Source organism: Virgisporangium ochraceum (assembly GCF_016863655.1).
GTDB lineage: Bacteria > Actinomycetota > Actinomycetes > Mycobacteriales > Micromonosporaceae > Virgisporangium > Virgisporangium ochraceum.
In genome coordinates this window covers 1-113268 of the sequence record NZ_BOPH01000001.1, presented here as the reverse complement: position 1 = coordinate 113268, position 113268 = coordinate 1, and the positions used below count along the sequence as shown (strand labels likewise).

General features: G+C 72.3%; 107 protein-coding genes, 1 tRNA gene and 1 pseudogene (1 of these 109 only partly in view). 68 read left to right on the top strand and 41 right to left on the bottom strand.

Annotated elements, in window-relative coordinates; genetic code table 11:
• Positions 1 to 772: the 3' portion of an amidohydrolase family protein gene (locus Voc01_RS00535; RefSeq protein WP_203925191.1), read on the top strand. 308 nt of this gene lie to the left of the window's left edge; only the last 772 of its 1080 coding nucleotides appear in the window; its start codon lies off the left edge, out of view; its stop codon occupies positions 770 to 772.
• Between the two features lie 26 nt (positions 773 to 798).
• On the opposite strand, the gene Voc01_RS00530 is transcribed toward Voc01_RS00535, so the two are convergent.
• Positions 799 to 1710 (bottom strand): endonuclease domain-containing protein, encoded by a 912-nt coding sequence (locus Voc01_RS00530; RefSeq protein WP_203925190.1) that lies wholly within the window; start codon positions 1708 to 1710, stop codon positions 799 to 801.
• 125 nt (positions 1711 to 1835) lie between these two features.
• Between Voc01_RS00530 and proS the strand changes: the two genes are divergently transcribed.
• The 3 genes from proS to Voc01_RS00515 are packed head-to-tail and all read left to right on the top strand — an operon-like array spanning position 1836 to position 4541.
• Positions 1836 to 3242 carry a proline--tRNA ligase gene (proS, locus tag Voc01_RS00525; protein WP_203925189.1) on the top strand — a complete coding sequence of 469 codons (1407 nt, stop codon included), beginning with the start codon at positions 1836 to 1838 and terminating at the stop codon, positions 3240 to 3242.
• A gap of 4 nt (positions 3243 to 3246) precedes the next feature.
• Positions 3247 to 3894, top strand: coding sequence for a ribonuclease FAU-1 family protein (locus Voc01_RS00520; protein ID WP_203925188.1), 648 nt, complete (start codon positions 3247 to 3249; stop codon positions 3892 to 3894).
• The gene (locus Voc01_RS00515) at positions 3870 to 4541 is read left to right on the top strand and encodes a ribonuclease FAU-1 family protein (protein WP_239159822.1); all 672 of its coding nucleotides are present in this window, start codon (positions 3870 to 3872) and stop codon (positions 4539 to 4541) included. The genes Voc01_RS00520 and Voc01_RS00515 overlap by 25 nt, the downstream gene beginning before the upstream one ends.
• Here Voc01_RS00515 and Voc01_RS00510 read toward each other — a convergent pair.
• A complete protein-coding gene (locus tag Voc01_RS00510) occupies positions 4471 to 5544 on the bottom strand; it encodes a damage-control phosphatase ARMT1 family protein (protein ID WP_203925187.1) in 1074 nt (357 codons plus the stop codon). The two genes, Voc01_RS00515 and Voc01_RS00510, sit on opposite strands and share 71 nt — an antisense overlap.
• Positions 5545 to 5594: 50 nt before the next feature.
• On the opposite strand from Voc01_RS00510, the gene Voc01_RS00505 reads away from it, so the two are divergent.
• The 12 genes from Voc01_RS00505 to Voc01_RS00450 all read left to right on the top strand — a co-directional run bounded on the left by Voc01_RS00505 (position 5595) and on the right by Voc01_RS00450 (position 13103).
• Positions 5595 to 6440 carry a PPK2 family polyphosphate kinase gene (locus tag Voc01_RS00505; protein ID WP_203925186.1) on the top strand — a complete coding sequence of 282 codons (846 nt, stop codon included), beginning with the start codon at positions 5595 to 5597 and terminating at the stop codon, positions 6438 to 6440.
• A 186-nt stretch (positions 6441 to 6626) separates the two neighbouring features.
• A complete protein-coding gene (rpsP, locus tag Voc01_RS00500) occupies positions 6627 to 7136 on the top strand; it encodes a 30S ribosomal protein S16 (RefSeq protein WP_203925185.1) in 510 nt (169 codons plus the stop codon).
• Positions 7111 to 7392, top strand: coding sequence for an RNA-binding protein (locus tag Voc01_RS00495; protein ID WP_239159821.1), 282 nt, complete (start codon positions 7111 to 7113; stop codon positions 7390 to 7392). Before rpsP ends, Voc01_RS00495 begins: the two co-directional genes overlap by 26 nt.
• Positions 7393 to 7399: 7 nt before the next feature.
• Positions 7400 to 7906 (top strand): ribosome maturation factor RimM, encoded by a 507-nt coding sequence (gene rimM, locus Voc01_RS00490; protein ID WP_203925329.1) that lies wholly within the window; start codon positions 7400 to 7402, stop codon positions 7904 to 7906.
• Positions 7906 to 8649, top strand: a complete 744-nt coding sequence (gene trmD / locus Voc01_RS00485) for a tRNA (guanosine(37)-N1)-methyltransferase TrmD (RefSeq protein WP_203925184.1) — start codon at positions 7906 to 7908, stop codon at positions 8647 to 8649. The genes rimM and trmD overlap by 1 nt, the downstream gene beginning before the upstream one ends.
• Before the next feature lie 64 nt (positions 8650 to 8713).
• The gene (gene rplS / locus Voc01_RS00480; protein WP_203925183.1) at positions 8714 to 9070 is read left to right on the top strand and encodes a 50S ribosomal protein L19; all 357 of its coding nucleotides are present in this window, start codon (positions 8714 to 8716) and stop codon (positions 9068 to 9070) included.
• Positions 9071 to 9450: 380 nt separating this feature from the next.
• Positions 9451 to 10263, top strand: a complete 813-nt coding sequence (gene lepB, locus Voc01_RS00475; protein WP_203925328.1) for a signal peptidase I — start codon at positions 9451 to 9453, stop codon at positions 10261 to 10263.
• Positions 10260 to 10901 (top strand): signal peptidase I, encoded by a 642-nt coding sequence (lepB, locus tag Voc01_RS00470; RefSeq protein WP_203925182.1) that lies wholly within the window; start codon positions 10260 to 10262, stop codon positions 10899 to 10901. The genes lepB (Voc01_RS00475) and lepB (Voc01_RS00470) overlap by 4 nt, the downstream gene beginning before the upstream one ends.
• A gap of 29 nt (positions 10902 to 10930) precedes the next feature.
• Positions 10931 to 11392: an NUDIX hydrolase gene (locus Voc01_RS00465; RefSeq protein WP_203925181.1), complete on the top strand. Its 462-nt coding sequence runs from the start codon at positions 10931 to 10933 to the stop codon at positions 11390 to 11392.
• On the top strand, positions 11393 to 12163 hold the full coding sequence (locus Voc01_RS00460) for a ribonuclease HII (protein WP_203925180.1): 771 nt from the start codon (positions 11393 to 11395) through the stop codon (positions 12161 to 12163). It abuts the gene before it with no gap.
• On the top strand, positions 12160 to 12480 hold the full coding sequence (locus Voc01_RS00455; RefSeq protein WP_203925179.1) for a DUF2469 domain-containing protein: 321 nt from the start codon (positions 12160 to 12162) through the stop codon (positions 12478 to 12480). The genes Voc01_RS00460 and Voc01_RS00455 overlap by 4 nt, the downstream gene beginning before the upstream one ends.
• 104 nt (positions 12481 to 12584) lie before the next feature.
• Positions 12585 to 13103 carry a M23 family metallopeptidase gene (locus Voc01_RS00450; RefSeq protein WP_203925178.1) on the top strand — a complete coding sequence of 173 codons (519 nt, stop codon included), beginning with the start codon at positions 12585 to 12587 and terminating at the stop codon, positions 13101 to 13103.
• On the opposite strand, the gene Voc01_RS00445 is transcribed toward Voc01_RS00450, so the two are convergent.
• The 5 genes from Voc01_RS00445 to Voc01_RS00425 form a co-directional block, all read right to left on the bottom strand.
• The gene (locus Voc01_RS00445) at positions 13090 to 14370 is read right to left on the bottom strand and encodes an aminotransferase class V-fold PLP-dependent enzyme (protein ID WP_307781549.1); all 1281 of its coding nucleotides are present in this window, start codon (positions 14368 to 14370) and stop codon (positions 13090 to 13092) included. The genes Voc01_RS00450 and Voc01_RS00445 overlap by 14 nt on opposite strands.
• Before the next feature lie 8 nt (positions 14371 to 14378).
• Entirely contained in the window at positions 14379 to 15467 is a 1089-nt protein-coding gene (locus Voc01_RS00440; RefSeq protein ID WP_203925326.1) for a tyrosine-type recombinase/integrase, read from the bottom strand.
• 74 nt (positions 15468 to 15541) lie between these two features.
• Positions 15542 to 16708, bottom strand: a complete 1167-nt coding sequence (locus Voc01_RS00435; protein ID WP_203925177.1) for a DNA-processing protein DprA — start codon at positions 16706 to 16708, stop codon at positions 15542 to 15544.
• The gene (locus tag Voc01_RS00430; RefSeq protein ID WP_203925176.1) at positions 16705 to 18207 is read right to left on the bottom strand and encodes a YifB family Mg chelatase-like AAA ATPase; all 1503 of its coding nucleotides are present in this window, start codon (positions 18205 to 18207) and stop codon (positions 16705 to 16707) included. Before Voc01_RS00430 ends, Voc01_RS00435 begins: the two co-directional genes overlap by 4 nt.
• Entirely contained in the window at positions 18207 to 18569 is a 363-nt protein-coding gene (locus Voc01_RS00425; RefSeq protein ID WP_203925175.1) for a YraN family protein, read from the bottom strand. Before Voc01_RS00425 ends, Voc01_RS00430 begins: the two co-directional genes overlap by 1 nt.
• 260 nt (positions 18570 to 18829) lie before the next feature.
• Here Voc01_RS00425 and Voc01_RS54540 point away from each other — a divergent pair.
• Positions 18830 to 18976, top strand: a pseudogene (locus tag Voc01_RS54540) (hypothetical protein); the annotation flags it as partial.
• Here Voc01_RS54540 and Voc01_RS00420 read toward each other — a convergent pair.
• Complete coding sequence (locus Voc01_RS00420; protein WP_203925174.1) at positions 18923 to 19111, bottom strand: hypothetical protein; 189 nt, start codon at positions 19109 to 19111, stop codon at positions 18923 to 18925. The pseudogene Voc01_RS54540 and the gene Voc01_RS00420 overlap by 54 nt on opposite strands.
• A gap of 3 nt (positions 19112 to 19114) precedes the next feature.
• Positions 19115 to 20275 carry a pyridoxal phosphate-dependent aminotransferase gene (locus tag Voc01_RS00415; RefSeq protein ID WP_203925173.1) on the bottom strand — a complete coding sequence of 387 codons (1161 nt, stop codon included), beginning with the start codon at positions 20273 to 20275 and terminating at the stop codon, positions 19115 to 19117.
• A gap of 60 nt (positions 20276 to 20335) precedes the next feature.
• On the opposite strand from Voc01_RS00415, the gene Voc01_RS00410 reads away from it, so the two are divergent.
• The 9 genes from Voc01_RS00410 (at position 20336) to Voc01_RS00370 (ending at position 30586) form a co-directional block, all read left to right on the top strand.
• Positions 20336 to 21187 (top strand): hypothetical protein, encoded by an 852-nt coding sequence (locus tag Voc01_RS00410; protein WP_203925172.1) that lies wholly within the window; start codon positions 20336 to 20338, stop codon positions 21185 to 21187.
• Positions 21188 to 21450: 263 nt separating this feature from the next.
• Positions 21451 to 22272 carry a 30S ribosomal protein S2 gene (rpsB, locus tag Voc01_RS00405; RefSeq protein WP_203925171.1) on the top strand — a complete coding sequence of 274 codons (822 nt, stop codon included), beginning with the start codon at positions 21451 to 21453 and terminating at the stop codon, positions 22270 to 22272.
• Between the two features lie 26 nt (positions 22273 to 22298).
• Positions 22299 to 23126 carry a translation elongation factor Ts gene (gene tsf, locus Voc01_RS00400; protein ID WP_203925170.1) on the top strand — a complete coding sequence of 276 codons (828 nt, stop codon included), beginning with the start codon at positions 22299 to 22301 and terminating at the stop codon, positions 23124 to 23126.
• Between the two features lie 82 nt (positions 23127 to 23208).
• A complete protein-coding gene (gene pyrH / locus Voc01_RS00395) occupies positions 23209 to 23937 on the top strand; it encodes a UMP kinase (protein ID WP_203925169.1) in 729 nt (242 codons plus the stop codon).
• A 62-nt stretch (positions 23938 to 23999) separates the two neighbouring features.
• A complete protein-coding gene (frr, locus tag Voc01_RS00390; protein WP_203925168.1) occupies positions 24000 to 24557 on the top strand; it encodes a ribosome recycling factor in 558 nt (185 codons plus the stop codon).
• Positions 24557 to 25576, top strand: a complete 1020-nt coding sequence (locus tag Voc01_RS00385; RefSeq protein WP_203925167.1) for a phosphatidate cytidylyltransferase — start codon at positions 24557 to 24559, stop codon at positions 25574 to 25576. Before frr ends, Voc01_RS00385 begins: the two co-directional genes overlap by 1 nt.
• 81 nt (positions 25577 to 25657) lie before the next feature.
• The gene (gene rlmN / locus Voc01_RS00380; protein WP_203925166.1) at positions 25658 to 26782 is read left to right on the top strand and encodes a dual-specificity RNA methyltransferase RlmN; all 1125 of its coding nucleotides are present in this window, start codon (positions 25658 to 25660) and stop codon (positions 26780 to 26782) included.
• 214 nt (positions 26783 to 26996) lie between these two features.
• Entirely contained in the window at positions 26997 to 28448 is a 1452-nt protein-coding gene (locus Voc01_RS00375; RefSeq protein ID WP_203925165.1) for a DivIVA domain-containing protein, read from the top strand.
• A gap of 29 nt (positions 28449 to 28477) precedes the next feature.
• Positions 28478 to 30586 (top strand): glycosyltransferase family protein, encoded by a 2109-nt coding sequence (locus Voc01_RS00370; protein WP_203925164.1) that lies wholly within the window; start codon positions 28478 to 28480, stop codon positions 30584 to 30586.
• On the opposite strand, the gene Voc01_RS00365 is transcribed toward Voc01_RS00370, so the two are convergent.
• A complete protein-coding gene (locus tag Voc01_RS00365) occupies positions 30583 to 30804 on the bottom strand; it encodes a DUF2631 domain-containing protein (RefSeq protein WP_239159820.1) in 222 nt (73 codons plus the stop codon). The two genes, Voc01_RS00370 and Voc01_RS00365, sit on opposite strands and share 4 nt — an antisense overlap.
• Positions 30805 to 30929: 125 nt before the next feature.
• On the opposite strand from Voc01_RS00365, the gene Voc01_RS00360 reads away from it, so the two are divergent.
• Positions 30930 to 32480 (top strand): Rieske 2Fe-2S domain-containing protein, encoded by a 1551-nt coding sequence (locus Voc01_RS00360; RefSeq protein ID WP_203925324.1) that lies wholly within the window; start codon positions 30930 to 30932, stop codon positions 32478 to 32480.
• Here the strand turns inward: Voc01_RS00360 and Voc01_RS00355 are convergent.
• Positions 32449 to 33147, bottom strand: coding sequence for a TetR/AcrR family transcriptional regulator (locus Voc01_RS00355; RefSeq protein ID WP_203925163.1), 699 nt, complete (start codon positions 33145 to 33147; stop codon positions 32449 to 32451). The genes Voc01_RS00360 and Voc01_RS00355 overlap by 32 nt on opposite strands.
• A 120-nt stretch (positions 33148 to 33267) precedes the next feature.
• On the opposite strand from Voc01_RS00355, the gene Voc01_RS00350 reads away from it, so the two are divergent.
• Both Voc01_RS00350 and Voc01_RS53925 read left to right on the top strand, forming a co-directional pair.
• Entirely contained in the window at positions 33268 to 35406 is a 2139-nt protein-coding gene (locus tag Voc01_RS00350; protein ID WP_239159819.1) for an MMPL family transporter, read from the top strand.
• 237 nt (positions 35407 to 35643) lie between these two features.
• On the top strand, positions 35644 to 35766 hold the full coding sequence (locus Voc01_RS53925) for a hypothetical protein (RefSeq protein ID WP_275423667.1): 123 nt from the start codon (positions 35644 to 35646) through the stop codon (positions 35764 to 35766).
• Here the strand turns inward: Voc01_RS53925 and Voc01_RS00345 are convergent.
• Together Voc01_RS00345 and Voc01_RS00340 are read right to left on the bottom strand one after the other, a co-directional pair.
• Entirely contained in the window at positions 35724 to 36374 is a 651-nt protein-coding gene (locus tag Voc01_RS00345; RefSeq protein WP_203925161.1) for a DUF998 domain-containing protein, read from the bottom strand. The genes Voc01_RS53925 and Voc01_RS00345 overlap by 43 nt on opposite strands.
• A 22-nt stretch (positions 36375 to 36396) precedes the next feature.
• The gene (locus Voc01_RS00340; RefSeq protein WP_203925160.1) at positions 36397 to 37122 is read right to left on the bottom strand and encodes an MBL fold metallo-hydrolase; all 726 of its coding nucleotides are present in this window, start codon (positions 37120 to 37122) and stop codon (positions 36397 to 36399) included.
• Between Voc01_RS00340 and dxr the strand changes: the two genes are divergently transcribed.
• The 5 genes from dxr to Voc01_RS00315 all read left to right on the top strand — a co-directional run bounded on the left by dxr (position 37121) and on the right by Voc01_RS00315 (position 43501).
• A complete protein-coding gene (dxr, locus tag Voc01_RS00335) occupies positions 37121 to 38338 on the top strand; it encodes a 1-deoxy-D-xylulose-5-phosphate reductoisomerase (protein WP_203925159.1) in 1218 nt (405 codons plus the stop codon). The two genes, Voc01_RS00340 and dxr, sit on opposite strands and share 2 nt — an antisense overlap.
• A gap of 10 nt (positions 38339 to 38348) precedes the next feature.
• Positions 38349 to 39596 carry a M50 family metallopeptidase gene (locus tag Voc01_RS00330; RefSeq protein WP_203925158.1) on the top strand — a complete coding sequence of 416 codons (1248 nt, stop codon included), beginning with the start codon at positions 38349 to 38351 and terminating at the stop codon, positions 39594 to 39596.
• Between the two features lie 31 nt (positions 39597 to 39627).
• Positions 39628 to 40794: a flavodoxin-dependent (E)-4-hydroxy-3-methylbut-2-enyl-diphosphate synthase gene (gene ispG, locus Voc01_RS00325; protein ID WP_203925157.1), complete on the top strand. Its 1167-nt coding sequence runs from the start codon at positions 39628 to 39630 to the stop codon at positions 40792 to 40794.
• A 43-nt stretch (positions 40795 to 40837) separates the two neighbouring features.
• Positions 40838 to 41668, top strand: coding sequence for a GNAT family N-acetyltransferase (locus Voc01_RS00320; RefSeq protein WP_203925156.1), 831 nt, complete (start codon positions 40838 to 40840; stop codon positions 41666 to 41668).
• Positions 41669 to 42220: 552 nt separating this feature from the next.
• Positions 42221 to 43501 (top strand): MHYT domain-containing protein, encoded by a 1281-nt coding sequence (locus Voc01_RS00315; RefSeq protein WP_239159818.1) that lies wholly within the window; start codon positions 42221 to 42223, stop codon positions 43499 to 43501.
• A gap of 12 nt (positions 43502 to 43513) precedes the next feature.
• Here Voc01_RS00315 and Voc01_RS00310 read toward each other — a convergent pair whose 3' ends face one another.
• Positions 43514 to 44227: a hypothetical protein gene (locus Voc01_RS00310; RefSeq protein WP_203925154.1), complete on the bottom strand. Its 714-nt coding sequence runs from the start codon at positions 44225 to 44227 to the stop codon at positions 43514 to 43516.
• A 211-nt stretch (positions 44228 to 44438) separates the two neighbouring features.
• On the opposite strand from Voc01_RS00310, the gene Voc01_RS00305 reads away from it, so the two are divergent.
• Positions 44439 to 44933, top strand: coding sequence for a CHRD domain-containing protein (locus Voc01_RS00305; RefSeq protein WP_203925153.1), 495 nt, complete (start codon positions 44439 to 44441; stop codon positions 44931 to 44933).
• A gap of 115 nt (positions 44934 to 45048) precedes the next feature.
• Here Voc01_RS00305 and Voc01_RS00300 read toward each other — a convergent pair whose 3' ends face one another.
• Positions 45049 to 45846 (bottom strand): S-methyl-5'-thioadenosine phosphorylase, encoded by a 798-nt coding sequence (locus Voc01_RS00300; RefSeq protein ID WP_203925152.1) that lies wholly within the window; start codon positions 45844 to 45846, stop codon positions 45049 to 45051.
• A 653-nt stretch (positions 45847 to 46499) separates the two neighbouring features.
• Here Voc01_RS00300 and Voc01_RS00295 point away from each other — a divergent pair.
• The 4 genes from Voc01_RS00295 to Voc01_RS00280 all read left to right on the top strand — a co-directional run bounded on the left by Voc01_RS00295 (position 46500) and on the right by Voc01_RS00280 (position 50735).
• Entirely contained in the window at positions 46500 to 47054 is a 555-nt protein-coding gene (locus Voc01_RS00295; RefSeq protein ID WP_203925151.1) for a YqgE/AlgH family protein, read from the top strand.
• 81 nt (positions 47055 to 47135) lie between these two features.
• Positions 47136 to 47208 (top strand) — tRNA-Ala (locus Voc01_RS00290).
• A gap of 135 nt (positions 47209 to 47343) precedes the next feature.
• Complete coding sequence (locus Voc01_RS00285) at positions 47344 to 49941, top strand: ATP-binding protein (protein WP_239159817.1); 2598 nt, start codon at positions 47344 to 47346, stop codon at positions 49939 to 49941.
• Between the two features lie 167 nt (positions 49942 to 50108).
• Complete coding sequence (locus Voc01_RS00280) at positions 50109 to 50735, top strand: hypothetical protein (RefSeq protein WP_203925150.1); 627 nt, start codon at positions 50109 to 50111, stop codon at positions 50733 to 50735.
• 5 nt (positions 50736 to 50740) lie between these two features.
• On the opposite strand, the gene Voc01_RS00275 is transcribed toward Voc01_RS00280, so the two are convergent.
• Complete coding sequence (locus tag Voc01_RS00275) at positions 50741 to 52705, bottom strand: ABC1 kinase family protein (protein WP_239159816.1); 1965 nt, start codon at positions 52703 to 52705, stop codon at positions 50741 to 50743.
• A 189-nt stretch (positions 52706 to 52894) separates the two neighbouring features.
• Between Voc01_RS00275 and Voc01_RS00270 the strand changes: the two genes are divergently transcribed.
• The 3 genes from Voc01_RS00270 (at position 52895) to Voc01_RS54535 (ending at position 57645) form a co-directional block, all read left to right on the top strand.
• Complete coding sequence (locus tag Voc01_RS00270) at positions 52895 to 55657, top strand: putative bifunctional diguanylate cyclase/phosphodiesterase (protein ID WP_203925149.1); 2763 nt, start codon at positions 52895 to 52897, stop codon at positions 55655 to 55657.
• A 93-nt stretch (positions 55658 to 55750) separates the two neighbouring features.
• Positions 55751 to 56329 carry a family 43 glycosylhydrolase gene (locus Voc01_RS53920; RefSeq protein WP_203925148.1) on the top strand — a complete coding sequence of 193 codons (579 nt, stop codon included), beginning with the start codon at positions 55751 to 55753 and terminating at the stop codon, positions 56327 to 56329.
• Positions 56323 to 57645, top strand: coding sequence for a family 43 glycosylhydrolase (locus tag Voc01_RS54535; protein ID WP_373873769.1), 1323 nt, complete (start codon positions 56323 to 56325; stop codon positions 57643 to 57645). Before Voc01_RS53920 ends, Voc01_RS54535 begins: the two co-directional genes overlap by 7 nt.
• Positions 57646 to 57695: 50 nt before the next feature.
• On the opposite strand, the gene Voc01_RS00255 is transcribed toward Voc01_RS54535, so the two are convergent.
• Genes Voc01_RS00255 through Voc01_RS00245 form a run of 3 tightly spaced genes read right to left on the bottom strand, consistent with a single transcriptional unit; the run spans position 57696 to position 61966 of the window.
• Complete coding sequence (locus Voc01_RS00255) at positions 57696 to 58871, bottom strand: serine hydrolase domain-containing protein (protein ID WP_203925147.1); 1176 nt, start codon at positions 58869 to 58871, stop codon at positions 57696 to 57698.
• 33 nt (positions 58872 to 58904) lie between these two features.
• Entirely contained in the window at positions 58905 to 61313 is a 2409-nt protein-coding gene (locus Voc01_RS00250) for an FtsX-like permease family protein (protein ID WP_203925146.1), read from the bottom strand.
• A complete protein-coding gene (locus Voc01_RS00245) occupies positions 61307 to 61966 on the bottom strand; it encodes an ABC transporter ATP-binding protein (protein ID WP_203925145.1) in 660 nt (219 codons plus the stop codon). Before Voc01_RS00245 ends, Voc01_RS00250 begins: the two co-directional genes overlap by 7 nt.
• 109 nt (positions 61967 to 62075) lie before the next feature.
• Between Voc01_RS00245 and Voc01_RS00240 the strand changes: the two genes are divergently transcribed.
• Positions 62076 to 63266, top strand: coding sequence for a sensor histidine kinase (locus tag Voc01_RS00240; RefSeq protein ID WP_203925144.1), 1191 nt, complete (start codon positions 62076 to 62078; stop codon positions 63264 to 63266).
• Positions 63257 to 63910 (top strand): response regulator transcription factor, encoded by a 654-nt coding sequence (locus Voc01_RS00235; RefSeq protein WP_203925348.1) that lies wholly within the window; start codon positions 63257 to 63259, stop codon positions 63908 to 63910. Before Voc01_RS00240 ends, Voc01_RS00235 begins: the two co-directional genes overlap by 10 nt.
• Before the next feature lie 28 nt (positions 63911 to 63938).
• Here Voc01_RS00235 and Voc01_RS00230 read toward each other — a convergent pair whose 3' ends face one another.
• Both Voc01_RS00230 and Voc01_RS00225 read right to left on the bottom strand, forming a co-directional pair.
• Positions 63939 to 65261, bottom strand: coding sequence for an ABC transporter permease (locus Voc01_RS00230; protein ID WP_203925143.1), 1323 nt, complete (start codon positions 65259 to 65261; stop codon positions 63939 to 63941).
• Positions 65258 to 65992 (bottom strand): ABC transporter ATP-binding protein, encoded by a 735-nt coding sequence (locus tag Voc01_RS00225; RefSeq protein WP_203925142.1) that lies wholly within the window; start codon positions 65990 to 65992, stop codon positions 65258 to 65260. The genes Voc01_RS00230 and Voc01_RS00225 overlap by 4 nt, the downstream gene beginning before the upstream one ends.
• A gap of 144 nt (positions 65993 to 66136) precedes the next feature.
• Here Voc01_RS00225 and Voc01_RS00220 point away from each other — a divergent pair, with 144 nt between their 5' ends.
• The 7 genes from Voc01_RS00220 (at position 66137) to Voc01_RS00190 (ending at position 70518) form a co-directional block, all read left to right on the top strand.
• Positions 66137 to 67030 carry a TetR/AcrR family transcriptional regulator C-terminal domain-containing protein gene (locus Voc01_RS00220; RefSeq protein WP_203925141.1) on the top strand — a complete coding sequence of 298 codons (894 nt, stop codon included), beginning with the start codon at positions 66137 to 66139 and terminating at the stop codon, positions 67028 to 67030.
• Positions 67023 to 67307 (top strand): SDR family oxidoreductase, encoded by a 285-nt coding sequence (locus Voc01_RS00215; protein ID WP_203925140.1) that lies wholly within the window; start codon positions 67023 to 67025, stop codon positions 67305 to 67307. Before Voc01_RS00220 ends, Voc01_RS00215 begins: the two co-directional genes overlap by 8 nt.
• 208 nt (positions 67308 to 67515) lie before the next feature.
• A complete protein-coding gene (locus Voc01_RS00210; RefSeq protein WP_203925139.1) occupies positions 67516 to 67944 on the top strand; it encodes an SRPBCC domain-containing protein in 429 nt (142 codons plus the stop codon).
• A complete protein-coding gene (locus Voc01_RS00205) occupies positions 67937 to 68266 on the top strand; it encodes an ArsR/SmtB family transcription factor (protein ID WP_203925138.1) in 330 nt (109 codons plus the stop codon). The genes Voc01_RS00210 and Voc01_RS00205 overlap by 8 nt, the downstream gene beginning before the upstream one ends.
• Positions 68263 to 69504: an MFS transporter gene (locus tag Voc01_RS00200; protein ID WP_203925137.1), complete on the top strand. Its 1242-nt coding sequence runs from the start codon at positions 68263 to 68265 to the stop codon at positions 69502 to 69504. Before Voc01_RS00205 ends, Voc01_RS00200 begins: the two co-directional genes overlap by 4 nt.
• Positions 69410 to 70099 carry a DUF899 family protein gene (locus Voc01_RS00195; RefSeq protein WP_239159815.1) on the top strand — a complete coding sequence of 230 codons (690 nt, stop codon included), beginning with the start codon at positions 69410 to 69412 and terminating at the stop codon, positions 70097 to 70099. The genes Voc01_RS00200 and Voc01_RS00195 overlap by 95 nt, the downstream gene beginning before the upstream one ends.
• A 44-nt stretch (positions 70100 to 70143) precedes the next feature.
• A complete protein-coding gene (locus tag Voc01_RS00190; protein WP_203925136.1) occupies positions 70144 to 70518 on the top strand; it encodes a nuclear transport factor 2 family protein in 375 nt (124 codons plus the stop codon).
• A 49-nt stretch (positions 70519 to 70567) separates the two neighbouring features.
• Here the strand turns inward: Voc01_RS00190 and Voc01_RS00185 are convergent, their stop codons facing one another.
• Positions 70568 to 70963, bottom strand: a complete 396-nt coding sequence (locus Voc01_RS00185; protein ID WP_203925135.1) for a PLD nuclease N-terminal domain-containing protein — start codon at positions 70961 to 70963, stop codon at positions 70568 to 70570.
• An 82-nt stretch (positions 70964 to 71045) separates the two neighbouring features.
• Between Voc01_RS00185 and Voc01_RS00180 the strand changes: the two genes are divergently transcribed.
• The 3 genes from Voc01_RS00180 to Voc01_RS00170 all read left to right on the top strand — a co-directional run bounded on the left by Voc01_RS00180 (position 71046) and on the right by Voc01_RS00170 (position 74101).
• Positions 71046 to 71975 carry a phosphotransferase gene (locus Voc01_RS00180; protein WP_203925134.1) on the top strand — a complete coding sequence of 310 codons (930 nt, stop codon included), beginning with the start codon at positions 71046 to 71048 and terminating at the stop codon, positions 71973 to 71975.
• Between the two features lie 190 nt (positions 71976 to 72165).
• A complete protein-coding gene (locus Voc01_RS00175) occupies positions 72166 to 73092 on the top strand; it encodes an ABC transporter ATP-binding protein (RefSeq protein ID WP_203925133.1) in 927 nt (308 codons plus the stop codon).
• 13 nt (positions 73093 to 73105) lie between these two features.
• Entirely contained in the window at positions 73106 to 74101 is a 996-nt protein-coding gene (locus Voc01_RS00170; protein ID WP_203925132.1) for an ABC transporter permease, read from the top strand.
• Positions 74102 to 74111: 10 nt separating this feature from the next.
• Here Voc01_RS00170 and Voc01_RS00165 read toward each other — a convergent pair whose 3' ends face one another.
• A complete protein-coding gene (locus Voc01_RS00165; RefSeq protein WP_203925131.1) occupies positions 74112 to 74588 on the bottom strand; it encodes a hypothetical protein in 477 nt (158 codons plus the stop codon).
• An 83-nt stretch (positions 74589 to 74671) separates the two neighbouring features.
• Here Voc01_RS00165 and Voc01_RS00160 point away from each other — a divergent pair, with 83 nt between their 5' ends.
• A complete protein-coding gene (locus Voc01_RS00160) occupies positions 74672 to 74998 on the top strand; it encodes a PadR family transcriptional regulator (protein WP_203925130.1) in 327 nt (108 codons plus the stop codon).
• Positions 74995 to 75906, top strand: a complete 912-nt coding sequence (locus Voc01_RS00155; protein ID WP_203925129.1) for a hypothetical protein — start codon at positions 74995 to 74997, stop codon at positions 75904 to 75906. Before Voc01_RS00160 ends, Voc01_RS00155 begins: the two co-directional genes overlap by 4 nt.
• 5 nt (positions 75907 to 75911) lie before the next feature.
• On the opposite strand, the gene Voc01_RS00150 is transcribed toward Voc01_RS00155, so the two are convergent.
• From Voc01_RS00150 to Voc01_RS00140, 3 genes are all read right to left on the bottom strand, one after another.
• Positions 75912 to 77201 (bottom strand): lipase family protein, encoded by a 1290-nt coding sequence (locus tag Voc01_RS00150; RefSeq protein ID WP_203925128.1) that lies wholly within the window; start codon positions 77199 to 77201, stop codon positions 75912 to 75914.
• A gap of 92 nt (positions 77202 to 77293) precedes the next feature.
• Positions 77294 to 80350 carry an AfsR/SARP family transcriptional regulator gene (locus Voc01_RS00145; RefSeq protein ID WP_203925127.1) on the bottom strand — a complete coding sequence of 1019 codons (3057 nt, stop codon included), beginning with the start codon at positions 80348 to 80350 and terminating at the stop codon, positions 77294 to 77296.
• Between the two features lie 79 nt (positions 80351 to 80429).
• Positions 80430 to 81152, bottom strand: a complete 723-nt coding sequence (locus Voc01_RS00140; RefSeq protein WP_203925126.1) for a response regulator transcription factor — start codon at positions 81150 to 81152, stop codon at positions 80430 to 80432.
• 251 nt (positions 81153 to 81403) lie between these two features.
• Here Voc01_RS00140 and Voc01_RS00135 point away from each other — a divergent pair, with 251 nt between their 5' ends.
• The gene (locus Voc01_RS00135) at positions 81404 to 82378 is read left to right on the top strand and encodes an acetylxylan esterase (protein WP_203925125.1); all 975 of its coding nucleotides are present in this window, start codon (positions 81404 to 81406) and stop codon (positions 82376 to 82378) included.
• 121 nt (positions 82379 to 82499) lie between these two features.
• A complete protein-coding gene (locus Voc01_RS00130) occupies positions 82500 to 83483 on the top strand; it encodes an NHL repeat-containing protein (RefSeq protein WP_203925124.1) in 984 nt (327 codons plus the stop codon).
• 1 nt (position 83484) lies between these two features.
• Here Voc01_RS00130 and Voc01_RS00125 read toward each other — a convergent pair whose 3' ends face one another.
• Both Voc01_RS00125 and Voc01_RS00120 read right to left on the bottom strand, forming a co-directional pair.
• Positions 83485 to 83853, bottom strand: coding sequence for a hypothetical protein (locus Voc01_RS00125; RefSeq protein WP_203925123.1), 369 nt, complete (start codon positions 83851 to 83853; stop codon positions 83485 to 83487).
• A gap of 71 nt (positions 83854 to 83924) precedes the next feature.
• Complete coding sequence (locus Voc01_RS00120; RefSeq protein ID WP_203925122.1) at positions 83925 to 86456, bottom strand: DUF7933 domain-containing protein; 2532 nt, start codon at positions 86454 to 86456, stop codon at positions 83925 to 83927.
• Between the two features lie 184 nt (positions 86457 to 86640).
• On the opposite strand from Voc01_RS00120, the gene Voc01_RS00115 reads away from it, so the two are divergent.
• Positions 86641 to 88452, top strand: coding sequence for a glycoside hydrolase family 3 protein (locus Voc01_RS00115; protein WP_203925121.1), 1812 nt, complete (start codon positions 86641 to 86643; stop codon positions 88450 to 88452).
• Here the strand turns inward: Voc01_RS00115 and Voc01_RS00110 are convergent.
• From Voc01_RS00110 to Voc01_RS00090, 5 genes are read right to left on the bottom strand one after another with little or no spacing between them, the layout of a single operon-like run.
• Positions 88405 to 89181: an amino acid ABC transporter ATP-binding protein gene (locus Voc01_RS00110; RefSeq protein ID WP_203925120.1), complete on the bottom strand. Its 777-nt coding sequence runs from the start codon at positions 89179 to 89181 to the stop codon at positions 88405 to 88407. The genes Voc01_RS00115 and Voc01_RS00110 overlap by 48 nt on opposite strands.
• Positions 89178 to 89969, bottom strand: a complete 792-nt coding sequence (locus Voc01_RS00105) for an amino acid ABC transporter permease (RefSeq protein WP_239159814.1) — start codon at positions 89967 to 89969, stop codon at positions 89178 to 89180. Before Voc01_RS00105 ends, Voc01_RS00110 begins: the two co-directional genes overlap by 4 nt.
• Positions 89970 to 89984: 15 nt before the next feature.
• Positions 89985 to 90776, bottom strand: coding sequence for a transporter substrate-binding domain-containing protein (locus Voc01_RS00100; protein ID WP_203925119.1), 792 nt, complete (start codon positions 90774 to 90776; stop codon positions 89985 to 89987).
• A gap of 51 nt (positions 90777 to 90827) precedes the next feature.
• On the bottom strand, positions 90828 to 92312 hold the full coding sequence (locus tag Voc01_RS00095) for an Hsp70 family protein (protein WP_275423671.1): 1485 nt from the start codon (positions 92310 to 92312) through the stop codon (positions 90828 to 90830).
• Positions 92309 to 92872 (bottom strand): Hsp70 family protein, encoded by a 564-nt coding sequence (locus Voc01_RS00090; RefSeq protein ID WP_203925117.1) that lies wholly within the window; start codon positions 92870 to 92872, stop codon positions 92309 to 92311. The genes Voc01_RS00095 and Voc01_RS00090 overlap by 4 nt, the downstream gene beginning before the upstream one ends.
• Positions 92873 to 92964: 92 nt before the next feature.
• On the opposite strand from Voc01_RS00090, the gene Voc01_RS00085 reads away from it, so the two are divergent.
• The 3 genes from Voc01_RS00085 (at position 92965) to Voc01_RS00075 (ending at position 96541) form a co-directional block, all read left to right on the top strand.
• Positions 92965 to 94167 carry a sensor histidine kinase gene (locus Voc01_RS00085; RefSeq protein WP_203925116.1) on the top strand — a complete coding sequence of 401 codons (1203 nt, stop codon included), beginning with the start codon at positions 92965 to 92967 and terminating at the stop codon, positions 94165 to 94167.
• Positions 94155 to 94799 (top strand): LuxR C-terminal-related transcriptional regulator, encoded by a 645-nt coding sequence (locus Voc01_RS00080; RefSeq protein ID WP_203925115.1) that lies wholly within the window; start codon positions 94155 to 94157, stop codon positions 94797 to 94799. The genes Voc01_RS00085 and Voc01_RS00080 overlap by 13 nt, the downstream gene beginning before the upstream one ends.
• Positions 94800 to 94912: 113 nt before the next feature.
• Entirely contained in the window at positions 94913 to 96541 is a 1629-nt protein-coding gene (locus Voc01_RS00075) for an RCC1 domain-containing protein (protein WP_203925114.1), read from the top strand.
• Here Voc01_RS00075 and Voc01_RS00070 read toward each other — a convergent pair.
• On the bottom strand, positions 96538 to 98751 hold the full coding sequence (locus Voc01_RS00070; protein WP_203925113.1) for a putative bifunctional diguanylate cyclase/phosphodiesterase: 2214 nt from the start codon (positions 98749 to 98751) through the stop codon (positions 96538 to 96540). The two genes, Voc01_RS00075 and Voc01_RS00070, sit on opposite strands and share 4 nt — an antisense overlap.
• 155 nt (positions 98752 to 98906) lie before the next feature.
• On the opposite strand from Voc01_RS00070, the gene Voc01_RS00065 reads away from it, so the two are divergent.
• Positions 98907 to 100706, top strand: a complete 1800-nt coding sequence (locus Voc01_RS00065; protein WP_203925112.1) for a TerD family protein — start codon at positions 98907 to 98909, stop codon at positions 100704 to 100706.
• Here Voc01_RS00065 and Voc01_RS00060 read toward each other — a convergent pair.
• Positions 100703 to 100990, bottom strand: coding sequence for a hypothetical protein (locus Voc01_RS00060; RefSeq protein WP_203925111.1), 288 nt, complete (start codon positions 100988 to 100990; stop codon positions 100703 to 100705). The genes Voc01_RS00065 and Voc01_RS00060 overlap by 4 nt on opposite strands.
• 51 nt (positions 100991 to 101041) lie before the next feature.
• A complete protein-coding gene (locus Voc01_RS52690; protein WP_239159813.1) occupies positions 101042 to 101551 on the bottom strand; it encodes a helix-hairpin-helix domain-containing protein in 510 nt (169 codons plus the stop codon).
• Between the two features lie 30 nt (positions 101552 to 101581).
• On the opposite strand from Voc01_RS52690, the gene Voc01_RS00050 reads away from it, so the two are divergent.
• Both Voc01_RS00050 and Voc01_RS00045 read left to right on the top strand, forming a co-directional pair.
• On the top strand, positions 101582 to 102622 hold the full coding sequence (locus Voc01_RS00050; protein WP_203925110.1) for a Gfo/Idh/MocA family protein: 1041 nt from the start codon (positions 101582 to 101584) through the stop codon (positions 102620 to 102622).
• A 67-nt stretch (positions 102623 to 102689) separates the two neighbouring features.
• A complete protein-coding gene (locus Voc01_RS00045) occupies positions 102690 to 103784 on the top strand; it encodes a calcium:cation antiporter (RefSeq protein ID WP_203925109.1) in 1095 nt (364 codons plus the stop codon).
• Here the strand turns inward: Voc01_RS00045 and Voc01_RS00040 are convergent.
• Together Voc01_RS00040 and Voc01_RS00035 are read right to left on the bottom strand one after the other, a co-directional pair.
• The gene (locus tag Voc01_RS00040) at positions 103781 to 104431 is read right to left on the bottom strand and encodes a response regulator (protein WP_239159812.1); all 651 of its coding nucleotides are present in this window, start codon (positions 104429 to 104431) and stop codon (positions 103781 to 103783) included. The genes Voc01_RS00045 and Voc01_RS00040 overlap by 4 nt on opposite strands.
• The gene (locus Voc01_RS00035; RefSeq protein ID WP_203925108.1) at positions 104424 to 105386 is read right to left on the bottom strand and encodes a sensor histidine kinase; all 963 of its coding nucleotides are present in this window, start codon (positions 105384 to 105386) and stop codon (positions 104424 to 104426) included. Before Voc01_RS00035 ends, Voc01_RS00040 begins: the two co-directional genes overlap by 8 nt.
• A gap of 178 nt (positions 105387 to 105564) precedes the next feature.
• Here Voc01_RS00035 and Voc01_RS00030 point away from each other — a divergent pair, with 178 nt between their 5' ends.
• Positions 105565 to 105846 (top strand): cation:proton antiporter regulatory subunit, encoded by a 282-nt coding sequence (locus Voc01_RS00030; RefSeq protein ID WP_203925107.1) that lies wholly within the window; start codon positions 105565 to 105567, stop codon positions 105844 to 105846.
• Between the two features lie 9 nt (positions 105847 to 105855).
• Complete coding sequence (locus Voc01_RS00025) at positions 105856 to 108339, top strand: putative bifunctional diguanylate cyclase/phosphodiesterase (protein WP_203925106.1); 2484 nt, start codon at positions 105856 to 105858, stop codon at positions 108337 to 108339.
• On the opposite strand, the gene Voc01_RS00020 is transcribed toward Voc01_RS00025, so the two are convergent.
• From Voc01_RS00020 to Voc01_RS00010, 3 genes are all read right to left on the bottom strand, one after another.
• On the bottom strand, positions 108332 to 109915 hold the full coding sequence (locus Voc01_RS00020; protein ID WP_203925105.1) for an LppU/SCO3897 family protein: 1584 nt from the start codon (positions 109913 to 109915) through the stop codon (positions 108332 to 108334). The genes Voc01_RS00025 and Voc01_RS00020 overlap by 8 nt on opposite strands.
• A gap of 92 nt (positions 109916 to 110007) precedes the next feature.
• Positions 110008 to 110661, bottom strand: coding sequence for a response regulator (locus Voc01_RS00015; protein WP_203925104.1), 654 nt, complete (start codon positions 110659 to 110661; stop codon positions 110008 to 110010).
• Positions 110662 to 110665: 4 nt separating this feature from the next.
• Positions 110666 to 111919 (bottom strand): sensor histidine kinase, encoded by a 1254-nt coding sequence (locus Voc01_RS00010; RefSeq protein ID WP_203925103.1) that lies wholly within the window; start codon positions 111917 to 111919, stop codon positions 110666 to 110668.
• A gap of 139 nt (positions 111920 to 112058) precedes the next feature.
• Here Voc01_RS00010 and Voc01_RS00005 point away from each other — a divergent pair, with 139 nt between their 5' ends.
• Positions 112059 to 113237, top strand: a complete 1179-nt coding sequence (locus tag Voc01_RS00005) for an MFS transporter (protein ID WP_203925102.1) — start codon at positions 112059 to 112061, stop codon at positions 113235 to 113237.
• Positions 113238 to 113268 lie beyond the last annotated feature (31 nt).

Here is a 113268-nt window from a genome sequence, read left to right as displayed (position 1 = left end):
CCCCCGGCTGGCCAGGGCCGGCCGGCACATCGCCGCGCCCCGCCGCTACCTGCGCGACATCGGTGTCGAGGTGTCCGCCGAAGACCTGGACGCCGAGGTGCGCACGCAGGCCGCGGCCGGGTCGGGCTGGGTCAAACTGGTCGGCGACTGGATCGACCGCTCCCTCGGTGACCTGGCCCCCTCGTGGGACGGGGCGGCCCTTCGTTCCGCGGTCGCCACCGCGCACCGGGAGGGTGCCCGGGTCGCCGCGCACGTGTTCGCCGAGGAGTCGGTGGCCGCACTGGTCCGGGCCGGCATCGACTCGGTGGAACACGGCACCGGCCTGAGCGACGACGACATCGCCGTGATGGCGGAAAAGGGCACCGCCCTCGTGCCGACGCTGCTGAACGTGCGCACCTTCGACCGCATCGCCGCCCAGGCGCAGGAGAAGTTCCCGACGTACGCCGCGCACATGCTCGCCCTGCGCGACCGCATGCCGGGCGTCGTGCGGAAGGCGCACGAGGCGGGCGTACCCCTCTACGTCGGCACCGACGCGGGCGGCTCGCTCGAACACGGCCTCGCCGTGCAGGAGATGCTCCTGCTCGCCGAGGCCGGCCTGTCGAACGAGGAGGTCCTCCGGGCCGGCTCCTGGGGCGCACGGGAGTGGCTGGGCTTCCCCGGCCTGGTCGAAGGCGGCCTGGCCGACCTGGTCGTGTACGGCGAGGACCCGAGGAAGGACCTGCGCACCCTCCTGGCGCCCGTAGCACTGATACTCCGCGGCCGCCCGCTTTGAGACGGGTGGGAGGCCATCAACATCAACTAGCCCCGATGATGTTGATAAGCTCCCACCCGGTCGAGCGCGGCCCGCACCGCGGCAACTGTGGCGCCCGGATTGTCACGAATGTCGGCAACCCCGAAGCGGAGCACTGTCCAGCCGCAGGCGTTCAGCGCGTTCATCCGTCGGAGGTCGCGCTGGAACTGGCCGCGGCCCCGGTGATGGTCGCCCTCGTACTCGACGCCGACCTTCCATGTCGGGTAGGCGAGGTCGAGCCGGGCGACGAAGATGCCGACGGCGGTACGCACCACGTGCTGGGTGACCGGTCTCGGCAGGCCGCTGCCAAGTAGCAGGACCCGGAGCCGGCTCTCCTGCGGGGACGCCGCGCCAGCGTCGCTGGCCAGCAGAACCGTGTGCAGCTGGTCGATACCGGGCCACCCCGGCCGATCCGTTGCGAAGGCGGCGAGCCCGCTCTTCGTGATCAGCTTCGCGGCGAGCATCGCGTCGACGGCGACCACCGCTTCGACGACCGGCAGCCTCCGCCCCAGGTCGAAGGCGGTGCGCTCGGCCGAGGTGAACGAAACGCCCGCCCGTTCGGTCGCGTCGTAGGGCGGAAGCGGAGACCGTACGATCGCGAGACCGTCCGGCGCCCGGAGGCGCGTGCTCAGCGGGACGGTCACCTCGACGGGCCCGTCACGGACGAGGACGCCGGCGCCCCAGAGGCCGGCCGCCGAGCGGCCGCTGATCGCGCCGCGGCCACGGAGGTGCAGGCCGGCCGCAAGGCACCGCGTGCGGTGGTCGAGCGCCAGGCCCGACCAGACGTAGACGTCGGGTAGGAGGCGGCACCACGTGTCGCCTTGGAGCTGGCGGCGGGTGAGCAGCCCGGCGGCGACGGCCGCGGTGCCGGCGAACGGAGCGGTCGTCAGCTCGCGGGGAACGGCGATCGTCCGGGGCATCGGGACAGGATCGGCGAGTCACCGGTGCTGCGGAAGGACGACTTTCGTGGCTGTGGACAACCGGGTGGTCTTCCACAGGTGACCCGGACCCGCGGCCATGACGGCGCCGCCTACGATTGGCGGTCATGGCGCGTGTGCTCACTCCCCGTGCGGAAGATTTTCCCCGCTGGTACCAGGATGTCATCGCAAAGGCCGAGCTGGCCGACAACGGCCCGGTGCGCGGCACGATGGTCATCCGGCCCACCGGGTACGCCATCTGGGAGCGCATGGTCGACGAGATGGACGCCCGCATCAAGGCGGCCGGCTCGCAGAACGCCTACTTCCCGCTCTTCATCCCGGAGAGCTACCTGCGCCGCGAGGCCGAGCACGTCGAGGGCTTCTCGCCGGAGCTGGCGGTCGTGACCCACGGCGGCGGAAAGCAACTGAGCGAACCGGTTGTCGTGCGGCCGACGAGTGAGACGGTCATCGGCGAGTTCATGGCCAAGTGGGTCAGCAGCTACCGCGACCTGCCGCTGCTGCTCAACCAGTGGGCCAACGTGGTGCGGTGGGAGCTGCGGCCGCGGGTCTTCCTGCGCACGTCGGAGTTCCTCTGGCAGGAGGGGCACACCGCGCACGCCACCGAGGCCGACGCCCGCGCGTACGCCCGCCGGATCCTGCACGACGTGTACGAGGACTTCATGGTCAACATCCTCGCGATCCCGGTCGTCGTCGGGCGGAAGACGGCCCGGGAGCGGTTCGCCGGCGCGACGAACACGTACACGCTCGAGGGCATGATGGGCGACGGCAAGGCCCTGCAGATGGGCACCAGCCACGAGCTCGGCCAGAACTTCGCGAAGGCGTTCCAGATCGAGTACTCCAGCAGGGAAGGCGGCCGCGAGCTCGCCTGGACCACCTCGTGGGGCTCGTCGACCCGCATGCTCGGCGGCATGATCATGTGCCACGGCGACGACAACGGCCTCCGCGTGCCGCCGCAGGCGGCCGCCGTTCAAGCGGTGGTCACGGTCGTCAAGGACGGAGACCAGGTTCTTGCGACGGCGAACAAGCTCCGTGACGCGCTGAGCGACGCCGGGGTGCGCGTGATCCTCGACGACCGGGTCGACACGCCGTTCGGCCGGCGCGCCGTCGACGCCGAGCTCAAGGGCTACCCGGTGCGGGTCGAGGTCGGCCCGCGCGACCTGGGCCAGGGCAACGTCACGCTCGTGACGCGGTACAACGGGACGAAGACCCCGCTGCCGCTCGACCAGGCCGTCGACGCGGTGACCGCCGCGCTTCACACCGCGCAGGAGAGCCTGCTCACCGAGGCCCGCACGCGGCGCGAGGAGAACACCGCCGAGGTGTCGACGGTCGACGAGGCGATCGAGGCCAGCGGCGCGGGCTGGGCCCGGCTGCCGTGGAGCGCGGTCGGCGTCGAGGGGGAGAACAAGGCGAACCAGCAGGGCGTCACCGTCCGCTGCCTCACCCGGGAGGACGGCACCGTGCCCGACTCCGAAGACGAACCGGGCCTCGTCGCCTACCTCGCGCGGGCGTACTAGGCGCATGGCGTTCGCGCCGGGCACGCCCGCGCTGCGGCGGCACTACATGCGCGGGCACGAGCTCAGCCGCGTGTGGGTGGGGCACGTCGCGGCCGACGACGAGCAGGGCCTGTGGCTGTACTTCGCCACGGGCAGTGCGTGGCGCAACCTGGGCGCGGCCGACGGCCGCACCTTCCGCGAGGTGCCGTTCCGGCACTGGGGACGCGTGGAGCACGCGCTCTACGACGGCGTCTGGAACGGCGACGTGCTCATGCTCCACCCGCCGGACGCGCCCTACTCGGTGTGGACGTTCTTCACGGCCGGCAGGCACTCGTCCTGGTACGTCAACCTGGAGCGGCCCGGCGTCCGCTGGCGCAACGACGACGGCCTCGTCGGCCTCGACACCGTCGACTACGACCTCGACATCGTGGTCGCGCCCGACCGGACCTGGCGGTGGAAGGACGAGGACGAGTTCCTCGACCACCTCGCGGTCCCCGAGAACTACTGGTGCGACGACGAGGCCGCCGTGCGGGCGTCCGGCGCCGACGTGGTCAAGCTCATCGAGGCCGGCGCCTTCCCGTTCGACGGCACGCGGGCCGACTTCCGGGCGGACCCCACCTGGACCGTGCCGACGACGATCCCGGCCGGGTGGGACCGGCCCCGCGCGTGGTGACCCGGTTCCGGCCGGGCCAGCTGCTGGCCCACCGGCACTTCACCCACAAGGACCTGGTGTGGGTACCGCTGGTCCGGGTGGTCTCCGACGACGAGCGCGGGCTGCTCATGTGGATGCCGCACGGCACGCCGATGATGCGCGAGGTGACGCTCGACGGCCGCGGCCCGCGTGGCATGCCGTTCAGCGACTGGCTCCGCGAGCCCAAGCACATGGTCGGCGACATCCACCGGGGGCCGAACATCCTCAAGCTCGTGCCGCCCGACTCGTCGCACTCGGTGTGGTGGCTGTTCCGTCCACCGGGCATCTTCGCCGCCTGGTACGTCAACCTGGAGCGGCCCATCGCGCGGTGGGACGACGGCGCCGTGGCCGGCATCGACACCACCGACTTCGACCTCGACATCTGGGTGTGGCCCGACCGCCGGTGGCAGTGGAAGGACGAGCACGAGCTCGCGGAGCGCCTCGGCTTCCCCGACCACTACTGGGTGAGCGACCCCGACGCGGTGTGGGCCGAGGGCCGCCGCGTGATCCCGAAGATCGAGGCGGGCGACTTCCCGTTCGACGGCACCTGGACCGACTTCACCCCCGACCCGGGCTGGGAGATACCGGACCGGATGCCGGAGGGGTGGGACCGGCCGCGGGTCGGCTGACGACCTGCACCGAGCCGTACCGCCCGTTGACCCGCCAGTCGCCCTCGAGGTCCGTCACGCTGTTCTCGTCGACGCCCACCAGGACGTCGGACTTCAGCGTGCGCAGCGCGACGATCGCGGCGTCGAGCGGCGGGACCGTCGACGCGAACGGGGTCGCGATGGGCCACCGGAGGTCGCCGACCAGCCGGCGGTAGTTGAGGTCGCCCTTGAAGACCAGCACGTCGGCCGCGCCGAACAGGTCCGGCGGTGCCTCGTGGAACGGCAGCGGCGCGCAGAAGAACGGATGCGTGGCCACCACGAACCGGCCCTCCGCCGCGGCCGTGTGCAGGCGGGTGGCGAGGTCGGTGGCCCGCCCACCGGCCGACGCCAGCGCACGCAGGCACTTCACCAGGTCGGTGGTCGTGGCGTCGGAGACGTAGTACGGGTGGGGCTTGAGGTGCACGGTCACCTCGTCGACCCCGCCACCGGCCAGGAGCCAGTCGACCAGCCCGAGGTCGGCGAGCAGCTCCTTGCCGGCGTTGTCGGCGACAAGGCCCACGCGCGGGGCGCCGGTGAGTACCGATAGAGCGTCGTCTGTCTGGTCGACCACCAGGTGCGCGGCCGGGCCGATCGCGGAGCCGAGCTGGAAGCCGAGGTCCGCCTGGTTGCCCCAGAGCGCGGCGAGCAGCCGCTCGGCGGGGGTCAGGTCCGGGAGGTCCAGCGACGCCGAGGCCAGGTCGGCGTCCTTCAGGAACGCGAAGAGGTCGAACCCGGCCCACGGACCGTCGGGCGTGAAGTACCCGATCGCCTCCAGCAGGCGGCGGTAGAACACGCTCTCCGCCGCGAGGAACGGCGTGCCGAGCCATTCGGGGGTCAGGGTCTCGTGGAGAAGCTCATCGAGCGCCGTGCGCGTCGACGGCGGGAACGGGTGGGCCTCCACGAGGCTGGCGAACATCGCCGGATGGCGCTCGTGCCACACGTGCCAGGGAAGCGTGCCGGGCACGTTGCTGAGGATCGGCTCCACCGCAGCAGGTTAGCGGGCGCGGGTCGCGCCGGAGGAGGAAGATCGTGCTCATGGCGTCACTTCGAAAGCTCCTCGAGGCCCCGACCCCGGCGGACCTCGCCGCGATCGACCCCCGCTCGACCCCGGGCCTGCCGAAGGCGGCCCGCAAGGCCGCCGACCCGAAGGCCTGGTCGGCCGCGGAGCTCGCCACGCTCGGCACCGAGCTGGCCGGGCTGCAGGAGCGCATGTACGCCTCGACCCGCGAGAACGGCAACCAGCGGCTGCTCATCGTGCTGCAGGCGATGGACGCCGGTGGCAAGGACGGCCTGGTGCGGCACGTCGGCGGCGCGTTCAACCCGCTCGGGCTCGAGGTGACCAGCTTCAAGGCGCCGACCAAGGAGGAGCTCCGGCACCACTTCCTGTGGCGGATCCGCAACCGGCTGCCCGAGTCCGGACACGTCGGCATCTTCAACCGCTCCCACTACGAGGACGTGTTGATCGTGCGGGTGCACGACCTCGTGCCGGAGACCGAGTGGCGGGGGCGGTACGACGAGATCAACGCGTTCGAGCGGGACCTCGTGAACGACGGCGTGATCCTGGTCAAGATCATGCTGCACATCTCGCCGACCGAGCAGCTCGCCCGGCTACGGGAACGGCTCGAGGATCCGACCAAGTTCTGGAAGTACAACCCGGCCGACGTCGACGAGCGGGCCCGGTGGGACGACTACCGGGTCGCCTACACCGAGGCGCTCACGCGGTGCTCGGAGGCGGCGCCGTGGTACGTGGTGCCGGCCGACCGGAAGTGGTACCGCAACTGGGCGGTCGCGAGCCTGCTCGTCGAGATCCTGTCGGCGGAGAACCCGCAGTACCCGCCGGCGACCTTCGACCTGGCGGCCGAGAAGAAGCGCCTCGGCTGAGTCGCCTGGCTTCCTCCCGGGCCGGCGGGCCCGAAAGGAGGTGGGTGTGGCACAATTACCGGCTGGAATCCGGCACACGTCCGCGCCCTCTAACCCGGGCGTGTCGCCACCCATGAGCGAGCAGGTCACATGTCCCCACGTGACGACCCGCACGGCTCAGCCTCGAAACGTAGGAGCAGTATCACCGTGGCCGTACGCATCCGGCTTCTGCGGATGGGCAAGATCCGCAACCCGCAGTACCGCATCGTCGTCGCCGACTCGCGCACCAAGCGCGACGGGCGCGCGATCGAGGAGATCGGGATCTACCACCCGAAGGAGGAGCCCTCGCGCATCGAGGTCAAGTCCGACCGGGTGCAGCACTGGCTCAGCGTCGGCGCCCAGCCGAGCGAGCCGGTTCGGGCGATCCTGTCGAAGACCGGCGACTGGCAGAAGTTCAAGGGCCTGCCGGCGCCCACCGAGCCGCTGAAGGTGGCGGCCGCCCGTGCCGACCGCACGGCGATCTACGAGGCCGAGGCGCAGGCCGCCGCCGGCGTCGAGGGCGGCAAGGCGATGAAGAAGGCCGAGCCCACGAAGAAGGCCGAGCCGAAGAAGGCCGACGCCAAGAAGGCGGAAACGGTCGAGGAGAAGAAGGCCGAGGAGACCCCGGTCGCCGCCGCCGAGGAGCCTGCCGGTGCCAGCGCCGACCAGGCGAGCTGAGGCAGGGTCGGCGCGCCGCGCCGACGTCCTGCGTCCGGCCCTCGAACACCTGGTCAAGGGGATCGTCCACAACCCCGACGACGTCCGGGTACGCATGATCGACTCACGCCGTGGCCAGCGCCTCGAGGTGCGCGTGCACCCCGAGGACCTGGGCACGGTGATCGGGCGCGGCGGCCGCACGGCCAAGGCGCTGCGCCAGGTCATCGGCTCGATCGGCGGGCGCGGGGTGCGCGTCGACATCATGGACTCGTACTAGTCGCATGCTGCTCGTCGTCGGCGAGATCGTGCGCCCGCACGGGGTGCGCGGTGAGGTCGTGGTCGACGTGCGTACCGACGAGCCGGGTGAACGGTTCGCGCCCGGGACGGTGCTGGTCACCGACCCGGGCCCGGCCGGCCCGCTCACGGTCGAGTACGCCAAGCCGCACCTCGGCAGGCTGATCGTCGCGTTCGAGGGCGTCGAGGACCGCGACGGGGCCGAGACCCTGCGCCGGGTCCAGCTGTGCGTCGACTCCGACGACATCCCGCTGCCCGACGACCCCGACGAGTTCCTCGACCACCAGCTGATCGGGCTCACCGCGGTCGACCCCGCCGGCGAGAAGATCGGCGAGGTCGTGCGCATCGACCACGGCCCGGCCCACGACATGCTCGTGCTGAGCCGCCCCGACGGGCGGACCTCCCTGGTGCCGTTCGTCAGCGCCATGGTGCCCGAGGTCGACCTGGCCGGCGGCCGCCTGGTGATGACGCTGCCCGAGGGCCTGCTCGACCTCTAATGAAGATCGACATCCTCTCCATCTTTCCGGAGTACTTCTCGCCGCTCGACCTGTCGCTGATCGGGCGGGCGCGCTCCGCCGGGCTGTTGCGCGTCGACGTGCACGACCTCCGCCGGTGGACGCACGACGTGCACCGCACGGTCGACGACACCCCGTACGGCGGCGGGCCCGGCATGGTGATGCGGCCCGAGCCCTGGGGCGAGGCGCTCGACTCGCTGGTCTCCGACGACTCCGTACTGGTGGTGCCGTCTCCCGCCGGGGAACCGTTCACGCAGGCCGTCGCGGGCGAGCTCGCACGCGCGTCCCACATGGTCTTCGCCTGTGGGCGGTACGAGGGCATCGACCAACGTGTGATCGACCACTTCTCCGGGAGGGAGATCTCTCTCGGCGACTACGTGCTCTTCGGCGGCGAGGTGGCGGTGCTCGCGATCGTGGAGGCGGTGGCGCGCCTGATCCCCGGCGTGCTCGGCAACGCCGACTCGCTGGTGGAGGAGTCGCACACCGACGGGCTGCTCGAGGCGCCCGTGTACACCAAGCCGGCGTCGTGGCGCGCTCACGAGGTCCCGGAGATCCTGCGCTCGGGTGACCACGGCCGCATCGCACGGTGGCGCCGCGACCGGTCCCTGGAGCGGACGGCCCGGCGGCGGCCCGATCTGCTCGACCCCGATGCTTTGTCGCCGCGTGATCTCGCGGCCCTCACCGAGGCCGGATTTCCGGATACCGGGGATGGTGTGGCAAAGTAGTGAGGTTCCCTGATGACCTGTTGCGCGCTTCGGCGCGCCCGCGAGCCGCGAGGAAGTACACGCGATGAACACGCTCGATGCCCTGGACGCCGCGTCGCAGCGCACCGACATCCCGGCCTTCCGGGCCGGCGACACCGTCAAGGTGCACGCGCGGGTTGTCGAGGGAAGCCGGTCCCGGGTGCAGATCTTCCAGGGTGTGGTGATCCGCCGGCAGGGTTCCGGGCTGCGCGAGACCTTCACGGTCCGCAAGGTCACCGGTGGCGTCGGCGTTGAGCGGACGTACCCGATCAACAGCCCCGGCGTCGACCGCATCGAGATCGTCACCCGTGGTGACGTTCGGCGGGCGAAGCTCTACTACCTCCGTGACCTTCGCGGCAAGGCCGCCAAGATCAAGGAGAAGCGCGAGAAGGTCCGCGGCTAGTTCTCCCGCTCGCGGGGCGCTTTAAATATCGTCCGGGCGGGATACCCTTTTCTTCAATGGACCCATATCCCGGCGAGCGCGCCCCCCGGGCGTCGCAGGCGCCACGGCGGTACACGAGCGGCGGTGCCGGTGGCACCTCCGCCACCGCCCGTGGCCGTGCCTGGGAAGGTTCGCCTGAGCTGCGCGGTCCCGCCGGTTCGCGGGTGTACGGGCGCGACGACCGTCCGCGCCGGGCCACCGCCTCCGAGCGGGCCCGGCGCGAGCCCCTCCGGCCTCCTGGCAGTCCCGGCACCGCGCGGGTCGTGAGCACCGACCCGGATCCCGAGTTCGACGCTCCGCCCCCGCCGATCTGGCGCCGGCGGGGCCGCCGGCGGCGGGCGATGCCCCTGTGGCAGGAACTGCCGCTGCTGCTCGTGGTGGCGTTCTGCCTCGCGGTGCTGATCCGCACGTTCCTGCTGCAGGCGTTCTTCATCCCGTCGTCGTCGATGGAGACCACGCTGCTGGTCGGCGACCGGGTGCTGGTCAACAAGATCGTGTACGACATGCGCGACCCCACGCGCGGCGAGGTCATCGTCTTCCGGGGCACCAACCGGTGGGCACCCGAGGCGCGGGCGGCGCAGGGGAGCGGCTTCCTCGCGAAGGTCAGCGGCACAGCCGGCGACCTGGTGGGTCTGAGCCAGCCCGGCGAGAAGGACTTCATCAAGCGCGTCATCGGCCTGCCGGGCGACACCGTCGAGTGCTGCGACGAGCAGGGCCGGGTGCTCGTCAACGGCGAGCCGCTCGACGAGAAGGCCTACCTCCCCGAGGAGATGGACTCGCCGCTCGACGCGCCGCCCACGCCGGGCGCCTGTGGGCCGCGCCAGTTCGACCCGGTGACGGTCCCGGCCGGCGAGCTGTTCGTGATGGGCGACTACCGCGGGGTGTCGCAGGACTCCCGGTGCCAGGGCCCGGTGCCGATCGAGAACGTCATCGGTCGGGCCATCGCGGTGGCCTGGCCGAGCAGCCGGTGGCACGGCCTCCCGGCGCTGACCTCTTTCGAGGGAACGACTACCGCGAGCGGACCCCTTCCGGTCAGGAAGGAATCCGACACCGGGGCCGGGTGGGTGCTGGTGGTGCCGATCCTCGCAGGTTTGGTCATACCGGCGCGTTCCCGGCGGACGTGGTGGCCGCAGCAGCGTAGGCTTCTGGAGTGATTGACGAGTCGTCCTCCACCCGGCGCCGTGGCAGCTTCTGGCGCGAGCTTCCGATGCTGCTGATCGTCGCCATCGTGGTCGCCGTGGTGGTGCGGGCCTTCGTCCTCCAGACGTTCTACATTCCGTCGGAGTCGATGGAGAAGACTCTCCTCATCAACGACCGGGTGCTCGTCAACAAGCTGATCTACAACTTCCGATCGCCGCACCGGGGCGAGGTCATCGTCTTCGAAGCGCCGTCGAACTGGCGCAGCGGCACCGCCGACGAAGACTTCATCAAGCGGGTCATCGGCATCCCCGGCGACCGCATCGTCTGCTGCGACGAACAGCAGCGCCTGGTGATCAACGGGCATTCGCTCGACGAGCCGTACATCTACTCGTCCGACGATGGCGTGGTCGACCTGGCCAGTGAGCAGCCGTTCGACATCGTGGTGCCCAAGGGCCGGTACTGGATGATGGGCGACCACCGGTCGCACTCCAGCGACTCGCGGGAACGGTACGTCCGCGACGGCGACCTCACGGGCGCCACCATTCCCGAGGACGCGATCGTGGGACGCGCATTCGTGATCTTCTGGCCGGTGGGCAGAGCCACCTGGCTCACGGTGCCGAACACCTTCGACAAGGTGCCCGATCCGAAGTAGTCGGCGTCCGCGCGTAGGCTGATCCGGTCATGTCCGAATCATCGGTGATCGAGCGTCGGGCGGCGCGGGTGCTCGTGGTCGACGCGGCCGGTCGGGTCCTCATGCTCCAGGGTTTCGATCCGGCGGATCCGGGCCGGCGGTACTGGTTCACCGTCGGCGGCGGCCTGGAGCCGGGCGAGTCGGTGGCGGAGGCCGCGGTGCGGGAACTGTTCGAGGAGACCGGGCTTCAGATCACGGTGGACCGCCTGGGCGCGCCCGTCTGGAGCGACGTCACCGAGTTTCCGTTCGACGGGCGGCGGTACCGCCAGGAGCAGCAGTGGTTCCTCGTGCGGGTGCCTTCTCTTTCGGTGGACCGGTCGGGCTTCGACGCGATCGAGCGCGCGACGGTCTCCGATGTGGCGTGGTGGTCTCTGTCGGACTTCGCGACGTCCCGGGACGCGTACTATCCGCCGGATCTGCCGTCGTTGCTGCGCCGTCTGGGGGTGGTGTGAATGCTGGCTCCGCCACGGACGATCGTGCACCGCGAAGGCGGCCTGTACGCACTGGAGCGGGCGTTGCAGCGGCGCGGGTTCCGGCACGTGGCCGGTGCCGACGAGGCCGGCCGGGGCGCCTGCGCCGGTCCCCTGGTGGTCGGCGCCGTGGTGCTGCCCGAGGGCAGGCGCGGGGAGATCGACGGTCTCACCGACTCGAAGCTTCTGTCGGCGCCGGTGCGGGAGCAGCTGTACGCGGAGGTCGTCGCGCGGGCGCTCGCCTGGTCGGTGGTGATCATCGAGCCCGGTGAGGTCGACGGCACCGGCCTGCACGTCTGCAACCTGGCCGGGATGCGGCGGGCGCTGGCGTCGCTGTCGGTGACGCCGTCCTACGTGCTGACCGACGGCTTCCCGGTGCCGGGGATCACGGCGCCGGGGCTCGCCGTGTGGAAGGGCGACCAGGTCGCGGCCTGTGTGGCGGCGGCGAGCATAGTGGCCAAGGTCACCCGGGACCGGATCATGGTGGACCTGCACTCGCGGTGGCCGGCCTACGGTTTCGACGAGCACAAGGGGTATGCCACGCCGGAGCACTCGGCCGCCCTGAAGTCGCACGGGCCGTGCCCCGTGCACCGGTTCTCGTATGCGAACGTGGCGGCGTGCACGGATGCGGCCGAGCTACCGCCGGCGGTTCGGCGACGGGTGCGGGGAGGTACCGTGGCTGTCGCCGGCGTTGCCGCGCGTACCCAGCTCGTGCTGGGAGAGAATGTCGGCATGGAGGGCGGTTCAACATGAGCGCAGAGGATCTCGAAAAGTACGAGACCGAGATGGAGCTGCAGCTCTACCGGGAGTACCGCGACATCGTCCGCCAGTTCGCGTACGTGGTGGAGACCGAGCGGCGGTTCTATCTCGCGAACCAGGTCAACATGCACGTGCGCAACTCCGACGGCGAGGTCTACTTCGAGGTCGAGATGCACGACGCGTGGGTGTGGGACATGTATCGCCCGGCCCGCTTCGTGAAGAACGTTCGCGTGATGACCTTCAAGGACGTCAACGTGGAGGAGCTCGAGAAGCCCGAGATCTCGTTGCCTGACAGCGGGTTCTCCGGGTAGCACGCCCGGGCGTGTGGGCCGGGGTCGTCCACATGCCAACGTGGCTGTCCACAGGGGACGGGGTCGTCGTTGTGGGCGGGGGCCTGTGGGTCGAGGCTCGGTGTATGCGGGTCCTGGGTGTGGTTCTGGCGTTTCTCCTTCTTCTTGCCGCTCCTGCGCTGGTGGCGCGGGCGGCGCCTGCTCCGGTTGCCGGGTTCGGGTGGCCGCTCGATGGCGCGCCCACGGTGGTGCGGCGGTTCGACCCACCGCCCGAGCCGTGGCTGGCCGGGCACCGGGGTGTCGATCTGGCCGGGTCGCCCGGGTCGCCGGGTGCGGCGGTGCTGGCGGCCGGAGCGGGAACCGTGGCCTTCGCCGGCACCGTGGCCGGTCGGGGTGTGGTGAGCGTCAGCCACCCCAACGGTCTACGCACGACGTACGAGCCCGTCGACGCGGCGGTGCGCGCCGGTGAACCGGTCGGCCGGGGCACCCGGCTCGGTACGCTGGCCGCCGGTCACGCGGGCTGCCCGGTTGCGGCGTGCCTGCACTGGGGCCTCCGCCGCGGCGACACGTACCTCGATCCGCTGCTGCTGCTCGGGTTCGGCCGCGTCCGGCTGCTGCCGCTGGGTTCGGCTACAGCGACTTGAGGAACGCGGGGAGGCGCTCGGCCAGCCGGTCGTACTCGTCGGCGAGGTTGTAGATGTTGGCCGAGAGCCGCAGGAAGCCGCGGTTGCGCCAGCTGCTGACCTGCACCTCGGTCTGGAGCTCGTCGGCGATGCGGCGGCGCAGCAGCATCGCGTCATCGGGCGTCGAGGCGATGCCGGCCGGTAGCGGCACGATGCGCATCGGCAGCGCGCCGCTGCCGGGCGTGCCTTCGGCCGGGCTGCCGGGTGTGCCGCTGGCCGGCCTGCCGCGCGTGCCGGTGCTGGTGGGTGCGGTGCCGGTGGGTGCGGTGCCGGTGGGCGGGCCCGTCGGGGTCGGGAGCGAGTCGGGGGTGTGGCCGAGGGCGGCTCCGACCGTCGCCTGTGCGTAGGCGGCGAGGGCGGCGTTGTGGTGGCGGACCCGGTCGAGCCCCAGCGTGCGCAGCACGTAGGTGCCCACGGGCGCGGCGAGCCACGCGGTCGGGTCGGTGACGCCGGAGAACTCGAGGCTGCCCGGGAAGCCTTCGGCTTCGCGCCACGACACCACCGGCGTGCGCACCCGGCCGCGCCAGCGGGCGGCGACGTGCAGGAGCGCGGTGCCGCGCGGGGCGTAGGCCCACTTGTGCAGGTTGCCGACCCAGAACTCGGCCGGTGCCGGGTTGCTGATCACGCCCGGTGCGTGCGCGGCGTCGACGAACATCGGGACGCCGGTGCCGCGCAGCGCCGCGTGTACGGCGGCCACGGGCATGAGCCGCGCGGTCGGTGACGTGATGAGGTCGAGTGCCACGAGCCGGGTGCGGCCGCTCATGGCGGCGCGGAGCGCCGCGACCACGTCGTCGTCGGTGGCGTCGAGGCGGATCGGCACTTCGCGGACCAGCGCGCCGGTTTCGCGGCAGGCGCGTTCGATGGCCATGGCTACGGCGCCGTACCGGTGGTCGGTGGTGAGGATCTCGTCGCCGCGGGCGAGGTCGAGCGAGCCGAGCACGATGGAGACGCCGGTGGTGGCGTTGGGGATCACGGCGCAGCCGTCGGGGTCGAGGCCGACGAACGTGGCCAGGTGGCGGCGGGCCGCGGTGACCCGGTCGTCGAGGGCGCCGCCGGCGAAGAACCTGACCGGGTTGGCTTCCATCTCGTCGCGGAGCCGCTGCTGGGCCCGCTGGACGGGCACCGGCACGGCACCGAACGAGCCATGGTTGAGGTGGCTGACCGCCGGGTCGAGGCTGAACAGGAGCCGGGCACCGGGTACCGGCTCGGGCGGCGTCACGGTCAGCACACCTGATCTTACGCCCGGGGATGTGCCTGCCGGTACGCCGAGCGGAGCCGCTCGATCGACACGTGCGTGTAGATCTGCGTGCTGGACAGCGACGCGTGCCCGAGCAGTTCCTGCACGCTGCGCAGGTCGGCCCCGCCCTCGAGCAGGTGTGTGGCCGCCGCGTGCCGCAGCCCGTGCGGGCTGGTGTGCGGCAACCCCGCGGCGGCCGCCGCCCGCGCCACGATCCGGCGCACCACCGTCGGATTGAGCCGCCCACCCTTGGCACCGAGCAGGAGCGCGTCACCGCTTCCCGGGGTGACGAACGTCGGCCGCCCCCGGCGCAGCCACGCCTCGAGCGCCCGCTCGGCCGGCACACCGTAGGGGACCGCCCGCTCCCGCGCGCCCTTGCCGAATACGCGCAGGACCCGGCGCGACCGGTCGACGTCACCGAGATCGAGACCGCACAGCTCGGCCACCCGGATGCCGGCCGCGTACAGGAGCTCGAGGATCGCGTGATCGCGCAGCGCGGTCGCCGTCTCCTCGGCACTGGCCGCGGCGGCCACCTCACCGACCGGGCCGCCGGCAGAGGCGGTGTCGGTGGGTGTGGTGGTGTTGGTGGGCGTGGCGATGGGGGTCTGTCGAGCGGCGCGGGTGGGCGTGGTGGCGCGGGTCTGCGGAGCGGCGCGGGTGGGCGTGGCGGCGGGGGTCTGCGACGCGGCGGGGGTGGGTGTGCCGGCGCGCGTGGCCGCCGGTGGTTCGAGTAGCCCGGCGACCTGGTCGGCGCGGAGCACGTTGGGCAGGTCTCGGTGGGGTTTCGGGCTGGCCAGGCGCTGGCCGGGGTCGTCGCCGGTCAGGCCGGACCGGTGGGCCCACGCCGTGAACGTGCGGGCCGCCGCGGCACGGCGGGCCAGTGTGGTGCGGGCGGCGCCGGTGGTGCGTAGGCGGGCCAGCCAGCTGCGGAGGGTCAGCAGGTCGAGGTCGGCCGGGGTGGTGGCGCCCATGCGGGACGCGTGGTCCAGGAGCGAGACCACATCGCCCAGGTAGGCGCGCACGGTGTGCGCCGACCGGTTCAGCTCGGCGGCCAGGTGGACCCCGAACGCGTCGACCGCCGTGCGCATCGCCTCCGGCAGCTCGGCGTGCCGGTCCTCCGTGGTACCCACGCCATGGACGGTCACCCGCCGGCACGCGGGAGTCAAGCGGGCCGCGCCAACCGGTAGCCGTCGTCGATCACCTCCACGTGGCCGAGCGTCACCAGCAGCGGCAGGGACCGGCGCGCGTCACGTCCACTCACCCCGGCCGCCGCGGCGATCTCCTCCGCGGTCAGCGGCCGGCGCATGGGCACGCCCTCGAGCACCTGCCGGGCCATCGGGTCGAGCCGGTCGTGGGGACGCTCGGGCGTCACCGGCAGCGGAGCGAGGTCGACGCCGATGCGCCCCACCTCCTCGATGACGTGCGCCACCGACGCCACCGCCCGCGTGCCCTCCACCCGCAGCTCCTCGTGGCAGCCGACCGACATGGCCGACGTCACCGGCCCCGGCACCACCAGCGTCGGACGCCCCAGCAGCCGGGCGCGGCCCAGCGTCTGCCGCGCGCCGCTGCGGTGCGCCGCCTCGACGAGCACCGTGCCCGCCGACGCCGCGGCGATGACACGGTTGCGGATCAGGAAGCGGAGCTTGTACGGCGGAGCGTCGGGCGGCCACTCGCTGACGACCAGACCCTCCTCGCCGATCCGCTCGAACATCGCCGTGTGGCTGACCGGATAGGGCCGGTTGATCCCGCACGCGAGCACCGCCACCGTCACGCCCCCACCCGCCAGGGCGGCCCGGTGCGCGGCGCCGTCGATACCGAGCGCCCCACCCGACACCACGGTCCAGCCGCTCTCGGCCAGACCACCGGCGAGATCACCGGCGACGTAGGCGCCGTACTCGCTGGCGGCCCGCGCCCCGACGACCGCCACCGAACGCTCGAACGCCTGGTCGAGCCGGTGCGGCCCGCGTACCCACAACGCCAGCGGCGGGTCGGTGTCGCGGTCGGCCACCTGCCCCGTGTAGCCCCGGCTGATCCGGATCAGGTCGGCGAACCGGGCCGGCCACTCCTCGTCGACCGGGCAGACGATCCGCACCCCCAACCGGTCGGCGTCGGCCAGCAGCCGGTGGCCGAACTCCTCGACGGCCGCGACGGTCAACGGCCGGCCCAACCGGGTGGCGGCCGCGCCGACCAGCTGCTCGGACACGCGCTCCGCGCACAGCGCCTCCGTCGCCACGAACGGGCCGGCCCGGCGCACGACCTGCCCGAGCTCGCGGTTGCCCGGCTCGACGATCGCGCTCAGCCCAGCCCAGAGCGCCCGTTCGGTGGTCATCGTGTTCCCCTTCGCAGGTCGAGGGCCTCGCAGACGTCGGCCAGTTCGGGATGCGCGCGACCGTCGAGGTCGCACATGGTCCACGCGACGCGCAGGACCCGGTCGTGACCGCGCGCCGAGATCAGGCCGCGGTCGAGGTCTTTCGCCAGCGGTGCGCTGACGACGCGCGGAAGCCGGTACCGGGCGTCGCGCAGCGTCCGTGACGGCACGCCCGCGTTGGTGGCGCCCCACCGCTCCGCGGCCGCCGCACGGGCGCCGGCGACCCGCGAGGCCACCGCCTCCGACGACTCGCCCGCCTCGTCGCCGAGCACCGCCTCGGGCCGGGCGGGGGAGAGCTTCACCTGCAGGTCAATGCGGTCGAGCAGCGGCCCGGACAGCCGGCTCAGATACCGGCGACGTGCCAGCGGCGAGCACTCGCAGTACTGGTCGCCGCCGGGCCGCGCGCACGGGCAGGGGTTCGACGCGAGCACCAGCTGCACCCGGGCGGGAAAGACCGTCTCGGCCCGGGACCGGCTGATCCGCACCACGCCCTCCTCCAGCGGCTGCCGGAGCGCCTCCAGGGCCGCCGGGCTGAACTCGGGCGCCTCGTCCATGAACAGGACGCCGTGGTGGGCCCGGCTCAACGCACCCGGCCGGCCCACCCCCGACCCGCCACCGACCAGCGCGGCCACCGACGTGGTGTGGTGGGGCGCCTGGAACGGCGGCTGGCGGATCAGCGGGCTCTCCTCCGGCAGCGCGCCGGCCAGCGAGTGCACCGCGGTGACCTCCAGCGCCGCCTCGTCGGACAGCGGCGGCAGCACGGTGGGCAGCCGCTGCGCCAGCATGGTCTTGCCGGCACCCGGAGGGCCGAACAGCGCCAGGTTGTGCCCACCGGCCGCGGCCAGTTCGACGGCGCGCCGGCCCCGGTCCTGGCCCAGGACGTCGGCGAGGTCGAGGCCGTCGACGTCGGCGTCGGGTCCGGGGGAGGGCGGGTCGAGGAGTGGACCGTCGCAGCGGAGAAAACCGATGAGCCGGGCGAGCGTGTCGGTGGCCCGCACCACGATTCCCGGGACCAGGGCCGCCTCGGCGGCGTTCTCCGCCGGCACCACCGCGTAGCGCAGACCGTTTCGCATCGCGGCCACTACTGCCGGCAGGACGCCGCGGACCGGGCGGACCGTGCCGTCGAGGCCGAGTTCGCCGATGAGGACGGCCTCGCGCAGCGGGTCGGCCGGGATGGCGCCGGCGGCGGCCAGGAGGGACGCGGCCACCGCCAGGTCGAAGGAGGAGCCGTGCTTCGGGAGGTGCGCGGGAAGCAGGTTCACGGTCAGGCGGCGTTGGGGCCACTCCTCACCGGAGTTGACCACCGCCGCCCGTACACGGTCGCGGGCCTGGGTGAGGGCGGCGTCGGGGAGACCGGTGACCACGAGCGACGGCAGGCCGGCGGCCACGTCGGACTCGACGACGACCATCTGGCCGACCATCCCCACCAGGGCGACCGCCCGGACCTGTGCGTAGCCCATCAGAACGCCGCCCGCAGGTGCTCGACCAGCGCCGGCCCGCGGCGTGGACGCATCACGCTGATCACGTCGAAGCGGACCTCGACCTCGTAGCCGGGATGCTCGGAGAGCCAGATGGCCGCGAGCCGGCGCAGCCGCAGGCGTTTGGTGGCCACGACGGCTTCGGCCGGCGGGCCGAACCCGCGGTCGCGGCGGGTCTTCACCTCGACGAAGACGAGCGTTCCGGCCTCACGCGCGACGATGTCGACCTCGCCGTCGGGGCACCGCCAGTTGCGGGCGAGCACCTGCATGCCCGCCACGTGGACCAGGTACTCGACGGCGCGGCGTTCGCCGTACGCGCCGACCGCTCTGCTCGCCAGTGACATGGGCCGACGATCGCGGGCCGGGGAGGTCGGGACAACGGGAACATGATCGAACTGTGGACAGCGAGGGTGCCTGTGGACGGGCACCCGCGAAGCGTCCTGATCTGTTATGGCGGACCCGGGAAGTGAAACGCGTCACTTCTTGGCACGAGATTGGGATTTATGTACGTAGGCCCCGTTCCTACTGTCAGTACCAGGTAGATGACACAAAAGCGCAGAGCGGCGGCACTCGGAGCACCCCGGGTGCCGCTGTGTCATGTCGGATGATCAGAGGGCAATCAACATCCCGCCGTAACGTCCGGGAAATGACGATTGTCCAGGCTTACCGGATGTTGGTGCGACGGCTCCTGGTACGCCTACCTGACCGGCCCGGCTCGCTCGGCAAGGTCACCACCCTTCTCGGCCGCCTCGGCGTCGACATCCGCGAGGTGCGGATCCTCGGCCGCGACGGTGCGCACGCCACCGACGAGTTCGTGGTGGCGATACAGGGACCGGTGCTCGAGGCCTGCCTCGTCGACCTCATCGAGGAGCTGGAAGGCATGCACGTCCTAGCGTTCGAGGAGCTGAAGCCGGCGGACCGCCTCGTCGAGGACGTCGTCGCGCTTGCAGAAGGCGAACCGGATCAGGTGCCGCCCCTGGTCGACGTTGTCGTAGAAGACCTGGGTGGGAACGGCCACGACCCCGCACCGCTCGGGTAGCGACCGGCAGTACTCCACCCCGTCGGTGGAGGAGTCCAGCGCGACGGTGACGAAGTACGTTCCGCCGGGCTTGAGCACCGTGAACCCCGCGGAGGACAGCCCGGCGCACAACCGGTCGCGCTTCGACTCGAGGGACGCGCGCACGCGGTCCACATAAGAGGAGCCCAACCCCAGCGCGACCGCGACCGCCGGTTGCAGCGGCCCCGCGTTCACATACGTGAGGAACTGCTTGACCCGCAGCACGGCCGAGACCAACGACGCGGGCCCGCACGCCCAGCCGACCTTCCAGCCCGTGCACGAGAACGTCTTGCCGGCCGACGAGATCTGGACGGTGCGCTCACGCATGCCCGGCAGTGTCGCGATCGGAACGTGCGCGAGGCCGTCGTAGACCAGATGTTCGTACACCTCGTCGGTGACCGCGACCGCGCCGAACTCCTGGCACAGCTCCGCGATCAGCGTGAGCTCCTCGCGGCTGAACACCTTGCCGGTCGGGTTGTGCGGCGAGTTCAGCAGCACCAGCCTGGTGCGGGGGCCGAAGGCCGCGCGCAGTTGCGCCTCGTCGAAGGCGTAGCCGTCGCCGTCGGGTCGCAGGGTGACCGGACGCCGCACGGCGCCGGCCAGCGCGATCGACGCCGCGTACGAGTCGTAGTACGGCTCGAAGCAGACGACCTCGTCGCCCGCCTCGCACAGGGCGAGGATCGCGGCCGCGATCGCCTCGGTGGCGCCGGCGGTAATGACGATCTCGCTGTCGGGGTCGTAGTCGAGACCCCAGTGGGCCTTCTGGTGGGCGGAGACCGCCGCGCGCAGCTCGGGGACGCCGGGGCCGGGCGGGTACTGGTTACGGCCACCGCGCAGGGCCTCCACGGCGGCTTCCAGCATCTCCGGCGGGCCGTCGGTGTCGGGAAAGCCCTGACCGAGGTTGATCGATCCCGTGCGGACGGCCAGAGCGGACATTTCGGCGAAGATCGTGGTGCCGAAGGGGCGCATCCGGGCCACCAGGGGGTCTGTCATGGGAATCAGCCTAAGCCGCCATCTGGCGGTGCCTCCGCTCCTGCCCTACGGTGCGATTCCGTGGACCCACAACGGAACTTTCCGGGCGATGGCGACCAACGCTGGTTCGAGGGCGGCGACTGGAACCGCGGCCGGCACGGCGCCGCCGATGGCGACGGGTCCTACCGGCCCGCCGACGGTGACGGGTCCTACCGTGCCGCCGAGGCGGAGTACACCGGCGCGTTCGAGCCGTCGTCGGCCCCGCCGGCACCGGGTCCCGAGCCGTCCGAGGCGCAGCGGCGCACCACGGAGGCGATCGACGTCGGATCCATGCGCCGGCCGCCGGTGAGCACGCCGCCGGCCGCCTACCCGCCTCCGCCCGCCTACGGAGGCGGACCGGAGCAGCCGCTCTACCCGGCCGCGGCCGGGCAGCCGTCGTACCCGGCCGCGGCCGAGCAGCCGTCGTACCCGGCCGCCGCCGAGCAGTCGCTGTACCCGCCGCCGGCCGAGCCGCCGCCGTACCCGCCCGCCGAGCAGGCGCTCTACCCGCCGGCGGCGAACCCCGCGCCGGGTCCGCTGGGTGCGCCGACGGCCGCCGTGCACACGGTCCCGCCGCCACGGCAGCCGGCCGGTCCGTCGGTCTACCGCAGCCGCAACCCGGTGGTGCTGGTGACGCTCATCGCGCTGACCGTGCTGTTCGAGATCCCGGCGCTGCGGCTGCTCGCCTCGGCGACGCTCGCCGACCACGTGCCGGCCAACGGGGTGGTGGCGGGCACGTTCCTGGTCCTGGGCATCCCGGTGTTCGCGTACGGGCTGTACGGGACGCTCGGGGGCGGACCGGTCCCGGAGAAGCTGTCGGCGTGGCTCAAGCAGCCGCTGATCTACGTGCCCCTCGGAGTTCTGCTCTTCCTTCTCGCCGCGCTCGCAACCTGAGGAAAGCCCTCCTCGACTGGGCGGGGGAGGCCCGGAAACGACGGGGAGTACACTTGCCCCCGGCGACCACCCCAGGTGGTCGACCTCGCGCGCCCTCCTCCGATCTCGCAGGGCTCCGGTCGGGAGCTGATCGACACAGGAGGCGGCGGTCGCCCTGGTCCCGGGTTGAAGATCACACCGGGTTGAGCGCGGCCGACGACCGGGCGCTAGGGCGGGTGCCACCCGGTCATCCGCGACAACCAGGGCGAAAGAGGGCCACGACCATGGCAGTGTCCATGCGCGAACTGCTGGAGAACGGTGTCCACTTCGGGCACCAGACCCGGCGGTGGAACCCGAAGATGAAGCGCTTCATCTTCACCGAGCGTAACGGCATCTACATCATCGACCTGCGCCAGACGCTCGACTACATCGAGAAGGCGTACGACTACATCCGCGGCACCGTCGCGGAGGGTGGTCACATCCTGTTCGTCGGCACCAAGAAGCAGGCCCAGGAGGCCGTCGCGACCCAGGCCATGCGGGTCGGCCAGCCGTACGTGAACCACCGCTGGCTCGGCGGCATGCTCACGAACTTCCAGACGGTGTACAAGCGGCTGCAGCGGCTCAAGGAGCTGGAGGGCATCGACCTCACCGGCACCGCGCAGGGCTACACCAAGAAGGAGACCCTGCAGCTCAGCCGCGAGCGCGACAAGCTGAGCCGCACCCTCGGCGGCCTGCGCGACATGCAGAAGCTCCCGGCCGCCATCTGGGTGGTCGACACCAAGAAGGAGCACATCGCGGTCGACGAGGCGCGCAAGCTGGGCATCCCGGTGATCGCGGTCCTCGACACCAACTGCGACCCCGACGAGGTCGACTTCCCGATCCCCGGCAACGACGACGCGATCCGCGCCGCGGCCCTGCTCACCCGGGTCGTCGCCGACGCGGTGGCCGACGGGCTGATCGCCCGCTCCGGCCGGAACTCGCGCGCCGGTGGAGCCGACGAGAAGCCGGAGCCCGGCACGGTCGCCGCCGACGAGCCGCTGGCCGAGTGGGAGCGCGAGCTTCTCGAAGGCAAGAAGAACGAAGAGCCCGCCCCGGCCGCCTCCTAGATCTCACAGACAATCGAGAGAGAGTCATGAGCAACTTCACCGCCGCTGACGTCAAGCGGCTCCGCGACCTCACCGGCGCCGGGATGATGGACTGCAAGAAGGCCCTCACCGAGGCCGAGGGCGACTTCGACAAGGCCGTCGAGATCCTGCGCATCAAGGGTGCGAAGGATGTCAACAAGCGGGCCGGCCGCACCGCCGCGAACGGGCTCGTCGCCCACGCCGGCAGCGCGCTGCTGGAGCTCAACTGCGAGACCGACTTCGTGGCCAAGAACGCCGACTTCATCGCGCTCGCGCAGAAGCTGGTCGAGCACGTCGACGCCACCAAGCCGGCCGACGTGGCCACGCTGAGCGCCTCGACGCTCGACGGCCGCACCGTCGCCGAGATCGTCGACGGCGAGTCGGCCCGCATCGGCGAGAAGATCGTGATCAACCGGTTCGGCACCGTCGACGGCACCGCCGCGGTCTACTTGCACCGCAAGGACCCGCAGCTGCCGCCGCAGGTCGGCGTGCTGGTCGAGTACACCGGCAAGGGCGACGAGGCCAGCGACGCCGACGCGCGCGCCGTGGGTATGCAGATCGCGGCCATGCGTCCGCGGTTCCTGACCCGAGACGAGGTGCCCGCCGAGACGGTCGAGTCGGAGCGGCGCATCGCCGAGCAGACCGCCCGCGAGGAGGGCAAGCCCGAGCAGGCGATCCCGCGGATCGTCGAGGGTCGGGTGGGCGCCTTCTTCAAGGACTTCGTCCTGCTGGAGCAGCCGTCGGTGACCGACCAGAAGAAGACCGTGCAGAAGGTCCTCGACGAGGCCGGCATCACGGTGACGAAGTTCGTCCGCTTCGAGGTCGGCCAGGCCTGAGTGTCTGTGGAGAAGGGGGTCGCGCAGTCGCGCGGCCCCCTTCCCGTAGCCAGTTGATGTTGCAAGAGCTAGGGGGGACCTGATGACCGCTGACGCCGTGACCGGCCGCCGTCGGGTGGTACTGAAACTCTCCGGCGAGGTGTTCGGGGGCGGCGCCGTGGGTGTCGACCCTGTCGTCGTGCAGGCGGCGGCGAAGCAGATCGCCACGGCGGTGCGCCGGGGTTCGCAGGTGGCCGTCGTCGTCGGGGGTGGCAACTTCTTCCGGGGCGTCGAACTGCAGGCATCCGGCATGGACCGCGCCCGGGCCGACTACATGGGCATGCTCGGCACGGTGATGAACTGCCTCGCGCTGCAGGACTTCCTGGAGAAGGAAGGCATCGACACGCGGGTGCAGACGGCGATCCACATGGCCCAGGTCGCCGAGCCGTACATCCCGCGGCGGGCGATCCGGCACCTGGAGAAGGGCCGGGTGGTGATCTTCGGAGCCGGGGCCGGCATGCCGTTCTTCTCCACCGACACCGTGGCCGCCCAGCGGGCGCTGGAGATCCACGCCGACGTGGTGCTGATGAGCAAGAACGGCGTCGACGGCGTCTACACCGCCGACCCGCGCATCGACCCGACCGCGCGCAAGCTCGACACGGTGACGTTCGCCGATGCGCTGCGCCAGGGGTTGCGGGTGGCCGACGCCGCCGCGTTCAGCCTCTGCCAGGAGAACAAGCTGCCGATGGTGGTGTTCGCCGCGGAGGGCGCCGACACGATCGTCCGCGCCGTCGGCGGTGAGAAGATCGGAACCCTGATCACCGCGGGCTGAGCGTAAATTGAGCCCCGACGCACCGCGTGTACCACAGAAGACCGAAGGAGGCGACGAGCCCGGTGATCGATGACACTCTTCTCGAGGCCGAGGAGAAGATGGAGCGGGCGGTCGAGCACGCCAAGGAGGAGTTCGCCGCGATCCGCACCGGTCGGGCCACTCCGGCGATGTTCAGCAAGATCCTGATCGACTACTACGGCACCCCCACGCCGCTGCCGCAGATGGCCTCGATCGGCATCCCGGAGCCCCGGATGGTGATCGTCAAGCCGTACGACGCCTCCCAGCTCGCCGCCATGGAGCGGGCGATCCGCGACTCCGATCTGGGTGTGAACCCGAACAACGAGGGTACTCAGCTCCGCATCCACCTGCCGCAGATGACCGAGGAGCGACGGCGCGACATGGTCAAGGTCGCACGGCACAAGGCGGAGGAGGCCAAGGTCGCCATCCGCAACGTGCGCCGCCACGCCAAGAGCGACATCGACAAGATCGTCAAGGACGGCGAGGCGGGCGAGGACGACGGGCGCCGCGCCGAGAAGGAACTCGACGACGTCACCCACCGGTACGTCGCGAACGTCGACGAGATCCTCAAGCACAAGGAAGCCGAGCTCCTCGAGGTCTGATGGCCCGATCCGACCCCACCCCCGAACCACGAGCGGCGACCAACACAGACGACCCGCCGCCCCTCGACGTGGAGGGCGGCGGGACACGTGTGAACGGCCACCCGCGCTCCGCGCAGGACGACCTGTTCGCGACCCCGGTGCCGGAGAAGGAGCCGCTGCCGGTCGGGGTCGACGGCGGGCCCGTGCACGTCGGTCCGGCGCAACGCAAGGGCCGGGCCGGTCGGAACCTCCCCGCCGCGATCGGCGTCGGGGTGGCGCTCGGCGGCCTGGTGCTGCTGTCGCTGCTGCTGTACAAGCCCGCCTTCTACGTGATCATCGTCGTCGCGATCGTGGTCGGCACGTGGGAGATGGTCCGCGCGGTCAACACCGCGAAGATCCGGCCGCCGATGGTCCCGTTGCTGGTGGGTGGCGCGACGATGGCCGTGATCACCTGGTACGGCGGCGCCGGGTGGCTGCCGTTCGGCCTGCTGGGCACGGCAGTGGCCGTGCTCGGGTGGCGGCTGGCCGGCGGTCCGAAAAACTACCAGCGCGACGTCGTCACCGGGCTGCTCATCGCGGCCTACGTGCCGTTCCTCGGCGGGTTCGTGGTGCTGCTGCTGGAGCCGGGCGACGGCCACCTGCGGGTGCTGGCGATGATCGCCGCCGTGGTGATGTCCGACACCGGTGGCTACGGGTTCGGGGTCTTCCTCGGCCGGCACAAGCTCGCGCCGACGGTGAGCCCCAGCAAGTCCTGGGAGGGCTTCGGGGGCTCGGTGCTCACGGCGGCCGTCGGCGGCGCGCTGCTGGTGCGGTTCATGCTCGACGGGCACTGGTACTGGGGCATCGTGTTCGGCGTCGCGGTGGCCGGCGCATCGACGCTCGGTGACCTCGCCGAGTCGCTCCTGAAGCGTGACCTCGGGGTCAAGGACATGAGTACCCTGCTCCCGGGGCATGGCGGCCTGATGGATCGCCTCGACTCGATCCTCCTCGCGGCGCCGGTGGCGTACGCGGTGTTGACCAACCTCGTTCCGCCGGGGTGACACCCGGACGCCCGGATCGCACCCCATGTACGCAGCGCGATAAATACGTAGGCGGCCGGTCGTGGGACACTGGGAGCCGTTATGACTTTGCTGCGCCTCACACCGGTCCGAACGTCCCCAGACAAGCCCACGCGGCGGCCAGCGCCACCGCGTCACCTCGCCGATCTCGACTCCGCCGGCCGCCGTTCGGCGGTGGCCGCTCTCGGCGAGCGTGAGTTCCGGGCCGGACAGCTGTCGGCGCACTACTTCGGCCGCCTCGTGCGCGACCCGGCGGCGATGACCGACCTGCCGGCCGCCAGCCGCGAGAAGCTCGCGAACGACCTGCTGCCGACGCTGCTCACGCCGGTTACCGAGCAGGCCTGCGACGGCGGTGCCACCCGGAAGACGCTGTGGCGGCTGCACGACGGCGCGCTCGTGGAAAGCGTGCTGATGGGGTACCCCGATCGCGTGACGGTGTGCATTTCCAGCCAGGCCGGCTGCGGGATGGCCTGCCCGTTCTGCGCCACCGGCCAGGCCGGGCTCACCCGGAACCTCTCGACGGCCGAGATCGTCGACCAGGTGGTGTGGTTCGCCGGCGAAGCGGCCCGCGGCGCACTCCCTGGGTGCCCCGACCGGCTGTCCCGGGTCGTTTTCATGGGCATGGGCGAGCCGCTGGCCAACTACAACCGGGTGCGCGACGCGATCCGGCGTCTCACCGACCCGGCTCCCGACGGCCTCGGCCTCTCCCAGCGGCACATCACGGTGTCGACGGTCGGGCTGGTGCCCGCGATCCACCGCCTCGCCGAGGAGAAGCTGCAGGTGACGCTCGCCGTCTCCCTGCACGCCCCCGACGACGAGCTGCGCGACGAGCTGGTGCCCGTGAACCAGCGCTGGAAGGTCGCCGAGGTCCTCGACGCGGCCGACGCGTACGCCCGTCAGACGGGGCGGCGCGTTTCCATCGAGTACGCGATGATCAGGGACGTGAACGACCACCCGTGGCGTGCCGACCTCCTGGGCCGGCTCCTGTCCGGGCGGCTGGCACATGTGAACCTCATCCCGCTCAACCCGACCCCGGGTAGCCGGTGGGACGCGAGCCCGAAAGACGTCGAGCGGGAGTTCGCCCGTAGGCTGCGGGCAGCGGGCGTCACCACCACGGTGCGCGACACCAGGGGCCGCGAGATCGACGGTGCGTGCGGGCAGCTGGCCGCCTCCGCGGAGGCGACATGATCACCGGGGCGTCGCGGAGGCGATCATGTCGCGGGCCTCGTTCTTCCCGCGCAGGGAGGACGAGCGTCGTGACTTCACACTGGGTCCGCGCCGCGAACGTGGCTAGAGCCGTGTCTCTCCCAGGTGGAGGTGGCACAGTGAACGGTGCGGAGAACCGGCGTCCGGGTACCACCCTGTGGGTGGCCCGGCGGCGGGGCGCGAACCAGGAGGAACAGTGACGAGTCAGGGCCAGCGGTTCCGGCGGCGGGCGCTGCGACGTGGGTACAAGGTCGACGAGGTCGACTCGTTCCTCGACCGGGTCGAGGCGACACTCGCGGGTGACCCGATCGGCGCGTCGGTGGCTGCCCAGGAAGTCCACGATGTCGTCTTCCGGGTTCGTTTCGGTGGATATGACGAGTGGCAGGTCGATCTGCACCTCGACCGGGTCGAGCGCCAGCTCGCCGAGATGGAGGAGCGGGGCGGATACTCGCGTCCCGACGGCCGCCAGCCGATGCTCGAGCGCGGCCCGGCTCCCGAGCGGGTCGGCGCCGTCGACCGGATGGGCCCGCCCGACCGCATGGGCCCCGCCGAGCGGATGGGACCGCCGGAGCGGCTCGGTCCCGGTCCCGGCCCCATGGGCGGCCTCCCCGACCGGCCGGCGCCGATGGGCCCGCCCGACCGGATGGGTCCGCCGGACCGGATGGGACCCCCGGACCGGATGGGTCCGCCGGATCGCATGGGTCCGCCCGACCGGATGCCCCCGCCCGATCGGATGGGTCCGCCGGACCGGATGGGTCCGCCGGATCGCATGGGTCCGCCCGACCGGATGCCCCCGCCCGGACCGTCGCTGCCGCAGCGCCCCCCGGGTGCCGCGATGGGCCCCCGCGACGGCGGCTACCCGCCCTACGACGAACCGACCGGCGCCCGTCCCGCCGACCAGTACGAGCCCGGGCGCCGCGCCCGCGCCGACATGACGGCCGAGATCCGCATGGGCGACGCCACCTTCGGCGGAGCACCGGGTCGCCCCGGTCCCGACCCGATGGGCGGCTTCGGTGGCCCGAGCGGACCCGGTCCCGGCGGCCCTGGCGGTCCCGGCCCGCGCGGTCCGGGTGGTCCGGGCGGTCCCGACGGCCCGCCACCCGGTCGCGGTCCCGGCCGTGGGTACGGTGGCCCGCCGGTGAGCGGCGGCCCGCCGGTCAGCGGTCCCGCCGGCTACGGCCCGCCGGTCAGCGGCGGTCCGTACGGCCCGCCCGTGAGCGGTGGTCCCCCCGTCAGCGGCGGCCCCTACGGCCCGCCGGTCAGCGGTGGCCCTCCCGGACCCGGTGGTCCCGGTGGCCCCGGACCCGGCCCGGGTGGTCCCGGTCCCGGTGGGCCCGGCCCGGGCTTCGGCGGTCCGCCGCCGGGGTACGGCGGCCCCACCGGTCCCGCGCTCTCCGGTGACGCCCAGCGCCTCGACCAGCTGCGTCGCACCTTCCAGTTGCGCCGCTTCGGCAGTGGTTACGACCGTGCCCAGGTCGACCAGCTCTTCGAAGGGCTGATCATGGGGCTGGCCGGGCGTGGTCCGCTGCCCAACAGCGAGGCCGAGCTCGCCCCGAACCGGTTCGAGCTCGTGCCCGGCGGCTACTTCGAGGCGGAGGTCGATGCGGCGCTGAAGGAGGCACGCGACATACTGTCCCGGCGTCGCTGACCCCGACCCCGAAGGCCCCTCAACACGCCATGACACCAGTCCGGTTCGGGCTGGTCGCACTGCCGCTCGTCACCTTCGCGTTGACGGTCTACGCCGTGCGGCCGGTCACCCCCGCCCGTGCCCCGCGCCGGCTCGCGGTCGCCCGCGCGTCCGTGCTCGTCGGCACGTTCGGCGTGCTCACCGTCGAAGGGCTGTCGGCCGTCGGCCGGCTCACCACCGGCGGGGTCGTCGCCGTCTGGGTCGCGGCGGTCGCGGCCGCGGGCGTCGGCGCGTGGTTCCGCAAGGGCCGGGGAGACGGGCACAGCCCGAGCCCCCGTACCGGTGGCGCCCGGGACGTGGTGGCGCGGTGGGTGGCGGACCTGCGTGACCGCCTCCGCGGGCTGCCCGGGTTCGAGCGGGTGGTCCTCGCCGCGATCGTGGTGCTCGTGGCGGCGGAGCTGGTGCTGGCCCTGTTCTCGCCGCCGAACACCTACGACTCGCAGACCTACCACCTGCCCCGGATCGAGCAGTGGGCCCAGCGCGGCAGCGTCGACCTGTTCCCCACCGGGGTGCGTCGCCAGATCACCTACCCGCCCGGCGCCGAGTTCCTGCTGCTGCACCTGCGGCTGCTCACCGGCGTCGACACGCTGTACAACCTGCTGCAGTGGTCGGCCGGGGTGCTGTGCCTGCTGCTGGTGACCCGGCTCGCCGCCCAGCTCGGCGTCGGCCGCCGCGGGCAGCTGCTCGCCGCGCTCGTGGCCGGTTCGGTGCCGATGATGGTGCTCCAGGCGTCGAGCACGCAGACCGACCTGGCCGTGGCCGCGTGGGTGGCGTGTGTGGCGACGCTGGCGCTCGACGGGGTCGGCCGGGTGCCGCTGCGCCGGCCCGACCTGGCGACCGTGCTCCTGCTGGGTGCGGCGACCGGCCTGGTGACGCTGACCAAGGCGACCGGCGGCCTGCTGGCCGGCCCGTTCCTGGTCTGGTGGACGCTGGCCCAGGCCCGACGGGTCTGGTGGCCGCCCGAGGCAACCCAGCTGTCCGAGGAAGCCCTGCCGGCAGGGGAAGCCGGAGCGGGTGGTCGATCGGTGCGGCGGCGTACCGCCGGCCTCGCCCGGGTGGCCCTCGCGGCCGTCGGGATCATCGCCGTCGCCGGGGTGATCAGCGGGCCGCAGTTCGCCCGCATGATCGAGACGTTCGGGCATCCGCTCGGGCCGCCCAACATGCGCGAGACGCTCACCATGCAGCGGCACGACCCGGCCAGCCTGCTGATCAACGGGCTGCGCCAGGCGCACACGGCGCTGGAGATCCCGGTGCCGCCGGTCAACCGGTGGGTCGCCGCGCGGATCGTCGACCTGGCCGAGGCGCTGGGCCGCGACCCGAACGACCCGAAGACCACGTTCTTCGAGCAGACGTTCCCGGACGAGTCGTGGTACCCGAGCGAGGACAAGGCGGCGCTCCCGCTGCACGCGCTGCTCATCGGCGTCGGGGTCGCGCTGGCGGCCGTGCGGGGGTGGCGTCCGGGCGGCGACCGGCGGCTGCTGGTGTACTCGGCGGCGATCGCCGTGGCCGCGCTCGGCTACGCGGTGGCGTTCAAGTGGCAGCCGTGGGGCAACCGGCTGCTCCTGTTCATCGTCGTGGTCGGTGCGCCGCTCGCGGGGGCGTGGCTGGGCTCGGTCTTCGAGCGACAGGCCGCGCTCACGCGGTCACCGAAAAGGAGCCTGCGCCCGGCGGTGGCCGCGCTTCTCGTGGTGGCGACGTGTGCCGGCATGCTCTCGGCGGTGTACGGCCATCCGCGGCGGCTGGTCGGCGGCGGATCGGTGTTCGTGCGCGACGACCTGTCGGCGCGGTTCGCGATGCGGCCGGAGTGGCTGGCGAGCTACCGGAAGGCCGCCGCCGACGTGAACGCCCGCAACCCGCGGCGGGTGGGGCTGGTGTCGACCGTCGACGGCTGGGAGTACCCGTTCTACTACATGCTCGACGCGCCGGTGCTGCGCTCGATGCAGTCGTCGGAGCCGTCGAAGCTGAAGCCGGCGACGTGGGAGGACGTCGACGCGATGGTGTGCGCCGGGCCGACCTGGTTCTGTTACCAGTACATCCACGCGTCGTGGACGTTCTGGTCGGACGAGACCGTGTCGTACGGCCTGCCGCCGAAGACCTAGGAGCGCAGGCCGTTGCGGCGCAGCACCGAGTCGACGATCAGCATGAGGATCAGGGCGCCGGCCGAGAGGACCAGGAAGATGTCCTCGACCTTGCCGGTGTGGTTCCCCATCGTCATGAGCAGCAGGATGACCGCGGTGACGACAGCACCGACGCGCAGCGCCTTCATCTGGGCCGGCTTGTGCTGATCGGGGGAGGTAACCGGTTCGTCGCCCGCCACGTCGACTCCTTCGTGTGTTCGCCTGCACAAAGTCTGTCATGGCGCCGGCCGGAAGGAGCCGGGACCCCTTGTTGTAGCGTCGGCTGAGGCGGTTCGGGAGGGATCAGGGAATGTCTTCGGTACAGATCACGGGCACCGGGCACGCGAGCATGCACATCCAGACGCCGGCGGGCAGCATTCTGTGCGACCCGTGGGTCAACCCGGCGTACTTCGCCTCGTGGTTCCCGTTTCCCGACAACTCCCAGCTCGACTGGGAGACGCTCGGCAACTGCGACTACCTGTTCGTGTCGCACCTGCACCGCGACCACTTCGACGCTCAGCACCTGAAGAACTTCATCAGCAAGAAGGCCACGGTCCTGCTGCCGAACTACCCGACCTCGCAGCTGCGTGACGAGCTGGAGGACCTCGGATTCACGAAGTTCATCGAGACCGTGAGCAACGAGGTCCAGGAGCTCGACGGCGGTCTCAAGTTCATGATCCAGTCGCTCATCGCGCCCAACGACGGCCCGATCGGTGACTCGTCGCTGTGGGTCGAGTACGACGGCATCCGGATCCTGAACCAGAACGACGCCCGGCCCAGTGACCTCGACGTCTTCGCCGAGCTCGGCCACGTGCACGCGCACATGCTGCAGTTCTCCGGCGCGATCTGGTACCCGATGGTCTACGAGCTGCCGGCCAACGCGAAGACCGCGTTCGGCAAGCAGAAGCGCGACCGGCAGTTCGACCGCACCTGGCGCTACATCGACGACCTCAAGGCGTCGTACGTGTTCCCGATCGCCGGACCGCCGTGCTTCCTCGACGACGAGCTGTGGCAGTTCAACGACATCCACGGCGACGAGGGCAACATCTTCCCCGACCAGAGCGTGTTCATCCGCGAGTACGCCAAGGTCGGCGGCACCAACGGGGTGGTGCTGCTGCCGGGCAGCGTGTCGACGCTCACCACCGACAGCTGCGAAACCGAACATCCCACGCCTGTGGACGAGTTCTTCGCGAACAAGGAAGCGCACCTGCGCGACTACCAGGCCCGCATGCGGCCGGTGATCGAGGCGCAGAAGGAGACCTGGAAGCACCCCGAGATCGATGTGCTCAAGGAGATGAAGCGGCGCATCGAGCCGCTGCTCGAAGAGTCGATCTACATGGCCAAGGGCATCGGCGGCCCGGTGCGGTTCGACCTGGTCGGGTACGACGGCGAGACCGTCGAGGAGGTGCTGATCGACTTCCCGAACAAGGAGGTGCGGCGCGCCTCCGGCGACGAGAAGGTGCGCTACCGGTTCCGGACGCAGCGCATGCTCGTCGAGCACCTGCTCTTCATCGAGGAGATCGACTGGGTCAACTCGCTGTTCCTGTCGTGCCGGTTCTCCGCCGCGCGGATCGGCCAGTACAACGAGTTCATCTACTCGTTCTTCAAGTGCCTGTCCGAGGAGCGGCTGCAGTACTCGGAGGGCTGGTACGACGAGCACCAGCGCGCCACCGACGCCGAGGACATCACGATCGGCGACTGGACCGTGCAGCGCCGCTGCCCGCACCTCAAGGCCGACCTGACCCGGTTCGGCATGGTCGACGGCGGCGTGCTCACCTGCCAGCTGCACGGCTGGAAGTTCGACCTGGCCAGCGGCCGCTGCCTCACCAGCGTCGGTCACACGATCAGGGCGTCGAAGACCGCAGACTCCGCTTGACCGAGGCCAGCTCGGTCTCGAACATCGACTCGGCGTCGGACAGGGCGAAGCCCAGGTGCCCGAACACCTCCAGCGCCACCATCCCGTACAGCCTGATCCAGTGCGACAGGTAGACCTGCAGCGCGCCCACCGACAGCGGCGTGTCGACGGTCGCCTTGAACGCCTCGAGCTGCTCGCGTAGCTCGCCGGGCAGCTCGTCGTCGGCCGGCGCCGCGAACGGGTGGATCTCGTTGAAGAGGGTCAGGAACACCGCGCAGAAGCGCATCCCGGCCGCGTGGACCTCGCCCTCCGGGCGGTGCTGGGCGACTGCGTCGGCCGGGCTGGCGAACATCAGCGTGAACTCGGCGCGGTGGTCGAGCGACCAGCGCCGGAACTCCCGGCAGGCCACCCCCAGGCGCTCGGCCGGCCCGTCGACCCCCGCCATGCAGGAGCGGATGTGGTCGATGCACTCGTCGAACAGCGACACGCACAGCCGCTCCAGCAGTCGGTCGAGGCTGTCGAAGTAGCGGTAGAGGGCGGGCGCCGTCATGCCCATCTCCCGGCTGATCGCCCGCAGCGTGACCCCGGACTGCCCCTCGGCGACGAGCAGCCGCCGCGCCGTCTCGATGATCTCGGTCAGCGTGGCCGCCCGGAGACGGTCGCGCCGTGAGGAAACAGTAGTAGTCACGGTGATACCCCTTGACCCCAGCTAACGTCGCTGACAAAGTTAACACCATTCACCAGCGCAATCGGTGTTTTAAAGGAGTCTAAGGGGGAATCGGGCATGTTCGCGTGGTGGGGACGGACGGTGGTTCGGGCCCGATGGGCCGTCCTGGTCGCCGGGGTGCTGCTGGCGCTCGTCGGCGGCGTATGGGGCACCGGGGTGTTCGGCACGGTGAAGGGTGCCGGGTTCGACGACCCGGCCAGCGAGTCGAGCCGGGCGCGGGAACGGATCGCGGCCGAGGTCGGGCAGCGGGCCACCGACATCGTGGTGATCTGGTCGTCGGAGACGGCGACCGTCGACGACCCGGCGTTCCGCCGGGCGGTCACCGACGCGGTGGACCGGGTGCGGCAGAAGGCCACCGTGGTCTCCTTCTACGACACCGGCAGCGACGCTTTCGTCTCCACGGACCGGCGCTCCACCTACGCGGTCGTGTCCCTGGCGACGCCGGCGATGTCGGGTGACACGAAGGAGTTCGAGGCCATACGGCCCGACCTCGACGCGGCGGGGCTGCGCACCGAGGTCGGCGGGCCGGCCGCGGTGAACGACGCCGTGAGCGCGCAGGTCAGCAAGGACATCGCGCGCGCCGAGACGTTCTCGATGCCGATCCTGCTGGTGCTGCTCGTGCTGGTGTTCGGCAGCCTCGTCGCGGCCGGCGCGCCGCTGCTGGTCGGCGTGCTGGCGATCCTCGGCGCGTTCACGGTCACCCGGATCCTGACGCTGTTCACCGACGTCTCCGTGTTCGCGCTGAACGTGATCACGCTGATCGGCCTCGGTATGGCGATCGACTACGCGTTGTTCATGGTCAGCCGGTTCCGCGAGGAGCTGCGCCAGGGTCACGACACCGGGGACGCGGTGGCCCGCACCGTCGACACCGCCGGGCGCACGGTGCTGGTCAGCGGGCTGACGGTGGCGTTGGCGCTCGCCGGTCTGCTGCTGTTCCCGCAGATGTTCCTGAAGTCGATGGCCTATGGGGGGATGGCGGCCGTGCTGGTCGCCATGGTCGCGTCGGTCACGGTTCTGCCGGCGCTGCTCGCGGTGCTGGGGCCGCGCATCAACGCGGTGCGGATCTTCCGGACCCGCGACGGCGGCGGCACGGGCTGGGCGCGGCTCGCCCGCGGGGTGATGCGCCGTCCGGTGCTCGTCACTCTGGGGACCGTTGCGCTGCTCGCCGTGCTCGCGGTGCCGTTCACGCGGGCGGAGTTCGGGGTGGCCGACGAGCGGGTGCTGCCGGCGTCGGCGGCGCCGCGGGGTGCGGCCGAGACCCTGGCGAGAGAGTTCCCGCAGACCGACGCCAGCCCGGTGCAGGTTCTGGTGAGCGGCGCCGGCGCGGGCGCGGCCGGCGCGTTCGCCGAGCGGATCACCGCGATCGAGGGCGTCACGTCGGCGGCGGTGGTCGCCGTCCGGGGCGACTCGGCCGCGATCGCGGTCAGCTATACCGGCGGGCCGTCGGGCGAGACCGCCCGTGGCGTGGTCGGCGCCATCCGCGACCTGCCGACGCCCGCCGGCGCCGAGGTGCTCGTCGGCGGCACGACCGCCCAGCTGGTCGACCTGTTGCGCAGCCTCGCCGACCGGCTGCCGTGGATGGCCCTGCTGGTGGCGCTCAGCACGTTCGTGCTGCTGTTCCTCGCGTTCGGCTCGCTCGTGCTGCCGCTCAAGGCGATCCTCATGAACGTCGTCTCGATCGGCGCGTCGTTCGGCGCGGTCGTCTGGGCGTTCCAGGACGGGCACCTCGCCGGTCTCCTCGGCTTCACCTCGACGGGAAACCTCGAGGCGACCCAGCTGATCCTGATGCTGGCGCTGATCTTCGGCCTGTCGACCGACTACGAGGTGTTCCTGCTCTCCCGGGTGCGCGAGGAGTGGGACCGCACCGCCGTCGCCTCTCCCGGCGACAAACCGACTGCCGCAGACAACACGGCGGCCGTCGCCGGCGGGCTGCAGCGCACGGGCGGCATCATCACGGCGGCGGCGCTGCTCCTGATCGTCGTGATCGGCGGCTTCACCACCGGCGACGTGCTGTTCATCAAGATGATCGGGTTCGGCATGATCGTGGCCCTGGTCGTCGACGCGACGATCGTGCGGGCGCTGCTGGTGCCGGCCACTATGAAGCTGCTCGGCCGGGCGAACTGGTGGCTGCCGGCGCCGCTCGCCAGGGTGTACGGCCGGTTCGGCATCCGCGAGGAGAAGCCGGTCCCCGAGCGGGAGCTGGCTACCGTATCGGCGTGATCTACGAGACGCCCGCCTGACCGTCCGGCAGTGGACACGGGAAGACACCGACCGCCTGTTCGACATCTACTCCCGCTAGGGAGGTCGCCCGCTGGCTGGGCGCCACCCCGAAGGCGCTGGAGACCCGCGAGCAGGCGGTCCGGGCGGTCGAGCGGTTCTCGTCGTGGTCGGAGGACCCGACGTTCGGGGTCTGGGCCGTCGAGGTGACAGAGACCGGGGTCGGTGAGGTGTTCGCCGGTGGTCCGTCCCGGCAACGACGCGTCGATGAACGTGTGCAACCGGCTCGGGCTGTACCACCTCGGTCGTACGACGAAGGGCTACGGCGTGGAGGCCGAGACGTTCCGGATCGCGAAGCCCTGAGCCGACGCGAGCGTCGCCGCGAGGGCCGCGGTGAAGCCGAATGAGATCACGGTTCCGAGGACCAGGCGCAGGCTGAGGCTGTCGGCGTCGGGCCACGCGCCCACGACGATCCACAGCAGCGGCGCGACCACGCAGGCCACCGCCCAGCCGCGCCGCCCGGCCGCCCGGAAGCGCCGCAGCAGCACCACGCAGACGGCGAGCCACGACACCGACGCCGTGACGAACCCCACCTCGTGCAGCAACCCGTGCCAGCTGATCGACTCCGGCGCGCCCTCGGGGGCGCCGGCGGGGAACCCGGCACCGGCGTCGGTGACGAACACGCCGGCCACGATCAGCCCGATGCCGTTCAGGGCGAACAAAACCGGCGCCCAGGTGCCCGCCCGGCCCGGGTGGAGCACCCGGCGCAGACCCACCGCGAAACCGATGAGCAGCGCGCCGGTCACCACGAAGTTGGCAATCTGGACCCAGCCGCCGGGCCCGAGGCCGAGCAGGCTGATCGGGTGCCGGGTCGGGTCGAACCCGTCCCGGGTGAGGGCCTGGACCAGCCAGACGGTGAGGAAGACCGGGCCGGCGGCGATGCCGGCCGCCAGGAGGCGGGAGGTTGTCATGCGGATACGTCGGCGCCGGCCATCAGGACCGGACACTGACCTCCAGGCCGGGCCGGGCCACGTCGACCGGTCCGTCGTAGGCGGCCCGCGCCGCGTCGGTCGAGGCCGCGGCGTCGGTGCCGGGCCACAGGTGTGTCAGTACGAGGTGACCCACCTGAGCGCGCGACGCGTCGCGGCCGGCCTGCCGGGCGGTGCTCAGGTACGGCGCGTTGTCGTCGGGGACCCGCTCCGGATAGGTGGCCTCGGCGAGCAGGAGGTCGACGCCGTCGGCCAGCGCGACGATCTCCGGCGACGGGCCGGTGTCGCCCGTGTAGGCCAGCGCGACGCCGTCGGAGGTGAGGCGGATGCCCACGTTGGGCACGTGGTGGGGGAGCAGGCGGGTGGTCGCGGTGAACGGTCCGAGGTCGAACGTCGCGCCGGGTTCGACGGCGTGGGGGCGGGCCGCAGACCGGACCCAGTCGCCGTCGAGGGCGAGCACCGGGTCGACGGCGCCGGGCGGCGACCACACCGGCAGCGGTCCGCCGGCCCCGAGCACGCGCCCACGCAGCAGCGGGTTGAGGTCGGCGCAGTGGTCGGGGTGGCCGTGGCTGACGAACACCGCGTCGACGGTCGCCGGGTCGATCAACGGCGTGACCGCGTAGCCCGGGTCGATCAGGAGCCGGAATCCGTCATGGTCGACGAGGTAGCCGCTGCAGGCCTGTCCGGATGCCGGCCAGGCCCCGCAACCACCGATCACGGTGAGCCGCATGGCAACCGACGATAATGCCGGTGTGAAGGACATCGTGCTGCTCGGGTCCACCGGGTCCATCGGGGTGCAGGCCCTCGACATCGTTCGGCGCAACCCCGGGGAGTACCGGGTGGTGGCGCTCGGGTCGGGTGGCGGCAACGTCGACCTGCTCGCGGCGCAGGCCATCGAGTTCAAGGTCGACGCGGTCGGGCTGGCCCGGGCGAGCGCCGCCCAGGACCTGCAGCTGGCCCTGTACGCCGAGGCGCAGAAGCAGGGCTACGCGCAGGGGCGGTACTCGGTCCCGAAGATCTTCACCGGTCCCACCGCGATGGCCGAGCTGGCCGAGTGGCCCGCGCACACGGTCCTCAACGGGATCACCGGATCGGTTGGCCTGGCGCCGACGCTGGCGGCCCTGCGCGCCGGCCGGGTCCTCGCCCTGGCCAACAAGGAGTCGCTGATCGCCGGCGCCCCCCTCGTGAAGGCCGCGGTGACGCGGCCGGGGCAGCTGGTGCCGGTGGACTCCGAGCACTCGGCGCTGGCCCAGTGCCTGCGCGCCGGTTCGCACGCCGAGGTGCGGAAGCTGGTGCTCACCGCCAGCGGCGGGCCGTTCCGGGGGCGCCGGCGCTCCGAACTCGCGGACGTGACCGTCGAGCAGGCGATGGCCCACCCGACCTGGAACATGGGACCGGTGATCACGATCAACTCCGCCACCATGGTGAACAAGGCGCTGGAGGTGATCGAGGCGCACGAGCTGTTCGACGTGGCCTACGACGACATCCAGGTCGTGGTGCATCCGCAGTCGGTGATCCACTCGATGGTCGAGTTCGTCGACGGGTCGACGATCGCGCAGGCCAGCCCGCCCGACATGCGGCTGCCGATCGCGCTGGCGCTGGGCTGGCCCGACCGGGTGCCCGGCGCGGCCGCGCCCTGCGACTGGACGACGGCCGCGACCTGGACGTTCGAGCCGCTCGACAACGACGCCTTCCCCGCCGTCGAGCTGGCCAAGGAGGCCGGGCGGGCCGGACGCTGCCGGCCGGCGGTCTACAACGCCGCGAACGAGGAGTGCGTGGCGGCTTTCACAGCCGGCCGGTTGGGGTTCACCGCCATCGTGGACACCGTCGAGCGCGTACTGGGGGACGCTCCCGACTACCCCGAACCAGGTACCGTCGAGGAGGTGCTCGCGGCCGAATCCTGGGCGCGGGCCCATGCGCGCGAGCTGATCGCGTCACATTCCTGAGGGGAGCCTGATGGCGTACGCATTGGGGATCGCGCTTTTCGCGTTCGCCATCTTCGTTTCGGTGTGCCTGCACGAGGCGGGGCACATGCTCACCGCCAAGGCGTTCGGAATGAAGGTCACCCGGTACTTCGCCGGGTTCGGTCCCACGATCTTCTCGTTCCGCCGCGGTGAGACCGAGTACGGCCTCAAGGCGATCCCGCTGGGCGGTTTCGTCAAGATCGTCGGGATGACCCCGCAGGACGACGACGTCGAGCCCGGCGAGGAGCACCGGGCGATGTGGAAGTTCCCGGTGTGGAAGCGCACGGTCGTGCTGTCGGCCGGGTCGATCACCCACTTCATCCTCGGTTTCGTCATCCTGTGGGTCTGCGCGTCGTTCGTCGGGATGCCGAACCCGGCGCTGGCCGACCCGCAGCCGGCGGTGGTCGCGATCCAGCCGTGCGTGGTCACCGAGGCCGCCGGGCGCGAGTGCCGTGAGGGCGACCCGGCGTCGCCGGCCGGCCTCGCCGGTCTGCAGGACGGTGACAAGGTCGTCGCGGTCGCCGGAACGCCGGTGGCGAACTGGGACGAACTGCTCAACACGCTGCGGTCGACGCCGCCGGGTGCGACCCCGGTCACCGTCGAGCGCAACGGGTCCCAGCAGACGATCACCGTCGACCTCGCGGCGGTCACCCGCTACAAGGAGCGCAAGAACAAGGACGGCGAGCTGGTCGCGACCACCGAGACCGAGCAGCGCGCGGCGCTCGGTGTCGGGCTCAAGCGGGTCGTTCCGCTCGAGGTGACGTACGGACCGGTCGAGGGCTTCACCAAGGCGGTCGGGTTCACCGGCGACGCGTTCGTCGGCACCTGGGAGGCCATGAAGAAGATCCCGGAGAAGCTGCCCAAGCTGTGGGCGGCCCTCACCGGCGAGGAGCGTGACCCGGAGACCCCGATCAGCGTGGTCGGCGCGAGCCGGCTCGGCGGCGAGACCGTCGAGCAGAGCCGCTGGTCGCTGTTCCTGCTCATCCTGGCGTCGCTGAACTTCTTCGTGGGCATCTTCAACCTGCTGCCGCTGCTGCCGCTCGACGGAGGGCACATCGCGATCAGCTGGTTCGAGCGGGCCCGCTCCTGGATCTACGCGAAGTTCAAGCGTCCCGACCCGGGCCGGGTCGACTACTACAAGTTGATGCCGCTCACCTACTTCGTGATCCTCGTTGGTGGAGCGTTCACGCTGCTCACAGTTGCGGCGGATATCGTTAACCCGATCACGATCTTCCGGTAGTTCGATCTTTCTGCTTCCCAGGAGTCCCCCCTTGACCGCAATCAGCCTTGGCACGCCCCCGGCACCGCCGCAGCCCCTCGCGCCGCGGCGTAAGTCGCGGCAGATCATGGTCGGCCCGGTCGCCGTCGGCGGTGGCGCGCCGGTGTCGGTGCAGTCGATGACCACCACCAACACGGCCGACGTCAACGGCACGCTCCAGCAGATCGCCGAGCTCACGGCGTCGGGCTGCCAGATCGTGCGGGTGGCGGTGCCGTCACAGGACGACGTGGAGGCGCTGCCGGCGATCGCCAGGAAGTCGCAGATCCCGGTGATCGCCGACATCCACTTCCAGCCGAAGTACGTGTTCGCGGCGATCGACGCGGGCTGCGCCGCGGTGCGGGTCAACCCGGGCAACATCCGGCAGTTCGACGACAAGGTCAAGGAGATCGCCGCGGCCGCGTCGGCGGCGAACGTGCCGATCCGCATCGGGGTGAACGCCGGGTCGCTCGACAAGCGGCTGCTGGAGAAGTACGGCAGGGCGACCCCGGAGGCGCTGGTCGAGTCGGCGCTGTGGGAGTGCTCGCTGTTCGAGGAGCACGGCTTCCGCGACATCAAGATCTCGGTCAAGCACAACGACCCGGTCGTGATGATCCGGGCGTACCGGCTGCTCGCCGAGCGGTGCGACTACCCGCTGCACCTCGGGGTCACCGAGGCGGGTCCGGCGTTCCAGGGCACGATCAAGTCGGCGGTGGCGTTCGGTGCGCTGCTGGCCGAGGGCATCGGCGACACGATCCGGGTGTCGCTGTCGGCGCCGCCGGTCGAGGAGGTCAAGGTCGGCCTCGCGATCCTGGAGTCGCTGGCGCTGCGTGAGCGCGGGCTGGAGATCGTGTCGTGCCCGTCGTGCGGGCGGGCGCAGGTCGACGTGTACACGCTGGCCGAGCAGGTCACGGCCGCGCTCGACGGGTTCCCGGCGCCGTTGCGGGTGGCCGTGATGGGCTGCGTCGTCAACGGTCCCGGTGAGGCCCGCGAGGCCGACCTCGGGGTGGCGTCGGGCAACGGCAAGGGCCAGATCTTCGTCAAGGGCCAGGTCATCAAGACCGTGCCGGAGTCGGTCATCGTCGAGACGCTCGTCGAGGAGGCGCTGCGCCTGGCCGACGAGATGGGCGTGGAGCTGCCCGAGGATCTGCGTGGCCTCGGGCCCACGGTCACCGTCCACTGACAGTGCACCTACGGGCGGCCGAAAATCTGGCAGTCTAGACAGCATGCTCACGGTGCCGGTGCGGCTGCTGGGTGACACCGACGCGGCCGAGGTGCGGCGACTGCTCGATGCTGCGCCGTTCGCCGGCGCACAGGTGGCCGAACGGGTCAGCTCGGGTCGGATGGCCTGGTGGCGGCACGAGGCGCGCATCTTCGGGTACGGACGCAGGCTCACCGCGTTGTGCTGGGTCGGCGCGAACGTCGTGCCGGTGTCGGCGTCGCAACCGGCGGCGGTCGCGTTCGCCGAGCTGGTGGCCGGCGAGCCGCGCGGCTGCTCGTCGATCGTCGGTAGCGCCGACGCGGTGCTGGAGATGTGGAACCGGCTGGCGCCGACGTGGGGGCCGGCCCGCGAGGTACGCGGGTGCCAGCCGCTGCTCGCCACCGACCGTCCGGCCGAGGTGCGTACCGATCCTCACGTGCGGCTGGTCCGGTTGGACGAGGTGCACGCGCTCTATCCGGCCGCGGTCGCCATGTACACCGAGGAGGTCGGGGTTGCCCCGGCGGCCGACGGTGACCCGTCGTACCACGACCGGGTGCTCGACCTCGTCCGCGCGCGCCGTGCGTACGCCCGGTTCCACGAAGGTCGCGTGGTGTTCAAGGCCGAGGTCGCCGTGGTGACGAGGCACACCGCCCAGATCCAGGGCGTGTGGACCGACCCCGAGTTCCGGGGCCACGGCCTGGCGACGGCCGGCATGGCGGCGGTGGTGGAGGACGTGCTGCGCCGGGTGGCGCCGACGGTGAGCCTCTATGTCAACGACTTCAACGAACCCGCCCGCCGGGTGTACGCGCGGTGCGGTTTCCGCCAGGTCGACACGTTCGCAACCGTTCTCTTCTGATCAGTCTTTTTCTAATCGGTCTTTTCTTAGCTATTCTTCGCGTATCTCGCGCACGGCTGAAGGCCTCCGGTGTGAGGCGGGAAGCGAGGGTTCGCCCCACACCGGCTGCCTTCGTCATGAGCTCCGATCGCCGCCGAACCGGCGCGCCGAGATCCAGTACCGAGTGACCGAATTACTCGGTTTTCGTCGCGTCGGTAATGACGACCACCGCTTATGTGTAAATGATGGCGTTGGCGAGGTCTGGGCGCTACCGGTTTTTATCGTGGCTGTTGGGAGGCCTGTAGTGGCCGTTCGGTCACGCCCTGAATTCGTGATCGCTGAAATGTTGCGTTAGACCATGGCCGTGCGAATGATTCCAGAGAAGCAGTCGTTCGCAGCGCGGGCCGGGAGACGCCAATGGCAGAGATCCACCATTTCGCGTACGGGTGGATTACCCCCATCATGGCCTACTGTCTGTCAGTACTTGGATCATTGTTGGGGCTTATCTGCACGTCTCGGGCGCGGCGTCTCGCTACGGCCCGTGAGCGGATCTCCTGGCTGGTGCTGGCATCGGTGTCCATTGGTGGCACCGGAATCTGGGTCATGCACTTCATGGCGATGATCGGTTTCGGGGTCGTCGGCAGCGAGATCCGCTACGACCTCGCGATCACGGCGTTGAGCGTCGTCGTCGCGGTGGCGGTCGTGGGCGCCGGCCTGTTCATCGTCGGCCTCGGCCGGCCCAGCCTGCTGAAGATCGTCGGCGGCGGCCTGCTCACCGGTCTGGGCGTCAACGCGATGCACTACATCGGCATGGCGGCCATGCGCCTCGACGGCGAGATCTCCTACGACCCGGTCCGGGTGATCGCCTCGATCGTCATCGCGGTGGTGGCGGCGACCGTCGCGCTGTGGCTCTCGGTCACGGTGCGGTCGGGGGCGCTGATCTTCGGCTCGGCCATGGTGATGGGGGTGGCGGTCACCGGCATGCACTACACGGGCATGTCGGCGATGTCGGTGCGGTTGTCGGAGCAGGGCGCGGTCAACGGTGCCAGCAGCACGACGCTGATCGGTCCGATCGCGCTGGCCGTGGTGCTCGTGGTGATGGGACTGGTGTACTCCGTGCTCGCCGCACCCACCGACGAGGACCGGGCGGGTGCCGCGTTCATCGAGTCCCGCATGGGTGGCGGAGGTCAGCCGGGGCCGGTCGGGATCTGGGCGTCCACGCCGTCGGCGGCGCCGATGGGTCCGACGGCTCAGGAGAGCGCGCCCGCCGACGCGACCGCCGGCGGGGCTGGTGGCGGTGGCTCGGTGGCCAGCCGGTTCGCCCGGCGCGGTGGTTCCGCGGCGGCCGGGTCGGCCGGGCGCGGTGGCTCGGCGCCCGCCGGGTCGGGCGGCCGCGGTGGCTCGGCGTCGGCCGGGCCCGGCCGTGGTTCCGCGTCGCCCGGGTCGGGTGGGCGCGGCTCCCGGCCGTCCGGGTCCGGTGGCTTCGGCGCCGGGTTCGCGCCGTCGGGCGGGGGAGTTCCCGCGGCCGGGCCGATGCCCGGGGATCCGGCGCCCGCCGGGCTGGGCGCGAGCCTCCGGGAGACCGAGCCGTTCTCCCACACCGAGCCGCCCGCGTCCGGTGGGCGCTGGGCCGGTCTCACGGCGGAGCCGGTGCACCCCGTTCCGCGTCCCATCACCGAGGCCCAGTACGACGGCCGGCCGGCGGGCGCCTATCCGCCGCCGCCCGCCACGATGCCGGAGCTGCCGGGCCAGCTGCCGCGCCGGGAACCCGACGCCGCCGACCAGGGCCAGCTTCCGCACCGGAACGCCCGCGAGCCGTGGACGCCGTCGCCGGCGCCCACCCGTAACGACTGATCTGCCGGTGCGTCAGGCCGGCGGCTGGGCCCGGTTCGGCTTGACGACGACGCCGTTGATCGTGGTCTCGCCGGTCTCGGTGTTCAGCGGCGGTGCCGCGCCGGTGACGCCGTCGACGGTCAGGGTGCCGGTCTGCTCGCCGTCGGCGACGATCCACCCGCCGTTGACGGCGGCGTTGGCGACCTTGTCGGCGAGGCGGTAGAGCCCGGCCGGCGCCTGCACCATCCTGATCTTGAAAGTGAACGTGCGACCGCCGGCGACGGCCGTGCCGGTGGCGCCGGCGCCGTCGTGCGTGCCGGTGACCGATGCGCCGTTCTTGCCGGTCAGGGCGAGTTGGCCGTCTCCGGCCGGGCCCTGCATCCAGGCTTCCAGCCGGCCGCCGTCGCACAGGTAGGCGATGGCCTGCCCGTTGCGGACCGCGATCGCGATGGCGGCCGTGCGACCGTCGACCTTCCCGGCGTAGGTGACGATCGGCGCGTTCGGGTCCGGCGTGGGCACGCCCGGTGTGGCTCCGCCCGGCGCGGCCAGGCCCGGCTGGGCGCTCGCGGACCCGCTGGCGTCGGTGGAGGCCGGCGGCGTGGGGGCCTGGCTCGCGTCGCGTTGGGTCTGCGCGGCCTGGTCGCGGTCTTTGCGTGCCTCTTCGGCGGCGACAGTGGCCAGGCCGAACAGCGCACCGGTGAGGGCGAGGACACCAGCGATGACGATCGCGAGACCTTTGAGCTTCATGGTCGGCTCCAAAACCGGGCGTGGTCGTACATGGTGACACGCACCGATGCCCCGATCGGCTCAACAGAGGTGCACCCGGAACCGCTCACTTGCCCGTTTTGCAGCGGAATCAGACAATACGTACTAGGCTTCTGCAACGAACGACAAGCACCACGAATAGCCAAATTCCTCCCCAAGGTTCCTCCACCGCATCCGTCTGTGGAGGTATGGCATGTTTTCCGTCCGTCGAGTTCTCCTTACGTTCGCGGTTGGCACCGCGCTCGGAGCCGGGCCCGCCATCGCGGCTCCGGCGATGGCGCACCCGTGGGACGACGACCACGACCACGACTGGGGTCGTCAGGTCCACCTGTCGGCGTCGCTGAGTGGTCGTGGCGTGGTCGGTGAAGCCCGTGACCGGAACGGTGCCGGCGAGGTGGACCTCAAGATCCGGCCGTCGACCGGCGAGGTCTGCTACGACTTCTGGGTCCGCCGGGTCGAGGATCCCATGCGGATCTTCGTGTACGTCGGCGGTCGGAACGACCCCAACGACCGCGACGACGACGTCGAGGTCGGCCTGGCCAACTACGGCAGCCACGCCGAGGGCTGCCGGAAGATCAGCCCACGCGTCGCGCGGGCGATCGCGAACTGGCCGAGCCGCTACAACGTCCAGGTCGACGGCGACAACGGCGCGATCCGTGGCCAGCTCCGCTACGAGCGCTGGCGCTGAATGAGCTCCGGCCCGCCGTGAGGGGCGGGCCGGTGTGGATGGCCGCTGAGGGCCGGGTCGACGATGCCCCGGTCGTCAGCGGCCATCCAGTGTCTGCCCGCCCCTGTCTGTCTGATCAGGGCTGGTCGGGTACCTGGATGCCGTCGAGGGACGACGCGCACGGGCAGTCGCGGGTGGCGGGAAGCGCGCTCACCGCGTCCAGCAGCATTTTTCGCAGTATCTCGGTGTTCTCGCCAAATACGCGGAACACCTCCTCCTGCGTGACCCCGTGGTCGCCTTCCACCCCGGCGTCGAGGTCGGTGACCAGCGCGATCGCGGAGTAGCAGAGCGCGAGTTCGCGGGCGAGTACCGCTTCCGGGTGACCAGTCATATTGATGACAGTTCCGCCCATCGCCGTGTACGCCCGGGACTCGGCGCGTGTGGAGAAGCGCGGCCCCTCGACGACCACCATCGTGCCGCCGTCGACGGCGGCGATCCCGTGGCTCTCCGCCGCCGTCAGCAGGGTCGTGCGGCCGACGGGGCAGTACGGATCGGCGAAGTTCACGTGCACGGCGCCGGTGTCGTAGAACGTCTGGACGCGGCCGCTCGTACGGTCGATGAGCTGGTCGGGGACCACGAACGTGCCCGGACCGAGGTCGGCGCGCAGGCCACCCACCGCGCAGGGCGCGAGAATCTGGCGGACTCCGAGCTGCTTGAGCGCGAAAAGGTTGGCGCGGTAAGGGATGCGGTGCGGGGGGAACCGGTGGTCCCGGCCATGCCGGGGCAGGAACGCCACCCGCTGGTCGCCGACGGTTGCGACGGTGATTGCGTCGGACGGTGGGCCGTACGGAGTCTCGACCGTGTGCTCCTCGGCGTCGGTGAGTAGGGCGTACAGCCCCGACCCGCCGATTACGGCTGTCGCTGCGATGTCCACCGGCTGAGGCTAACCGCGGAGGACCGGCCAGGCTAATGTGCGTGGCATGGTGATGACGCCTGTGCGTCGCGAGCTGATGACGCTGGCCGACCCCCGCTACGCGGCCGAGGATCTCCACGGCGACGAGTTTCACGTGGCAGGCTGAGGACGTGTTCGAGGGGTCGGGCGGTCCGGGGTCTGGTGATCCCAGGTTCGGTGAACCTCGGCCCGGATCCGGGGCCGAGGAGTCTGAGGCTGGGGAACCCCAGCCGGGTGGTGGCCGGCCGGGTGGCGGCCGCCCGGGTGGTCGGGGCACCAACACGCCGAGGTTCGGGTCGCGGCCGTCGGGTTCTTCCGGGTCGGGTTCTCCCGGGGCTGGCGCTCCTGGCGCTCCTGGGTCTGACGAGTCCTGGTTCGAGGATCCGCGGCGTGAGGATCCGCGGCTCGATGAGGTTCGGTTCGAGGAGCCGGGCTTTGCGGGTCCCAGTGTTTCCGGCCCCGGGGGAACGCGGCCTGGAGATTCCGGGCCTGGTTCTTCCGGCTCTGGTTCTTCGGGCTCTGGTCCTTCGGGCTCTGGCTCGGGATCTTCGGGCTCTTCCGGCGGGCGTGGCTCTTCCGGCGGGCCCGGCGGGGACGCCGGCCCCGGACGTCCCGGTGTGGCGCGAGGCAGGTCGATGGAGTCACTGACCGGGCGCCTGCTGGTCGCGACGCCGTCGCTGCGCGACCCCAACTTCGAGCGGACGGTGGTGCTGCTCGTCGCCCACGAGGAGGGCGGTGCGCTGGGGGTGGTGCTCAACCGGGCCACCGAGGTGCCCGTCTCCGAGGTGCTGGGACCCTGGGGCACGCTGGCGGAGGAGCCGGCCGTGGTGTTCGAGGGTGGGCCGGTGCAGCCCGAGGCGGCCATCTGCCTGGCGCGGGCGCGTCCCGGGATCGAGCAGCTGGCCGGGTTCAACCGGGTGGCCGGCGCCGTGGGCACCGTCGACCTGTCCGCCGACCCCGACACGCTGCGCGAGAGCGTGCTCGGTGTACGCGTGTTCGCCGGCTACGCCGGCTGGTCGCCCGGCCAGCTGGAAGGCGAGATCGAAGGCGGTTCCTGGTTCGTGTTCGACGCCCTGCCGGGTGACGCGTTCGCCGGCCGTCCCGATGACCTGTGGCCGATGGTCCTCCGCCGTCAGGGCGGCCTGCTGGCGGCCGTGGCCCACTACCCGACCGATCCGGCGCTGAACTGACGGCGGGTATCCCCGTGCGGGCCCGGGTGGTGGGGTGTGTACTATTGCGCGGGTGCCCCGGTGGTGAGCCGGGGATGTCTGGGGGCCGTGGCGCAGCTGGTAGCGCACCACACTGGCAGTGTGGGGGTCAGGGGTTCGAGTCCCCTCGGCTCCACCCAAAATTCGCAGGTCAGAAGCCATCCGGTAGCGGGTGGCTTCTTGTTTGAGCGCTCACTTGTCTCTATCGGAGCCCTGTCGTGTCGGTGTATGGGCTATCGACTTGGGTGCGGGAATCTGCTTGTGTTCGGGCGTGGAGAGCGACCACACCATCGAGCTGTTCGAGCGCTCCCGCCACCTCGACGTCCTGCGCGGCGCGTTCGACTCCGTCCGACGTGGCTCCGGCGGTTCGCTGATCCTGGTGAGTGGCGAGGCGGGCGGCGGGAAGACCGCGCTCGTCCGGCGATTCTGCGCGGACCTGGGCACGCGTGGCCGGGTGCTCTGGGGGGCCTGCGATCCGCTGTTCACGCCCCGGCCGCTCGGGCCGGTCGCCGACATCGCACGGCTCGTCGGGGGCGAGCTGCAAGAGCTGGTGGACGCGGGTGCGAAGCCGTACCAGGTGGCGGCGTCGATCATGCGGGTGGCGCAGGAACGTCGGGGCACGATCGTCGTGTTGGAGGATCTGCACTGGGCAGACGAGGCGACCCTCGACGTGGTCAGCCTCCTGGGTCGCCGCATCGGGTCCGTCCCGGCCCTTCTGATCGGCACCTACCGCGACGACGAGTTCGACCGGGCGCGGCCGCTCCGGCAGGTCGTCGGCGAGCTGCGGGGTGCGCCCTCGATCCGCCGGCTCACCGCGGAACCGCTGTCCGCCGAGACGGTCTCGGCCCTGGCCGAACCGCACGGGCTCGACGCATCCGAGTTGCACCGCATCACCGCGGGCAACCCCTTCTTCGTCACCGAGGTCCTTGCCACCCGCGACGGTGACATCCCACGGACCGTCCGCGACGCGGTCATGGCCCGGACCGCCCGGCTGAGCGCCACCGCGACCACGGTCATCGAAGCTGTGTCGATCGCGCTTCCCCACGCGGAGCTGTGGCTCCTCGACGCGCTGGTGCCGGACGCCGCCGACGGCCTCGAACGCTGCCTCGACTCCGGAATCCTCGACATGGTGCCGGGCGCAGCCGTGTTCCGGCACGAGCTCGCCCGGTTGGCCGTCGAGGAGTCGCTGTCGCCGCACCGCCGGTTGGCGTTGCACCGGAAAGCGTTGCGGGCGCTCGCGGGCGTGGCGGACCCGGCGCGGCTGGCCCACCATGCCGAAGCGGCCGGCGACACCGACGCGGTCCTCAGGTACGCGCCCGCCGCGGCCGAAAAGGCGTCGTCGACCGGCGCCCACCGCCAGTCGGCCGCACAGTACGAGCGGGCGTTGCGGTTCGCGGGCGGGCTGCCCGCGGACGCCCGGGCCGCCCTGCTCGAGGGCCGCTCGCACGAGTGCTACCTCACCGACCGGATCGACACGGCGGTCGAGACGCTGGAGCAGGCCATCGCGCTCCGGCACGCGATCGGCGACCGGCGCGGTGAAGGGGCGGCGCTGTCACAGCTGTCGCGTCGGCTGTGGTGCGCCGCGCGCACCGACGACGCCGACGTCGCGGCCCGAGCCGGGATGCGCCTGCTCGAAGGGCTGCCACCCGGCCGGGAACTGGCGCTCGCGTACGGCATCGAGGCCGCCGGCCACCTGAACGCCGAGCGACTCGACGAGGCCGTCGAATGGGCGGACCGCGCGCTCGAGCTCGCCGGGAGACTCGACGACACCGAGGTGACCGCCTACTGCCTCAACATCCTCGGCACCGCGCGGATCCTCGCCGGGTGTCCGGACGGGTGGGAGAAGCTGGAACGCAGCCTGGCCCTCGCCGAGCGGGCCGGGCTCGACGAGGACGTCGGCCGCGCGTTCATCCACGCCGGCTGGGCGATGACCCGCACCCGCGCCTACGGCCACGCGACCTGGCTCGACCGCGGCGTCAGGCGGTGCGACGACCTCGGCCTCGAGGGCTGGAAGCTCTACGTCCTGGCGTACCGGGCGCGGGCCAGGCTCGACCGTGGTGACTGGGACGACGCGGCCGAGGACGCCGCCCTCGTGCTCCGGTCGGCCCGGTCGGTGCCGCTGCTCCGGATCCTCGCGCTGACCACTCTCGGGCTCGTCGGCGCCCGGCGTGGCGACCCGGACCACGGGCCGCTGCTGGACGAGGCGCTCGCACTGACCGAGGGACAGGACGAACTGCAGTTCCACGCTCCGGTCGCCGCGGCGCGAGCCGAGGCCGCGTGGCTCGACGGTCGCTGCGGCGCCGTCGACGGGCTGACCCGCCACGCGCTGGACAGCGCCGTCGAGCGGCAGGCCCACTGGATCGTGGGCGAACTCGCGTGGTTGCGCCGCCTCGCCGGCGTGCGGGAGCCGGCGCCGGTGGCCGTCGGGCCGTACGCGTCACAGCTGACGGGTGACCCCGCGGCCGCCGCCGACGCGTGGACGGGTCTGGACTGTCCGTACGACGCGGCCCTCGCCCGCGCGGCGTCCGACGACGAGAGCGACCTGCGCCGTGCCCTCGCGGAGTTCCAGCGGCTCGGTGCGCGCCGGACCGCGGGGGTCGTGGCGCGGAGACTGCGCGAACTCGGCGTCCGCGGACTCCCGCGTGGTCCGCGTGCGGAGACGATGACGAACCCGGCGCGCCTCACCAGGCGGGAATCAGAGGTGCTGACACTGATCCGGCAGGGGCTCTCCAACGCCGAGATCGCCGCCCGGCTCTACGTCGCCGAGAAGACGGTGCATCACCACGTCTCGGCGGTCCTGCGCAAGCTCGGCGTCGGCAACCGCCGCCACGCCGTCTCCGAGGCCGCCCGGCTGGGCCTCCCAACATAGGGCCTCCCAACATAGGGGCCTCCCAACATAGGGGTTCGGCGCCGGCAATCCGGGTACCCGCTTCCGCTACGGCGACACGGCCCCCGTTCCTACGGTGTGTGGCACCACTCGACGTCACACACGGAAGGAATGGACATGGACCCCTACTTCTCACCGGGAGCCGGGCGGTGATCCGCCGCTGGGCCGCCGCTGTGGCGGTCACCGTGACCCTCGCGGCCTGTACGAACGACGACGCCGAACCACCGGGCGGACCGGACCACGACACGACGGTGACGGCGTCACCGGAACTCGCCTCCAGCCTCGCGAAGGCCCGCGCCGCCACCGCCCGCTACGTAGACGACCTGGGCGCGGCGGACGCCGCCGGGTACCGCATCATCACCCCGATGATGCCGGGGATGGGCTACCACTATCTCAACGGGGACATCGAGGGCTTCGACGTCACGCGGCCGCCGATCCTCGTCTATGTGAGGAACGGCACCCGGTGGCAGCTCGGTGCGCTCGAATGGGTGTGGCCGGAGCGGCCCGCGACACCGCCCCTGGAGGGAGCGACGTACGGCTCCTTCGACGCGGCCTGCCACTACCGCGACGGGTCGTTCGTGCCGGCCGCGGCGGAAGCGGACTGCACACGGACCAGCCCGGACGGCACGTCGCCGTTCACGTTCTGGCACCCGAAGCTCGTGACGATGCACGTCTGGCTCTGGTACCACAACCCGGCCGGCCTCTACCACCCGACGAACCCTCTGGTGCCGGACCCCGGCGAGGGCAACGGCCCGCAACGCGTCAGCGGCCGGTGACACCCTCACCAGGAGTCGTGGTCGGTGCGGAAGATGGCGACCAGGACCCGGAGACCCAGGACGGCCGCCACCACCAGGAGCCCGTAGCCGAACAGGTCGAACAGGCCGACCTCCTCGGTGACGCGGGGGTCGTCGTCGATGCCCAGGAGCATCACGGCCATGATGCCGGCCACGCCGCCGATCACGGTGGTGAGGGAGCGGTGCAGCAGCGCCATCATGTGCTGGCGGTCGCGTTCGTCGGCGAGGAGGCGCACGTTGACGTTGAGCCGGCCGCGTTCGAGGGCGCCGGCGATCCGGTCGATGCGGCGGGGCAGCCGGCGTAGCAGGGGCAGGAGGGTGGTGAGCTCGTCCATCGCGGCCTGGCGCAGCGCGGCGGGGCGCAGCATCTCGGCGAGGTACCGGCCGGCGAAGCCGCGCGCCTCGACCACCACGTTGAAGCCCGGCGCGACGTCGCCGAGGGCGCCTTCGAGCGTCGCCAGCGAGCGGAACACGGCCGCGACCTCCGGCGGCACCGACAGCCGGTAGTGGGTGATGAGCTGGAACAGGTCGACGAACATCTGCGCGCCGGCCGGTGCCCCGGGGCCGAGGTGCTGCGCCATGAACTGGCCCAGCGAGCGCTCCAGCCGCTCCTCGTCGACCTCGTCGGGCCGGTTCACGATCAGCAGCAGCGCGTCGGAGACCGTCGCCGGATCGCCGCTGTCGAGACCGAGCAGCAGGCGTTGCAGGGCCTGGCGCATCGCGGCGTCGAGCCGGCCCACCGAGCCGAAATCGAGCAGCCCGAGCCGGCCGTCCTCGAGCAGCAGCACGTTGCCCGGGTGCGGGTCGGCGTGGAAGACGCCACCGATCATGATCTGGCGCAGTACACAGAACAGCAGCGTCCGCGCCACGTCCGCCGGTTCCAGGCCGCGCGCGGCGATCACCGGGCGGGCACCGGCCAACGGGACCCCGCGCAGCCGCCGCATCACCAGAACGCGCTCGGTGCACAGGGCCTCGTGCGGCTCCGGGAGGACCACCTCCTTCTCGTCCAGGACGGACGCGCGCACCGCGGCGATGTTGCGCGCCTCGACGTGGAAGTCGAGCTCCTCCCGGATCGCCCGGGTGAAGCCGTCGGCGAGGTCGACCAGCCCGGCCGCCCGTCCCCACCTGGTACGTGCGTGCAGCGTCGCGGCGAGCCGTCGCACGATGTCCAGGTCCCGTTCGACCACCGCCCGGACGCCCGGGCGCTGCACCTTGACCACGACGTCGGCACCGGACAGCAGCCGGGCGGTGTGCACCTGCCCGACGGACGCCGCCGCCAGCGGCTCGGGGTCGAACCGGGCGAACAGCTGGTCGACCGGTGCGCCCAGTTCGCGGCGCAGCACCTCCTCGATGAGGTCCGACGGCACCGGCGCGGCCTGGTCGCGCAGGGCGCCCAGTTCCCGCACGAACTCGGGCGGGAGCAGGTCACGTCGGGTCGACAGCACCTGGCCGAGCTTGACGAAGGTGACCCCGCCGGCGTCGAGCGCCTGCCGCAGCGACCGCGCGAGCCGCGAGCGGGAACCGGCCGTCGCGGGGTCGCGGCCGCGCAGGTAGGGGCCGAGGCCGTGACGCACGGCGATGGTGAGGATCTGCAGGTAGCGCCGGGTACGGGCGAGGCGCGCCCGCAGACCGCGTGCCCACAGCAGCGGCGTCACCCGCCCGGTCGGCACGAGCGCCTCCGCGACGACCAGCAGGATCATCGCGACGAGCAGCGCACACGCGATCGACAGGAGCAGGAACCACAACGGGACGACCGAGTCGTCACCGAGCACCGTGTGTGGGGCCAGCGACTGCGAGATCGGCCCGGCGACCAGCAACGCGATCGCGCCGGCCAGGAACAGCCGCACCAACCCGAAGTTGGCACCGAGCAACCGTCGGGCCGCCGCCGCCATGCCGACCACCATCACGACGACGGTGACGACGACGACGATCCCGGTCGTCAGACTGTCCACAATGGACCCCCACCTGGCCGCTCGCCCCGTAGCCAGGAGCCGACCCTACCCCGATCGACGCTGGTGGACAGCCCGTGCCGACCCCTGATGCGCCCGGAGGTAACGGGTAGACACAAACGCTCAGGTTTGCGACTTCCGGTCCGATGGGGGACAGACGGGCAGCCCCCGGGTCGGGGTGACAGTGCGGGGGTGACGGTGGCGAGGCGGCTGGCGTGGGGTCACGGGCTTGCCGCGGCCGTTCTCATCGGGCTGTACTTCGCCGTGCCCGCGTGGCACGTCGTGACGTGGAGCCTCTTCGGGCTGCTGGGCTGCGCCGCGATCGTCGCGGGCTGGCGGCTGCACCGACCCCGGCGGGCGTTGCCGTGGCTGTGGTGGGCCGGCGGCACCGTGGCCCTCGCGGTGGGTGCGGTCGCGGTGTCTCTGCCCGGTGCGGTCCCGCACGGCGCCGCTTCCCCGTGGTGGGCCGAGGCCGGGTTGCTTCCGTGCCTGGTGGTGGCGCTGGTCACATCGAGACGGTTCGCCGCCGACCGCACCGCGCTGATCGACGCGTCGATCCTCGCGATCGGCGCGGGGCTCCTCTCGTGGGTGCTGGTGGTCGAGCCGCACCTGCCGGCGCCGGGCCTGACCGTGGTGCGGGGGACCGTCTCCGTGGCCTATCCGGCACTCCTCGCCGTCGTCGCCCGGTCGATGGTCGGCGCGGTTCGCGGGTGGAGCGCCGCCCTGTTCCTGCTCTCCGGCGCGGGGCCGCTCGTCGCCGACATCCTGTACGGGCTCGAACTGCCCGTGGACTGGCGCCTCGGCTGGATCCTCTTCCTCGTCAGCGGTGGCGCCGCCGCGCTGCACCCGTCGATGCGGACGCTCACCGAGCCGCGGCCGGTGGGTACCGGTGACAGCACCGCCCGACGGCTCGCGATCGGCGCCGCGTCGCTCGTCGCGCCGCTGATCCCGCTCGGGCAGGCGTCGACCGGCGAGGTCCGCGACGGCGTCGTCGTCGCGGTGGTGTCGGCCGTGCTGGTCGCGCTCGCCGTCACGCGAATGTCGCATGTGGACGCCGGTCTGCGGCGGGCCCTCGACCGCGAACGGGAGCTGCGCCGGGCGTGCGAGGCGCTGCTGTCGGCGACCGATGTCGAGACGGTCACGGCCGTCGTTCACGAGTCGGTGGGACGCCTGCTGCCGCGCGGAGCTTCCGACGACAACGTGCTCGTGGACCTGCGGCAGGCGGTGCCGGTGCTGGCCGGCCAGGCCGCCACCGCGATCGACCGCATCGCGCTCATCCGCGAGCTCGACCGCCGCGACAGCGAGGCGTACTTCCGCACGCTGGTGCTCACCGCGGCCGAGGTCATCCTGATCGTCGACGACGGGGGACGCATCCGTTACGGCAGCCCGTCCGCCACCGGCCTGCTCGGAGTCGACGACGTGACCGGTCGCCCGGTGTGGGACCTGTTCGTTCCGGAGCAACGGGACGCGGTGTCCGCGGCGGTCGAGGCCGTCCGGCTCGGCACGGTCATCGACTCCGCGGGCGACTGGACCGTGCTGCGGCACACCGGTGGGCCGGTCGAGGTCGAGGTCTCGATCCGCGACCTGCGCCACGAACCGTCGGTCGACGGCGTCGTGCTGACCCTGCGCGACGTGACCGAGCGGCGCCGCCAGCAGCACGAGCTGGAACGGCGCGCCTACCTCGACCCGCTCACCGGGCTCGGCAGCCACCTGTTCTTCCGGGACGAGACCCGGCGCGCCACCGCCGCACCGGGTGTGACCGGTGTGCTCCTCGCCGACCTCGACGATCTCCGGGGGGTCGCCGGGACCGTCGGGCCCGAGCTGGCCGACGGGCTGCTGCGGGCGGTCGGCGCGCGGCTGCGGTCCATCGTGGACGGTGCCCATGCCGTCGCCCGCCTGGACGGAGACGAGTTCGGCGTCCTCGTCGCGGGTGCCGCCGAGGTCGCCGGGATCGACCGGCTGGTCGCCGGTCTGCTCGACCGCTTCACGGCGCCGTTCGAGGTCTCCGGCAGCACGATCACGGTGCGGCTGACCATCGGCCTCGCCACGACCGTCGACACCGACGACCCGGCGGAGCTGATCAGCCGGGCCCGCGTGGCGCTGCGGACCGCGAAGGCGACGGGCACGGGCTTCTGGCGGCGGTACGACGCGGCGTTGCACCGCGAGATCCTCGACCGGGCGCGGCTGCGCACGGAGCTCGGGCGCGCCATCGCCACCGATGGGCTGGAGCTGTGCTTCCAGCCCATCGTCGACCTGGCGACCGGCCGCGCACACGGCTTCGAGAGCCTCGTGCGGTGGCGGCACCCGGTGCGCGGGCCGCTGCCGGCGGACGCGCTCGTCGACCTCGCCGGGGAGTCTGGGCTCACCGCCCCGCTCGGGGCGTGGGCGCTCGAACGGTCGGTGCGCGAGGCGGCCGGATGGCAGGAGGCGCTGGCCGAGCCGCCGTACGTGAGCGTCGACGTGCCGGACCACCAGTTCCGTGCGCCGGGCTTCGTCGAGCACGTGCTGACGCTCATCAGCCGGTACGGGCTGGCACCGCACCTGCTCACCCTGGAGGTCACCGGGAGCCTGATCGCCGACTCCCAGCCGGTGCGCGAGGACCTGTCGATCCTGCGCAGCGCCGGCATCCGGGTGGCGATCGACGACTTCGGCACCGGCCACCCGTCCCTGTCGTGCCTGCAGGGGGTTCCGGTCGACGTTCTGAAGCTCCACAGGTCCTTTGTGGACACGATGAGCGGGTCGATCCGCCGGTACGACCTCGTGGCCGGCATCGCGCACCTGGCGCGGACGCTGCGGGTCGACGTCGTGGCACAGGGCATCGCGACCACCACCGAGCGGACCCTGTCGAGCGGCGCCGGATGCGCGTACGGGCAGGGCACCCTGATCGCGGAGCCGATGCCGGCCGACGAGGTGGTGCCGTGGCTCACCCACGAGGACACGCCGGTCTTCGCCTGAGCCGGCGACCTCGACGCATCGACACCTATTGACGCCAGCCGGTGATCGACGGCAGTCTCTACGCAATCTCCCCGACCATCGGAGCCGTCACCGATGATGCGTCGTCTCGCTGTTCTCCTCACCGTCGCCCTCCTCGCCGCCACGCCGACGCCCGCCGTCGCCGCGGTTCCCGACCAGTCGACCGCCGAGGCCGGCAACCCGTTCGTCGACGGGTGGTACGCCGATCCCGACGTCGCCGTCTACGGCGACACCTACTGGGTCTTCCCGACGACGTCGAAGACCTACGCCGAGCAGACCTATCTCGACGCCTTCTCCTCGACCGACCTGGTGACGTGGACGAAGCACCCGAACGTGCTCACGACCGCGAACGTCTCCTGGGCCACCCGCGCGGTGTGGGCGCCCGCGCCGGTCGAGCGCAACGGCCGGTACTACCTGTACTTCGCCGCGAACGACATCCAGAACGACAGTCAGCTCGGCGGCATCGGCGTCGCCGTCGCCGACCGGCCGCAGGGTCCGTACCGCGACGCGATCGGCCGGCCGCTCGTCAGCCAGTTCGTCAACGGCGCGCAGCCGATCGACCAGGACGTGTTCATCGACGACGACGGACAGGCGTACCTGTACTACGGCGGCTGGGGGCACGCGAACGTCGTGCGGCTCAACCCCACATGGTGAGCCTCGGGCAGTTCCCGGACGGCAGCACGTACAAGGAGATCACCCCGTCCGGCTACGTCGAGGGCGCGCAGATGTTCAAGAGTGGCGGCCGGTACTACCTGATGTGGTCGGAGGGTGGCTGGACCGGGCCGGACTACTCGGTCTCCTACGCGATCGCCGACTCGCCGACCGGGCCCTTCACCGAGCTCGACAAGGTGCTCGCCCAGGACGCCGCCGTGGCACGGGGTTCCGGGCACAACTCGGTGCTCAACGTGCCGGGCACCGACGTCTGGTACATCGTCTACCACCGCCGTCCGCTCAGCGAGACCGACGGCAACCACCGGCAGCTCGCCTACGACCGCATGGTCTTCAACCCCGACGGGACGATCCAGCGCGTCACGATGCGGGTGAAGGACAACTTCGCCGACGGCAACGCCTACGGCTGGCGCACCTACGGCGGAACCTGGACGGCCGCCGGCGGGCGCTACACGGCGACCCAGTCGCTGGGCGGCAAGGCGTTGCTGGACACCAACTTCGGCAACTTCACCTACGACGCCGACGTCACGGTCACCGCCGGGAACGGCGACGCCGGCCTCCTGTTCCGCGTGACGCAGCCAGCCGTGGGCGTCGACAGCTACCGCGGCTACTACGCGGGCATCAGCCCGGCCGGCCGCGTCGTGCTCGGCCGGGCCGCGAACTCGTGGACACAGCTCGGGTCGGCCACGGTCGCCGGTGGCAGCCACCGGCTGCGGGTCACCGCGATCGGACCGCAGATCTCGGTGTACGTCGACGACCTCGTCACGCCGAAGATCAGCGTCACCGACAGCACATTCGCGAGCGGCGCCACCGGCGTGCGGGTGTTCAACGCCGCCGCGGCGTTCGACAACGTCGCCGTCGGTGCGCCCGTCGGCGCGGGGACGAACCTGGCGCTGGGCCGGCCGGCCACCGGCAGCGCGCCCTGCGTGGCGTCGGAGGGTCCGGAGAAGGCGGTCAACGGCAGCGTCACCGGTGGCAACACCGACAAGTTCTGCTCGGTCGCACCGGGTGCGTGGCTGCAGGTCGACCTCGGCGCCGCCCGGGCCGTGACGCGGTTCGAGGTCGCGCACGCCGGTGCGGGCGGGGAGGCGGCGGCGTACAACACGCGGGCTTTCACGATCTCGGTGTCGGCCGACGGCGTGACGTGGACGCAGGCGGTGGCCGTCAGCGGCAACACGCTGGGGGAGACCACCCATCCGGTCAGCGGTGTGTCGGCCCGCTACGTGCGGCTCGCCGTCGGCACACCGACACAGACCACCGACGGCGCGACCCGCGTCTACGAACTGCGGGTCTTCGGCTGAGAACACGACGCGACGCCCCCGCCCGGGGGCATCGCGTCGTCGTATCGGTGTCAGGCGCACAGGGCGGTGTCGAGAGCCTTGTCGAGGTGTCGCACCGCCTCGATGACGGTCGGCAGCGCGGTGACCGCGATCGTCGCCGACCGGCCGTCCTCGGTCGTCCCGGTGACGGTCGTGTAGCCGGGCGCGTTCCCGCCGTGCGTCCACGCGAACCCGCCGCAGCTGAGGGGGAACGTGCCGATGCCCAGCCCGTAGCGCGGCCCGTCGACGGTCGAGAAGCCCGGAGCATCCACAGTGGACTTCATGGCGGCGAGCTGCTCGGCGCGCAGCAGCTTACCGTCGAGGAGCGCGCCGAAGAACCGGTTGAGGTCGCCGGGCGTGCCGATGAGCTGGCCCGCCGCCCAGGCGAGCGACGTGTCCTGCTCGGTGACGTCGACGAACGGCGCGTCCGGCGCGGTCGCCATGTACCCGTGCGGGTGCGGGCCGTCGATCGTCTCGACGCCGAGCTGGGGCCAGTACGTGTCACGCAGGCCGGCCGGCTTCAGGACGCGCCTGGTGATCTCCTCGCCGATCGGCCGCCCGGTGACCTTCTGCGCGATCAGCCCGGCGAGGATGTAGTTGGTGTTGCTGTAGCTGAACGTCCCCTTCGGCGCGACGGCGGGCTGGGCGAGGCCGGCGTCGACCAGGTCGCGCGGCTCGAAGTGCCGGTGCCGCACGGCGAAGTAGTCGGTACCGATGATGGGCTCGTCGTAGTCGGCGATCCCGCTGGTGTGCTGGAGCAGGTGCCGCACGGTGATGCCGCGCCCGTCCACCGGTCCCCGTACGACGCCGGGCAGGTATGTCTCGACCGGTTCGTCGAGACCGACCCTGCCCTCGCCGACCAGTTGCAGCACGACGACCGCCGTGAACGCCTTGGTGTTGCTGGCCAACCGGACCCGGCCGTCGGCCGGCACCCGACGTTTCGTGACGGTGTCGGAGACGCCGGCCGTGTAGGTGTGGCTGCGCCCGTCGCGGCCGCGCACGGTGGCGAGCGCGCCGGGGAACCGGTCGTCGCGGACGAGCCCGTCGAGGCCGCGCTGTACCGCGGGGTTCGGCCGGCCGGTCTGCCGCTGGTCCGCCCGCTCGTCCGCGAACGCGGACGGGACCGCGGTGGCGGACAGGGCGACGGACAGGGCGAGGGTGCTGGCCCCGCCAACGGCGGCGGTCGCCCATCGATGCCACTTGACCATGGGAACACTCCTTTGTGGACGGAAACGTCCACATCAGAATGGAAGAGTCGGCGCCATCGATCGATCCCGTGGCCTGCCGGGCCGGGGTACAGCCTGCTGTACCCCGGCCGCGAGCAGTGACGTCGCCACCACGAGCGCGGCCGCCATCGCCGCGACCGCGGCCACTCCACCCGGCACGGCGACCGCCTGTACGGAGCCGGTCAGCCGGAACAGTGCCACCCACAGCCCGCCCAGGGTCAGCACCGCGGCGGCGGCCGCGAGCAGCACGCCGAGAGCCGTCACGAACACGGCGTCGACGGTTACCACGCGGATCACCTGGCCCGGCGTCGCGCCGGCCAGGCGCAGCAGGGCCAGCTCGCGCCGCCGTTCGCGGCCGGCCATCAGCACGGTGCCCACAATGGACAGTGCCGCGTAGACCACGGCGATCCCTACCACCACCCACATTCCCGCGGCGGTCACTCGGCTTCCGCGCCCCGGGCCCGGCGCGAGAAGGTCGGCGCCGTGTCCGGTCACGGCCGCGCGGAGGGCGGCGGCCACCGCTTCGGGCGCGGTTCCCGGCTGTGGACGCACGAGAGCGCGCGACGCCAACGGACCGGCGACGTGCGCCCGGGTGACGTACGCGCCGTTCCCGCCGACACCCGGGCGGACGACCGCCGCCACCCGCAACGTCACCGGGGAGCCGTCGCCGCGCCACACATGCACCCGCTCGCCGACACGGCGGTTCCACTCGGTGTCGACCACGACGGTGTCGTCGCGGAGGTCGGCGAGCGAACCGGCGAGCACGGGCAGGCCCGCGAGCGCACCGGGATCCACGGCCTGCGCCTGCCGTTCGAGCAGCGCCACCCCGTCCTCGAGGTCGTAGAGGGCGGTGGGGTAGCTGGCGCTGACCGCCACGCCGGGGAACGCCCGCAGCCGGTCGACCAGCGCCCGGTCGAGCCCGGGCGTTCCCGCCGGAACCACCAGGAACCCGGTGCGGGGCACCGATTCGGCGGCCTTCGCGTGGTCGATCGTCGACGTCACGCCGAGGAGGCAGGCGGCGAGCCCGACGGTCAGGAGCACCGGCGCGGCCGTGGCCGCCGTGCGGCGCGTGGCGGCGATGGCCGTCTCGCGCGTCAGCAGTCCCGCGACGCCGCGCAGCGGCCACCCGAGCAGCCGCGCCGCCGGAGAGACGAGCGCCGGTGCCAGCACCGCGAACGCGACCACGAGCAGCATCACCCCGGGCACGTAGCCCTTGCGTTTCAGGGCCGCCGCCGGCTCGGTGAGCACCGGCGCCCACAGCACGTAGACGCCACCGGCCAGCGCGGCCAGCCCGCACACCCACCGTGTGAGCGGCATCCCCCGACCGTCCACCGTGGACTCGCGCAGGGCCTCGACCGGGCGCGTACGGCCGGCCCGCCACGACGCGGGAAGCACCCCGGCGAGCGCGGCCAGCAGCCCCACCACCACCGCCAGCACCAGCGGCAGCCGCGTGTGGGGGACGACGAACCAGTCGGGCGCGAACCCGTTGTCGCGCAGGAGCCGCGCGAGCACCAGCGCGACCGGCCGGCCCAGCAGGCATCCGGCCACGCACGCGAGCGTTCCGACGGCGAGACCCTCGCCGACGACGAGCCGGCGCACCTGGCCCGGCGTCGCACCCACCGCCCGCAGCAGGGCCAGTTCCCGGCGCCGGCGCGCCACCGCGTACGCGAAGCCCGACGCCACCACGAACCCGCTGACGAACACCGCGATCCCGCCCGCCGTACCGAGAAAGGCGTTCGCGGCGACGAGGGCCTCGGCGTCGTCGCGCGCGTCGGGGTCGAGCGCGCGCAACCGTTGCCCCGAGCGCACCTCCACGCCCGGCGGCGCGTGCACGGATACGGGCAGCACCAGCGCGTCCACGCGCGGGTGGAGGCGCGCGGCCTCGGCGTCGGTGAAGAACAGCGCCCGCTCGAACCGGGCCGGCGCCAGCACCCCGGTGACGGTGTACGGCCGCGGACCGTCGAGGGTGAGCACGGTGACCCGCTCGCCGACGGTGGCGCCGCCGGCCCAGACCACCACCTCCCCGTCGGAGGCGGGTCCACGGCCGGCCACCAGCCGGTGCGTGCTGAACCGGGCCACCGGCCACGGCCGGCCCACCTGCCCCCGTCCACCGTTCGGAAGTTCCGCGTACGCCCACCGGTCCACCACGCCCGGTCCCAACGCCGCGAGGTGCTCCGCCGACAGGCCCCGTGGCACGGCCAGCGGCCGGCTGCGGTGCCCGTGCTCCGTCTCGACCGTCACCTCGTCGAGGGGCACGGCCACCCCGGCGGCATGCGCGAAGCGTTCCGGTGCCCGGACGTGTGCGGTGGCCGTCCCATAAAGCACGAGACCTGTCGCCGCGACCAGCGCGACCCCGATCGCGAGCCCGACCACCGGCGCGACCAGGCCGGCCCAGCGCGACCGCAGCGACGCGAGCGTCAGCACGGCCGGTCCCCGACGATGCGGCCATCGGTGAGCGTCAGCACACGGTCCGACGCCGCGGCGGCGACCGGATCGTGGGTGACCATCACGACGGTCTGTCCACTGTCGACCAACCGCCGCAGCAGGCCGAGGATCTCGGCGCCGGAGGTGCTGTCGAGCGCGCCGGTCGGCTCGTCGGCGAAGACCACCGCGGGTTCGGTGACGAGCGCCCGCGCGATCGCGACCCGTTGCTGCTGCCCGCCGGAGAGCGCGTCGGGCCGGTGCCGCTCGCGGCCGGCGAGCCCGACCGCGGCCAGCGCGCCCCGCACCGTCGCGCGGCCGGGCCGCCGGCCGGCCAGTCGCAGCGGAAGCCCCACGTTCTGCTCGGCGGTGAGCATCGGCAACAGGTTGAACGCCTGGAACACGAACCCGATCCGGGTGCGGCGCAACCGGGCCAGCCCCGCCTCGCCCAGCGTTCCCAGCTCGGTGCCGTCGACCACGACGGTGCCGGAGTCGGGGCGGTCGAGACCGGCCGCGCACTGCAGCAGCGTCGACTTGCCCGACCCGGACGGGCCCATGACGGCGGTGAACGTGCCCCGCCCGAACGCGACGGTCACGCCCGCCAGGGCGGTGACGTCGCCGTAGGCGCGGCGCACGTTGGTCAGCTCGACGGTCATGCCGTCCAGCACACGCGGTCCGGGCCGCGGGCGCCGCCGTGCGGGTTCGACTCCGACGGTAGAGGTTCTTCTACCGCCCCCGCCGTCTCCGGTCCGTACTCTCGGGTCCGTGAAGCGCGCGCGGACCCTGCTGTGGCTCGCCACCGGCGTACCGGTCGGTGCCGTGCTGCTCGTGGTGTGGGTCGGCCTGCTCGCGCTCGGGATCGCCGGGCTGCCGGTGCTCGTGGGGCTGCCGATCCTGCTCGCCGTGCCGCTGCTGGGGATTCCGGCCGGCGCGGCCGAGCGGTGGCGGCTGCGGCTCGCGGGGATCACGGTCGACGACCCGCACGGCGACCCCGACCGGCCCGGCCTGTTCGCGTGGCTCGGCTGCCGCTACCGCGAGCCGGCGACATGGCGGGAACTGGCGCACCTGCTGGCTTTCAGCGTGTTCTGGCCGGTCGACCTGCTGGTGCTCGGGTGCCTGCTCGGCCTGCCGCTGTCGTTGCTCACCGCGCCGGTCACGTCGGCGTTGAACGGCGGCGAGGTGAAGATAGTCAAGGCCGTGCTGCTGAGCGGTCAGGGCGCCGCCTGGGCGGCGGTTCCGGTCGGCGTCCTGGGTCTGGCGGCCGCGGCGTACCTGCTCGGTCACTACGCGCGGCTGCGGGCCGCGCCGGTCCGGTTCCTGCTGGGACGCGGTGAGCACGACGTCCGCGAGCTCATGCGCTCGCGCGCCCGGCTGGTCGGCGCGTTCGACGCCGAACGCCGGCGCATCGAACGGGACCTCCACGACGGCACCCAGCAGCGGCTCGTCGCCCTCGGTATGACACTCGGGCTGGCCCGCCTCGCCGGCCCCGACGAGCTGCCCGCGTTGGTGGCCAAGGCCCACGACGAGGCCGGTCAGGCGCTCACCGAGCTGCAGGAGCTGATCCAGGGGATCCATCCGCGGATCCTCACCGACCGCGGGCTCCCCGCGGCGCTGGCGTCGCTGGCCGACCGCATGCCGGTTCCCGTGACCGTGACGGCCGACATCGACGCGCGGCTCCCGGCGATGATCGAGGCATGCGCCTACTTCGTGGTCTCGGAGGCGTTGACGAACGTGGTCAGGCACAGCGGTTCGTCGATGGCGTGCGTCGACGCCCGGATCGTCGACCGGCGGCTGTTCGTCGCGGTCGAGGACGACGGTGTGGGTGGCGCGGTCGCGCGTCTCGGCGGCGGGCTCGCCGGCCTCGCCGACCGGGTGGCGGCCGTCGGCGGTCGGCTGCTGGTCGACAGCCCACCGGGCGGGCCCACCGTGGTGCGGGCGGGGCTGCCGTGCGGGTAGTGCTGGCCGAGGACGGCGTCCTGGTGCGGGAGGGGGTCGTCGGGCTGCTCACCCGGTTCGGCATCGACGTCGTGGCCGCGGTCGGTGACGCCGGTTCGCTCGTCTCGGCGGTGTCGGCGTACGAGCCCGACCTCGTGATCACCGACGTGCGCATGCCGCCCGGCTTCAGCGACGAGGGCCTGCGGGCGGCGATCGCGTTGCGCGGCGGCCGGCCCGGACTCGCGGTACTCGTGCTCAGCCAGTACATCGAGCTGACCTACGCCGGCGAACTGCTCGCCGCGCCGTCGGCGGCCGGCGTGGGCTACCTGTTGAAGGACCGGGTCACCGACGTGGCCACGTTCGTCGACGCCGTCCGGCGCGTCGCCGCGGGCGACACGGTGGTCGACCCGCAGGTGGTGAAGCAGTTGCTCAAGCGCAACAGCAGTCCCCTGGAGCGGTTGAGTCCCCGCGAGCGCGAAGTGCTGGCGCTCATGGCCGAGGGCCGCTCGAACACGGCCATCGCGCGGACCCTGGTACTCAGCGAGGCGGCGGTGGCGAAGAACATCACCGGCATCTTCACGAAGCTGGGCCTGCCACCGACCGACGACGACAACCGCCGCATCCTGGCCGTCCTCACGTACCTGCGCGACGGCGCCCGGGGGTGACCCCGGGCGCCGTCGCGGTTCGGTTCCTTCAGGCCCTCATCGCCGCCGTCGCGGGTCCGCGGACCGAGCGGCGGGTCGTACCGAGCGTCGCCGCCGCGGTCAGGACCACGGCGATGGCGACGACGATCGCGAACGCCGCCGGGGTCACGTCCGGCACGAAGCTGCCGGCCCGGGCCGAGGCGAACGGCAGCACCGTGAACAGCGAGCCCACCGCGCCGCCGATCACGCCGGTCACCGTGACGAGCGCGGCCTCCAGGGCCACCATCGCGGTCAGCTGGCCCCGGGTGGCGCCCGCCAGCCGCTGCTGCGCGAACTCCCGCCGCCGGCTCGCCGTGGCCGCGATGAGGGTGTTCACGAGCATGATGGCCACGAACAGGGTGATCATCCCGACGACGACGTAGTTGAGTGTCTGGATGTCCTGCGCGTACTCCTGCTGCACCTGACCGGCCGCCTCGGCGTCCTCGATGCCCTGCATGTACACGGTTCCGGTCGCGATCCCGGTGAAGATGAGCACCGGCATCACCGCGCCGGCCAGCTGCCGGGCACGCGTGTGGACGCCGAGCACCGCCAGCTCGCCGGCGACGCCGCCGACGAGCCGAGGCAGCCACCCCAGCAGGGCGGTGACCAGGCGCAGCAGCTCCGGCGCCAGCAGCGCCAGGCCGATCGAGGCCCAGATGCCGGCCTGTCCCGCGGTCTGCATCGCGTCGATGCCCTTGCCGTCCATGACGGTCGCGGTGAGCACCGCGCAGTTCGTCCCCGCGAGGAGGAAGAGGACCGCGCCGATCCGGCGCAGCACCGGCCGCGCCGCCTTGGCGCGCGCCGGCCCCGCTCCGCGCCGGGCCGCGGCGACCGCCGCGATGACCGACCCGAGCAGCGTGACCCCGAACCCGGTGCCGAGCGCGGTCGGCCCGAACACCGGGTCGACCGACTCCGCGACCTGCCCGGTGTTCTGCAGCAGGTTCACCAGCACCCGGCCGAGCAGCAGGCCGACCGGCACGGCGACCGCCGACGCGACGACCGCCACGACCGCGGCCTCGCCGACGATCATCCGGCGCAGCTGCGGACCGGTGGCCCCGATCCGGCGCAGCAGCTGGATCTGTTCGGAGCGCTGGCGGATCGCCAGGGTGAGTGTCGAGGTCACCGCGAACGCCACGATGACAAGGCACCAGCCTCCGCCGACGCTCGCCGTGGTGACGAGCGACTCGTTGCCGCTCGCCGCGTCGACGTCGGTCGCCGTGTCGATGAGCGACGCGAACGCCATCAGCAGCGCCGCGCCCAGGAACGCGGACAGGAACGTGGAGACGAAGCCACCGGGGCGGTGGCGCAGGTTCCGCAGGGCCGTGGCGATCATCGCTGTGCTCCCACCAGGTCGCCGAGGTGCGCGAGGCGCTCGGCCACCGCGTCGGCGGTCGGGGCGCGCAGCTCGCCGGCCAGCCGGCCGTCGGCGAGGAACAGCACCGAGTCGGCGTACGCGGCGGCCATCGGGTCGTGGGTCACCATCACGACGGTCCCACCGTGCTGGTGCACGACGGCCCGCAGCAGCGCGAGCACCTCCTGCGCGCTGCGCAGGTCGAGGGCGCCGGTCGGCTCGTCGGCGAAGATCACAGCGGGCCGGGCGACCAGGGCGCGCGCCACCGCGACCCGCTGGCGCTGCCCGCCGGACAGCTTCTCGGGACGCGCGTCGAGCTTGTCGCCCAGGCCGAGCTGGGCGAGCACGTCCCGGCAGCGCCGTCGGTCGACCTTGCGGCGGGCCAGCTTCAGCGGCAGCACGACGTTCTGCTCCACGGTCAGCGAGGGCAGCAGGTTGTAGTCCTGGAAGATGAAGCCGACCCGCTGCCGGCGGAACTTGGTCATCGCGGTGTCGTTGGTGGCGGTCACCTCGGTGCCGCCGATGAACACGCGGCCGCCGGTCGGCCGGTCGAGCCCGGCTGCGCACTGCAGCAGCGTGCTCTTGCCGGACCCCGACGGGCCCATCACGGCGGTGAACGTCCCCGTGGCGAACGTCGCCGTCACGCCGGCGAGCGCGGTCACGGTCTCGTCGTAGGTCTTGTGGAGCGACTCCAGTCGGACGGCGTCGGTCATGGTGTTCCCCTCTCACTCGTACGTTGTCTGGATACAACGTACGAGCGCACTAGCCAGGGGTCGGTAGAGCCAACCTGGCTCTCGGGGTGGGGCTAGCACCACTCTTTCTGGACAGCCGGTGCACTAGTGCACTAGGAAGTGCTCATGAGCGTCCCCACCTATCGGAAGATCGCCGACGACCTCGCCGCGCGCATCACCGCCGGCGCGCTCGCGCCCGGCGACCGCGTGATGTCGACGCGGCAGATCATGGCGGCGTACGGCGTCGCGATGGCCACCGCCACGAAGGTCATCGCGCGCCTGCGGGAGCAGGGCCTGGTCGAGGCGAAACCCGGCGTGGGGACCGTCGTCAGCAGCGCCGCCGCACCGCGCGAGACGGCGCCCGACCGCGTGACGGTGGTGCACACCGCGATCACCATCGCCGACGCCGAGGGGCTCACCGGCCTGTCGATGCGCCGGCTCGCGGGCGCCCTGGGCATTCCGACGATGTCCATCTACCGCCACGTCCGCGACAAGGAGGAGCTGATCCTGCTGATGATGGACGAGGTGATGGCCGCCAACCCGCCGCCGCCCGACCTCGATCCCGACACCGCCGACTGGCGCGCGTGCGTCGAGGCGGTCGCCCGCCTCCAGTGGGCGATGTACCGCCGCCACACGTGGCTCGCGCAGGCGATCTCGTTCACCCGGCCGCTGCTGGCGCCGAACGCGATGGCGCACACGGAGTGGGTGATGCGGTCGCTCGGCCGCGCCACCGCGGATCCGGACCTGCAGTTCCGGGCCGCGGTGATGGTGGCGAACTACGTGCGCGGCACGGCCGTGAACCTGGCCGAGGAGGCGCAGGCCGAGCAGGACACCGGCATGACCGACGAGCAGTGGATGCAGACCCAGCAGGAGCGGTTCGCCGCGGTGATGGCGAGCGGCCGCCTGCCGATGATGGCCCGCTACGCGACGGGCGACCACGACTTCTCACTGGACCTGCTGCTCGACTTCGGCCTGCGAACCATCCTCGACGGCCTCGACCGTATCCTGACGCATGGATAGAACGATGCTCGTCACCGGCTCGACCGGTGCCATCGGGTCCGCGGTGGTCGAGGTGGCGAGCGTCGAGGAGACGCCCGCTCCACTGTGGACAGAGACGCTGGCCGTCAACGTGGTGTTCGTCAACGCCGCGCCGGGACTGCACGCCGTGCCGAGGTGGTCGGCCTACGCGGCGAGCAAGGCGGCGCTGACCGAGCTGGCCGACTCCCTGCGTACCGTCCGTGATCAATCCGTCTCCCGGGCGGCGGGGAACTCGGCCTGTACGAGACGCGGCACCTGACGGCCCACACATTCACAATCGTTGATGAGTGGGCACGTATGAACATCACTTTGGCCTGATGATGTTCATGCGTGCCCGGTGGCTGGCGACCGTCGACCACGGTGGCCGCGGGGAGGACCGCGTCGACCGACCGCGCTCGGGGTTGACGCAACCATCTGGTTGCCATATCTTAAGTGGCAACCAGATGGTTGCTACCCAGGAGGCAGGCATGGCTTTTCCCGATCGGATCGAGCGGACCCTCGAACTCGCCCACGCGCCCGAGAAGGTGTGGGACGCGCTCACCACGTCCGAGGGCCTGGGTACCTGGTTCGGCAACCGCGCCGAGGTCGACCTCCGCGTCGGTGGACAGGCGCGGCTCAGCTGGGACAGCGGCGACACCGCCGTCCTCACCATCGAGAGGGTGGAGCCGCCGCGCGTGTTCGCCTACACGTGGCCGATCTACGGGCTGCCCGACAGCGACCCGCGCCGCACCTACGTGGAGTTCACGCTGGAACCGAACGGCACCGGCACCACGCTCACCGTGGTCGAGGCGGGCTTCGGGCAGCTGAGCGACACCGAACACAAGGCCGCCTTCGGCGGCAACACCGAGGGCTGGACCAACGAACTGGGCGAGCTCGTCACCTACCTCAATGGATGACCGGGAGGCGGTGGCCCAGGAGGTCTTCGCCGCCCTGGCCGACCCGAACCGGCGGGCGATCCTCGCCACGCTCGCGGCACAAGGCCCGGCCACCGCCACCGATCTCGCCGCCCGGCTGCCGATCACCCGGCAGGGCATCGCCAAGCATCTCGGCCTCCTTGCCGACGCCGGGCTCGTGGTGGCCGAACCCGGCGAGCGGCGCCGGGTGCGGTACCGGCTCGACTCCGCGCCGATGAAGGTGGCCCAGCAGTTCCTCGCCGCGCTCGCCCGCGACTGGGACGGCCCGCTGGCCGCGCTGCGCAACAGATTGGACGAATCGTGAAACTGGCGACGCTGTTCCTCGGCATGTTCGTGATGGGCAGCACCGAGCTGCTCGTGGTCGGCGTGCTCGACCTCATCGCGTCCGATCTGAAGGTCTCGATCCCGGCCGCCGGCACGCTCGTCACGGTCTACGCGCTCGGCCTCGCGCTCGGCGGTCCCATTCTCACCGCCCTGACGATAAGGCTCGACAAGCGCACGATCCTTGCCACGACGCTGGTTCTGTTCGTCGCCGGCACCGCGGTCGCGGTGTTCACCACGAGCTACGCCGTGTTCCTCGTGGCGCGCACGCTCACCGGCGCGTTGCAGGGTCTGTTCATCGCGGCGGCGTTCGCGGCGGCCACCGCCGTGGTTCCGGCCGAACGCGCCGGTCGCGCCATGGCGGTGGTCATTTCGGGGACCGCGGTGAGCGGCGCGATCGGTGTTCCCCTTGGCACGTTGGCGGGCCAGACACTGGGGTGGCGCGGTTCGTTCCTCGCGGCCGGCGCGTTCGCCGCGGTGGCCCTGGTGGCGACGCTGGCGGTCATTCCGTCGGTACCGGGCACCGGCGCGGGTGCGGCGAGCCAGGTGCGGTACGCGTTGGCGCCGCGGGTGCTGGCACTGCTCGCCCTGACGTTCCTCGTGTTCTCGTCGGTGTACGCCACGCTCACGTACATCGTTCCCTTCCTGCACACGGTCACCGGGGTCTCCGGTGGGGTGGTGAGCGTGTTCCTGCTGGCGTACGGGGTCGCCACGGCGGTCGGTTCGTACGGGGGTGGACGCTTCGCCGACACCGACGCGGCGCGCACGCTCGTGGTCGGAACCGTCGGTGTGGCGGTGTGTCTGCTCGTGTTGTATTTCGTCGGGACCGTGGCGGTGCTCGTCGCGGTGCTGCTGCTGGCGATCGGCGGGTTCGCCATGGGTATGGCGCCGTCGCTGCAGTACCGGGTGACGAGCCTGGCCGGCCCCGGTGGCGCGTTGGCGCAGTCGCTTCCGGCGTCGGCGGCCAACGTGGGCATCGCGTTCGGCTCGTTCGCCGGCGGCGTGGCGGTCGGAGCGTTCTCCGTGCGAACCGCTGTCGTCGCGGGTCTCGTCATCGCCGTCGTCGCTGTTCCGGTCGCCTGGGCGTCCGGCTTTCTGACCGCACCCCACGCAGAGGGAGATACCGATGAACAGCTTGCCGCCGATCGTCGACCGGACCGCGTTCCAGGCGGAGGTCGACCGGTTGCGTCCGCGCGAGAAGGCACACACGCGGGAAGGTGACGCGATCGCCGCGGCCCGCCGCCGGCTGCCGATGGTCGAGGTGCCCGCCGACACCCCGTTGACCGGGCCCGACGGAACGGTCACGCTGCTCGACGCGTTCCAGGGCCGCACGCAGCTCGTCCTCTACTACTTCATGTGGAACGCCGGCCGGCCGACGGAGGACCAGTGCGAGGGCTGCACCTGGTACACCACACAGGTCGCGGAGCTGGCGCCGCTGCACTCCCGCGACATCACCTACGCGGTGGTCTGCCAGGGCCCGGACGACGAGGGCCGGCGCTACCACCGGTTCATGCGCTGGACCATGCCGTGGTACTCCGCGCAGGGCGGCGCCCTCGACACCCTGCTCGAGGGCCGCCACGTCGGGATGATGCACCTCGTCTGCTACCTGCGCGACGGCGACCGCGTCTTCGAGACCTACTGGACCACCCGCCGCGGCGTGGAGGCCATGGACTACAGCTACGCGCTCATGGATCTCACCGTCCGCGGACGGCAGGAGGCGTGGGAGGACTCGCCGGCCGGCTGGCCGCGGCGCGGCCCCGACGACGACACCCTGCGGTCGGACGGCCGCCCGATCCCGCAGTGGTCGAGGCTCTGACTACGGAGATCTGCGTATGGCGCCCTGTCGACGGTGGTGGTGTCGTGGCCGACGTGTCCACCGACTTCACCGCATACGTGTTCGCCATCGTCGACAAGCGCGACGCGCGGGGGTTCGCCGCGCTGTTCGCACCCGAGGGACGGTTCGTGTTCGGCAACGCCGACCCGATCGTCGGTCCGGACGGCATCGCCGCCGCCGTGGAGGGCTTCTTCGCCGGCATCCGCGGCCTGCGTCACGAGCTCCGCAACCGCTGGGAGGACGGCGCCGACACCGTCGCCGAGCTGACCGTGGAGTACGACCGCGCCGACGACCGGTGCGTCCGGGTGCCCGCGGTCACCATCTTCACCCGCGACGACGCCGGCCTGATCACCGACTACCGCATCTACGTCGACCTCGCGCCGCTGTTCGCGCCGGCCTGACACGACCGGCCCCGCGAAACCCCGAGGCCGGGGCGCCGGACCGCGGATCTCAGGCCTGATCGCCCTCGCGGCGCTTGAGCTCCTCCTCGCGGCGCTTCAGGTCGGCCTCCCACTTGTCGAACAGCTCCTCGTCGGCCCGGCGGCTGCGCTCGACCGACTGCAGGAACTGCGGGTCGTCGTCGGGTGCGAGGGGACGGGGACGCTCGCGCTCCGGGAAGCCGGCGCCGGGCCGCCACTGGCCACCCCGGCCGATCGGGGACTTCTGCGGCCGACCCGCCACGAACCAGGCGATCGCCCCAATGGGTGAGAAGAGCAGGATCACGAACACCCACACGACCTTGGGCAGGTTCCGGACACTGAACTCCTCAGTGGACAGACAGTCGATCAGCGCGATGACCAGCAGTGCCAGGTCGATCAGCATCAGCAGCCCGTAGAGACGAATCACGCCGCGAAATGATGCCGTATCGCCGGCCGCCTGTCTGCCCCTACATTCGGGTCATATCCGCTCGGCGAAGGGACGGGACGGCATGGCCACGAGGCTGGATGAGACGGTCGCCCGGAGGCTGCACGAGACCCTGCGTGTCGTATGTGACCGGATCGGTGCCGACGCGGCCCGGGCGGAACCGGTCAAATACACGATCAACGCGGTCTACCGGGTACCGCCGTTCGTGATCCGGATGAACGCCAGCCCCGCGACCGCGGAACGGACCGTGTCCCACGCGACGGCGCTGGCCGCTGTCGACGCGCCGACGATCCGGCTGGCCGACGTGGGTCCGCAACCGATCGTCGCCGGTGGATGGGCGGCGACGGTGTGGCTCGACGTACCCACCACCGGCCGGACACCAGAACCGGTCGACCTCGCCGGACCGGTGCGGACGATCCACCGGCTGGAGACGCTGGACGCGGACCTCCCGCCGTGGGAGCCGGTCGCCAAGGCCCGGCGCCGGATCGACCGCGCGGTCGGTGCCGACTGGATGCGCCCCTGGTGCCGCGACGAGGTCGGCCTGGACCTCGACGACCTCGTCGCCGCCCTGCGCGAACGGTGCGACGCCGTGGAGCGGGCGCTGGCAGACGTCGCCTGGCACCTGCCGGCCGGGGTCCTCCACGGCGACGTCCACACCGGGAACCTGCTGCTCGCCACGAGCGGCGAGGCCCTGCTGTGCGACCTCGACAGCGTCTGCGCCGGTCCCCGCGAATGGGACCTCACCCCGCCGGCACACGGCACCGAGCGGATGGGCCGACCCCGCGCGGCCTACGCCGCCTTCGCCGACGCCTACGGCTTCGACGTCACGGCCTGGCCCGGCTGGCCGGCGCTGCGTGCCGTGCGCGACCTGCAGATGGCCACCAGCACGTTCGGCGCCTTCGACGGCCGCGCCGACGTGGCCCAGCAGTTGGCCCACCGCGTCCGCACCCTCCTCGCCGGCGACGACGACGCCGTCTGGACCCGCTACACCTGAACCGGTCAGTGGCCGACCGCCTACCGCCCTCACGGAGCTGACCCCCGCGACCGAGAAGCTGCTCGTCGGCCTCGTCCGGAGGGCGGCGGCAGCCTGATTCTGTGCGGATTCGGTGAAGGTAGGAACCGAAGCGGGGTAGCGCCGCGTCTTTACGGCTGTAGCGCGCACAGCCCGGCCGCGGAGGTCCCACATGATCGCTCACGATCTGGGTGTCGACGCCCAGGGCCTCACCCGGCGGTTCGGAAACGTCGAGGCGGTCCGTGGGCTGAGCCTCACCGCGCCCTACGGCGAGGTCACGGCCCTGGTCGGGCCGAACGGCGCCGGCAAGACCACGCTGCTGCTGATGCTCGCGACCCTGCTGGCGCCCGACTCGGGCCACGTCCGGGTGGCCGGGCTCGACCCGGTCGCCGACCCCGTGGGCGTGCGGGCCCGGATGGGCTGGATGCCCGACGCGTTCGGGGTCTACGACCAGCTGACCGCCTGGGAGTACCTGAAGTTCTTCGCCGACGCGTACCGGCTGCCCGACACGGTCGGCCGGGCGCGGGTCGCCGAGACGCTGGGCGTCACCCACCTGGAGGACTACGCGGGGCGTCCCGTGCACGTGCTCAGCCGCGGGCAGAAACAGCGGCTCGCGCTGGGCCGCGCGATGCTGCACGACCCGGCCGTCCTGCTGCTCGACGAACCGGCGTCGGGTCTCGACCCCCGGTCGCGCATCGAGCTTCGTGACGTTCTGCGCGGACTCGCCGCGAAGGGAGCGGCCGTGCTGGTGTCGAGCCACATCCTCACCGAGCTCGAGGAGATCGCCGACCGGGTCGTGTTCATCACGGGTGGACGCGACGCGGGGCAGCACGACATGCGCGTGCTCGTCCGCGCGAGCGCGGTCACGTGGCGGGTGCGCGCCATCGACGACGAGGCGCTCCGCGCGGCCCTGCACCGCCGGGGCGTCGAGGCGGGCGACGCGACCACCGGCGGCATCGAGCTGCCGCTGATGACCGAGGACGCGGCGGCCGACCTGCTCGCCGGCCTGATCGCCGACGGGGTGCGGGTGGTCGCGTACGGACCCATCGGCAGCCAGCTGGAGAACGCCTACCTGGCGCTCACCGAGGACCGGTTCTGAAACGGGAGGCACGATGAGCAGACACGGGGTGGCGCTGGTCTTCCGGCAGGAGTTCCTGGTGCGGTACCGCACCGGCCGGTGGCGCTGGCTGATGGCCGCGTGGGTCGGCGTCGTGTTCCTGTTCACGGTGCTGTTCGAGGCCGGGTTCTCGTCGTCGTTCTCGTCGTACCGGGGCAGTCTCGCCTGGGCGGGCGAGCGGTGGCAGGGCATCCCGCTGTTCGGCGCGCTGATGCTGTTCGTGCTCGCGCTCGCGCTCATCATCAGCCCGGCGCTCACCGCGCAGTCCATCAACGGCGACCGGGAACGCGGCACGCTCGCCACGTTGCAGATCACCCGGCTGGCCGCGGGGGACATCGCGGTCGGCAAGCTGCTCGCCGGGTGGGCCGTCGGGGTCGGCGCGCTGGCGTTGACGTTGCCGTTCGTCGGCTGGTCGATCCTGCGCGGCGGGGTGGGCATCTGGCGGGCGGCCGTGGTGCTGTTCGTGGTGGCCCTGCTGGTCGGGGTGGTCTGTGCCGTGTCGCAGGCGCTGTCGGCGATGCTGGCCCGCAGCATCACCTCGGCGCTGCTGTCGTACGTCACGGTGTTCGCGTTGAGCCTCGGCACGCTGCTCGCGTTCGTGCTGGCGCTCCCGCTGTCGGGCGGCGGGTACTACGGCGACCGCGAGGACCGGGTCTGGTGGCTCGTCGCCCCGAACCCGTTCGTGGTGCTGGCCGACTCCGCGCCGCAGGTGCCGATGAAGCGTGACCCGAAGACCGGCGACCTGGAGGCGCCGCCCGTCGGCGACCCGCTCGGCGAGATCGGCCGCGACGTGCGCCGGATGCGCTTCTCGCCCGAGGAGGAGCGGGCCTACTACGACAGCTACGACGGCAGCGGCGACTGGCCGACGTCGCCGGTGTGGCCGTACGGCCTCGCGTTCAACCTGCTGCTCGGCGCCGGATCGGTCATGATCACCGTCCGTCGGCTGCAGACCCCGGTGCGGGAGCTGACGAAGGGCACCCGCATCGCCTGACCGGCGGCCGCTACCGGGACGACCTGGCCGGGCGGACCGCCCGGCCACGGCGGCGACCGGGGCGCACGTTCGGCGCCCCGAACGACGTCGGTGCGCCGGTGCGCGCGATCTCGTCGGCGGCGGTGGCGATCAGCGCCCGTGACGCCGCGAGCCCCCGCACGGAGACCGCGTACCGGAACCGCGTGCCGTCGGAGTCGCGCCGGCGGGCGACGACCGTCCACGGCACCGGCAGGGCGAGGCGCGCGAGCACGAGCAGCGGCAGCACCGCGAGCACCGCCAGCCACTCCAGCAGCAGGAGCAGGAGCACGGCCAGGATCGGGAACAGGAAGAGCAGGAACACCACCAGCAGCACCGGGTGCTCGACCACCTCCAGGAACTCCAGCGCGCCGTCGTTGAACCTGCTGACGCGGGCGCGCTTGCGCGGCTTCCACGGCAGCCAGCGCCGGCCCACCCACCAGGTCCGCCCGGACGGATCGTCGACACGCATGCCGCCATTGTGCGGGGCCGCATCAAAGCGCCGCGCAACTCCGCTGTTGACGGTACTTCGCATAGCGAGCTAGTGTGCGGTGCGTGGACGTCACCCAGCTGCTCAAGGGCGTGCTCGACCTGGCCGTGCTCGCCGCGCTGCGGCACGACGACGGGTACGGATACGACATCCTGCGCCGGCTCCGCACGGCCGGCCTCGAGGACGTCGGTGACGCGTCGGTCTACGGCACGCTGCGTCGCCTGTTCCAGGCCGGATACCTCACCACGTACGTGGTGCCGAGCGACGAGGGTCCACACCGCAAGTACTACGCCCTCAACGCCGCCGGCCGGGCGCACCTCGACCGGTCGGGCAAGGTGTGGCGCGGCTTCGTGTCCACAATGGACCAACTCCTCGACGGGACCTCCGCATGAACGTCAGCACCGCCGAGATCGACCGTTACTTCGCCGGCGTGTCGGCCGCTCTCGCCGACCTTCCCGAGCAGGTACGGCAGGAGCTGCTCGAAGACCTGCCCGACCACCTCGCCGAGATCGCCGCCGACGATCCGGTGTCGCTCGACGACCGGCTCGGCCCACCGGCCGCGTACGCGGCAGAGCTGCGGGCGGCCGCGGGCCTCGATGTCACGGCGCCGAAGCGACGGGCGAGCCGGCTCGACGCGGCGATGGCGGCGCTGCGGCCACATCTGCGGACGTTCGACGAGCAGGTGGGCCAGCTGATCGGGTACGACAGCCTGGTCGAGTTCCTCGTGCAGCTGCGGCCGGCGTGGTGGGTGCTCCGCGGCTACCTGGTCGCGCTGGTCGTGCTGAACCTGTTCATGGGTGGCGCGGGCATCGTGCCGCATGACGGCGCCGCCGGGATGACCGGGTGGGCGGTGGTGCTGCTCCTGGTCATGGTGTCGATCCGGTACGGCCGGCGGCCGCCGCGGCTGACGCGCCGGATCCGGCCGGCGTGGCTCGCGGCGGCGGGCGTCGCCCTGCTCGTGGTCGGGTTGGGCTTCATGTACTTCGATGACGGCGACTACTACTACACGCCGCCCAGCTACCAGGACTCCGGCGCGGTCTACGACGGTGGGCAGGAGGTGTACGTCTACACCCCGGACGGGCGGCCGGTCACGAACGTGCGCGTCTACGACCGCGGCGGGAATCCGGTGCCGATCGGGGTACCGATGGGCTGCGAACGGACCGACGTCTACGTCGAACGGCGCGGCTGCCTTCCCGAGGAGGTACTCCCGGCGACTCCGGACGGAGGCGCCGGGCAGGGCGGAGACGTTGTCAGCCCCAGTGTCAGCCCCGTCCCCAGCCCCAGCCCCAGCGCCTCGTAGCGTCGTCACGGCTGGATCGGCATGCTCCAGCAGTTCGACAGCGTCCACCGGCCGGCCAGCCGGTCGACGAGCCAGCTGATCGCCGGCTCCTGGTCGGTCAGGAGGGGCGCGAAGTGGTTCAGCAGCGCGCGTCCCAGTTCCGGCAGGATCACCGCCTCGTAGGTGACGTCGCCGCCGAGACGGCACCAGTCGACGGCCAGCGTGCGCGCCTGCCGGTGCGGCACCAGGTTGTCGGTGACACCGGTGGCGATGCGTACCGGTCCCGCCGGTCTGCCGGTCCCGATGCGTTGTTTCGCGAAGACGGCCCGCACCACCGGTTCCGACCGTGCCACGTCGATCAGCGAGCGACCGTCGACGGTCCAGGCGGTGCTACGGGTGGAGCCGTACGCGAAGATGGCGTCGCCGACGCACATCGTCGCGAGCCGGGCGAGCGCCGTGCGGCCGGCCGCGTTCAGGTGCCGGTCGAGCACCGGGCGCAGGGCGGGTTCGGACTGCAGGAAGCCGTTCACCGCGAAACCCAGCGCGCCCGCGAGGTCGGTGCCGTCGATCCCGGCCGTCACCTCGGCGAGGTCGGCCGGCGGCGCACCGGCGTACGTGCCGGCCAACCGGACGTCGGGTGCGTAGCCGGGCTGCAGTTCGGCCGCCGCGGCTGTCGCGCCGCCGCCCTGGCTGTAGCCGTACAGACCCACCGGCGAGCGGGCGGTCAGCGACGTGTCCGGCAGCGCGCGGGCCGCGCGTACCGCGTCCAGTAACGCTCGTCCACCATCGATGCGGTTGACGTACGTGTGCATCAGGTTCGGGGTACCGAGACCGACGTAGTCGGTGACCACGACCGCGACCCCGCGCACCAGCAACCGGTAGATGGCGAGGATCTCGTAGCCGACCGACACCGTGTCGGGCGTCAGGACGATCGGGTACTGCAGGCCGAGCGACGCGGAGCAGTGGTCGCCCTGCCCGAGCGTCCCGGGGGCGACCGCGACCAGCGGCCGGGCGCCCCCGCCCCACCACGGTGCCGTGGGTTCGATGTAGGCGCCGGTCACGGCGACGGCCGCGCCTGTGGAGTCGGTCGAGCGGTACATCAGGCGGGTCGCCCGGCCCGGCAGCGGACCGGTGATCCCGGGCAGGCTCAGCGCCAGCGGGAGCGGTTCGGTGCGCACCAGCGCGCCGTTCGCCGCGGGCAGGGTGGTCGGTGGCGTGTAGAAGGCGGGCGGGGTAGGGGCGGCGTGGGCGGGTGCGGCAACGCCGACGGTCGCGGTGAGGACGAGGGCGGCGGCGGCTAGGCAGGCGCGGAACATGTGGCCTCCCGGAGGTGCCTGAGCAGCGCATTGGCGCGACTCAATGCGGTACCGCACCGTACCGCTCGCTCGTTACCGGTGGGTAGCTTGCCTCAGGTCACGGTTTTGTAACGGACACGTTCGGCGTCGGGCGCGCCGAGCTGGGTGTATATCGCCAGGGCGCGGCGGCGGTGCTCGTCACGGAACGGCGAGTCGTCGTTGATGCTCCGTGCCAACCCTTCGTGGGCCCTGGCCTGCTGGAAGGAGTTGCCGGTGTCGACGGCCAGTTCCAGCGCCTCCCGGTAGTGCCGGTGCGCCTGCCCGTCCGGCCCGACGGCCGCCAGGGTGTCGGCGAGGTCGTTGAGCGCCTCCGACTCGCCGCTGCGGTCGCCGCACAGGCGGAACGACTCGAGCGCCCGGTCGTGGTACTCCAACGCGCGCCGCGGGTTGCCGAGCGTGCGGTGGACGATCGCGAGGTTGGTCAGCGTCTGGCCGGTGTGGCTGTCGCCGACCGTGTCGCGCAGCACCAGCGACCGCTCCAGGTGGCCGCGCGCCTCCCGGCACCGGCCGGCCTGGATGAGCACGTACCCGAGGTTGGTCAGCGTGGCGGCGACCCCGCCCGGATCGTCGACCTCCTGGTAGCGGTCGAGGGCGCTGCGGAACAGCTCGGCCGCGGTCTCCGCCCGTCCCGACCGGAAGTGCGCGATCGCCGCGCTGCTCAACGCGTTGGCCTCCATGCGACGGTCGGACAGCTCCCGGGCCAGCGCGATGCTCCCGTCGAGGTGGCGCAGCGCGTCGGCGTACCGGCCCTGCCGCTGGCTGATGCTGCCCAGGAGGCGCAGCGTCGCGGCCTGGCCGTTGACGTTGCCGATGTCGCGGTGGATCGCCAGGGCCCGCTCGCACAGCTCGGTCGCCTCCGCGTACCGCGCCGTCACCCAGCCCACGGTGCCGAGCTCGGCCAACGTGATGGCCTCGCCCAACCGGTCGCCCGAGCGGCGCGCGGCCGCGAGCGCGGTGTCGTGGGTCGCGGCCCAGTCGTCGAAGTACGAGCGCAGCATGTAGAACGGCGACATCGCCTGGGCCAACCGCCAGCACCGGGTGTCGCGGCCGTATTCGTGGGCCATGCGTACGGCGTCGGCGATCGTCGCGCGTTCGGTCTCCAGCCAGGTGCGGGCGGCGCCGGCGCTGGCCGTGTCGGGCAGCAGGTCCGGCCGTCGCACCGACTCGACGGCGATGCGGTGCCGTAGCGGCGCGACCCGGTCGACCGCCGGCATCGCGGCGGTGAAGAGGTGGTCGAGCACGCGGTCCAACGCGGCGGTGCGGTCGGCCGCGGAGTCCTCGCGCTCGGCCGTCTCGCGGGCGAACTGCCGGGTGAGGTCGTGCAGGTGGTACCGGTCGGGCACGCGCTGCTCCACCAGGTGCGCGTCGACCAGCCGCTGCAGGAGGTCCTCGGCGTCGTCGCCGTCGAGGTCGGCGGCCGCGGCGATGGTGCGCCGGTGGAAGTCGTCGCCGGGAACGACGGCGAGGAGCCGGAACAGCCAGCGTTCGGCGTCGGGCAGCGGCTCGTACGACAGCGCCAGCGCGCTGGCCACGCTGCGGTCCTCGGCCGACAGCTCGGTGAGCCGGCGGTGCCGGTCGGAGAGCCGGCTGGCGAGGTGCTCCACCGTCCATGATGGACGGTGCCGAAGCCGCGCGCCGGCGAGCTGGATGGCCAGCGGCAGGTATCCGCACAGGCGCACGACGTCGGCCACGGCCACCGGCTCCGCGGCTGCCCGGTCGCCACCGAGCACCGTGCTGAACAGCGTGGCCGCCGCGTCGGGCGACAGCTCCTCCAGGCAGATGCTGGTGACCCGGTCGAGCCCGGTCAACCGGCGCCGGCTGGTGACGATCGTCGCGCAGCCGGGTGCCGTCGTCAGCAGCGGCCGTACCTGCGCCGCCGAGGCGGCGTTGTCGAGGACGAGCAGCAGCCGCCGGCCGGCCAACCGGGCCCGCCACCGCGCCACCCGTTCCTCGAACTGGTCGGGCACCAGCTCCGCGGGTACGCCGTCGGCCCGCAGCAGCGCGCCCAGCGCCTGCCGGGGGTCCAGCGGCTCCTGCCCGACGCTGTGCGCCCGCAGGTCGAGGAAGATGCGCCCGTCGGGGTAGTCGCCGGCGAGGCGGTGCGCGGCGTGCACGGCGAGCGTGGTCTTGCCGACCCCGCCCATCCCGTCGACGGTGACCACCACCGGCTGGTCGGCGGTGCGGGTGGCGGCCAGCACGAGCGCCAGGTCGGCGTCGCGTCCGGTGAGGTCGTGCACGTCGGGCGGCAGGTCGTTGCGGTAGACCGGTTCCGGCCCGTCGTCGGCCGGCTTGGGGCTGCCGGCGACCGGCTCCTGGCCGGCGGCCGGTTTCGGGTTACCGGCGGCCGGCTCCGGCTCCGGCGTGCCGAGGGCCGGGTCGCGGTTGAGCACCGACTGCTCCAGCGCCCGCAGCTCCTCGCCGGGCTCGACGCCGATCTCGTCGTGGAGCAGCTGCCGGCCCTCGCGGTACACCGCCAGCGCCTCTGTCTGCCGACCGGTGCGGTACAGCGCGAGCATCAGCTGGCCGCGGAGGTCCTCCCGGTACGGGTGTTCGGCCACCAGCGCGGTGAGCTCGGGCACCAGCCGCTGCTCCCGGCCCAGGCGCAGGTCGAGTTCGATGCGACTGGTGAGGGCCTGGAACCGCAGCTCGTCGAGCCGGCCCGCCTCGGCGACCATCCGGGGCGCGTCGAGGTCGGGCAGGGCCGGCCCGCGCCACAGGTCCAGCGCCTCGTGGATGCGGTCACTGGCGGCGGCGGGGTTTCCGGCGGCGTCGTGGGCGCGGGCGATGCCCAGCAGCCGCTCGAACACCTCGAGGTCGAGCTCGTCGGGGGCGACCTCGAGCAGGTACCCGGGCGGCGCGGTGCGCAGGGCCGCACCGGCCTCGCCGAGCAGGCCCCGCAGCCGGAAGACCACGCCGTGGGTCTGTTCCCGCGCGGTGGCCGGCGGCTGCTCCCAGCACGCGGCGATCAGCTCGTCGATCGGCACGACCCGGTTCGCGTTCAGCAGCAGCAGCGACAGGACCGCGCGTTGCCGGCGGCTGCGCGGACGCACACGCTCCGTTCCCAGGCCCACCTCCAGCGGACCGAGCACCCCGTAACGAACGCGGACCATGACCCCCTGCTGACGCCAACCGACCCTGCAAGCTACCAATTCGGGCTCCGGCGCGCTGACCGGACGATCCGGTCGGAGCTCAGCGCTGGTCGGTCACGCGCCCGAGAAGTGCGGCGCGGGTCAGCTCGGCCTTGTTGCCGGCGCCGAGCTTGGCCCGGATCCGCTTCACGTACGTGTCGACGGTGTGGCGGCTGATCCCCAGCCGGGTGGCGATCTGGCTGTGCGTCAGGCCCTGCGAGATCTGCCGCAGCACCTGCTCCTCCCGTTCCGACAGCGCTGACCGTTCCGACACGGCTGACCGTTCCGACACGGCTGACCGTTCCGACACGGCTGACCGTTCCGACACGGCTGACCGTTCCGACACGGTCGACCGCTCCGACAGGGCCGACCCCGACCGGTCGGAGCCGGTGCGGGTGGGCGCCACGTTGAGGGGCCACGCCGACGGAGCCGGGCGCCGGGACCCGGGTGCGACCACCATGCGGATCGCGGCGACGATGTCCGGTGCGGCGGTCCGCTTGCTCAACACGGCGGCGGCACCCGCCCGGCGGTAGCGCTGCGGGTCGGTGACCGGTCCGGCGCACATGACCAGCACCGCCGCCAGCTGCGCGCACTGCCGCACGAACCGCACCTCGTCGACCTCGGCCAGCACGTCCGGGTCGACCAGGATCGCGTCGGCCAGCCAGGACACGGGCTCGTGCGGAGACGTCCTGGCTCCCACGACCCGGATCCCGTCGGCCTCGAGCACCTGCGTCAGACCGACGAGGAACACGGGCGAACTGTCGATGATGTCTACGCGGATCACGGTTCCCCCATGGGACGCCAGCCTGCCGGTGGCGGCTTTCAGCGGCCTTCCATCCGCCTTTCAAGAGGCGCTTTCAGGAGACGCCTTCAGGAGGAGCTTCCAAGCGGCGCTGTCAACGGCGGGGCGCCGCGTCGCGCAGATAGAGCGTCGGTGACCGGGCCGCGCGCTACACGTCCCGGGAAAGGGCGACACCGTCCGGCCTGCCAGGATGATGTTGGACAGGACGAGGACCCCGAGAGGTGGGAGAGCACATGCTGGTCGACTGGCCGGAGGAGGAGCTGCGGCGGTACCTGCCGGAGCGCGACGAACCGGACGACTTCGACGAGTTCTGGACCGCGACGCTGGACCAGGCGCGCGAACGGGCGACCCCGGCCCGGTTCGTGCCCTACGACGCGGGACTCGCGACGGTCGACGTGCACGACGTCACCTTCAGCGGGTTCGACGGGCAGCCGGTGCGCGGCTGGTTCCTGGTGCCGCGGGACGCGAGCGGGCCGTTGCCCTGCGTGGTCGAGTACATCGGGTACGGCGGCGGCCGCGGGCTGGCCCACGAGCGGCTGTTCTGGAGCGCGGCGGGCTACGCGCACTTCGTCATGGACACCCGCGGACAGGGCAGCGCCGGCTCGTCGGTGGCCGACACCCCCGACCCCGACTCCGCCGGCACGCCGCAGACCCCCGGCTTCATGACCCGTGGCGTCACCGACCCGCAGACCTACTACTACCGCCGGGTGTTCACCGACGCGGTGCGGGCCGTCGAGGCCGTGCGCGAGCACCCGGTGGTCGACGCGACGAAGGTGGTCGTAGCCGGCGGCAGCCAGGGCGGTGGCATCACGCTCGCGGCGGCCGGCCTGGCCGACGGGCTCGCCGCGGCGCTGCCCGACGTGCCGTTCCTGTGCCACTACCGGCGGGCGACGGCCATCACCGACGCGTACCCGTACCAGGAGCTGGTCACGTTCTGCCGGACGCACCGGAGCCAGGCCGACCGCGTCTTCTCGACGTTGCGCTACTTCGACGGCGTGAACTTCGCGGCGCGCGCGACCGCGCCGACCCTGTTCTCGGTGGCGTTGATGGACGCCGTCTGTCCACCCTCGACGGTCTTCGCCGCGTTCAACCACTACGCGGGGGAGCGCAAGGACATCACGGTCTGGCCGTTCAACGGCCACGAGGGTGGCGCGGGCTTCAACCAGGGGGTGCAGCGGGCGTATCTGGCGTCACTCCTCGACGCCTGAGGTTGCGCTCCTGACATCGATAGGCTTTGCTTGGCGCGATCATCTTCCGCAGACGCACGGGGGCGTTGTGCAAAGAGATGCCTGTGCATGCCCTCGTGCTCTCGTGCATGAGAGGGCCTTCATGAGAAGACGTGTGCTGGCTGCAGCGCTCGGAGCCGGACTGGCGATGGTGGCGGTGCTGCCGACGGCGGCGGCGGCCGACGCGGGGGGCGCCCGCCCACCCGCCACGCTCGTCGTTCCCGGGAACAACTACCACCCGGAGAGCATCACCGCCGCCGCCAACGGCGACCTGTACGTCGCGAGCATCACCACCGGCGAGGTGGTCCGTTTCCGGGCCGGTGTCTGGGCCGCCGAGACGTTCGTTCCGGTCGGGGTCAACCTCGGTACCGCCGGGGTGCTCGTCGACGACGTGCGCAGGGTGCTGTGGACGTGCGACATCGACCTGAGCTTCCAGCAGCCGACGAAGCTCAAGGCGTTCAACCTGCGCACCGGTGCGGCCGTCGCCTCCTACACGGTGCCCGACCGCGGCGTGTGCGCCGACATCGTGCTCGTGCGCGGCGACGTGTTCATCACCGACACCGTCGACCCGACGGTGCAGCCGGCCCTGCCCGGTCGCATCCTCAGGCTCACCACGCCGAGCCGCGCGTCGGCGGTGGGCGGCACGCTCAGCGTGTGGTCGGCCGATCCGGCGTTCACCGAGCCGACCGGCGGCCTGCAGATCAACGGCATCGCCTACGACGGCCGCAACGCCGTCTACACCACGAACTACAGCTCCGGGACGCTCGTGCGCGTCGGCATCGCGCCCGACGGCTCCGCCCTTCCGGCAACCAAGGTGACGCTGCCGCGCACCCTGCAGAACCCGGACGGCATCCGGATGCTCGACGCCTACCGCCTGCTGGTGACCGAGAACCCGGGCCCGCTCAGCGTCATCGACGTGCGCACCGGCGCCATCACGCTGGTCGGCACGTTCGACCAGCCGACCTCGGTCGTGCGCTCGGGCGGGTCGCTGTTCGTGGCCGAGGGCCAGGTGCTGCGCCTGCAGCAGGGCCAGCCGCCGAACCTGCCGTTCAAGGTGCAGCGGATTCCGGCGCCGCTCGGCTGGTAGCTCAGGTGACCACGTCGGAGATCGCGTACATCTTCCAGCCGCCGTCGGTGCGGGTGAACGCGTAGAACGCCGACACGGTCTCGATGAGCGAGCCGTCGGCGCGCACGCGCCGACCCTGGTAGAGCACGACGTGCGCCTTGGTGGGGGAGACCGCGACGACCTCGTACCGGCTGTCGACGGTGGTGTGCCAGCCCTTGGCGGCCATGAGGCCGGCCGGGTCGATCGGGAAGCGGTCGAACATCACGACCCGGCCGTCGCCGATGTGTGCCAGCGGGTAGGACACCACCTCGTCGATGCCGGCGAGGTCGTTGCCGGTGAACGAGGAGAGGTACTTCTCGTACGCCGCGCGCACGTCGTCTGCGTCGGTCATGGCTGAACGCTACCGAAGGTGTGGGCATGGAAATGGCCCGCGTTGCCGCGGGCCATTTCCATCGCCAGGTGTCAGCCGATCTGCGGCCGGCGGCGCCTCGCGGCGTGAGCGGTGAGGCCGGCGCCCATGCCCACCAGGGCGAGGCCGACGAGCGCGATGAGCACCACCGGCACACCGGTGACCGCGAGCCCGCCACCGCTTCCAGCGCCGCCGCTCACGGCGACCTGGATCGCGAGCTTCATCGAGCGCGGCGACCCGTCGGGCGCGACGCCCTGCGCCACGGCGGTGTGCGCGCCGGCGGCGAGGTTGCGGGGCACCGTGATCGGCTTGCTGAAGTTGCCGAGCGCGTCGGTCACCGCGGTGCCGAGCACGATCGGGTCGGAGTAGATCGAGATGACGACCGTGGAGTACGGCGCGAAACCGGTGCCGATGAACACGATCTGCTCGCCGGGATCGGCCTCGGTGATGATGCCCTGGTCGGTGGTGAGCGTCAGGTCCGTGTCGGGCACGGTCGCCGGCGGCTGCGGCGCCGTCGGGGTCGCCTGGTTCGAGGCGGGGGACGCGGGTGAGGCCGCCTCGCCGACGAGAGCCTGCACGGTGACCGTGTAGGTGGTGCCGGCGGTGCCACCGAGAACGCACGTCGTCGCACCGGTGGTGGTGCAGGTGGCCTGACCGGGCGACGCGCTGACGCGGTAGCCGGTGATCCCGGTGCTGTCCTGCGGCGCCGACCACGTCGCGGTCAGCGACGAGACGCCGGCGGTGAGCGTCGGCGCCGACGGCGGCGGCGGAACGACGACGATCGAGCGCTGCACGGGAGTGGCGGCGTTGTAGGTCTGGTTTCCGCTCTGCGCCGCGGTGACCTGGCAGGTGCCGACACCGACGAGCGTCAGCGTGCTGTCGGAGACCGTGCACACGCTCTCCGGCGTGGCGCTGAAGCCCACCGGCTGCTGGGAACTGGCGGTCGCGGTCAGCGCGTACGTGCCGGACGACAGCGGCACCGACGCCGCCGGCGTGAACGTGACGGTCTGGGCCAGCTTCGTCACCACGAGCGTGGGACCGCAGCCCTCGCTGGCCATGCCGGGAACGCCGTCCATGCAGCCGGACATCAGATCGGGGTCGGCGTTCGTCACGTTGCTGAAGTCGTAGTCGCCGATCTGGTAGCTGCCGCCGTTGGTGGCGCTCACCGGAACCTGCACGTGGCACTCGTCGGTGGCCTCGACGGTGACGCCGGACAGGGCCACGGTTGCGCCGCCCTGCGCGGCGGCCAGCTGACCCCCGCAGGTGTTCGCGGGTTGGCCCGCCGCGATGGTCAGTCCGGTCGGGAGCGCGAGCTCGTAGCCGACACCCTTCTCGTACGAGTCGGGGTTCTCGTCGGTCCGCTTGAGGCTCACCCGCAGGTTCGACACGGCCATCGCCGGAACGGTGGTCGGATCGAAGGACGCGTGAATGCGCGGCATCGCTCCGGTGACGGTCAGCTCCTGCGGGGTGACGGTGTTCAGCAGCCCACCGGTGAGCCCGCTGATGCTGGCGCTGGTGACCCCGTAGATTCCCGACATGCTCGACGTGACCGCCACGTCGAGCGCGCACTCGGCGTTCTCGCTGATGATGGACGCGCCGCTCAGGGTGATCGTGGAGCCGCCCTCCTGGAGCGTCACGTTGCCCATGCAGTAGAGGTTGACGTTGGTGTCGGCGACCACGAGCCCGTCGGGCAGCGTCACCGTGTAGCCGAGGCCGGTGACCTCGGAGCCGGGGGTGCGCTTCATCAGCAGCTTGATGGCCGACCAGTCGTGGTCCTCCATCGTCTCGTCGCGGAACGCGGCGGTCAGCTTCACGCCGTCGGGTTCCGGTGCGGCGACGGCCTTCTCGTACGGCTGGCTGACGAACATTCCGGGGCCGCCCTCGGTGACGGCCTCGACCGTGAAGGTGTAGCCACCCGCTTCCATGCCCTCGATGGTGCAGCTGGTCGCGCCCCAGTCGTTCACGGCCGTTTCGCAGGTCTTGCCGCCCGGGCTCGCCGTGACGACGTAGTTGTTGAACCACGGCTGGTACTCCTGCAGCCACTGGCTCCAGGTCACGGTGACGTCGATGTCGGCGTTCACCGATTCCACCCCGGTGATCACGGGTGGCGCCATGTCCTGGATCGTTGGCGGGTCCTCGACCGCGGCCACCGAAGGCGTCAGGGTCGGCGTCGCTGCCGCGGCCGGAGGTGTGGGCGACGTCGACGGGCTCGGCGTAGGAGATGGCGTCGGTGCGGCGGCCCGGCCGGCCTTGGCCGGCTCGGTCCGCGCCCCGGGCCTGGCGGCCTTCGACGCGTCGTCGCCGGCCTGCTGCTTGTCCTGCTTGTCGTCGGCGGCCTTCGCGGGCTTCTTGTCCGCCCTCTTGTCCGCCTTCTTGTCGGTCTTCTTGTCGGCCTTGGCCTTGTCGGCCTTCTTCTTGTCCGCCTTGGGCGCGGCCGCTTTCGACGGGACCGGCGTGGGCGCGTCCTTCTCGGCGGCGCTGGCCGGTTGGCCCATGCCGGCGACCGCGGCCATCACCGCGACCGTGGCGGCGACCGAGAAGCGCCTCCGCCACGTGGTGGAAGACGGTAGGAACAGCGCCAGCATCCATGACCCCCGTATGGACAGCGTCGTGCCGACCCCGGTGCCGGGATCGGTCCGCTATGTACGGTATGGGCCGTAAAGCGAATCGGATGCTAAATCGATCAACTCCATCGTCCGGGCCGATCTGCCGTACGGTATAGACCAGTTTCTCTGGTGACCATGGGGGGCCAGAACCGCGGAGGTTGGCATGCGCAGAAGATCCTGGTTGGCCGGTGCGCTCGTCGGCGTGCTCGTCTCGGTGCTGGCGGTACCGCCGTCGGGTGCGTCGGCCACTGTCGACCCGGCGACGGCGGCGGCGAAGCTGCTGCTCAAGTTCATGACGCTGGAGGAGAAGGTCGGCCAGCTGTTCGTCGTCGAGGTGTACGGACAGGCCGCCGACACCGTCTCGGCGAACAACCAGCGTCTGTACGGCGTCGACACGCCGGCCCAGGTCATCGACAAGTACAAGCCCGGTGGCGTGATCTACTTCGACGCCCGGCGCGGACCCGACAACGTGCGCGACCCGCGCCAGATCGCCACCCTGTCCAACGGCTTGCAGCAGGCCGCCGCGCGGCAGCGCATCCCGGTCCCGTTGCTCATCTCCACCGACCAGGAGGGCGGCGCGGTCGTCTTCCGGCTGACCGCGCCCGCCACCTCGATGCCCGGCAACATGGCGCTCGGCGCGGCCGGCTCCACGACGGCCGCCAAACGGTCGGCCGAGGTGATCGGCACGGAACTGGCCGCCGTCGGTATCAACCAGAACTACGCGCCGGTCGCCGACGTCAACGTGAACCCGGCGAACCCGGTGATCGGCGTGCGGTCGGTCGGCGAGGACCCGGCGCTCGTCTCGCGCATCGTCTCGGCGCAGGTCGACGGCTACCACGCCGGCGGCGCCGCCGCGGTGGCGAAGCACTTCCCGGGCCACGGCGACACCGCGGTCGACAGCCACTTCGGTCTGCCCGAGGTGACCCACACGCGCGAGCAGCTCGAGGCGATCGACCTGCCGCCGTTCCGCCAGGCGATCCGCAGCGGCGTCGACACCATCATGACCGCGCACGTGGTGCTCCGGTCGGTCGACCCGAGCGGCGCGCCCGCGACGATGTCGCAGCCGATCCTCACCGGCCTGCTGCGCAACGAGCTGAAGTACGACGGGCTCATCGTCACCGACGCGCTCGACATGGGCGGCGCCACCGCCACGTACCCGCCGAACGTGGCGCCGGTGGAGGCGTTCAAGGCCGGCGCCGACCAGCTCGTGCTGGCGCCGCAGATGGACGTCGCGTACAACGCGGTGCTGGCCGCCGTGCGCAGCGGCGAGATCTCGCAGAAGCGGCTCGACGAGTCGGTCGTCCGGATCCTGAAGCTGAAGCTGAAGCGGAGCCTGTTCCTCAAGCGGTACGTCAACCCGGACCGGGCGGTCCAGGTGGTCGGCGCGCCGCAGCACCTCGCCGACGCGCAGTCCATCACCGACCGGACGACCACCCTCGTGCGCAACGACGCCGGCGTGCTGCCGCTGGCGGCCGGACCCCGCAACGTCCTGGTGACCGGGTGGGGCGTCACGACCACGCAGACACTCGGCGCGGCGCTGACGAAGCGCGGGCAGGCCGTGACCGTAGCCGAGACAGGCACCACGCCGTCCGCGGCCCGGATCGCGGAGGTGGTCGCGCAGGCGGCCGGCAACGACGTGGTGGTGGTGTCGACGAACAACGCCGGCAGCATCAACGTCGCCACCGGACAGCCCACGGCGGCGGCCGCCGCGCAGCAGGCGTTCGTGCGGGCCCTCGTGGCCACCGGTAAGCCGGTGATCGTCGCGGGCATGCGCAACCCGTACGACATCGGCTACCTGCCGACCGCGCAGACGTATCTCGCCACCTACGGCTACACGGCCGAGTCGGTCGAGTCGCTGGTGCGGGTGCTGTTCGGCGAGGTGAACCCGAGCGGGAAGCTGCCGGTCACGATCCCGAGGGCCGACGGGTCAGGTGCCCTCTACCCGTTCGGTCACGGTCTCCGGTACGGGAGCTGAGGCAGGGTCGAGGACCCGGCGCAGGAAGGTGCGCGTCCGCTCGTTGCGGGGCTTGCCGATCACCTGCGCCGGGTCACCCTCCTCGACGATGACGCCGCCGTCCATGAAGACGACGCGGTCGGCGACCTCGCGGGCGAAGCTCATCTCGTGCGTCACGACGAGCATCGTCATGCCGTCGTCCGCGAGGGTGCGCATCACGGCCAGCACGTCACCGACGAGTTCCGGGTCGAGCGCCGACGTCGGCTCGTCGAAGAGCATGAGGTCGGGCCCCATCGACAGCGCGCGGGCGATCGCGACGCGCTGCTGCTGCCCGCCGGACAGCTGCGCCGGGTAGCTGTTCTCCTTCTCCGACAGGCCGACCCGCTCCAGGTTCTCGCGGGCGATGCGGTCCGCCTCGCTCCGGCTCCGTTTGAGGACGCGCCGCTGCGCGATCGTGAGGTTGCGCAGCACGGTCAGGTGCGGGAACAGGTTGAAGGCCTGGAACACCATGCCGATCCGCCGCCGCACGGCGTCGATGTCGACGTCGTCGTCGGTGACCTCCACGTCACCGACGAACACCCGTCCCGACGTGGGCTGCTCCAGCAGGTTGATGCACCGCAGCAGCGTCGACTTGCCCGACCCGGACGGCCCGATGACGCACACCACCTCGCGCGCCTCGACCCGGAAGTCTATGCCGCGCAGCACCTCCAGGTCGCCGAACGACTTGTGCAGGTCGCGAACCTCGATCATTTCGCTCTCGCCGCCTTCGCCTCCAGGCGCCGCACCAGGAAGCTCAGCGGCACGGTGATGATCAGGTAGCACAGGCCGGCCACGAGGATCGGGGTCATGCTGACGTATTGGGTCAGCATGTCGCGGCTGAACTTCGCCAGCTCGCGGTCCTCGAGCGTGAGGCCCAGCAGGTAGACCAGCGACGAGTCCTTGGTGAGCAGGATCAGCTCGTTCGTCAGCGGCGGCAGCACGATGCGGAACGCCTGCGGCAGCACGATCGACACCATCGCCCGCGTGTGCGACATGCCGAGCGACCGGGCGGCCTCCATTTGTCCACGCGGAACGGCCTGGATGCCGGCGCGGATCGTCTCGGCCATGTAGGCGGCCGCGACCAGGCCGAGGCTCGCGGCGATCGTGCCGAGCGTGCCGCCGGGAAACGTCGCGCCGCCGAACGCGAGCGGGATGCCGAACCCGAACGCGATGATGACCAGCAGCGCCGGGACACCCCGGAAGAACTCGATGTAGATGTTGGCCACCCACCGGTACGGCGGCACCGACGACAACCGCATCAGGGCCAGCACCAGCCCCAGCACGAGGCCGAACGCGAACGCCGCCACCGTGTACAGCACGGTGTTCACCAGGTACGTGGTGACGACCTCCGGGAAGATCTCCCTGATGACGTCGACGTCGAAGAACGCGCGCCGGATCTCGTCCCAGTCGGCGAGCACGACGACCAGCAGGAGAACGGCGACGAACACCCCGTACTGCACGCCGCGGACGATCCGGGCGCGCTTCCTCCGGCCGACCATCAGCGCTTCGGCTCCTCAGCTCTTCGGTTCAACGCCGAACCACTTCTTGTAGAGCTGGTTGTACGTGCCGTCCTGTTTCGCGGTCGCCAGCACCTCGTTGACGACCTTGGCGAGCTCCTCGCTACCGGTGAGCTTCATGCCGAAGCCGTACTTCTCGTTGGTGGTGAACGTGGCGACGACCTCGACGTCGGGGTTCTTCTTCGCGAAGTCGAGCAGCACCGGGATGTCGTTGATGGCGCCGACGACCTGGCCGGTCTGCACGGCCTTCAGTTCCAGCGCGAGGTCCTCGTAGTCCTTGAGCGTGACCCCGGTGGCGTTCTGCTCCGCGTAGGTCTTGCCGGTGGTGCCCGACTGCACGCCGAGGGTCTTGCCCTTCAGGTCGGCCAGCGACTTCACGCCGCTGCCCTTCTTGGTGAGCAGGGCCTGGTCGGCGTCGAAGTACGGGTCGGAGAACAGGATCTTCTCCTTGCGCTTGTCGTTGATCGTCATGGCCGCCGCGGCGATGTCGCACTTGCGCGAGTTCAACGCCTCACCCGACTGGATGCCCTCGAACGGCGTGTCGAAGATCTCCTGTTCCACGCCGAGCTTCTTCGCGACCAGGTCGATCATGTCGACGTCGAACCCGACGGTCTTTCCACCCTGCTCGAACTGGAACGGCTCGTACGGAAGGTGCGTGCACGTGACGATCTTCCCGCTCTTGACCAGCTCGACCCCGCTGGCGCCGGGGGCGGTACCACCGTCGTCGCCGCCGCAGCCGGCGATGAGGACGACGAGCGCGACACCGAGCACTGAGAAGCGAATGGACACCGTGGCCTCCTCGCGTCGAGGAGGTCAGTATAGATCCACAAATGTAGATTTCTAAGTGTTTCGATGGATGGCGTAGATGCTCACGCCCGACGTCGACGCGGCGGCGAACCGGGATCCGATGCGGTTGAGCGCCAGCCGGGTGGCGGAGACCGGGATGTCCGAACCGACCTTCCGGCGCGAGCCGGTGTCCCAGAAGTTCACCCGCAGCCGGTTGCTGACGGTGATGATCGTGCCGCCGTCGCGGGTGAACAGCACGTCGTCGACGGGGCTCCTGGTGCCGAGGGTGATCGGGTCGCCCGCGGCGTAGCCCGCGCGGTCCCACAGCCGCACCGTCGAGTCGCCGCTCGCCGACGCGATGGTCCGTCCGTCGGGGTGGAGCGCGAGGGCGCGGATGTCGCCGGTGTGCCCGGTGAAGGCGGCGTCGTACTTCAGCCGGTCGGCCAGGTTCCAGGCCGACAGCGTGCCGTTCTCGTCGCCCGTGACGAGGCCGCCGCCGCCGAACACCAGCGACAGGACGGCTCCGCCGTGGCCGGCCAGGGGCGTCCCGGTGTCCGGAGCGCGGGTCGCGACGTCCCAGAAGCGGATCGACCCGTCGGCGCACCCGGCGCCGAGCAGGGTTCCGTTCGGCGCGAAGCCCATCGTGTTGACGACGACTCCGTCGCCGCTCGCGAAGCTGCCGACGGGTGTGCGCCCGGCCACGTCCCACAGCTGGACGGCACCGGTCGAGTCGGCCGACGCGAGCAGGCTCCCGTCGGGGCTGAACGCGACCGCGGAGACCCGTTCGCTGTGCCCGGTCAACGGTTCGCCGAGGGCGGCGAACGTCGTCGCGTCGAAGAACCGCACCCGGGCGTCGGAGCCGCCCGTCGCGAGCAGGTTGTCGACGGTCGGGCTGAACGCGATGACCTCGACGTCGCGGGCCGACCCGTCGAGCTGGCCGCGGAAGTCGTACCCGAGCGGCTCGTCACGCTGCCGCCACCACGCGAACCCACCGGCCGCGGCGGCCGCGCCGCCGAGCACCGTCGCCGTGACGACCGCCCGCCGGCTGAACCGTTGCGCCCGCGAGCCGGGGACGGGCGGCGCGTCCGGCCAGTCGTCCGTCGGCGGCCCGTTCGTCGGCAGCTCGGCCGGCGGCAGGCGTTCGAACGCGAACGGACGCCGCGGTGCCACCGGGTCCGCCACGCTTCCCTGCGCGACCACCAGCTCCGGCTGCTCCACCACGGTCGGCGCGACGCCGAACCGGCGGTGCAGCAGCGTGGCGACGAGCGGGATCCGTGACGATCCGCCGACGAGGAACACCGCCGCGGGAACACCGGCGCCGGCCGCGCGTACCGCGCGCCCGGTGACGTCGACGGTCTGCTCGAGGATTGGCCGCACGAGCTCCTCGGACTGCGGCCGTCCGAGCGGCACGTCGACGCCGAGCGCCGGCACCGGGACGAACGTGGTCGCCGTCCGCGACAGGATCTCCTTCGCCGACCGCACGTCGTCCCACAGCTGCCGGGCGGCCCACCGGTCGTCGGCGTCGACCGGTGCGGTCAGCCGCGCCCAGGCCGCCGGGTCCCGGCCGGAGCAGGCCCGGCCGAGCAGGCCGACGATCGCGGCGTCGAGGTCGAGCCCACCGCGACGGCACCGGCCCGCCGGACGAAGTGGTGGGCCGCCGCCACCGGTTCCGGCACCAGCTCCGGCCGGTCGAGCCCGGCCACCCCGGCGGCGGCCAGCAGCACCCCGCGGCGCGGTGCCGCCCAGGTGACCGGGTGGGTCAGCACCACGCCCGACGGCTCGCCGCCGGCGACCCGCCCGGCCTCCTCGCCGACGCGCCGGAGCACCGCACCGATCAGCACGGCCACCGGTAGCTCGGCGGTGCCGAGCAGCGCCTTGCGCTCGTCCACGAGCCGCTTGGGATGCGGCTCGAACGCCTCGGGGTAGCGCCGCGCGGTGTGCACGGCGTCGCGGCCGACGAGCAGCGCGCCGTCGGGCTGGCGGCACACGGCCGACGGCAGGCTGGGCGACCCGTCGAAGAGCAGCGGACGGACACCGCCGTCACCGGACAGCAGCACGGCCACCGTGTTCGACGTGCCGAAGTCGATACCGAGGCGCACCGGCACACCGTATCGATGGGGTGCCAGCACCCCCATCGAGAGATGGCCACGCATGATTGATGGCGCGGTGCCGGTCACCTAGCGTCGACGCCGTGAGAATCTGGCGGGAGGCCCGGCATGTGCTGCTGAGCATTGCCGTCGGCGTCGCGGCGTTCGGGCTGCTCGTGGCGACGGGGGTGGGTCTGCTGCTCGGCGCGGCCGGGGTGCGGCGGCCCGTGCTCGGCCGGGTCGTGCGTCGCGTCCGGCAACTGGCCGCGGCGCAGCGCGGGCGGTGCGCTCCGCCGGTCCCGTCGCTCTACACGCCCCTGCCCGACGACCCGCACGAGCGCGACCGGGCGATCCGCGCGGACCCCGCGACCCGGCGCGACACGGCCTGGCTGGCCGCGCAGGCGGCGCTGGCGCCGATCGGCATCATCCTGCTGGCGGGCTGGCCGAGCGCGGTGCTGGGCGTGCTGACGCCGTTCCTCCGCAGGTTCACCCCGGCCGGCATCCCGTTGATGTACCAGGGCATCCCGGTCACGAACATGCGCACGGCGTACCTCATGGTGCCGCTCGGGCTCGCCACCGCGTTGATCCCGTACCTGTTCGCCCGGTGGTACATCGTCGCCGAGGGGCGGGTCGCGGAGTCGCTCCTCGCGCCGACCGAGGCGGCCCGGCTCGCGGCCCGGGTCGAGAAGCTGGCGCAGACCCGGGCGGCCGTGGTCGACGCGTCGGCGGCCGAGCTGCGCCGCATCGAGCGCGACCTGCACGACGGCGCGCAGGCGCGGCTGGTCGCGTTGGCCATGAACCTCGGCATGGCCGAGGACCTGTTCGACAGCAACCCGGCGACGGCGCGGGCGATGCTCGCCGAGGCCCGGGCCGACGCGCGCAGCGCGATGGGCGAGCTGCGCGACCTGGTCCGCGGCATCCACCCGCCGATCCTCAGCGACCGCGGCCTGCCCGGTGCGGTGCTCGCACTGTCGATCGTCAGTTCCATACCCGTCGATCTCGACGTGCGGGTCGACCGGCGCCTGCCCGCACCGGTGGAGGCGGCGGCGTACTTCGCGCTGGCGGAGCTCGTCACCAACGCCATCAAGCACAGCGGCGCGTCCGTCGTGCGGGTCTCTGTCGTCGACGAGGGCGCGCGGCTCGTGATGCGCGTTCGCGACGACGGCCGCGGCGGCGCCGACCCGGCGGGCGGCACCGGGCTCACCGGAATCCGGCGGCGGTTCGAGGCGTTCGACGGCACGGTGCGGGTCTCCAGCCCGGCCGGGGGTCCTACCCTGGTCGAGATGGAGCTTCCGTGCGGGTCGTGATCGCCGAGGACCTCGTGCTGCTGCGCGACGGCCTCGTCCGCATGCTCACCGCCTACGGGTTCGACGTGGTCGCGGCCGTCGCCGACGCCGACGGCCTTCCGGAGACGCTGTGCGCGCTGCGTCCCGACGTGGCGGTCGTCGATGTGCGGCTGCCGCCGACGTTCACCGACGAGGGGCTGCGGGCCGTGGTGGCCGCCCGGCGGATGGTGCCGGCGTTGCCGGTGCTGATCCTGTCGCAGTACGTCGAGCCGGTCTACGCCCGTGAGCTGCTCTCCGACGGCGCCGGCTCGGTCGGCTACCTGCTGAAGGACCGCGTCGGCGAGGTCGGCCAGTTCATCGACGCGGTGCGTCAGGTCGCCGGCGGCGGCACCGTGATGGATCCCGACGTGGTCGCCCAGCTCCTGGGCGGCGGCCGGCGGCAGGCCCAGCTCGCGGTGCTCACTCCGCGCGAACGCGAGGTGCTGGCGGTGATGGCGGAGGGGCGGTCGAACGCCGCGATCGCCGAGCGGCTGGTCATCACCGACAAGGCGGTGAGCAAGCACATCAACCGCATCCTGACCAAGCTCGACCTGCCCCCGTCGGACGACGACCACCGCCGCGTGCTGGCCGTGCTGGCCTACCTGGGGTCCTGATCCCGGCGGAGCCGCTCCATCCGCGTGGTCAGGTGCGGTGAGAAGGTCGGCTGAACGGCCCCTTTTATCCGGTAAGGCCGAAACCTCCGCAGGCTATCAGTAGTTTACGGAGAGTGAGACTTGTATTCCGTGCGGTAGTTGTCGCGCTCCTCGCCGCCTCGCCGGTCGTGGTGCCGGGCGCACCGGCGTCCGCCGTCCAGGCGCTGGCCGTCGACGACGGCCAGATCGTCGGCGGCACCGGGCACGGGTGCAAGGTGCGGCCGTCCGGGACCGTCTGGTGCTGGGGGGCCAACGCCAGCGGACAGCTGGGCACGGGCACCGCGCCGACGACCGGCGCGACCGCCCGCATGGTCGACGGCGGATCGCTGACCAACGGCACCGTCGCCCGGCTCGCCGCCGGTGGCGACACCACGTGCGTGGTCGACACGGTGCGGCAGGTGTCGTGCTGGGGGTCCAACTCCGCCGGACAGCTCGGCAACAACGCCGCCGGTACCGACTCCGACGTGCCGGTGCCGGTCACCGGCGGCGCGCTCACGGGCAAGGCGGTCGTCGACGTCGCGGTGGGCACCTCGCACGTCTGCGCGCTCGATGAGGACGGCGCGGTGTACTGCTGGGGCGCCGACAGCCAGGGCCAGCTCGGCGACGGCGGCGGGGCGGTGAACTCGCCCGTTCCGGTGGCGGTCGACACCGCCGGCGTGCTGTCCGGGAAGAGGCTGACCGCGGTGACCGCCGGCGCCCAGTCGACCTGTGCGCTCGACGTGGACGGCAACGCCTACTGCTGGGGCGACAACAGCTCCGGCCAGCTCGGTGACAACGACGGCGGCAACGACTCAGCCGAACCCGCGGCGGTCGCCACCGGCGGCGCGCTGTCGGGCCGGACGCTGACCGCGATCTCGGCCGGTGGTCTGCACGTGTGCGCGCTCGCCGACGACGGCAACGCGTACTGCTGGGGCGAGAACGGACGCGGCCAGCTCGGCAACGACGACGCCACGAACACCGACCTCGACGTGCCCGCACAGGCCGACCCCAACGGCGTCATCGCCGCCGCCGACATCACCACCGTCGCCGCCGGCGGCAACCACACCTGCGTGCTCACCGACCTCGACGCCGCCTGGTGTTGGGGCGCCGCCGACAACGGCCAGCTCGGCGACAACCAGACCACCGACCGGCTCGAACCGGTGCGGGTCTACGACAGCGGCGCGCTCGCGGGTGCCACGCCGCGGCAGATCGGCGCCGGGACGCTCCTGTCCTGCGCGACCGACGACGAGCGGCACGCCTACTGCTGGGGCGACGACTCGACGGCGCAGCTCGGCAACGGAACGCCCGCCGCCGACTCCGACGTTCCGGCCCGCGTCCGCCTGACCCCCGACGTTCCCGTGGTGACCGTGACACCGGGCGACGGCCGCCTGACGGTGACCTGGACGGAGCCGGACCCGGGCACCGCCCCGCTGACCGGTTACGAGGTGACCACGGTTCCCGCCTCGGCCGGCTGCCCGTCGAGCACGTCCACCTCCTGCGTCATCACCGGTCTCAGCAACGGCACCCAGTACGCCGTGCGGGTCGCGGCCACCTCGGGCGAGGGCACCACCACGTCGCGGGCGGTCGGCGGTACGCCGGTGTCGGCGTCGCTGCTGCCGATCACGGGCGGGAACGTGGCCGCGGTCGCGGGCGCCGGCACGGTGCTCGTCGTGGTCGGGCTCGCGCTGGTGCGGTACGGCCGTCGCCGCGTTCAGGATCTCTAGGGGACCCGCACAGCGGCGAACGTCGGCTCCAGCCGGTCGGCGGTCAGCGGCGGGGCGTAGTGGTAGCCCTGGCCGCGGTCGTAGCCCAGGTCGGTGAGCAGGTTCGCCTGCTCCGCGGTCTCGATGCCCTCGGCCACCGTGTCGAGCGACAGCGCCTCGGCCATGCGCACGACGGCGGTCGCGACCGCCTGGTGGCGGGTGACCGTCGTGATGTGCTCGACGAATGTGCGGTCGAGCTTGAGCGTGGTGACCGGGCAGGTCAGCAGCAGCCCGAGGGACGACGCGGCGGTGCCGAAGTCGTCGAGGGCGAGCCGGATCCCGCGGTCGCGGAGCTGGTGCATGGTGGTGATCGCGGTGTCGTCGTCGATGACGGCGGTCTCGGTCACCTCGATCGTGAGCCAGGTCGGGTCGAGACCGGCGTCGCCGAGGGCGGCGTCGACGTCGCTGATGAAGCTGGGGTCGGTGAGCTGCCGGCCGGCGACGTTCACGCCGATCGACAGCGGCGCCGCCGGGCCGTGCTCGCGGATCCAGGCGGCCTGCTGCGCGCACGCGTGCCGCAGCACCCAGCGGCCGAGCGGGACGATGAGCCCGGTCTGCTCGGCGGCGGGGATGAACTCGCCCGGTGGCACGGTGCCGCGCACCGGGTGCCGCCACCGCACGAGCGCCTCAGTGCCTGTGATCTGCCCGTTGGGCAGGTCGACGATCGGTTGGTAGGTCAGGAAGAGCTGGTCGGTGGCGATGGCCTCACGCAGCTGGGCACCGAGTTCGGCGTGCGCGATCATGCGGGTGGTCATGCCGGTGGTGTAGAGGACGTGGCCGCCCTTGCCGCGGTCCTTGGCCGCGTACATGGCCAGGTCGGCGTTGCGGAGCAGCGCGTCGGGGTCCTCGCCCGGTGCCGGCACGGCGACGCCGACGGACGCGTGCACGAGCAGGTCGTGCCCGGCGGTGTGCAGCGGAACCGTGAGGAGGTCCCGGATGCGGTCGGCCACCGCGACGGCCGGCGTCGTCGGGTCGGTGTCGGTCCTCGGCGCGCGCTGGGTGAGGTGGAGGATCGCGGCGAACTCGTCGCCGCCGAGCCGGGCGACGATGTCACCGCCGCGCACCGCGTCGGTGAGGCGGGCGGCGACGGCGACCAGCACCTCGTCGCCGACGGCGTGGCCGTGGGTGTCGTTGATGAGCTTGAAGTCGTCGAGGTCGATGAGGAGGACGGCGATCGGCCGGCCGGCGGCGACGGCCGACTCGAGCAGCCGGGTGAACGAGGCCCGGTTGACCAGCCCGGTCAGCTGGTCGTGGGTGACCTCGCGGGCCAGCTGCTCCTCCTGGTCACGCATCGCGGTCACCAGGCGGTCGTTGTCGCGCAGCGCCAGGACGTGGCGGGCCACCACGATCGCGATCACCACGAGGGTGCCGGTGGAGATGATCCCGACCTCCTCGTCGTTGCCGTAGGCGGCGGCGGTGAGCAGCACGGCGCTGGCGCCGATCGACATGTACGGGAGCAGGCTGGGCAGCAGCACCGCGGTGCCGACCGCGCCGGGGGAGTCCACGGTGGATGGTCCGGCGCGGTGCTGCAGCCCCGCCGCGGTCGTCACCAGGAGCGCCTCCGCGAGCGTGAAGACCGGGTGCAGCCCGTGCCAGTCCCGGTGGGTGAGCAGCGGCGCCGACACCGACGCCAGCGCGCCGAGAACCGCGGTGGCCGCGAGCACATGCATGGCCCGCGAGTCGATCGGCTCACCGCCGAGCAGCACGACCTTCAGCACCGCCACGGTGATCGCCAGCCCGGCGAGGCACAGCAGGACCACCTCGACCTCGACCTCGAGCGACGCGTCCGCGACGAACACCTGCCGCACCACGAAGTGCCAGGCGAAGAGTCCGGCCGTGCAGACCACGCAGGCCGTGTCCAACCCGACCCGCAGCAGCGTCGACCCGCTGACCGCCCGCACCGGCAACCGCAGGACCGCGGCCGAGACCACGAGCACCGCCGCGACGAGCAGCGGCGCCGTGCCGTACCGCAGCGGGTCGTGGTAGCCGGCGAGCGGGTGCAACTTCGCCCAGGTGAGCCCGGCCGACCCGAACGCGATCAGCAGCATGCCCACCGCGAGGTGCCGCCAGAACCGCCGTCCGGTCGGTGCCAGCCCGGGCACCGACCCGGCCCGCCACGCGGCCCAGGCCGCCACGGTCTGCCCCACGGGCACCGTCAACCACGCCAACACCACCGGACCGCCCACCCCCGCGACCCGGGCCACCGGTCGGTGGCCGGACTCTGTGTTCCCATCGGCGCCGGGTCGGTCGGCCTTAGCTCCGCCGGACGGCTGATTCCCCGCCACGGATGGTGACGGGGTGACGCCTGTGGCACTACGGTTCCTGCGTGGTCGTGGAAGCCAGGCCCTGGTTGGAGAATGTCGCGGGGCGCTACCCGTACGAGTACGCACTGGTCGATGTCGAGACCACCGGGTTGAACCCGGCCGAGGACCGCATCATCCAGGTCGCCGTGGCGCACGTCAGCTCGCACGGCGTGCTGCAGCGGACGTGGTCGACGCTCATCGACCCCGAGCGTGATCCGGGCCCGGTCGAGATCCACGGCCTGACCCGCGAGCACCTGGCGAAGGCGCCCCGGTACCCGGCGGTGGTGGCCGAGCTGGGGAACCTGCTGAGCAACCGGGTGCTCGTCGCACACAACGCCCGGTTCGACTGGCAGTTCCTCGCCGCGGAGTCGCGGCGGGCCGTCCACGAGCTGCCCGTGACGAGCCGGCTGTGCACGATCGACCTGACCCGGCAGCTCGACCTCCCGGTCCCCAGCCTGACGCTGGGCTCGGTGGCGTCGTACTACGGGATTCCGCGGGCCCGTGCCCACGACGCGGTCGACGACATGCGGGTCATGTCAGAGGTGCTGCTGAAGCTGCTCGCCGCGGCCGACGAGGTCGAGCTGGCGCTGCCGCTGGTCGGCTGCGACCCGGCCGACGCGCGTGGCGCCTACCCGGTGCGGCAGCCCCGCCGGGCGTGTCGGTGGGTGTACGCCGGCCGGTGGTCGCCGGGCGGCCGGCTGGTGCAGGGGATGAAGGTCGCGATCACCGGGGAGACCGCCGCGCTCCGCGAGGTGCTGACGACCCGCGCGACCGACGCGGGGCTCGACGTCATGAACGGGGTCAGCGGGCGCACCAGCCTGCTCGTGGCCAACGATCCGGAGCTCGACACCGGCAAGTCCCGCGGCGCCGCGCGGCACGGCGTGCCGGTGGTCGACGAGCTGACGTTCATCGGCCTGCTCGCCGACATCGCTCCGGGCGAGCCGGTCGCGGAGCCCGAACCGCCGGCTCAGCGTGCGGACCCGGCGCCGGCGCCGCGGCGGGCCGTGAAGGTGACCGGTCCGCTCAGCGGACGGTGCCTGCTCGTACTCGGTGGGCTGCATGCCGAGGCCGCCGAGCTGCGGTCGCGGATCGGTGCGCTCGGTGGGATCGCGGCCATCAACCTGACGCCCCGGGTCACCGGTGTGGTTCCGCTCGCCGGCGCGGAGAAGGAGCGCCGGTGGGCTCGGATCGCCGCGCTCGGTGTGCCGATCTGTGACCCGGAGACGTTCGAGCCGGTTTCGGCTGCTCCGGTACCGTCAGGAGCCGTGCCTGAGGACCGGGAGCCGGCCCGCGCCGGCGTGGTGCTGCCCCGCGGAGGCGTCGTCGACCTGCCCGACGAGGTACGCCACTGGTCCGTGTCGGTCGCGTGGCCGCGCACCGGTCCGGCGGCCGTGGACGTCGATGTCGTCGCGTTCCTCACCGACGCCGACGACGAGGTGCGGGCCGATTCGGACTTCGTCTTCTACAACGCGCCCGCCGCCGCGAGCGGCGCGGTGGAGCTGACCCTCGACCTCGTCGACGAGGCGCTGGTCGACGTGCGGCTCGACCGGGTGCCCCTGGACGTCGAACGCGTGACGCTGGCCGCGGCGATCCCGGCCGGGCACACGTTCTCGACCGTCGGGCCGATCCAGCTGGTGGCGCGCACCGGTGCCGGTGCGCCGCACATCCGGGCCACCCTCGACGCCGCGACCACGGAGCAGAGCCTGATCCTGGCCACGTTCTACCGGCGGGCCGGCCGGTGGCGGTTCCGCGCGGTCGGCCAGGGCTACGAGTACGGCCTCGCCGAGCTGGCCACCAGCTTCGGCGTCGAGGTCGACGACTAGCCCACCGGCATGTAGTTCATCTGGAAGTCGACCTCGTAGTCGGCGCCGGGCTGTGCCATCTCCCAGGCGCCGTCGATGCGGTTGCCGTCGGCGCTGAAGGTTCCGACGTAGCGTTGGCGGAAGTCCAGCGGCGAGAAGTCGGCCGACTCCCGGACGAGGGTCCACACGCCGTCGGTGAACGTCATCGCGTACAGCCGGGTGACACCGCGCGAGTCGAAGTAGTGCTGGACGAACCCGCCCTTCGGGTCGACCGAGTAGACCGACAGCGCACCTCCACCGTCCACTCGCCGACGAACGGCGCCAGGTCGTCGATGTCACCCATGGGGGCAGGATAGTCAGCGCAGCGCGGAGCCGCGCTCGGCCAGCGCCTCGGCCAGGACACGAACGGCTTTCGGGCCGACGCCGTGCAGGGCGAGCAGCTCGTCGGCGCTGCGGGTGGCGACCAGGTCCAGTGTGGACAGTCCGGCGCCGAGCAGCGCCCGGGTGGCCGGTCGTCCGATCGCCGCCGGCAGGTCACTACCGGCGGGCGCGGTGCCCGCGTCGGCGTCGGCGAGGGCGGCCGCGAGCCGTTGCGGCGCGCCGTGGAACCAGGCCCGCCGCACCAGCCAGTTGAGCTGCTGGCCGTCGACGTCGGCCAGGGGCACCCGGGCCGAGCCGGCGAGCCGCTCGGCGGTGGGGTGGGCGGCGACGGTCGCCGCCGCGTCGGCGTCGGACAGCCGGACCTCGACCCATCCGTCGCCGGTCACCGACGCGAACGTCTTTCCCCGTACGGAGAACGAGCCGGTGCTCTCCTCGACCTCGGGCAGGCCGAGGGCGGCCTTCCGTAACTGCGCGACGGTCGTCATGACTCGGGAGACTAGGGCAGGATCGGACCCGTGAACCAACCCATCCGTGCGGCGGTCGTCGGTTACGGCCTGGCCGGCCAGGTGTTCCACGCGCCGCTGATCTCGGCCGACCCGGCCTACGAGCTGAGCGCGGTCGTCACCGCCGACCCGGAGCGGTCCGCGTCGGCGGCCGCGCGGTACCCGTCCACCCGGATCGTGCCGAGCGTCGACGCGCTCCTCGCCGACGCCTCCAGCTACGACCTCGTGGTGGTCGGGTCGCCCACGCCGACCCACGTGTCGGTGGCCGAGCGCACCCTCGACGCCGGGCTGCCGACCGTCGTCGACAAGCCGATGGCGGTGCGGGTCGCCGACGCCGAGCGGCTGATCGAGCTCGCCGCTCGGGCCGACGTGCCGTTGACGGTCTTCCAGAACCGGCGCTGGGACGGCGACTTCCTCACCGTGCGGAAGCTGCTCCGGGAGGGCGCGCTCGGCGAGGTGTGGCGGTTCGAGTCGCGGTTCGAGTGGCACAGCACGCGGGCCCGTCCACAGTGGAAGAGCGGAACGCCGGGTACCGAGGGCGGCGGCGTCGCCTACGACATCGGCGCGCACCTCATCGACCAGGCGGTGCGGTTGTTCGGACCGGTCACCGACTTCTACGGCGAACTCGACGCGCGCCGGCCCGGTGCGGTCAACGACGACGACAGCTTCGTCGCGCTCACCCACGAGTCGGGGGTGCGGTCGCACCTGTCCATGTGCAGCCTGGTCGCGCAGCGCGGGTTCCGGTTCCGGGTCCTCGGGTCGGAGGCCGCCTACACGGTGTGGGGCCTCGACGGGCAGGAGGCGCAGCTGAAGTCCGGGATGTCGCCGCTCGACGCGGAGTACGGCGTCGCGCCTCCCGGGGCACACGGGAAACTGGGCCGCGACGGCGCGCTGACGACGGTCCCCACGGAACGCGGTGCCTACGGCGACTTCTACGCGCGCCTCGCGGTGGCGTTGACCGGCAACGGGCCGTTGCCGGTCAACCCCGTCGACGTCCTGGAACCGCTGCGGATCCTGGAGACGCTCCAGCGCAAGGTGCCGCCGGACACATGACGCGCGGGCACGCGGCCGATCGACCAGACTGGGGCCGGACCCGCACCCGTTCTGCGAAGGTGAGTCGATGGTCGGCGTACTGCGTTCCTGGACCGTGTACACGCCTCTGGTGGCCGTGCTGCTGCTCGGCGCGGTGTGGGGGCGCAAGCCCGGAACCGCGCTGACGGTTCTGGTCGCGCTCGTGCTCGCCGCCGCGATCCTGGCGGCGGTGCACCACGCCGAGGTGGTCGCGCACCGGGTCGGTGAGCCGTTCGGCTCGCTCGTGCTGGCGGTCGCGGTCACGGTGATCGAGGTCGCGCTGATCGTCACGCTGATGGTGTCGGGCGGACCGGAGACGTCCTCGCTGGCGCGCGACACCGTGTTCGCCGCGGTGATGATCACGGCGAACGGAATCGTCGGTCTCTGCCTACTCGTCGGCGCGGTGAAGCACGGGCTCGCGGTCTTCAATGCCGAGGGGACCGGCGCGGCGCTGGCCACGGTGGCGACGCTGGCCGCGCTGAGCCTGGTGTTCCCGACGTTCACCACGAGCCTGCCGGGCCCGGAGTTCTCCGGGTCACAGCTCACGTTCGCCGCGATCGCCTCGCTGCTGCTGTACGGGATGTTCGTGGTGACGCAGACCGTGCGGCACCGCGACTTCTTCCTCCCCGTGGAGAACGAGGAGTCCACAAAGGACGCGTCCGGCGAGGAGCACGCGGCACCGCCGTCGAACCGGGAGGCGTGGGGCAGCCTCGGCCTGCTCCTGCTCGCCCTCGTGGGAGTGGTGGGGCTGGCGAAGGTGGAGTCGCCGGCGATCGAGGCCGGCGTGGAGGCGGCCGGCTTCCCGCACTCGTTCGTCGGCGTCGTGATCGCCCTGCTGGTGCTGCTGCCGGAGACGGTGGCCGCGGTGCGGGCCGCGCTGCGCAACAAGATTCAGATCAGCCTCAACCTCGCGCTCGGCTCGGCGATGGCGAGCATCGGCCTCACCATCCCCACGATCGCGATCGCGACGATCTGGCTCGACGGGCCGCTGCTCCTCGGCCTCGACCCGACCCAGATCGTGCTGCTCGCGTTGACGGTCGTGGTGGGTGTGCTCACCGTGGTGCCCGGCCGCGCGACCCGCCTCCAGGGTGCGGTGCACCTGGTGCTGCTGGCCGCGTTCCTGTTCCTGGCGGTGAACCCCTAGGGCTCGATGAGCCCGGCGCGGATCGCGTACCGGGCCAGTTCGAGCCGGTCCTTCAGGCCGAGCTTGGCGAGCAGGTTCGCCCGGTGCCGCTCCACGGTCTTGACGCTGATGAACAGCAGGTCGGCGATCTGCCGCGACGAGTGGCCCTCGGCCACCAGCTTGAGGATCTCCTCCTCGCGGTCGGTGATCGCCCGGGCCGGGATCGCGTCGCCGGCCGCGGCGCGCTGCAGGTAGTTGCGGATGAGCGCGGTTACCGCGCCCGGGTACAGGAACGGCTCGTCGCGCATCGCCGCCCGGCACGCCTCCACCAGGTCGCGGTCGGCGACCGACTTCAGCACGTACCCCGACGCTCCGACCCGCAGCGACTCGAAGAAGAACTGTTCGTTGTCGTACATGGTCAGGATGAGGATGCGCAGGTCGGGCTGCTGGCGCGACAGCTCGCGAGCGGCCTGCAGGCCGGTCATCCGGGGCATCGCGATGTCGAGGATGGCGAGGTCCGGCCGGGTGGCGCGGGCCAGCTCGATGGCCTCCAGGCCGTCGGCCGCCTCGCCGACCACCGTGAGGTCGGGCTCGTTGTCGAGGATCAGCCGCACGCCGCGGCGCACCAGCGCGTGGTCGTCGGCGAGGAGGATCCGGGTCTCAGTCACGTTTGCCCGCCGGATCCGGTACGCGCAGGCGCACCTCGGTTCCCGTGCCCGAATGTGGACCGACGGCGAGGTCGGCGCCGATCAGCAGGGCCCGCTCGCGCATCCCGCGGATCCCGGCGCCCTCGGGGGCCCGGCCCAGCCCGCGGCCGTCGTCGCGGATGCGCAGCTCCACACCCTGGCCGTGGCGGTGCAGGCTCAGGTCGACGTGGCCGGCGCGCGCGTGGCGGGCGGTGTTGGTGAGGCTCTCCTGCGCGACCCGGTACAGCACCAGCTCCACCTCGCGGCTCAGCTCGGGCAGGTCGGTGCCGAACCGGCCGCGGACCGCCAGGCCGCTGGCGGTGAACTCGGTGACCAGCGCCCGCAGCGCACTGGTGAGCCCGAGCTCCTCGAGCACGCCGGGCCGCAGGCGGCGGGCGATGCGCCGGATCTCGTCGAGGCTGTTGCGGGTGGTCTCCTGCACCTGGCGGATCTCCTCGCGCACCGGCGACGGCGCGTGGTCGGCGACCCGCTTGAGCTCCAGCAGCACCGCGGTGAGCGTCTGGCCGATCTCGTCGTGCAGCTCCTGCGCGATGCGGTGCCGCTCCCCCTCCTGCGCCGACAACGCGCGGGCGGCGCTCGTGGCCCGTTCGGCCTCCAGCCGGTCCAACATGGTGTTGAACGTGGTGATCAGGTCCCGGACCTGACGGCCGTGACCCGTCGCCGGCAGGCGGTTCCCGGGCCGCAGGAGGTCGGTGGTCGCCATGGTGCGGGTGAGGCGGGCGAGCGGGCCGAGGCCGATGCGCAGCAGCGCCGCGTTCGCGGCCAGCATGGCCGCCAACCCGACACCGAGGATCAGCGCCTCCCGGATCACCACCGGCGTCGACACGGTGACCGGCCCCAGGAGCAACGCAACGGTGGCGATGACGAGCACCGCCGCGTTGAGCAGGAAGATGCGCCAGAACAAGGAACCTCTCATGGCCTCCTCATTGCTCAGTACGATGCCCGTCATCACGGTCCACTGTGCCCCGTGCCGGCGCGGACGGCATCGGTGTCGACACCCATTCTCGACGGTCCGGAATTGGGTGCCGGCCCGGATGGTCGACGGGCACCGGTCCGGGGAGGGTGGTAGGCCACCGGGACGCAAGGAGGCCAACGTGATCATCGAGCGGGTCGCACTACCCGGGATCGGCGTCAGCCACACCGCCACGACGGGCCGCCGGCAGCGCGTCGGCGTGATCTCACACCTGACCGGCCGCCGCGACCTGGTCGTCTACGACCCCGACGACCCGGAGCGGGCCGCGTACGCGATCGTGCTCGACGCCGTCGAGGCCGACCACCTGGCCGGCCTGCTCGCCACGGCCGTCACCGTCGACGTGAACCCTCAAGGCGGCCGGCCGCCCGCCGATGTGGAGGGCCGGACACCCGCCACCCCATGAGGAGTTCCGTTGAGCGAGTTCCTCGTGCGTCGGGACCCTCTCGTCGTGGTCGCGGCCGTCGCGGCGGCGGCGGAGATCGGGTGGACCGCGGCGAACCTGGCCGGCCCGGTCGGTCCCGCCTGGCTCGGTTCGGCCCCGCTGTTCGTCGCCGGTTCGCTGGCCGTCGTCGCGGCGTTCCGGGCCTGGCGGTCGCCGGGGGCCGCAGCGGTCGCGCGCCGGTTCTGGCGGCTGATGACCGTGTCGTTCGCGCTGACCCTGCTGGCGACGCTCAGCGAGCTGCCGCAGTACCTCGACGGCCCGGTGACCGTGCCGGGACCGCTGGCGCTGACCGGCCTGGGCGTGTCGACGGTTCTGACGCTGGTGGCCCTGTACCGGCTCCCGCTCGGCGTCCACAGCACGGGGGAGCGGTTCCGGCTCCTCCTCGACGCCGCCACCGTGACGATCGCCACCGTCGTGTTCGCCTGGTACCTGTCCTTCGGCCGCGGCCAGTCGGCGCTGTCGGCGCAGATGGTGGTCGCGAGCGTCGTGTTCTGCGCCACCCACGCGGTGATGGTGTTCGGCCTGGTGCGGGTGCTGCTGTCGGAGTCGCGCGACGTTCCACCCGCCGCCGTGCGGGTCTTCGCCGCCGGCCTCGCCGCGTCGACCCTGAGCATCCTGGCGACCCCGCTGCTGGCCGGGCACGAGCCGGTCGGCGCCGAGCCGGCGGGTAGGCCCGTCGCGTACGGCCTGTTCGTCGTCGCGGCCGTGCTGCAACGGCGCGCTGTCGCCGGTCCCCCCGACACCAACCGCGCCCGACGACGGCCTTTCAGCGTCGCGCCCTACATCGCGGTGGCGAGCGTCGACGCGTTGCTGCTCGCGACGATCGCCGGCGACGGCATGCGGGTGGTGGTCGCGGCCGCGGCGGTGACGCTGACCGGGCTGGTGATCGTGCGGCAGCTCGTGGCGTTCCGCGACAACGCCCGGCTGCTCGGCGAGCTGGCCAGGCAGGAGCGGCGGTTCCGGTCGCTCGTGCAGAACGCCGCCGACGCGATCATGATCCTGGACGAGCAGGGCAGGGCGGCGTACGCCAGCCCCGGTATCGAGACGCTGACCGGTCTGCCGGCGACGCACTGGCTGGGCCGGCAGGCGTTCACCGTGCACCCGGACGACCTCGCCGACGTGGTGGGGAAGTTCGCGACGGTCGGCGCCGCGCCGGGCCGGACGGTGCACTACGAGTCGCGGATCGCCAACGGCGCGGGGGAGTGGCAGTGGGTGCGCGTCACGCTCACCAACCGCCTCGACGACCCGGCCGTGGGCGGCATCGTCGCGAACGTCAGCGACGTCGACGAGGCCCGCGCGTTCCAGGACCAGCTGGCCCATCAGGCCACGCACGACCCGCTGACCGATCTGGCCAACCGGTCGTTGCTGCTCGACCGGCTCTCCCGCAGTGCCGGGCCGGTCAGCCTCGCCCTGGTCGACCTCGACGACTTCAAGTCGGTCAACGACACCATGGGCCACCCGGCGGGTGACGCGCTGCTCGTCACCGTCGCGACCCGGCTGCGCGACTGCGTACGGGCGACGGACCTGGTGGCCCGCCTCGGCGGCGACGAGTTCGCGATCCTGTTCCACGGCGACGCGGCGGTGGCGGAGCGGGCCCTGGCGGCGCTGTCGCGGCCGATGCTGATCGAGGGGCGGGAGCTGGTCGTCCGGGCCAGCGTCGGCGTCGCCACGGCGGCACCCGGAGACGACGCCGACACCGTGATGCGGGCCGCGGACCTCGCCCTGTACCGGGCGAAGGCCGCCGGCAAGGGCTGCGTGGCGCACTACGAGCCCGGAATGACCCCCGCGCCCGGCGCGCACGGGTTGTACCGGGCGCTGACCCGGGGGCAGCTCGTGCTGCACTACCGGCCGGTCGTGGGCGTTCCCGACTCCGGGATCGTCGGCATGCGGGCGCTTCTGCGCTGGAACCATCCCTCCGAGGGCCCGGTGCCGGCCGTCCCGCTGGCCGAGGAGACCGGGCTGATCGTCCCCATTGGACGGTGGATGCTGCTGGAGGCGTGCCGCGAGGCCGCCGGCTGGCCGGGCGCGACGCCGCCGCGGGTCGGTGTCACCGTGTCGCCCCGGCAGCTGCGCGACGCCGACCTCGTGGCCGACGTGCGCGACGCGCTGGTCGCCACCGGTCTTCCACCGCACCGGCTGACCGTCGGCATCGTCGGGACCGACGTGCTCGACACCGACCCGGCCCGCGCCGCGGTGCGCGAGCTGCACCGGATGGGCGTCCGGATCGCGCTGGACGATGCCGGCCGCTCGACCCTGGACCTGCTCACCGACCTGCCCGTCGACGAGCTGACGCTGGACCGGTCGGTGCTCGCCGACCCGGGCCGCCGCCCGCTCGCCACGGCCGTGACCGGCGTCGCCCGGGCGTTGGGGATCGCGGTGGTGACCGACGGCTCCACGCCGGCCACGCCGGAGCTGGCCGTGGCCGCTCTCGTGGCCGACTCGGGGGCTACCTGATCCTGGACCGCGCCGACTTGAACGCCTCGATCGCGAGCTTGCGCGACGTGGTGTCGCCGACCCCGGCGAGCGTGACCTTGATGTAGATGGTGCCGGCGGGCACCTCGACGCCGAGCGACCGGTCGCCGCGGCCCGGGTCCCACGCGGCGCGCAGGCCGTCGATCGTGAAGTTTTCGCTGCCGCGCTCGGGGTTCAGCTTCGCTCCGGAGAAGAAGCCGACCCGCACGGTCTCGGTCGCCTTGGAGAACTGGTAGTGGCAGTGGGTCCCGTCGTCGACCCGTTCCGAGACGGTGTACGTCTTGCTCGTCGCGGCAGACACGGCCGCCGACACCTCGGCGTCGGTGAGGAACCGGCACGTCGACTGGGCGGCCCGGGCGGCCTCCTCCGCGTCACGCACCGACTGCGACGGCCCGAGGCACAGCACCACGTCGATGCTCTTGTCCGACCGGTCGACCGGGTCGGACGAGGTCCAGTTCCACTGGTAGGTGTCGACGAGACCCTCGACGCCGTCGCAGGGTCCGCTGGTGCCCTCGGGCACGGCGGTGAGCCGCTTGATGACCTGGAACTTCGCCGACGCGTCACGGCAGTCGATCAGCAACGCCCTGTCGCCGTCGACGTTGACGCAGTCACCGTCGCGCACCACGTTGATCGACCTGCTGCCGTCGACGCCCTTCACCCCGAGGCACACGACCGTGGCGTTCGTGCTGAACAGCGTCGAGGCGCCGGGTACCCCGCGGCACGGCCGGAGCGTGTCGTGGTCGACCACCCCGACGACGAGGTGCGTGTACGCCGGGTCGGTGCAGTCGACCTGCCTGTAGGGGAACCGGCCGTCCTTGTCGGGCGCCACGCAGGTGCCGGTCTCGAACGTCTCCGACGCCTGCGTGAAGACCTGCAGGCTGGACCCGGCCACCCCGATGCACAGCACCATCAGGATCACGAGCGCGATGGCGATGCCGGCGCTGAGGTCGCGCCGGTTGCGGGGTGCCGGTGCGGCCTCGGTGGCCGCGTTCAGCTGGGCGTCGGGGTCGGCCGGGTCGGTGGTCAGCTCGATCGTGCTGAGCTGCACGGAGTGGGCGCCGATCTTCGGAATCGACGCGGTCGGCGGGTCCTCCCCCGGCTGCGGATCCACCGGGACCGGGTGAGGCTCCGACGAGGCCGGGTAAGCGGCCGACGAGGCCGGGTACGGCGAGCCCGGGTCGGGCGAGTCGGGGTACGACGGCATCGGGTACGGCGGTGGCGGGTCGGCGACGTCGCCGTCGGCCGAGTACATCGAGGCCGGGAACGGGGGCGGCAGGTCGGTACCGTTCCCCGCACCGCTACCGGCGCCGTTCCCCGCTGTGGTGCCCGGGATGGTGCCCGGGATGGTGCCCGGGGTGGTGCCGGCCTCGGCCGGGTGCCTCGGCGCCGGGAGTCCGTCGTCGCCCGCTGTCCGGGGCTGCGGGACGACCGGTCGCGGCACCAGCGGCTGCTCCGCGGTGGGCTCGTCTCCGAACGGCTCATCCTGCAGGTAGGACGGGGTGCGGGAAGCCGCCGGTTGCTGGTCGTCGCCCCCGTACCACGCTCCGTTGCCCGACATGTCCCTCCGTCTCCTCGCGCGAGTCCGGTACGAGTCTGCCATCGTGGCGAGTCGTTGGCCCGCTGCCCCCGACGGCACCCGCCGTGACCAGGTCAGATACCCGGATCGGCCAGGCCGGCGGCGTAGGCGTAGATCGCTGCCTGGGTACGGTCACGCAGCCCGAGCTTGGTCAGTATCCGACCGACGTGCGTCTTCACGGTCTGCTCCGCGATCACCAAGCGGGCGGCGATCTCGGCGTTCGACAGCCCGCCGGCGACGAGCGTGAGGATCTCCGTCTCGCGGGCGGTCAGCACGTCGGGCCGCACCGGCGGCGGAGCGGGCCGCAACCGGGCGAACTCCGCGATCAACCGCCGGGTGACCGTGGGCGCCAGCATCGCCTCACCCGCCGCGACCACCCGGACGGCGTCGGCCAGCACCCGCGCCGAGGCGGTCTTGAGCAGGAAGCCGCTGGCACCGGCCCGCAGCGCGGCGTACACGTACTCGTCGAGGTCGAAGGTCGTGAGAATCACCACCTTCGGCGCGGCGTCCATGGCCGTGATCCGCCGGGTCGCCTCCAGCCCGTCGACCACCGGCATGCGCACGTCCATGAGCACGACGTCGGGTCGCAGCCGCTCGACCCGGGCGATCGCCTCCCGCCCGTCGCCGGCCTCGCCGACCACCTCGATGCCGTCCTGCGCGCCGAGCAGTACCGAGAATCCTTCCCGCACCATCGCCTGGTCGTCGGCGATCACCACCCGGATCGGCACGCCGTCACCCCCAGCCGCGCGGCGTGGGGAGCACCGCCGTGACGCCGAACCCGCCGTCGACCAGCGGCCCCACGGACAGCTCGCCACCGAGCATCGCCACCCGCTCCCGCATGCCGACGAGTCCGTGCCCGGTGCCGTTCGTCGCCGGCCCGACCGTCGACGGCGCGCTGTTCACGACGCACAGGGTCAGCGCGCCGCTGCCGTACCCGACCTCGACCCGCACGCTCGCGTCGGGCGCGTGCCGCACCGTGTTGCTCAGGGCCTCCTGCACGATCCGGTACCCGGACAGCTCCACGCCCGGGTCGAGGGGACGCGCGTACCCGGTCACCGCGAGCTCGGCCGGAACCCCTGCGGACCGGACCGACGCGACCAGGCCGGCCAGATCGGCAAGGGATGGCTGCGGGGCCTCCGCCGGACCCGCGCCGGGCGTATCCGCGGGGTCGCGCAGCAGCCCGAGGACGCGCCGCAGCTCGGTCATCGCCTCGACCGCGCCGGCCCGGATGGTGGCGAAGCCGCGGACGAGTTCAGGCGGCGGGTCGGCCACCCGGTACGGCGCCGCCTCGGCCTGGATGGCGATCAACGACATGTGATGCGCGACGACGTCGTGCAGCTCGCGGGCGATGCGGGCGCGCTCCTCCAGCACCGACCGGTGCAGCCGCTCGGCGTGGCTCACGCGCTCCTGGTCGGCCAGGCGGCGCAGCGCCTCGCGGCGTTCCCGCAGCGCTCCGGCGGCCACCAGCACCACGGCCGACAGCGTGGTCATCTCGACCAGGTCGGGCGACGCGTTCATGCCGGGCATGCGCTGCACCAGGACGGCGCCGGCGAGCAGCGTCACGAGCCAGAGCACGGGCAGCACCCGCGACCGCACCGACAACCCGACGACCGCCAGCACGCCGAGGTGTGCCAGCAGGCTGGGCTCGGCCCACACCGGCCCGGGTCCGCCCGCCCGGACGGTCTCGCTGACGAGCACCCCGACCGGCAGCGACACCCAGAACGCGGCCATCGGCCGCATCGGCGCGAGCGCCAGCGGCAGGCCCTGCGCCAATCCGAGCGCGACCGGCACCAGCACCGCCGACCCGGGCGAGGCCTCGGCGACCCGCCCGGCCGTGACCACCCCGATCACGACCGCCACCACACCCACGCCCACGCCCATCACGACGCGCGGCCACCAGCCCCCGGCCCACACCCGACCGCCGCCGGCCGGGCCGAGGTCGCGGACCAGCCCGCCCAGCCAGCCGGCCGCTCGCCGGAACCTCACCGCCATCAGCCCCTCTCCAATAACCCGCCGCAGAGCGAGCAGAACCCCACCCGCCCGCTCACGGTATGGCGCCACCCCACCAGCCCGCGTCACCCCGCGGAAGCCACCCCCCGTACCCCTCAGGTATGACGGAACGGTCATGACCGATCTGGGCACCCGCTTCGTCCGCTGGACGTGGTGCCGCGCCGTCCTGCACCGCGGCTGGTGGCTGGTCACCAGCGTCTACCTCGTGGTCGACGCGCGGTTGTCGGCGTCCCAGCTCGTGTTGATCGGGGTCGCGCAGGGCATCGTCGCGCTGGTGTGCGAGGTGCCGGCGGGTGTCGTCGCCGACGCGCTCAGCCGGAAGTGGTCGCTGGTCGTCTCGCACCTGCTGATGGGGACCGCGATGCTGGCGACCGGCCTGGTCACGACGTTCGGTCCGCTGCTCCTCACGCAGATGCTCTGGGGACTCTCGTGGACGTTCGCCAGCGGCGCCGACGTCGCCTGGATCAGCGACGAGCTCGACGACCCCGACCGCGTCCCCACGGTGCTCCTCCGCGCCGAGCGCGCCCAACTCACCGGAACCGTCGTCGGCCTGCTCGGCATCGGCGCCCTCGCCTGGCTCACCCGGCGCGACACCGCGATCGTGCTCGCCGGTGCCGCGATGCTGCTGCTCGGCGGCTACGTCGCGACAGCCTTCCGCGAGACCCGTTTCGTGGCGCGCCGGAAGAGGATCCTGGCCCGCGGGATCTCTCTGGTGCGCGGCAGCCGCGTGCTGCTGGTGATTCTCGCCGCCACGTTCGTGGTGAACGGACTGGCCGGCAGCGTCGGCCGGCTGTACCAGCTCCGGCTGGTCGACGTCGGGTTGTCCGTCGATCCGGTGCTCTGGTTCACCGGGCTCGGCGTCGTGACGTCGCTGGCCGGCGCCGCCGCGCTGCGGCTGGTGCAGCCGCACATCGAGGGCGCACACACCGCCCGCCGCGGTTACGCCGTCGCGTGTCTGGTCGCGGGCGTCGGCGTCGGGTGGCTCGCGGTCGCGCCGGAGGAGGTCGGTGGCAGCGCCGCGATCGTCCTCGCGGCCGGCGCGTTTCCGCTGGCGCGCGGCTTCGGCGTCATCTGGGTCAATGCGCATACGCACGGCGCCGTGCGCGCGACGGTCCATTCGCTGTTCGCTCAAGCGGACTACGCGGGCGCCGTCGTGTGCGGCCTCGCATTGGCGGCGGTCTCTGATCTGTTCCTTTCTCTGGTGACCAGCGGAGCACTGCTCGTGGCGATGGGGCTGCTCGTCGCGGGTGGCACGTTTGGGGGACCAAAGGCCAGCGCGACCCGAATACATTGAGTGCACACCGGACGGACCGGTCACACACAAA

What these genes read in the sequence shown, in the direction of transcription:
- Voc01_RS00135 (WP_203925125.1), top strand. Translation starts at nt 81,404, where the DNA reads ATGCTGGTCGACTGGCCGGAGGAGGAGCTGCGGCGGTACCTGCCGGAG.
- Voc01_RS00150 (WP_203925128.1), bottom strand. Translation starts at nt 77,201, where the DNA reads ATGTTCCGCGCCTGCCTAGCCGCCGCCGCCCTCGTCCTCACCGCGACC.
- Voc01_RS00370 (WP_203925164.1), top strand. Translation starts at nt 28,478, where the DNA reads ATGACACCAGTCCGGTTCGGGCTGGTCGCACTGCCGCTCGTCACCTTC.
- Voc01_RS00520 (WP_203925188.1), top strand. Translation starts at nt 3,247, where the DNA reads ATGGCGTTCGCGCCGGGCACGCCCGCGCTGCGGCGGCACTACATGCGC.
- Voc01_RS00220 (WP_203925141.1), top strand. Translation starts at nt 66,137, where the DNA reads ATGAGCGTCCCCACCTATCGGAAGATCGCCGACGACCTCGCCGCGCGC.
- Voc01_RS00450 (WP_203925178.1), top strand. Translation starts at nt 12,585, where the DNA reads ATGCGGGTCCTGGGTGTGGTTCTGGCGTTTCTCCTTCTTCTTGCCGCT.
- Voc01_RS00305 (WP_203925153.1), top strand. Translation starts at nt 44,439, where the DNA reads ATGTTTTCCGTCCGTCGAGTTCTCCTTACGTTCGCGGTTGGCACCGCG.
- Voc01_RS00230 (WP_203925143.1), bottom strand. Translation starts at nt 65,261, where the DNA reads ATGATCGCCACGGCCCTGCGGAACCTGCGCCACCGCCCCGGTGGCTTC.
- Voc01_RS00345 (WP_203925161.1), bottom strand. Translation starts at nt 36,374, where the DNA reads ATGACAACCTCCCGCCTCCTGGCGGCCGGCATCGCCGCCGGCCCGGTC.
- proS (WP_203925189.1), top strand. Translation starts at nt 1,836, where the DNA reads ATGGCGCGTGTGCTCACTCCCCGTGCGGAAGATTTTCCCCGCTGGTAC.
- Voc01_RS00385 (WP_203925167.1), top strand. Translation starts at nt 24,557, where the DNA reads ATGGCCCGATCCGACCCCACCCCCGAACCACGAGCGGCGACCAACACA.
- trmD (WP_203925184.1), top strand. Translation starts at nt 7,906, where the DNA reads ATGAAGATCGACATCCTCTCCATCTTTCCGGAGTACTTCTCGCCGCTC.
- Voc01_RS00435 (WP_203925177.1), bottom strand. Translation starts at nt 16,708, where the DNA reads ATGACCACCGAACGGGCGCTCTGGGCTGGGCTGAGCGCGATCGTCGAG.
- Voc01_RS00425 (WP_203925175.1), bottom strand. Translation starts at nt 18,569, where the DNA reads ATGTCACTGGCGAGCAGAGCGGTCGGCGCGTACGGCGAACGCCGCGCC.
- Voc01_RS00180 (WP_203925134.1), top strand. Translation starts at nt 71,046, where the DNA reads ATGGCCACGAGGCTGGATGAGACGGTCGCCCGGAGGCTGCACGAGACC.
- Voc01_RS00120 (WP_203925122.1), bottom strand. Translation starts at nt 86,456, where the DNA reads ATGCTGGCGCTGTTCCTACCGTCTTCCACCACGTGGCGGAGGCGCTTC.
- Voc01_RS00415 (WP_203925173.1), bottom strand. Translation starts at nt 20,275, where the DNA reads ATGACAGACCCCCTGGTGGCCCGGATGCGCCCCTTCGGCACCACGATC.
- rplS (WP_203925183.1), top strand. Translation starts at nt 8,714, where the DNA reads ATGAACACGCTCGATGCCCTGGACGCCGCGTCGCAGCGCACCGACATC.
- Voc01_RS00340 (WP_203925160.1), bottom strand. Translation starts at nt 37,122, where the DNA reads ATGCGGCTCACCGTGATCGGTGGTTGCGGGGCCTGGCCGGCATCCGGA.
- Voc01_RS54535 (WP_373873769.1), top strand. Translation starts at nt 56,323, where the DNA reads ATGGTGAGCCTCGGGCAGTTCCCGGACGGCAGCACGTACAAGGAGATC.
- Voc01_RS00320 (WP_203925156.1), top strand. Translation starts at nt 40,838, where the DNA reads ATGCTCACGGTGCCGGTGCGGCTGCTGGGTGACACCGACGCGGCCGAG.
- Voc01_RS00105 (WP_239159814.1), bottom strand. Translation starts at nt 89,969, where the DNA reads ATGGTCGGCCGGAGGAAGCGCGCCCGGATCGTCCGCGGCGTGCAGTAC.
- Voc01_RS00310 (WP_203925154.1), bottom strand. Translation starts at nt 44,227, where the DNA reads ATGAAGCTCAAAGGTCTCGCGATCGTCATCGCTGGTGTCCTCGCCCTC.
- Voc01_RS52690 (WP_239159813.1), bottom strand. Translation starts at nt 101,551, where the DNA reads ATGACGACCGTCGCGCAGTTACGGAAGGCCGCCCTCGGCCTGCCCGAG.
- tsf (WP_203925170.1), top strand. Translation starts at nt 22,299, where the DNA reads ATGAGCAACTTCACCGCCGCTGACGTCAAGCGGCTCCGCGACCTCACC.
- Voc01_RS00125 (WP_203925123.1), bottom strand. Translation starts at nt 83,853, where the DNA reads ATGACCGACGCAGACGACGTGCGCGCGGCGTACGAGAAGTACCTCTCC.
- Voc01_RS00110 (WP_203925120.1), bottom strand. Translation starts at nt 89,181, where the DNA reads ATGATCGAGGTTCGCGACCTGCACAAGTCGTTCGGCGACCTGGAGGTG.
- Voc01_RS00155 (WP_203925129.1), top strand. Translation starts at nt 74,995, where the DNA reads ATGAACGTCAGCACCGCCGAGATCGACCGTTACTTCGCCGGCGTGTCG.
- Voc01_RS00505 (WP_203925186.1), top strand. Translation starts at nt 5,595, where the DNA reads ATGGCGTCACTTCGAAAGCTCCTCGAGGCCCCGACCCCGGCGGACCTC.
- Voc01_RS00330 (WP_203925158.1), top strand. Translation starts at nt 38,349, where the DNA reads ATGGCGTACGCATTGGGGATCGCGCTTTTCGCGTTCGCCATCTTCGTT.
- Voc01_RS00215 (WP_203925140.1), top strand. Translation starts at nt 67,023, where the DNA reads ATGGATAGAACGATGCTCGTCACCGGCTCGACCGGTGCCATCGGGTCC.
- Voc01_RS00255 (WP_203925147.1), bottom strand. Translation starts at nt 58,871, where the DNA reads ATGGTCAAGTGGCATCGATGGGCGACCGCCGCCGTTGGCGGGGCCAGC.
- Voc01_RS00205 (WP_203925138.1), top strand. Translation starts at nt 67,937, where the DNA reads ATGGATGACCGGGAGGCGGTGGCCCAGGAGGTCTTCGCCGCCCTGGCC.
- pyrH (WP_203925169.1), top strand. Translation starts at nt 23,209, where the DNA reads ATGACCGCTGACGCCGTGACCGGCCGCCGTCGGGTGGTACTGAAACTC.
- dxr (WP_203925159.1), top strand. Translation starts at nt 37,121, where the DNA reads ATGGCAACCGACGATAATGCCGGTGTGAAGGACATCGTGCTGCTCGGG.
- rlmN (WP_203925166.1), top strand. Translation starts at nt 25,658, where the DNA reads ATGACTTTGCTGCGCCTCACACCGGTCCGAACGTCCCCAGACAAGCCC.
- Voc01_RS00115 (WP_203925121.1), top strand. Translation starts at nt 86,641, where the DNA reads ATGCGCAGAAGATCCTGGTTGGCCGGTGCGCTCGTCGGCGTGCTCGTC.
- Voc01_RS00430 (WP_203925176.1), bottom strand. Translation starts at nt 18,207, where the DNA reads ATGGGCTACGCACAGGTCCGGGCGGTCGCCCTGGTGGGGATGGTCGGC.
- Voc01_RS00195 (WP_239159815.1), top strand. Translation starts at nt 69,410, where the DNA reads ATGAACAGCTTGCCGCCGATCGTCGACCGGACCGCGTTCCAGGCGGAG.
- Voc01_RS00440 (WP_203925326.1), bottom strand. Translation starts at nt 15,467, where the DNA reads ATGCGCACGGCGGTCGACGCGTTCGGGGTCCACCTGGCCGCCGAGCTG.
- Voc01_RS00035 (WP_203925108.1), bottom strand. Translation starts at nt 105,386, where the DNA reads ATGAGAGGTTCCTTGTTCTGGCGCATCTTCCTGCTCAACGCGGCGGTG.
- Voc01_RS00005 (WP_203925102.1), top strand. Translation starts at nt 112,059, where the DNA reads ATGACCGATCTGGGCACCCGCTTCGTCCGCTGGACGTGGTGCCGCGCC.
- Voc01_RS00295 (WP_203925151.1), top strand. Translation starts at nt 46,500, where the DNA reads ATGGAGTCACTGACCGGGCGCCTGCTGGTCGCGACGCCGTCGCTGCGC.
- Voc01_RS00170 (WP_203925132.1), top strand. Translation starts at nt 73,106, where the DNA reads ATGAGCAGACACGGGGTGGCGCTGGTCTTCCGGCAGGAGTTCCTGGTG.
- Voc01_RS00020 (WP_203925105.1), bottom strand. Translation starts at nt 109,915, where the DNA reads ATGTCGGGCAACGGAGCGTGGTACGGGGGCGACGACCAGCAACCGGCG.
- Voc01_RS00210 (WP_203925139.1), top strand. Translation starts at nt 67,516, where the DNA reads ATGGCTTTTCCCGATCGGATCGAGCGGACCCTCGAACTCGCCCACGCG.
- Voc01_RS00145 (WP_203925127.1), bottom strand. Translation starts at nt 80,350, where the DNA reads ATGGTCCGCGTTCGTTACGGGGTGCTCGGTCCGCTGGAGGTGGGCCTG.
- Voc01_RS00455 (WP_203925179.1), top strand. Translation starts at nt 12,160, where the DNA reads ATGAGCGCAGAGGATCTCGAAAAGTACGAGACCGAGATGGAGCTGCAG.
- Voc01_RS00530 (WP_203925190.1), bottom strand. Translation starts at nt 1,710, where the DNA reads ATGCCCCGGACGATCGCCGTTCCCCGCGAGCTGACGACCGCTCCGTTC.
- Voc01_RS53920 (WP_203925148.1), top strand. Translation starts at nt 55,751, where the DNA reads ATGATGCGTCGTCTCGCTGTTCTCCTCACCGTCGCCCTCCTCGCCGCC.
- Voc01_RS00130 (WP_203925124.1), top strand. Translation starts at nt 82,500, where the DNA reads ATGAGAAGACGTGTGCTGGCTGCAGCGCTCGGAGCCGGACTGGCGATG.
- lepB (WP_203925328.1), top strand. Translation starts at nt 9,451, where the DNA reads ATGCCCCTGTGGCAGGAACTGCCGCTGCTGCTCGTGGTGGCGTTCTGC.
- Voc01_RS00460 (WP_203925180.1), top strand. Translation starts at nt 11,393, where the DNA reads ATGCTGGCTCCGCCACGGACGATCGTGCACCGCGAAGGCGGCCTGTAC.
- Voc01_RS00245 (WP_203925145.1), bottom strand. Translation starts at nt 61,966, where the DNA reads ATGACCGTCGAGCTGACCAACGTGCGCCGCGCCTACGGCGACGTCACC.
- Voc01_RS00225 (WP_203925142.1), bottom strand. Translation starts at nt 65,992, where the DNA reads ATGACCGACGCCGTCCGACTGGAGTCGCTCCACAAGACCTACGACGAG.
- Voc01_RS00465 (WP_203925181.1), top strand. Translation starts at nt 10,931, where the DNA reads ATGTCCGAATCATCGGTGATCGAGCGTCGGGCGGCGCGGGTGCTCGTG.
- Voc01_RS00165 (WP_203925131.1), bottom strand. Translation starts at nt 74,588, where the DNA reads ATGCGTGTCGACGATCCGTCCGGGCGGACCTGGTGGGTGGGCCGGCGC.
- Voc01_RS00175 (WP_203925133.1), top strand. Translation starts at nt 72,166, where the DNA reads ATGATCGCTCACGATCTGGGTGTCGACGCCCAGGGCCTCACCCGGCGG.
- rpsB (WP_203925171.1), top strand. Translation starts at nt 21,451, where the DNA reads ATGGCAGTGTCCATGCGCGAACTGCTGGAGAACGGTGTCCACTTCGGG.
- Voc01_RS00045 (WP_203925109.1), top strand. Translation starts at nt 102,690, where the DNA reads ATGGTCGGCGTACTGCGTTCCTGGACCGTGTACACGCCTCTGGTGGCC.